The organism is Streptosporangium sp. H16, assembly GCF_051918855.1.
In the GTDB taxonomy this organism is placed as follows: domain Bacteria; phylum Actinomycetota; class Actinomycetes; order Streptosporangiales; family Streptosporangiaceae; genus Streptosporangium.
In genome coordinates, this window is the sequence record NZ_JBPXMD010000022.1 from 57,672 (window position 1) to 165,449 (window position 107,778).

Here is a 107,778-nt window from a genome sequence, read left to right on the forward strand (position 1 = left end):
GATCCCGCTCGCCGGAGGGGCCTCCGCGGTCCGCTTCGCCGCCGACGGCTCCATCACCTCGGCGTACCGCATCCTGTCCGGCACCAACCTCAACTGCGCCGGTGGCGCGACCCCGTGGGGCACCTGGCTGTCGTGCGAGGAGATCGCGCTCGGCCGGGTCTTCGAGACCTGGCCCGCGGGCGGGCGCTCCGGCGAGGAGCGCACCCGGCTGGGCCGCTTCAAGCACGAGGCCGCCGCCTGCGACCCCGTACGACAGGTCGTCTACCTCACCGAGGACGAGGACGACGGCTGCTTCTACCGCTTCGTCCCCGACACCTGGGGTGACCTGCGCACCGGAAGGCTCCAGGTGCTCTGCGCCCCGGCCGGCCAGGTCACCGGCCCGGTGACCTGGCAGGACATCCCCGACCGCGACGGCTTCCCCGTCGCGACGCGGCGCCAGGTCGGCGCGGCCAAGCACTTCGACGGCGGCGAGGGCTGCTGGTACGACCGCGGCGTCTGCTACTTCACCACCAAGGGCGACAACCGGGTCTGGGCGTACGACACCGCCGCCTCCACCCTCGACCTGGCCTACGACGACTCGCTGGTGACCGGCGGCATCGCCCCGCTGACCGGCGTGGACAACATCACCGGAGCGCCCAACAGCCGCGACCTGTTCGTCGCCGAGGACGGCGGCGACATGGAGATCAACGTCATCACCTCCGAGGGCGTCGTGGCGCCGTTCCTACGGATCCTCGGCCAGTCCTCCTCCGAGGTCACCGGTCCCGCGTTCTCGCCGGACGGCTCGCGCCTGTACTTCTCCTCCCAGCGCGGCACCTCGGGATCGTCGACCGGCAGCGGCGGCATCACCTACGAGGTGATCGGCCCCTTCCGCGCCCAGCCTTGACGCGGCCCTGACGCGGCCCTGACGGTCCTCCCTGGCGGCGCCCGGCGTCCTGGCCGGGCGCCGGGCGCCGTTCGCGGAACGCGCCGGGGTCACCCCACCCCGGCCGTTCCTCGCGTGCCGGACGTCCCGCGCACGGTCCGGCGGGCCACGAGGAAGAGGGTGAGCGCGCCGAGGACGAGGATCACCTGGCCGGTCAGGTTGGCGGTGTTCGCGGTGCCGTGCAGCATGAGCAGGAGGAAGCCGCCGAGCGCGTAGGTCAGCAGCGCGCCGCCCGCCAGCGCGAGCCGGTGCTCGGCGCCCCAGCCTTCGCGTCGCGACCACCGGCTGATCACGACCGTCATCGCGGCGAGCAGCGCGATGCCCGCGGCGACCCCCCACCAGTCCTCGGGACGGAAGAAGAACGCCGCGGACGCGACGAACCCCAGCGCGCCCACCTGCCAGAGCCCCGGCGTCCGCCCGCCCGTCATCAGACGAGGGCGCCGCCCGACGAGGAACGCGGCGACGACCAGGAGCGCGACCACGACGGCGGCGCCGATCCGCTGCGGCGGCGAGGCCATGAATCCGCTGTCGTCGTAGATGCCGCCGAAGAGAACGAGGGAGCCGAGGACGAACACGACACAGGTGACGATCAGGCCGGGTACGCCCAGCCAGGGGGTGGTGGCCCGGCGGGGCACCAGGATCTCGACGAGGGCGATCGGGACACCGATGCTCCAGATCACGTGTCCGGCGGTGAACCCCACGGCGTTGGTCGCGCTGAGACCCAGTGCCGGGATGAGGGTGGCGGCGCGGGAGACGTCCCCCTCGAACAGCGGGGCGGGGTTGAAGAGGGTCTGGTCGATCAGGGTCGCCTCGAGCACGCCGTACGCGCACGCCAGCAGGATGATCGCCGGCCAGCCGCGCCCGGTGCGCCGGACCACCTCGCGGATGATGATCGCGCCGCCGCCGTACATCGGCGCGAGGATGACCAGGCCCCAGATGTCGGACGAGGGGACGTTGCCGAGCAGGTACTCGGCGACCAGCGGGGAGAGAAGGAACAGCCCGAGGGCGGGCGCGATGCGCCGTAACGTCCCCGGACGCCCGCCGGGAGCCACCGGAGCTGTTCGAGCCGCCTCAGCCGCCTGAGCTGCCTGATCCGCCTGATCCGCCTGATCCGTCTGGGACGTCTGGGGCGCATGAGATGTCCGGGCCGTCTCGGACATCCGGGTCATCCGGTCCGTCCGGGTCGCGGGCCGTGGGTCGTCGGGAGGGTTTCCGGTCATGGCGGTGACGCTAGATCCGGGCGGCCCCCGCGCGCATCGAACGCAGGAGCGGCCTTCGCCCCCTCCTCCGGACCGAGCCCGGCCACGCCTCTCCCTCCTGGGACGGAGACGGCGGCACGCGCCGGGCCGCTCATCCGCTCATCCACGGACAGGTGATCCGTGGATAAGCGCGACATGGACCCGTCCCGTGGCGTTTGCGACGCTTGCTTCGACCGGAAATGGCCTCTGACCAGGGAGTTATCATGAAAGACGTGTCCGTGCCCGATCTGACCGGGAAACTCGCCGTGGTGACCGGTGCGAGCGACGGCGTCGGCCTCGGCCTGGTCGTACGCCTGGCCCAGGCGGGCGCCGAGCTCGTGCTGCCGGTCCGCAACCCCGTCAAGGGCGAGGCGGCCGTCGCGCGTGTCCGCGCGGCGGCTCCCGGAGCGACGGTCTCCCTCCGTGAGCTCGATCTGGCCTCGCTGGACTCCGTGGCGGCGCTCGCGGAGAAGCTGATCGCCGAGGGCCGGCCGGTCGACATCCTGATCAACAACGCGGGCGTCATGTCGCCCCCCATCCGGCACACCACGGCCGACGGCCTGGAGCTGCAGTTCGGCACGAACCACATCGGCCACGTCGCGCTGGTCGGCGGGATCCTGCCGCTGCTGCGCGCCGGCCGGGCCCGCGTCACCACCATGTCGAGCAGTGCCGCCCGCACCGCCAAGATCGACTGGGACGACCTGCAGGGCGAGCGGAAATACTCCCCGATCCGTTCGTACGGGCTGTCGAAGCTGGCCAACCTGATGTTCGGCCTCGAGCTCGACCGGCGCAGCCGGGCCGGCGGCTGGGGCGTCGTCAGCAACGTCGCGCACCCCGGCACGACCCTGACGAACCTCTACGCGTCCGGCCCCAACCTGGGCCGCGAGCGCCCCTCACCGCTTGAGGCGATCATGACGCGGCTCTCCCGCGTGGGCCTGTTCGTGCAGACCGTCGACAAGGGCGCGCTCCCCGCCCTGTACGCGGCCACCGACCCGCGGGCGCAGGGAGGCCGCCTCTACGGGCCTGACGGCTTCGGCCAGTTCACCGGGGGCCCGACCGAGCTGGCCGTCTACAGGCCGGCCCGTGACGAGGCCGCCGCGGCCCGGCTCTGGGACGTCTCCGAGCGGCTGGCCAGGGTCGAATTCGCCTCCGCCTGAGATCCTCACGGCGGCCGTTCCCGGAAAGGGGAGACTCATCGATGGACAGGGCCGAGCTGGCCGAGTTCCTGCGCACCCGGCGGGAGGCGCTGCAACCCGAGGACGTCGGGCTGCCTCGCGGGCGGCGGCGGCGCACCGGCGGGCTGCGGCGCGAGGAGGTCGCCGCGCTGTGCGGCATGTCCGCCGACTACTACAGCCGGATCGAGCAGCGGCGCGGGCCCAACCCGTCCGAGCAGATGCTCGCCGCGATCGCCCGGGGACTGCACCTCTCCCTTGAGGAGCGCGACCACCTGTTCCGCCTCGCCGGCCACGCCACCCCGCGGCGGGTCTTCCGCGGCGACCACATCAACCCCGGGATGATGCGCATCTTCGACCGGCTGGAGGACACCCCCGCGCAGGTGATGAGCCATCTCGGCGAGACGCTCAAACAGACCCGGCTCGCGGTGGCGCTGATGGGCGACGAGAGCGTCCACACCGGGATGGCGCGCAGCATGCACTACCGCTGGTTCACCGACCCGGCCGCGCGGCTGATCTATCCCGAGGACGACCACCCGACGCACGACCGCCTCTTCACCGCCAGCCTGCGCGACGCGTACACGCGGGACGGCAGGGGCTCGCGCGCGGCCGCGCTGGTCGACGCGCTGCTGGCCGCGAGCCCGGAGTTCGCCGCGCTCTGGCACGAGCACCCCGTCCTGGGCCCGTTCTGCGGGCCGAAGCGCATCCTGCACCCGCGGCTCGGCCTGCTGGAACTGCACTGCCAGACCCTGGTCGACCCCGACCAGTCCCAGATGCTGCTGGTCTTCACCGCCGTGCCGGGCAGCGAGAGCCACGAGAAGCTCCAGCTGCTCCCGGCCCTCGGCGACCTGCGCGTCTGAATCCGCACCCGTCCGGGCCGTACGGAGCGCGGCTCCCTGCGGACCCGGTCCTCGTTCAGGTGGAGCGCGGGCGCACGAGTCCCACGTCGTAGGCGAGGACGACGGCCTGGACCCGGTCGCGCAGGCCGAGCTTGCGCAGCACCGAGGAGACGTGCGTCTTGACCGTGGCCTCGGTGAGCACGAGCCTCTCGGCGATCTCGGCGTTGGACAGCGCGTGCGCGACCAGCCGCAGCACCTCGACCTCCCGCCCGGTCAGCGGGCCGAGATCGGGCGGCGAGCCACCGGGACCAGGCAGAACGGTGACGAAACGGTCGAGCAGCCTGCGGGTGACCGACGGCGCGAGCAGCGCGTCGCCGCGCGCCACCACGCGGATCGCCTCCACCAGCTCGGCGGGCCGCACGTCCTTGAGCAGGAACGCGCTCGCCCCGGCGCGCAGGGCGGCGAACACGGACTCGTCGACGTCGTAGGTGGTCAGGACGATGACCCGGGCCTGACTTCCCGAGGCGACGATCCGCCGGGTCGCCTCCAGCCCGTCGACGCCGGGCATCCGCACGTCCATCAGGACGACGTCGGGCCTCAGCCGCTCGACCAGGATCGCGGCCTCCCCGCCGTCCCCGGCCTCGCCGACCACCTCGAGATCCGCCCTGGCCTCCAGGATCATCCGGAAGCCGCCGCGGACCAGCGCCTGGTCATCGGCGATCACCACCCGGATGCTCATCGCACCGCCCTCAACGGCAGGCGAGCGCGGGTACGGACGTTCATCGCGGCGCCCCCAACGGCAGACGGACACGAACGTTCATCGCGGCGCTCCCAACGGCAGACGGACACGAACGTTCATCGCACCGCCTCCAACGGCAGGCGAGCGTGGACGCGGAACCCGCCGCCGGGCAGCGGGCCCGCGTCAAGGGTGCCGCCGAGCATCGCGGCGCGCTCGCGCATCCCCGCGATCCCGTGGCCGGTGCCGCCGTCGCCACCCCCCTCGTCACCCGTGCCGCTCCCGCGCCCGTCGTCGAGGATGTCCAGTTCGAGCATCCCCGCGGCGGCCCTGACGGTCACCTCCGCACGGCCGGCGCCCGCGTGACGCAGCGTGTTGGTGAGCGCCTCCTGGACGATCCGGTAGGCGGAGAGGTCGACCCCGGCCGGCAGCGCACCACCGGTACCGGCGCCGGTTCCCTCCCTGCGCACCGCGACCTCCAGGCCGGCGGCGCGGAACGGCTCCACGAGCTCCCCGAGCCGGTCGAGTCCCGGCCGCCGGAGCGGCTCCTCGCCCGTCTCCGGCCGTACCACGGCCAGCAGCCGGCGCAGTTCCCCGAGCGCGTCGCGCCCCGCCGCCTCGATCGAGCGCAGCGCGGCGCGCGCCTGGTCGGGGCGCTCGTCGAAGACGTCGTTGGCCGCCGCCGCCTGCACGACGATCACCGAGACGCTGTGCGCGATCACGTCGTGCACCTCCCGGGCGATCCGCGCCTGCTCCTCGCCGACCGCCCTGCGCGACTCCTGGTCGATCGCCACGCGCCGGTTGCGCACGACCTCGCCGAGCGCCCAGGCGACGACCGGGAACGCCATCGCGAACTGCGCCTCCTCGCTGGAGGCGGTGAGGAAGTTCGACGCGGTCAGCGCGAGCAGCGCCGCGAGGGCGGGCAGCGACACGCGGGGCGGCCGGGCGGCGGCCAGCGAGCCGAGTGCGATGAGGCCCGCGAACGGAAAGATCCCCTGCGGCGCGAGGAAGTGGACGAGGGCCCCTCCGGCGAGCGCGATCGCCATCACCGGCACCGGATGGGAACGCCGCCACCACAGCGCCACGCCCTGCGCCGCACCCGCGACCATCCCGAGGATCACCAGCGGCCCGGCGCGCGGCACCACCTCGTCCATCACCAGGGCGACCAGATACAGCCCCACGACGAGCGAGACGGCGACGTCGGCGACCAGCCGGAGCGGGCTGCGGGACGAACGGCGCACTTCCGGAGTATCGCAGATCGGTCACCGCCCCATCGCGGGCCCGACCGGTACGGGCGACGGGGAAGGACGCGGAATCCCTCTCCGGATTTCCGTTGTCCCCGGCCCGCCCGCCGGTCTCCTGTACAGGAGCGAACACGTCCGGCACCGGACACGACCGACAGGAAATCCGCGGTCCGGCCCATCCGGCGAGCCTCCCGATACGCCGACAATGTCCGATCTCTACTCCCCGTACGAAGGACCTCATCCATATGAGTGAGACTGTTCCGCGTGGTATCGCAGCAGGTCGCATGGCTGTTCGTCAGGTACGCCGCGCCGCGCTCGTAGGCGCGCTCGTGGCCGTCGTGGGCGCCTCCGCGGTGAACGGCGCCCTCCCCGCGGGCGCGGCCGATGCCCCCCTGTCGCAGGGCCGGGCGGCCGTCGCCTCCTCGGTCGAGCGAGGCGACCTGTCCGCCGCGGCCGCGGTCGACGGCGACGGCGGCACCCGCTGGTCCAGCAAGTTCAGTGACCCTCAGTGGCTGCAGGTGGACCTGGGCAGGTCCACCGCGATCAACAAGATCGTGCTGAACTGGGAGCGCGCCTACGCCACCGCGTTCCGGATCCAGACGTCCTCCGGCGGCGGCCGGTGGAAGACGATCCACAGCACGACCGCGGGCAAGGGCGGCGTGCAGACCCTCAACGTCTCGGCCACCGGCCGGTACGTGCGGCTCCACGCCACCAAGCGGTCCAGCCAGTACGGTGTCTCGCTCTGGGAGTTCCAGGTCTTCGGCAAGGGCTCGGCCACCCCCGTGCCCAGCGCCACCCCGACCAGGCCGGCCCCGAGCTCGAGCCCGAGCCGCACCCCGAGTTCCACCCCCAGCGCCACGCCGACCAAGCCGGTGCCGAGCTCCACCCCGAGCTCGACCCCGAGTTCCACTCCCAGCAAGACCCCGACCACGCCGGTCCCGGAGGTCCCCCCCACGGGAACCTCCGGCAAGAAGGGCGTGGGCGTGTGGCAGGCGCCGAACGTCAGCGCGGCGCTCGAGGCCTCCGGCGCGAGCTGGTACTACACGTGGTCCACGAACCACAACGGCGTCACCACTCCCAAGGGGGCGGAGTTCGTCCCGATGATCTGGGGGGCCGACAGCGTCACCGACCAGAACCTCGCCCAGGCGAAGAACGCCGGTTCTCCCTACCTGCTCGGTTTCAACGAGCCGGACTTCGCCGAGCAGTCCAACATGACCGTGGACAAGGCACTGTCTCTGTGGCCGAGGCTCACCGCGACCGGCTTGAAGGTCGGCAGCCCCGCCGTCGCCTGGGGCGGTGACCGGGCGGGCGGCTGGCTGGACCGGTTCATGACCGGGGCGGCCCAGAAGAACTACCGCGTCGACTTCGTCACGCTGCACTGGTACGGCGGCGACTTCCGCGCCGAGGCGGCGACCGGCCAGCTCAAGTCGTACATCCAGGCCGTGTACGAGCGCTACCGCAAGCCGATCTGGCTCACCGAGTACGCCCTGATCGACTTCTCGAACGGCGTCCGCTTCCCCACGGACGCGCAGCAGGCCGCCTTCGTCACCGCGTCCACCAAGATGCTGGCCTCCCTGCCGTACGTGCAGCGCTACGCCTGGTTCGGCCTGCCCTCCTCCGACACCGAGCCCAACAGCGGGCTGTTCCGGAGCAACGGCGTCGCCACCCCGGCGGGCCGTGCCTTCCAGGCGGCCGAGTGACCTAGATCATCGCCAAGGACCCGGGCCTGGGTCCGCGGCCTCCTCACGTCTGGCCCGCGCGAGTCCTGTCTCGCGCGGGCCAGACCCGTTTCTCCGCCTTTCTCTACATGAAGAGCTCCCGGCACAAAAAATCAAGACAAAAGCCATATTTAGGTATGATTCGCGGGATCAGGCGACTCGGTGTTCGCACACGTCTCACATCTGTTGAGAGGATCATCCGCATGGACAGCCCCTCCCGGACCGCGCGGCCGACGTTCCGCGCGGCCACCGTCGCGGACGTGCCCGCCCTGGTGCTCCTGGTCGATTCGGCGTACCGGGGCGAGTCGAGCCGCGCCGGATGGACGACCGAGGCGAACCTGCTGAGCGGGCGGCGGACGAACGCAGAGAGCGTGACCGCCGAGATCGAGAAGCCGGAAAGCCACATGATCGTCATGGAGGTGGGAGACGAGATCGTCGCCTGCTGCCAGGTGGAGCACCGGGGCGAATACGCGTACTTCGGGATGTTCGCCGTACGCCCCACCCTTCAGGGCGGCGGCTTCGGCAAGGCGGTCCTCGCCGAGGCCGAGCGCTTCGCCCGCGACGCCTGGGGCGTGGGCGAGATGCGCATGACGGTGATCTCGGCACGCGAGGAACTCCTGGCCTGGTACGTGCGCCGCGGCTACACCCGCACCGGCGAGACGATCCCCTTCCCCTACGACGACGAGAGCGTCGGCGTGCCGACCCGGGACGACCTGGAAATGGAACTCCTGGTCAGGAAACTCGGCTGAGCGAGAGGCGGCGACCCGCCGGGCGGGAAGAGCTCCCTCGCAGCGGACGGATCGGCGGATCCCTCCGTGACCGGCCGGTCGCGGAGGTAGCGTGGCAGGGATGAGCGAGCCCTACCCCGACCCCGCCGCCTGGTACGCCACCCTGCCCAGCGTGTTCGTCTCGGCCTGCATGCTGCTCACCGACGCGGAGGACCGTGTCCTGCTGGTCAAGCCCAACTACCGGCCCGGCTGGAACTTTCCCGGCGGGATCGTCGAGGGGGGCGAGGCACCCCACGACGGCGCCACGCGCGAGGTGGCCGAGGAGCTCGGCGTGTCCGTCAAGGCGGGCGAGCTGCTCGTGGTCCAGTGGATTCCGCCGGCGAGTGACCGCCCTCGCGCGATGATCAACTTCATGTTCGACGGCGGCGTCCTGGACGATCCCGCCCGCATACGGCTGCAGGTCGCGGAGCTCGACGAGGCGGCGTTCCTCCCCTGGGACGCCGCCGCCCCCCTCCTGCCTGCGCACCTCGTGCCCCGCCTCGCCGCCGGGCGCCTGGCCCGCGAGAACCAGCACCCCGTCTACCTGCCGGACGACCCCGCGGGGGCCGACGGCTGAGAAAGCCGGTCAGAGGCCCGGTGGAGACGCGACGGAGAGCTGACCTGGGATTTAAGGCGATAAAACGGGTAGGGCCGCGGTATGACCGAAACACCCCCAGACCGCGAGGGTCTGAGCGACGAGCAGGCGATCGAGGTCGAGGAGTGGACCGACGACCTCGGCCTCAACCACGAGATCGTCGAACACGACGACGAGCACCAGGACACCCTCGACGAGCGCCTCCGGCGCGAGGCACCGGACCGCGAGCGGAGCCCGCGCGACGGGACCCGCCTGGTAGCACCGGACGAGGGGCTGAGCCCCGACGAGACCTCCGAGGAGTACGCCTCGGAGGTGGGTCTCGACGACGGCGACCTGTCCGCCGAGGAGCGCGCCGTCCGCATCGAGCCCGACATCGAGTACCGCGACACCTGAGAATCACTCCGGAAATCCCGGCACTCGCGAACCGGGCACGAACCACCGGACGCGCCCCCGGGCCTCATCGACACGGCGAGGCCCGGGGCGAACGGTTTCCCGCCCGCGCACCTCGTACACCGGAACCGCCTCCCACCCGGGCCCCGCACGCCGGAACGGTTCTCCCCCCCGCGTCTCCTCCGCGCACCGTACGCCACCCGCGCCTCCTCCGCGCACCGTACGCCACCCCCGTGAACCCGGGCCCGCACCCGCGCCTCCCGATGGCACGCCGGGAGCATTGACAGAAACTTGTTGGAAACATAAACTCGGGCCCGTCTGGAAAGCGCTTTCCTAGCGCCTCGCCGGGAAGCGCCCCACCCGCTGGAAGGTGGTGACGCCATAACCGCGCACTGACCCGAGCCCTCCCTTTCCCGAGTGCGGTGACCACTCCCGCCTCACCTCCCACGGCGCGCCGCGCGGCCTCACCCCACGGGCGGACCGGCCCGGCGAGACGACGACCGCCGCGCGGTGGGAACGCACCGCCTCCCGCGCGACCCGCGCACCGTTTCCCTACCGGAGATCCGTACTGGAGATCCGCACCGGAGACCGGGGCCGGCGCGCCGACGAGCCGCGCACCGCGGACATCCCGTACTCCTCTCCCGGCTTCACGCTGCCGCCTGACCGCACGCCGCCGCGACCGCGACCGCGCGCAGAGAGCAGAGAACACGTGTCCCCCAGACCCACTCCCCCTCCGCCACCACGGCTCCTTCCCCCGGAGCCGATGGAGCCGCCGCGCTCCGCACCCGGAGCCACCCCGCGCACGGCGCTCATCCTCACGGCCGTCACCCTCCTGATCTCCACCCTGATCGGCCCCGCCGTGGCGGAGACCGGAACCGCGCGGTACGCGGACCCGGTCAACGCCCAGATCGGATTCTCCACCGTCAACGCCCTCGGCCAGAGCGGCACCACCGGCGGCGCCGGAGGCCCCACGGTCACCGCGGCCACGGCCGCGCAGTTCCTCGACCACATCGCCCGCCCCGGGCCGTACGTCATCCAGGTCACCGGCCGGATCACCCTGCCCACCGGCTCCAGCGACGGCATGCACGACGTCACGTCGGACAAGACGATCATCGGGGTCGGCGCGAACGCCGCGCTGGTCGGCGGCGGGCTGAACATCGGCCTGCCGGTCAGCGACTCCGTCACCTCGCCGCCCGCGAACGCCGTGCGCAACATCATCATCCGCAACATCGCGTTCTCCGGCGCCACCGACGACATGATCAACGTGCAGATGTTCAGCCACCACGTCTGGATCGACCACAACGACTTCTCCAACGGGGACGACGGCGCGGTCGACATCAAGCGCGGCTCGGACTTCGTGACCGTCTCCTGGAACAGGTTCCACGACCACGACAAGACGCTGCTTCTCTCCCACGACGAGGACGCGGGCCCGCAGGACATCGGCCGGCTGCGCGTCACCTACCACCACAACTTCTTCGACGCCTCCGACCAGCGGCACCCCCGGGTGCGCTTCGCGAACGTCGTGCACGTCTACAACAACTACTACCGGGACAACAGCTACGGCATCGCGTCCACCTACGACGCCGGGGTGCTGGTCGAGAACAACTACTTCCACAGCGTCAACAACCCCGGGCGGGTGGAGTTCAGCGGGGACCTCGGGCGCCTGGTCGAGCGCGGCAACATCCTGGTCGACTGCAACCACGCCATCGAGACCCGGGGCACCGTGACCGAGCCGCGTACCTACTACTCCTACAGCGCGGATCCGGCCTCCGCGGTGCCGACCATCGTGCCCGCCGGTGCCGGCGTCGGGAAGATCTGGGGGAGACGACGATGAACGCCGAACACCGCCCCCACCCCCGCCCCCGTCTCCGCTCGGCCGCCGCCGCGGCGCTCCTGGTCACCGCGCTCACCGGCGCGGGTGGCGCCGCCGGCGCCGACACCACCGCCTCGGGTACGGCCACCGCGAGGACGGGCTCCGTGGCAGGGCAGGCGGCGGGGAAACTCGCCGCGGCCTGCACCGGCACGCCGACCGGCTTCGCCACCGTCAACGCCCTCGGCCAGAACGGCACCACCGGCGGCGCGGGCGGGCGGACGGTCACCGTGACCGACGCCGACGCGTTCCTGGAGTACATCGACAGCAAGGAGACGCTCGTCATCCAGGTGGCGGGCACCATCGAGATCTCCAGCAAGCAGGGGGTCCGGCCGAACAAGACCATCATCGGGGTGGGCACCTCGGGTCACATCACCGGCGGCGGCCTGGACTTCTACCGGTCGTACAACGTGATCGTGCGCAACATCCGGTTCACCGAGGCCGAGGACGACGCGATCAACGTCGGCCAGCAGTCGCACCATATCTGGATCGACCACAACACCTTCTCCGGCGCGGTCGACGGCTCGATCGACGTGGTGCGCGGCGCCGACTATGTCACCGTGTCGTGGAACCACTTCGACCACGCCGACAAGAGCATGCTGATCAGCCACTCCGACGGCGCCGCGGGCACCGACATCGGCCACCTCAAGGTGACGATCCACCACAACTTCTTCGACAACAGCCGGCAGCGCCACCCGCGCATCCGCTTCGGCGAGCCGGTGCACGTCTTCAACAACTACTTCCTGGGCAACGAGCTGTACGGGGTGGCCTCGACGGAGAACGCCGGGGTGGTCGTGGAGGGCAACTACTTCCAGGACGTGCCCCACCCGCTGTTCTCCGCGAGCGGCTACGCCGACAGCGGCCCGGGACGGGCGGTGCAGCGCGACAACGTCTACGTGAACTCGGGAACCCCGGAGACCTCGGGCACCGTCGTCGAGCCGCGCACCTTCTACGCTTACACGCTCGACGCCCCCGCCGGTGTCCCGTCGGCGGTGCGCGCCGGCGCCGGCGTCGGCACGCAGTGGGGGACTCCCTGACCTTCCCCGCGCGGGGCTTCACCGGGCGGGGCTTCACCGGGCGGGGCTTCACCGGGCAAGGTGCGGCGTACGACGGTCAGCGGGCGAGCGCGGCGACCAGGGCGTGCAGGTCGTCGACGACGTGGTCCGCCTCGGCGGCCCGGGGGCGCTCGGCGTGCAGGTGCCCCCAGGGACCCCGGCGGATCAGGGCGGTCCGCATGCCCGCCGCCCGCGCGGGGAGCACGTCGTTGTCCAGCCGGTCGCCCACGTAGAGGATCTCGCCGGCCTCGCGTCCCGACACCGCGACGACCCTGGCGAAGAACTCCGGGGCCGGCTTGGAGACGCCCCAGCCGTCGGAGGTGTGCACCGCGTCGACGGGCAGGTCCATCGCGACGAGCGCGTCGCGCGCCTGCGGCGGCTGGTTGCCCGCGATGATCAGCTCGTGGCCGAGGTCGCGCAGCGCCGCCAGGGCGGGCCGCACGTCCGGGTAGAGGTCGTCGGCGTCGAAGTTGACCCGTAGCCCGTCCGGATCGTCACGCTTCCACGCCTCCTGCTCGGCCTCGACGTCGAAACCGGACCGCAGCAGCCGGAAGGCGTCCTCGAACGACCTGTCGAGCGCGGCCATGCCGCCGAGCACGCCGAGCATGGTGAACCGGGTGACGCCCAGCCGGTCGGCCCAGCGCGACCAGATGCGCGTCTCGTCGATCAGCGTCTCGCCCACGTCGAACACCAGCGCCCGGACCACGGTGCCTCCCTTTCCGTTCAAGCTCACGATCGTAGCCCGGCCGATCGAGGCGACAACGGCCGGGACCACGGCGGAGTGAGCCCCTCGCACAGGCGTGCCCGCATACCCGCATCACTTCCGCGCCTTCGCCGCGCCACCACCAAGCTGATCCATAATCACGCGGCATACGCCCCACGCTCGGCCGGGTCGTCATGCGAAACTCAGAGTGCTCGTTCGGACACGGAGGGATACAGGTCGATGGTGATGACAGCGTCTCAGCGATCCGCCCAGCGCACCGCGCCCCAGCCACCCGCTCAGCCCGCCACTCCGGAGGACCGGCCACTCCCTCGGACCCCGAGAGAGATCTTCGAGTCCCTTCCCCCAACCCTGTGCCTTCGCGCCGAGATCATCGACGGGAACCTGATCGTGAGCCCATCCGGCATTCCACAACACGGCCGAATCGCCATGCGCCTCGCCTTCGCCCTGCAGCCGATTCTGGAGAAGAACAGCTGGGAGAGTTTCGCGGGAAACGTCGACGTCTGCATCGAGGGACCACGTGACACCCTGGTGCCCGACTACTGCCTGCTTCCCGTGAACGCGCCGCTCTGGGGGGACCGCGAGATCCTCTCCTCGGGGCTCGTCCTGGTGGCGGAGATCGTCTCACCCGGGAGCATGGAGATGGACCGCGCCACGAAACCCAGGATCTACGCGGGCTGCGGCGTCCCGATCATGCTGATCGTCGATCCGGTCGCCTCCCCGCCGATGGTCACGGTTCTCAGCGACCCCGAGGAGGGCACCTACCGGACCACCACCCACACCCAGATGGGCAAGCCGCTCCGGATCCCCTCCCCCGTCGACTTCGACCTCGACACCTCAATCTTCCTGTGACCCCTGAACTCAGAGTTTCTCCATCGCCTTGCGGATGCGCTTGTCGGAGATCGAGTACGGGGTGCCGAGGGTCTGGGCGAAGTAGCTGACCCTGAGCTCCTCGATCATCCAGCGGATCTGGCGGACGTCGTCGTCGGAGCGGCGGGCCGGGGGGAGCTTCTCGACCAGCTCGTGATAGTCGTCCTCGATGTCGTGCACCTTGTCCATCCGCTCCCCGTCGCGGAACGCGTCCTCGTGGACCTTCTCCAGCCGCCGTTCGGCCCCCTTGAGATAGCGGAGCAGATCGGGCAGGCGTTTGTAGCCGGTCTCGGTGACGAAACCCGGGTAGACGAGGTTGGCCACCTGGTCGCGGATGTCCTCGATCGCGGGGGTGGAGCGAGACCCCGGCAGCAGGTTCGAGACGGTGTGCCAGACCTTGAGGATGCTCTCGACCCTGGCGACCACCTCGGCGGTGGTGTCGAACAGCTCGGCCCGGACCCTGTCGTGGAGCGCGGCGAAGGCTGATTCGTCCCATACCGGCCCGCCGTGCTCGGTCATGAGGTGGTCGGCGGCGCAGGCGATGCAGTCGTCGAACAGGGCGGTGGCCCCGGCGTGCGGGCTGCGGCTCAGGGCGAGCTTGGACTGGTTGCCGAGGCGGCCGAGCACCCACTTGGCCGGTGACGGGGTGTTGAGCAGCAGCAGCCTGCGGGTGCCCTCCCACATCGCCCGGCGCTGCTCGGCCTCGGTCTCGTACATCCGTACGGCCACAGTGGCGCCCTCGTCGGCGAGCGCCGGGTAGGCCTTCATCCTGCGCTGCTCGAATGTCTTGGGCAGCGCGCCCACGGTCCATCCCGTCAGGCCGCTCTTCTCCAGGCCTGCGGCCTTGGACAGGGTCTGGCGGAGCTTTGGGGCGAGCCGCCGTTTCAGCTCGGCCAGGTCCTTGCTCTCGGCCAGCTTCTGCCTGCGGCCGTCGATCACCCGAAAGGTGATCTTGAGGTGGTCGGGGACCAGGTCGGGCTGCCAGGCCTCGCGCGGCACCTGGACGCCGGTCAGGTTCAGCAGCTCGCGCTCCAGCACCGCGAGCAGCGGCTCCTGGGTGGGTTCGGCCCGCTCCAGGGCCTTCTTGGCGTAGTTGGGAGCGGGGACGAAGTTACGCCGGATCTGCTTGGGCAGGCTCCGGATGAGCGCGGTGAGCAGCTCCTCGCGCAGCCCGGGGATCTGCCAGTCGAAGCCCTCGACGTTCACCTGGTTGAGCAGCGCGAGCGGGATGTGCGCGGTGACGCCGTCGGCGTCGGTGCCGGGCTCGAACTGGTACGTCAGGGGGAAGCGCAGGCCGCCCTGACGCCACACGTCGGGGTAGTCGCGCTGGCTGACGTCGCCCGCCGTCTCGCTGATCAGCATCGACTTCTCGAAGCTGAGCAGGTCGGGCTGGTCGGCCCTGGCCTTCTTCCACCAGGAGTCGAAGTGGCGCCCGGAGACGACGTCGGCGGGGACACGCTGGTCGTAGAAGTCGAACAGCGTCTCGTCGTCGACGAGGATGTCGCGGCGCCGGGCCCGCTCCTCCAGCTCCTCGACCTCTTCGAGCAGCTTGCGGTTCTCCCTGAAGAAGGCGTGGTGGGTCTCCCAGTCGCCCTCGACCAGGGCGTGCCGGATGAACAGCTCCCGGCTCAGCTCGGGGTCGATGCGGCCGTAGTTGACCTTGCGCTGGACCACGATCGGGACGCCGTACAGGGTGACCTTCTCGTAGGCCATCACCGAGCCCTGCTTCTTCTCCCAGTGCGGCTCGGAGTAGGTGCGCTTGATCAGGTGCTGGGCGAGCGGCTCGACCCACTCGGGTTCGATCTTGGCGTTGACCCGGGCCCAGAGCCGGGAGGTCTCCACCAGCTCGGCGGACATCACCCAGAGCGGCTGCTTCTTGGCGAGCGCGGAGCCCGGGAAGATCGCGAACCGGGCGTTGCGCGCGCCGACGTATTCTGTCATGGGCCTGCGTGGCTCGTTCGGGGGACGGCGGCCGCCACCGGCGTCGGCGGTCTTCTTGTCGATGTCCTTGACGCCGACGTGGGACAGCAGGCCCGACAGCAGGGAGACATGGATCTTCTGCTCGTCACCGGGGGTGCTGTTGAGGGTGACGCCCAGGCTCTTCGACATCTGGCGGAGCTGGCTGTAGACGTCCTGCCACTCGCGGACCCGCAGGTAGTTGAGGAACTCGGCCTTGCACAGTCGCCGGAACGCGCTGGACGACAGCTCCTTCTGCTGCTCCTGCAGGTATTCCCACAGGTTCAGGTACGAGACGAAGTCGGACTCCTTGTCCGCGAAGCGGCGGTGCTTCTCGTCGGCGGCCTGCTGCTTGTCGGCCGGTCGCTCGCGCGGGTCCTGGATCGACAGGGCGGAGGCGATGACCATGACCTCGCGGACGCAGCCGTTGTGGTCGGCCTCCAGCACCATGCGGGCCAGGCGCGGGTCGACCGGGAGCCCTGCCAGCTTGCGGCCGAGCGGGGTCATCTGCCTGGCCTGGTCGAAGGCGCCCAGCTCGAGCAGCAGGTCGTAGCCGTCCCTGACCTGGCGCTGGTCGGGGGGCTCGACGAACGGGAAGGCCCCGATGTCGCCCAGGCCGATCGAGGTCATCTGCAGGATGACCGAGGCGAGGTTGGTGCGCAGGATCTCCGGGTCGGTGAACTCCGGCCGGGTGACGAAGTCGTCCTCCTCGTACAGCCGGATGCAGATGCCTTCGGAGACACGGCCGCAGCGGCCCTTGCGCTGGTTGGCCGAGGCCTGGGAGATCGCCTCGATGGGCAGGCGCTGGACCTTGGTGCGGTGGCTGTAGCGGGAGATCCTGGCGAAGCCGGGGTCGACCACGTACTTGATGCCCGGCACGGTCAGCGAGGTCTCGGCCACGTTGGTGGCCAGCACGACCCGGCGGTTGGTGTGCCGCTGGAAGACCCGGTGCTGCTCGGCGGCGGACAGCCTGGCGTACAGCGGCAGGATCTCGGCGTCCTTGCGCTTCGACAGCGCCTCGGCGGTGTCGCGGATCTCCCGCTCGCCGCTGAGGAAGACCAGGATGTCGCCGGGTCCCTCCGCGCACAGCTCGTCGACGGCGTTGCCGATCGCCTGGATCTGGTCGTCGTCCTCGGCGATCGGCCGGTAACGCACCTCGACGGGGTAGGTCCGGCCGGAGACCTCCACGATCGGCGCGTCGCCGAAGTGCTTGGAGAAGCGCTCGGGGTCGATGGTCGCCGAGGTGATGATCACCTTCAGGTCGGGGCGGCGCGGGAGGAGCTGCTTGAGGTAGCCGAGGATGAAGTCGATGTTGAGGCTGCGCTCGTGCGCCTCGTCGACGATCAGCGTGTCGTACTGGTCGAGGTCGCGGTCGTTCTGCAGCTCGGCCAGCAGGATGCCGTCCGTCATGACCTTGACGAGGGTGCCGTCGCTCACCTGGTCGGTGAAGCGCACCTTGTAGCCGACGGCGTCGCCGAGCGGGGTGTCGAGCTCCTCTGCGACGCGCTCGGCCACGGTACGGGCGGCGATGCGGCGGGGCTGGGTGTGCCCGATCAGGCCCCTGACGCCCCGGCCCAGCTCAAGACAGATCTTCGGCAGCTGGGTGGTCTTGCCGGAACCGGTCTCTCCGGCGACGATCACGACCTGGTTGTCGCGGATCGCCTCCAGGATGTCGTCCCTGCGCTGGCTGACCGGCAGCGCCTCCGGATAGGTGATCGCGGGGACGCCGGCGCGGCGCTGGGCGACCCGCCGCTCGGCCCGCTCGATGTCGGAGGTGATCTCCGCGGCGATCTTCTGCTGCGCGGCACGGTTTCTGACCCTGCGGGCCCCGTCGAGCCTGCGGCGAAGTCGCCGCTGGTCACGCAGCGTGAGCTCGGGCAGGCGCGCGTGCAGGTCGGAGAGAGGCGATGTCAAAGGAGGCGTTCCCATACTGAACCCAGGATACTTTCGGCCCACGTGTGCAGGCCCACCCGCCGCCGCGAGGGCGCGTGTGAGGCTCCACACCTGAAGGCCCCTGTGTGAAGGCCCGACCGACCATGCTGCCCGAGCCTCCGCTCCGCCGCATCCCATTAAAGGGAGGCGGCCCCGCCATCCCAATAAAAGGAGGCGGCCCCGCCTCCCCCGGGCCGGGGTGACGGGGCCGTCGTGTTCGGGACCCACCCGGGCCCCGCGGGAGCGGGACCGGAGGATCAGCGGGTTACGGGAGCGGCGGGTAGGCGTTCTGGAGCAGCTGGCGGAACTGGGCGGAGAACCACTTGCCGGAGATCGGCGCGTCGGCCAGGGCACCGCTCATGTTGTGGCCGTTGCGGTCGTTGCCCTCGTAGGCCGGGTCGCACATCTCGTCGAAGCCCTTGCCCTCGTTGTTCGGGATCGGCTCGCTGGAGCCGTCGGACTCGCCCGGGGGCTTGATCCAGACGTAGGCGTCCAGACCGGTGGCGGGGTTGGCCCGCGGGCGCTCGCCCAGTCCGGCACCGCTCTGGTTGCACCAGTTGCCGGCGTGGAACCTGCGGTCGATGCGCGACTGGTCGACGAAGGTGTTCACGTTCGTCGAGGTGCTGGGAGCGGCCGGGCGGGCCGAGCCTCCCCAGCCGTTACGGGAGGTGTCGATCAGCATGCCGAGGTTGGACCTGAAGCCCTTCTGGATCAGCGTGGTCCTGAAGGCCTGGGCGAAGGAGAGCTCGTCGACGTAGAAGTTCCAGTCCAGCCACTCGGACTGGCGGACGCTCTGGCCGTTGACGGTGGTGTTGATGGTGAAGTGCGGCTCGCGCAGCGCCGAGTAGTTGGCGGTGTTGGTGATGAAGCCGTCCACGCTGTCGAAGCCCGCGGCGGTGCCGGCGACGGTGCTCGCGAACAGGTCGGCGGCCGGGCCGAAGTTGCTGTCCCAGCCGAGCCAGCCGTGGTGCCCGGCGTCGACGTAGGTGTAGACGTTCTTGATCGCGTGCAGCTTGTCCAGGGCGTAGCGGACGCCGTTGACGTAGGCGCCGCTGTCCTTGGCCTCCTGGCACTTCGCCAGGTTGAGGTTGGTGACCAGGTTCGGCAGCGAGTCGATCTCGACGATCGTCGAGATCCGCAGGCCGGCGTACTTCGACTCACCCATGATCGCGGCGATCGGGTCGATGTACTCGGTCTTGTAGCGGTTCAGACCGTTCTCGGCGATGAGCAGCTCACCGTTGGAGGAGAGCGCCGAGCAGTCGCGGTTGGGCAGGTTGTAGATGACGACCTGGATCGTCAGCGGCCTGCTGCCGTTGGCCGCGTCCTGCTCCAGGGCCTCGTCCAGGTGGGCGCGCAGGCCCCTGGCCGAGGAGGAGCCCTCGATGGCGGCGATGCGGTCCAGCCACACGCCGGTGGAGATGTCGGCGATCGCGTCGCCACCGGGCTCGGCGGCGGCCTTGGACGACCAGTCGGGGTTCACGTAGCCGTCGGCCCCGTCGTAGGGGTTGTCGACGTGCGTGATCGGCGTCGTGTCGCCGTCGTCGTCGGCCTCGGTCACGGCGACGGAGGCACCGGTGTGGCCGGTGGCGGCGGCCGCGACGGTGGCGGTGCCGTTCGCCTCGTCGGCGTCCTGGGCCGCCGAGACCGTCACGTTCTGCGCCACGTTCCAGTTGCCGGGGGTGAAGAGCAGCGTGGAGGGCGTGATGGCGAGGTCCGCGTCACCCGTCTTGGTCAGGTTGACCGTGACGTTGCCGCTCGGCGCCTGGCTGAGCCTGAAGCTGGTCGTCCTGGAGGCGCCCTCGGGAACGCTGAGGGAGGCCGGGGAGGCGATGATCGACGGCGTCGGGGTGCCACCCACGGTGAAGGGGACCGCGGCGGTCTGGGTGGACAGCGCCGGGGAGGCGTTGTCGAAGGCCTTGGCGCTGGCGGTGTGGGAGCCGGACGACAGGCCGGTGGCGGAGTAGGAGTACGGGGAGCTGGTGTCGGTGTTCACCAGCGCGCCGTCGACGTAGAACTCCACCTTGCTGACGGAGCCGTCGTCGCTCGCGGTCGCCGCGAGCGGCACCGCGGCGCCGGCCTGGTGGGTGGATCCGGAGGCGGGGCTGGTCAGGCTGACCGTGGGGGGCTGGTTGACCGGGTTCTGCCCGCCGCAGGTGACGCCGTTGACCGTGAAGGCGGCGGGTTTGGGGTTGCTCCCGTTCCACGACCCGTTGAAGCCGATGCTGGTGGAGGCGCCGGTGGCGAGGGCGCCGTTCCAGGCGAGGTTCTTCGCGGTGACCTGGGTGCCCGACTGGGCCCAGGTCGCCGACCAGCCCTGCTGGACGGTCTGCCCGGCGGTGAAGGCGAAGCCCAGGGTCCAGCCGTTGAGCGGGTCACCGAGGTTCTTGAGGGTGACGCTGGCGGTGAATCCGCCCTGCCAGTCGTTGGTGGTGTAGGCGACGTCGCAGGCGACTGCGGCGTGCGCCGTGGCGGCTTGCCCGGTGGCGAGACCGGCGGCGGCCACGAGCATGGCCGCCGTGGCCGCAAGCCGGTTGCGCCAGGCATGGCGGCGCGGATTGACTGTCATTCGTGATCATCTCCAGGAGGATGGTGGGAGCGCTCCCATATTCCGGATGTTTCACGGATGTGTACAGCTTGTTGCACGTTGGGGACTCTTGAATAGAGCCGTCTCAGCCTCTGACCTCACCGAACAGATTTCTAACGCGATGAAAGTTTCAGACTCCTCTTCGGAGCCTCTTCCGGACGGTGCGCGACGGCCGCCGCCGAACCCTCAGGCAGACGCCGGAGACCCCGGAGACTCCCCGGCCTCCGCCGGACGCTCGCCGCCGTTCCCGATCCCCGCCTTTCCCCGCCGATCCCCGCCGTTCCCCCTCCTCGCCGCCGTTCCCGATCCCCGCCGCTCGCCCGTGGCATACGCCGACCTCCCCGGGCCGCCTGCGCGAAGCGCGCACCCGGGTGGGGCCGCCGCTACCCCACGGCCGCCATGGCGGCGCCCACGATGCCCGCCTCGTTCTGAAGACCCGCCGGGACGATCGGGGTGCGCAGCTTGATGTGGGGCAGGAACTTGTCGGCTTTCTTGCTGACCCCTCCGCCGATGATGAACAGCGACGGGGAGAACAGCGCCTCGACGTGTTCCAGATACTCCTGCACCCTCTCGGCCCACTCGTCCCAACCGAGGTCGTGCGCCTCGCGAGCCTGGTCGGAGGCGCGCTTCTCGGCCTCCTTGCCCCTGATCTCCAGGTGGCCGAGCTCGGTGTTGGGCACCAGGCGGCCGTCCATGAGCAGGGCGCTGCCGATCCCGGTGCCGAAGGTCAGCAGCATCACCACGCCCGTTCTGCCCTTGGCGGCGCCCGCCGCCACCTCGGCCAGGCCGGCCGCGTCGGCGTCGTTCAGCACGGCCGTCGGCAGCCCCGTCGCCTTGGTGAACAGCTGCCGCGCGTCCGTGCCGATCCAGTCCTTGTCCACGTTGGCGGCCGACCTGGCGACCCCGTCGACCACGATCCCCGGAAAGGTCACCCCCACCGGCCCGTCCCAGGCGAAGTGCTCGACGATCTCCGCCACCACCGCGGCCACGGCCTCGGGCCTGGCGGGGTCCGGCGTGGGGATGCGCAGCCGCTCCCGCGTCAGCCGCCCCTTCACGACGTCCACCGGCGCACCCTTGATCCCCGACCCGCCGATGTCGATTCCCAGCGCTTCCATGTACTTACCTCCTGTTGACTCCCCTTTCCCCCTGATAGGCGGCTGATACTCGTTTGCAGTGAGCGGTCAACCCGGCTGAAAGCGGTCCGTCACACACTGTGGGCACAACAGCCGGAAAGGAACCCCTCCCATGACGATCAGCCGCCTCCTCACAGGACTCGCCCTCGCCACCGCCCTCGTCTCCATCGCCCCGGCAACCGCGCAGGCGGCGACCGCGCAGGCGCCGACCGGCCCGGCCACCACCGGCACGACGGCGGCGCAGGGCGCCGGTCCGTGGGGCACCTACTACGCCCCCGGCAGGAGGGCGAAGGCGAAGGGCTCGCTGACCGTCTCCGGCGAGGACCACGCGGTCATCCCCGCTGCCGAGAGAGGCAGGATCTCCGGCAAGGTCTACGACCTGACGAGGGGCCCCTCCTGCGGCTGGGCGGTCTTCCGCCTCACCTACCGGACCGCCGACGGCAGGAACCTGCCGTTCAAGCACCGCAGCATCGTCGACTGCTCGTACGGCACCCCGAAGTCGTTCACGTTCACCCAGCGCGACCTCTACCAGGTCGAGCTCAAGGTCTGCTCCGAGGCCAAGGCCGCCAAGCCCTCCCTGAACTGCCTGTACGCGGGCAGTTGGAAGGTCCTCTACGTCTCGAAGTGAGCGACGGGCGGGTCTCCCCGCCCGTCCGGCACGGCCACCGGGCCGCCGTCCCGATGGGAGCGTCAGCTCGTCGGGGCGGCGGCCCGGCGCCTGCGGCGCACCATGAGGCCGAGGGCGGTGACGGGCACGATCACTCCGGCCACCAGCCCCACCAGGGGCAGGTGGTTCTCGTCGGGCTCGACGGAAAAGCCCTGGCCCTCCGCCGGGAAGGTGAAGGTGGCGGTGACCGCCCGTTTCACCATGCCGCTCGTCAGGGTGACCTTGCCCTTCCACGGGCCTTCTGGCATGCGCCGGTCCATGGTCACGGTCACCGGAGCGACGGCGCCGGGAAGCAGCGTGACCCCCAGGTCGGCGGGGAAAGGCCCGGCCTGCAGGCCACCGGGGCCGTCCGTCAGCGACAGCGCCCCGTTCATGTCCAGGGTCCGCCCTCCGGTGTTACGGATCAGTGCCAGCAGTTGCGGGCTGCCGTCCGCGGTGCGCATGGGCGTCAGTTTCTCGATGCGGAAGTCCGACGGCGGTTCCCCGCCCGGCCCGACATCGAGGTAGACGCGAATCCCGACCCGGTTGACGACGCGCACGGGGTGGGAGTCGTTGGCTTCGGCGGTGACCTCCGCCCAGACCACGGCGAACCGCTCGCCACGCGAGGCGACGAGCGGCACCTTGATCGTTACCTGGGCGGTCGCCGTGCCCCCCGGCGGCAGGTCGACCGAGTCGCGGTCGAGCGAGATCCAGCTCACCAGCTCGTTCCTGGGGCGGCCCGCCGGTGCGTGGAAACCGTTCCGCACGACGTTGGCGGCGGCCGGATACAGGCTGACGTGCTGCGGCTTCCTGGACGTGTTGGAGATCTCCACCTTCCGCTGGATGGTGGTGCCCGGATGGAGATGGTCGACGATGTAGGAGAGCGCGCGAGGATCGCCGCGACGGCTGACCGGTGCTTCGAGAAGGCGGATGCCGATCGTGCCCCGGGGGTCGGCGGCGACCAGGCTCTCACCGGCCGGCACGCCGGCCGACGCGCCGGCCACGCTGGAACACAGCACGGCCAGCAGCGTCAGCGTGAAGGGTCCAGCGATCCGGCTACGCCACCTGATGTGTCACCGTCCCGGTGTAGTCGCCGATCTGAGCCGTGATGGGAATGTTGACGATCAGCGTGGGGTTCCACGTCGCCGTGCTGCCTCCCGTGCCTCCCGTGTGGGCCATGGCCGGGATGGCGGTCAGCGTCGTGCCCGTCATGGGGACCGCGTCGCCCACCGTGGGCTGTCCGGGGATGAAGGTGCCGCCGCCGGTGGTGGCGGTCGTCGGCCCGGACCAGTACTCCACGGAGGCGAAGGGAATCGTCAGCGCGGCGGCGGTGAAGTCCGTCGCGAACACCGTCGCGGTCCAGACCGAGTCGGCCCCACCGCGGGTGTCGGAGACCGACACGGGACCGATCTGGCCGGTGAGCGTGCCACCGGGGGGAGCCGAGCCGAGATCGATCGGGCCTGCCGGCGCGACGATGTCCAGGCTTCCCGCCTCCACGGAGAAGGTGACGATGGTGTCGGCGGTGGGGGCGGCCACCGCCGGTGCCGCCAGGATGACCATCAAAGCGCCTACGCCCGCCGAGGTGAGCACGGCAAATCTCTTACGCAAGATCTCTTCCTTCCGAATGACGAAACATGTCTTCGGGGGGCGGCAAGCAATGGATCTTCCACACTTGTCGCGATAACTGTAAGAGATCAATAACTACTCAGCGTGATGAAAACGGCAAACGGGAGGCCCCGAGATGTTCCGGTGCGGGCCAAAGCGCCGGACCGCGGCGAAAGGGAGGCGCGGTGACCCGCCGGCGAATCCGCGGAGGGTCCGAACCGGTCGCGCGAGCCGCCCCGAGCCGGGGGAGCACGTGGGCCGCCTCGGGGTCACCCGAGGCCGCCTCCAGCCGCGGAGGATCACTTCCGGGAAACTCTGAATATTTTGACTTCTTGTTTACGACATATATCCGTAACAAGCGAATGAAGATCCGAAAGATGACGACGTCCGCAAGCCGGATGGTCCGTGAACGGGACCCGAGGCGGGCGACCGGAACGGGTCCGGTGGCGCGGCGACCGCCGTCCCCGGCCTCGGAGCACGGGGAGGATCCGCGAGGCCCCTCAGCGCTTGACCGGGCCGGTCGAGGCCCTGACCACCAGCTCGGGCTCGAAGAGCAGCTCGTCGGCCGGCACCAGGGCCTTGTCGATCTGGGCGGCGAGCAGGTCGACGACCGCGCGGCCCATCGCGTCGATCGGCTGGCGCAGCGTCGTCAGCGGCGGGTCGGTGCAGTTCATCAGCGCGGAGTCGTCGTAGCCGATCACCGAGACGTCGTCGGGCACGGAGAGCCCCGCCCTGCGGGCCGCTCTTATCGCGCCCAGGGCCATCACGTCGCTGGCGCAGATGACGCCGGTCACCCCCTTGCGTATCAGCCGCGCGGCCGCCGCGTGCCCCCCTTCCAGGGAGAACATGGTGTGCTCCACGAACTCGGGGGCGAGGTCCGCCGCGTCCAACTTGCGCCGGGAGGGCACGTGGTCGGGAGGGCCGAGCACCATGCCGATCCGCTCGTGGCCCAGCGACCGCAGGTGGCCGAGCGCCATCTCGGCGGCGGCCACGTCGTCGCAGGAGACCTGGGGGAAGGCGAGGTGCGCGACCGCGGCGTTCACCAGCACGGTCGGCAGGCGCCGCTCCCGCAGCAGCTCGTAGTGCTCGTGGGAGGCGTCCGCCTGGGCGAACAGGCCTCCGGCGAAGACCACACCGGACACCTGCTGCTGGAGCAGCAGATCGACGTACTCCGCCTCGGAGACGCCGCCCAGGGTGCGGGTGCACAACACGGAGGTGAACCCCTGCTGGGCCAGCGCACCCCCGACGACCTCGGCGAAAGCGGGGAAGATGGGGTTCTGCAGCTCGGGCAGGACGAGCCCGACCAGCCGCGCCCTATCGCCGCGCAGCTGGGTCGGCCGCTCGTAGCCGAGCACGTCGAGCGCCGTGAGGACGGCCTCACGGGTCGCCTCGGACACCCCGGGCTTCCCGTTGAGCACGCGACTGACCGTCGCCTCGCTCATCCCGACCTTCTTGGCCACTTCTGCAAGCCGTCGCGTCATGATGAAACTATAAGGCAAGAGAAGCAATTACTTGCGGCTGCTTGCGAAAGTTACGTCAATAGTCAGGCCCGGCGGGCCGTCCCGGTCAGCTTTCGGCGATCCTGCCGCCGTCGACGTGGACCCGCCGGGTGGTGTGCACCGCGTCCAGCATCCGGCGGTCGTGAGTGACCAGCAGCAGCGTACCGGGATAGGAGGCGAGCGCGGACTCCAGTTGCTCGATCGCGGCCAGGTCCAGATGGTTGGTCGGCTCGTCGAGCACGAGGAGGTTCACCCCGCGCGCCTGGAGCAGCGCCAGCGCGGCCCGGGTCCGCTCCCCCGGAGACAGGGTGGCGGCCGGGCGCGGCACGTGCGCGGCACGGAGCCCGAACTTGGCGAGCAGCGTGCGCACGTCGCCGGAAACCATGTCGGGCACCGCGGCACCGAAGGCCTCCACCAGGGGTTCCTCTCCGAGGAACAGCCCCCGCGCCTGGTCCACCTCGCCGACGACCACCCCGGGGCCCAGCGAGGCGTTGCCCTCGTCCAGCGGGAGCCGGCCCAGCAGCGCGGCCAGCAGGGTCGACTTGCCGGAGCCGTTGGCGCCGGTGACCGCCACCCGCTCGGCCCAGCCGACCTCCAGGTTCACCGGGCCGAGGGTGAACGCGCCGCGCCGGACCACGGCGTCGCGCAGCGTCGCGACGACGGCCCCCGATCTCGGGGCCACCGCGATCTCCATGCGGAGCTCCCACTCCTTGCGGGGCTCCTCGACCTCTTCCAGCCGCTCGATCAGCCGCTCGGTCTGGCGGGCCTTCGCGGCCTGCTTCTCGGTCGCCTCGGTACGGAAGTTGCGGCCGATCTTGTCGTTGTCGGATGCCTTGCGCCGCGCGTTCTTGACGCCCTTCTCCATCCAGGCGCGCTGCATCCCCGCGCGCTGCTTGAGGGAGGCGACGGTGCCGGCGTACTCCTCGTACTCGTCGCGGGCGTGCCGGCGGGCGACCTCGCGCTCGGCGAGATAGGCCTCGTAGCCGCCGCCGTGCACCCTGACCAGCTGCTGGGCGAGGTCGAGCTCGACGACCCGGTTCACGGTCCTGGCCAGGAACTCGCGGTCGTGGCTGACCAGGACGGTCCCGGCCCGCAGGCCGGTGACGAAGCGTTCGAGCCGTTCCAGCCCCTCCAGGTCGAGGTCGTTGGTGGGCTCGTCGAGCAGGAAGACGTCGTAGCGGCTGAGCAGCAGGGAGGCCATGCCCGCCCGCGCGGCCTGGCCTCCGGAGAGCGCCGTCATCGGCCGGTCGAGCTCCACGGCGAGGCCGAGCTCGGCGACGACCTCGGCGGCCCGGTCCTCCAGGTCGGCACCGCCCAGGGCGAGCCAGCGCTCCAGGCCGGTGGCGTAGGCGTCGTCCGCACCCGGGGTTCCCTCCACCAGTCCCTGGGTCGCGGCGTCCAGCGCGCGCTGCGCGGCGGCCACCCCGGTACGGCGGGCCAGGAAGTCCGCGATCGTCTCGTCCGCGCGGCGCTCGCGCTCCTGGGGCAGGTAGCCGACCGACGCCGATGGCGGGCTGAGCCGCACGGAGCCGTGCTCGGGCGGGAGCAGCCCCGCGAGGATCCGCATCAGGGTGGACTTGCCCGCGCCGTTCACGCCGACCAGGCCGACGACGTCGCCGGGGGCGACCACCAGGTCGAGCCCGGTGAAAAGCGCTCGGTCGCCGTGTCCGGCGGCCAGGTCCTTGGCGACGATGGTGGCACTCATACGCAAACGCTATCCGCCCGCCGGCACCGCGGCGCCATGTCCGATATGTCTGTTATGACCGATTAGAGGCTCAGAATCCCCCGGCCGCCCAGCCCCACCCCATCCGCCGAACCCTATTCCCGACAAATCGGACATATCACGCTTATCGCAGAAAAATTTCTGGGGCCCGGCAACCGGCGGTTGACCTGGTCGTCCTTGCCGGGAAACGTTACCTTACGGAGATCTAAACCCTCTTTTTTCGACACTTCAGGCAACATCAGTCGCTTCTGTGCCGTCTTATGGGACGGGGACGGCCAACAGGTCGCCCCCGAAACGGGGAGAAGAGGAAGCATCTTGATGAAACGAATCGCCATCGGTCTGCTGTCAGCGGCGGTGAGCAGCTCGCTGCTCCTGTCCGCCGGAACGGCCTCCGCGGAGCGAGTCGCTCTCAGCGTGCGCATCGACAACGTGAACCCGAACCCGGTCGTCGTGAAGGGAGACGACGACAAGAGGGTCAGCATCGAGGTCCGCACCACCGAGGCCACCCGTGTCGAACTTCGCCTCAGGCCGGTCTCCGACCAGGCCCGCACCCTGGCGGCGCCGGAGCCCAGGCTCCTGCACAAGGGTGACCTCTGGCGCTTCACGACCAGCTTCGACGAGAACGACTTCGAGGGTCGCTGGGTCGCGATCGCCGACGCGTACGACAAGGACGGCAAGAAGGTGACCGACGAGGTCAACTTCTCCGTCGTCCACGAGAAGGCCGAGAAGGCCGACACCCGGATCTACCGGTTCTCCGCGAACCCCGGGACCGTCCGCAAGGGTCGCACGGTCTACTTCACCGGCCGTCTCCAGGTCGACGACGACCGCTGGAAGGGCGTGCGCGGCGAGGAGGTGGAGATCTACTTCCGCAAGCGCGGTACCAACACGTGGAAGTTCGTGACCTCCCCCGACACCGGCTGGAAGGGCACCTTCCGCGCCAAGGCCCGCGCGTACAGCAGCGGTGAGTACCGCGCGATCTTCGACGGCAACGACGAGCTCTCCGAGAGCCGCAGCCGGTCCGACTGGGTGCGCGTCTACACCCGCCGCTGGTAGTCCCGCCTGACGGTCGCGCCGCGACCGGTCGGCAGTCGACGCGGAAGCCCGGGGCGACCCGGGCTTCCGTCGTTTCCGGCGTTTCCCGTGGTTCCCGGTGAGGTCTTCCGCTTGATCCCCCGGCTTTCGGGCAGTGGAGGGGGACGACGACCGGAGGGAAGCCGCGCCGATGACGACGGGTGATTTCTACGACTACTCCGAGCTGCTGGAGGAGCACGAGAAGGAGATCGTGCTCCGGGTGCGGGAGTTCATGGCGCAGGAGGTCGCGCCCATCGCGAACGAGGCGTGGACCAACGCGCGCTTCCCTCACCAGCTGATTCCCGAGTTCGCCAAGCTCGACATCGCGGGCCTGGCCCATCGGGGGGCACGCAGCTTGCTGACCGGGTTCGTGGTCCTGGAGATGAACCGGGTGGACCCGTCGATGGGCACGTTCTTCGGTGTCCACAACGGTCTGGCGATGGGCAGCGTCGACCGGCTGGGCTCGGAGGAGCAGCGGGAGCGATGGCTGCCGCCGATGGCGGCGATGGAGAAGATCGGGGCGTTCGCGCTGACGGAGCCCGAGGGAGGATCCGATGTCGCGGCGGGGCTGCGCACGACGGCCCGGCGCGAGGGCGACGTGTGGGTGCTCAACGGGGCCAAGCGCTGGATCGGCAACGCGACCTTCGCCGATCTGATCGTGGTGTGGGCCAAGGACGAGGCCGACGGCCAGGTCAAGGGATTCGTGGTGGAGAAGGGCACGCCCGGCTTCGCCGCCACGAAGATCGAGAACAAGATAGCCCTGCGCACGGTCCAGAACGCCGACATCACGCTCACCAACTGCCTGGTGCCGGAGATCAACCGGCTGCAGAAGGCCAACGGCTTCCGCGACACCGGCACCATCCTGCGGCAGACCCGGGGAGGCGTGGCCTGGCAGGCGGTGGGCTGCATGACGGGCGCCTACGAGCTCGCGCTGGAGTACGCCAGGACCCGCGAGCAGTTCGGACGGCCGATCGCGGGCTTCCAGCTCGTGCAGGACCTGCTCGTGCGGATGCTGGGCAACGTCACCTGCTCGCTGGGCATGGTGGTGCGGCTGGCACAGCTCCAGGACGCGGGCGTCTACAAGGACGAGCACTCGGCCATGGCCAAGGCCTTCTGCACGGCGCGGATGCGCGAGGCCGTGGGATGGGCCAGGGAGATCCTGGGTGGCAACGGCATCGTCCTCGACTACGACGTCGGCCGCTTCGTGGCCGACTCCGAGGCGATCTACTCCTACGAGGGGACGCGCGAGATCAACACCCTGATCGTGGGACGGGCGATCACCGGTACGAGCGCCTTCGTCTGAGCTCCCTCGTCGGAGCGTCGCCGACGACAGGCGTACGACGCTCCGATCAGTGGTCGCGGCGGGTGACGAGACGGGCGAGTGCGGTCAGCTCGGCGGCGGGCCGGGACAGCGCGCCCGCGGCCGCCAGGTGGCGCAGGGCCCGTGCGAGCAGCTCGTCGGCCTCCACCTGGGTCCAGGCCCGCCCGCCCGCCGCCTCGACGAGCTCGGCCGCGCGGACCAGCTCGGTGTCGGAGAGCGGCTGCTCCCGGTGGTAGAGGCCGGCCAGCTCCTGTCCGGCCGGGGTGCCGGAGGTCAGGGCGGCGACGACCGGGATGGACTTCTTGCGGCTGCGCAGGTCCGAGTGGACCGGCTTGCCGGTCGCCTCGGGGTCTCCCCAGATGCCCAGCAGGTCGTCGACGAGCTGGAACGCCAGCCCCAGGTCCCGGCCGAAGGCGACGAAGTGCTCGACCTGCTCGGGGTCGCCGCCGCCGAACAGGGCGCCGAGCCCGCAGGCGCAGCCCAGCAGGGCACCGGTCTTGCCGGCCGCCATGCTCATGCACTCGGCCGGCCCGACATCCCGGCGTTCCTCGAAGGCGACGTCCGCGCTCTGGCCGTCCAGCAGCTCCTGGACCGCGGTGCTGAAAATCCGGGTCGCCTCGGCGGTGCCCGGGTGTCCTCCGGTCGCGAGCACGTCGAAGGCGAGCGTCAGCAGCGCGTCACCGGCCAGGATGGCCGGGCTGACCCCGAAGACGGCCCAGGCCGTGGGGCGGTGGCGGCGGGTCCGGTCACCGTCCATCACGTCGTCGTGCAGGAGGGAGAAGTCGTGCACCAGCTCGACGGCGGCCGCCGGCCGGAGCGCCGAGACCGCGGTGCCGCCGACGGCCTCCGCCGACAGCAGGGCCAGCGCGGGGCGGATCGCCTTGCCCCCGCCGGTCGCGGACGGCCGGCCCTGCTCGTCCCACCAGCCGAAGTGGTATCCGGCGATGCGCCTCATCGACGCGGGCAGCGTGTCGGCCGCCGGGCGCAGGGTCGCCTCGACCATGTCCCGGCTCCAGGCCAGCACCTCGCCCGCGGACCGTCCGTCCGTCGACGTCTCGATGGTCGTCATGATCGCTCTCCCTCACTCAGCGGCCGGTCCGAAGCCCTGTCGTCGCCTTTCGTCAGTGACCGATCTCGACGTCTTCCAGGATGCCGAGCGCGTCGGGCACCAGGACGGCGGCGGAGTAGTAGGCGCTGACCAGGTAGGAGATGATCGCCTTCTCGCTGATGCCCATGAAGCGGACCGACAGGCTGGGCTGGTACTCGTCGGGGATGCCGGTCTGGTGCAGGCCGATGACCCCCTGGTTGTCCTCGCCGACGCGCATGGCCAGGATCGAGGTGGTGCGGGTCTCGGTGATGGGGATCTTGCTGCAGGAGAAGATGGGGACGCCACGCCAGGCGGGCACCCCGCTGCCGCCGATGTCGACGCCCTGCGGGTAGAGCCCTCGCGCGTTGCACTCGCGGCCGAAGGCGGCGATGGCGTGCGGGTGGGCCAGGAAGAAGCTCGTGCTCCTGCGGCGGCTGAGCAGCTCGTCGAGGTCGTCGGGGGTGGGCGGGCCGGTGCGGGTGTGGATCCGCTGCTTGAGGTCGGCGTTGTGCAGCAGCCCGAACTCACGGTTGTTGATCAGCTCGTGCTCCTGCCGCTCGCGCAGCACCTCGATCGTGAGCCGGAGCTGCTGCTCGATCTGGTCCATCGGGTCGTTGTAGAGGTCGGCCACCCGGCTGTGCACCCGCAGGACCGTCTGCGCGACGCTCAGCTGGTACTCGCGCGGGGAGAGCTCGTAGTCGACGAACGTGCCCGGCAGGTCGGCCTCTCCCTCGTGGCCGGCGGCCACCTCGACGGCGGCCTCGCCATACTTGTTCTGCGGCCCGCGAGAGGCCGTCTCCCGCTGCCGCAGATGGGCCTGGAGCGGCTCCGCCTGCTCGGTCAGCTCCAGGAAGGCCTGCCGGGGCAGGACCATCGCCGTGCCGCTGGTGACCGCCTTGGCGGTGAACGGCCACTCGCCCTCGTCACCGACCAGGGTGTCGTCGCCGAAGTGGTCGCCCGCGGCCAGCACGGTCAGCACGATCTCGTCACCGTACGGCCCGGTGCCGACCTTGTTGACCTTGCCGTGCGCGATGAGCACGACCTCGTCGGCCGGTCGCCCCGCCTCCACGAGCACGTCGCCGGCCTGGAACTCCCGCTGGACGAACCGGCCCGCCAGCGCGTCGAGGACGTCGGAGTCGTCGAACCCGCGCAGCAGGGGCAGCTCGCACAGCTCGGCCGGGATGACCGCCACCTGCGACCCGGAGTTGGTGAAGCTCACCCGCCCGTCGCCGATCGTGTAGGTCAGCCGCCGGTTGACGCGGTAGGTGCCGCCCGAGACCTGCGTCCAGGGGAGCATCCGCAGCAGCCACCGTGAGGTGATCTCCTGCATCTGGGGAGTCGACTTGGTCGTCGTCGCCAGGTTACGCGCGGCGTCCGTACTCAGACTCAGCTGCGACCGGCCAGCCTCGAACTCCGTCACAACACACCACCGATCCGTACTCGTACCGACAGGGGAAAGAAGACATGGATCAACCAGGGGGCACGCCAATTACCCGCAACAGAAACGGCAGAATCGTTGACCCCCCGATGCGCGGAGCCGGATATGGCCCGCCATCGTGGACGCCTCAATTTTGGGTTGCCCTTAAATATCTTGTCAAGCATTGAATACGATCCGGCCAATAATTAAAAAAGTCGCTATCGTCAAATGCCCGAAAAAGATTGAATGTCTTATTCATATCGGCGGTCCGGCTCATATGAAGGACTTTGCGAGCTGGGAATATCCGTCATGCCAGACATCGTGCCGCGTATCCCCGGCGGCCGGCACGGCACAGCGGAAATCCCCTTAGCGCGGCATCGGAAATCCCGTGAACCACCCCGCCGGGAGGGCACTGCGCGACGACAGCACGAAAGGCGAAGTGCCGTCCCGCGCGGCATCTTCCATAAAAGATGAAAATCAGGCAGAACCGGTCAGCGTGGCCGTTCCGGTGCGCGGCCCAGGAGTTCGGCGAAGAGGTTCTCCCAGAGCGGCATGATCACTTCAGGCGTGTAGTCACGCGCGGTGACGGCGGCGGCGGCCCCCATCCGCTCCCGCAGCCCCCGGTCCTCGATGAGCCGGACCATCGCCGCCGCCAGCGCGTCGACGTCCCGGGGAGGGACGAGCAGCCCGTCGACCCCGGGGGTCAGCACGTCGGCCGGACCGGTCGGGCAGTCGAAGGCGACGACGGGCAGCGCCTGGGTCATCGCCTCGATCATCACCATCGGCAGGCCCTCGAACCGTGAGCTGAGCACGTAGAAGGAGGCCTTGGCCAGCTCCTCGTCGAGGCGGTCGGTCCGTCCCATCAGGGTGACGTTGTCACACAGTCCGTACTCCTTCAGGAGCCCGCGCAGCGCGTCCTTCTTCGGGCCGGTGCCGTAGATGCGCAGCCGCCAGTCGGGGTGGTGGTCGACGACCTGCCGGAACGCGGGGATCAGCAGGTCGAAGCCCTTCTGCCCGACGAGCCGCCCGGCCGCGACCACGAGCCTGTCCTCCTGCCGGGAGAGCGGCTGCCGCACGGGGCCGACCGCGTTGGGGATGCGCACGACGGGGGTGCCGGGCAGGAGCTCCTGGTACTCCCTCCTGTCGGTCCCGGTGAGCACGGCCACCGCGTCCAGGCCGCCGTAGTGGCGGGCGATCGCCGCCCGGACCGCCTCGGGGTGGGTGGCCAGGTTCATGTGCTCCTGGGCGATCCTGACGACGCTCGCGGGAGCGCGCCGGGCGGAGATGAGGTTCAGCGCGGGACGGGTGGTGACCAGGATGCCGTCCTGGAGCGCGGAGACGTAGTCGATGACGGCCCGCTCCACGCGCTCGGTGAAGTAGGAGGCCGCGAACTCCCCGGCGGGCACGATCTTGCCGCGGATCCGCCGCCAGGCCCTGCGCCCCACCGAGTCCGAGGGCCTGCCGTCCCGCTGGTCCGACAGCGCCAGCAGGCGGACGCGGGCGTCGATCGGGAACTGGGGTGTCTCCCTGCGGCGCACCACGCTGACGATCTCGACGTCGTGCCCGGCGGCGGCCATCGCGTTCGCCTGGTTGATCACCGTGCGGATCGTCCCGCCCATGCCGTACGCGTGCAGGAGCATGTAGCGGATCTTCATGGCCGCGGGGGCTCCGGGCTCTCCGGGCGCCGTCACGCGGGCTCCGCGGCGCGCGGCAGGTATCCCCAGCTCTCGCACATCGGCCTGAGCGACTCGGGGATCTCCTCGGCCCTCGGCAGGTCGCGCGCGGGCTGCACGCTCCCCGAGCGGATCTTGTCCTTCCAGTCGCCGAGCCCCTTCTCGAGCACGGCCTGCTCGCCGTACGCCAGCATCTCCGGTTCCCAGGGGATGCCGAGGAAGTCGCAGAGGCGGCGCGCCTCGGCCGCGGGGTCGGCGGTCAGGTCCTCGTACCGCACGGTGCACCCGCTGAGCGCCCCCCGTGCCCGCTGCACGGCCTTCATGTAGCGCAGGGCGTCGAGCGCCGCCTCCTCGGGCGTCCTCTTGCCGGCGCCGGCCTCGTACCACGAACTCGCGACGGACGCCGGGTGGCGCAGCAGGAAGACGAACCGGGCGTCCGGCCAGCACGCGGCGATGCGCCGGTACGCGAAGGCGTTGGCCGGTGTCTTGTCCACGACGAACGTCTTGCCGCTCTTGACCAGCTCGCGGTGGAGCACGCGATCCCACAGCAGGTGTTCCAGGTCGGTCCGCTCGTGCCCGAGAGCCTCCATCGCCTTCTCCGCCAGCGAGGTGCCGAACTCCACCCGGAGCCTGCGCACGTGCAGCTCGTGCGGGGCGTGCAGCATGGAGTGGGCGTTGAGCAGTGCCCTCAGGAGCGTGGAGCCTGACCTGACCGGCGAGAGGATGAAGATCGGGGCGACCAGCAGCCGGTCGACCTTCGGGTCCGCGGGCGGCCTGAACGCCTCCTCCGCGGCCGCGGGGGGCTTCACGGTGGCCGCCGGACCAACTTTCCCTACTCGGTTAATCTGGAATCCAGTGAGCCTGACAAGGGCGTCGTTGGCCTTGCGCTGCCATTCCATGCCCTGGGAGGGTAGCCACCTTTCCTGGCATTTAACTGTGTGTTCACTCAAGAACACCTCACCGTCCGCGGGCGTGCCCGCGCCTTTCCCGGCTCCCGGGGGAAGGGCGAAACGAGCCGGCGATTCACCCTCCCCCCGCAGGGTAGTGACACGTTCCCACAGCTCAGATGGCATGCGGCCGGTCAGCGATCATGCTCCGGCGCGCCTTCTCTGATCTACCGCGCCCCTTCGAGGAGGAGATCGAGTGACCCACGATGTACGGCCGGATCCGGCCTCCTACCCGGCCTCGCCGGGCGCCTCGTCCCGGGCCGCGTCCCATGAGTCCCATGAGTCCCATGAGTCCCACGAGTCCCATGAGTCCCACGACGTCGACGACGCCACCGCCGAGGCCCTGGGAAAGCTCTCCGAGGCGCTGGAGACGACCGAGCGGGCCCGCGGGCACCTCTACTCCTTCCACCAGCTGACCGGTCACGCCGACCTGCAGCTCGACGAGGCGGTGGAGCTGCTGCGCGCCGCGGGCCACCCCGAGATGGCCGACATGGTGACCCGCGAGCTGATCGGCCTCGACGTCATCCCCGGCCGGTGGACCTTCCAGGTCGTGGAGGAGTACGAGGACGGCTACCACAGCGTCTTCACCGACGTGGAGAGGCGGATCAGGGAACGGCTGGCGGGCGGGCGCCGCCACCTCCACGAGGCGCGGATGAAGGAACGGCGCCAGAGCTGACCCGTCCCGCGCTCCCGCCCGTCACCGGACCCCGTTCCCGCCCCGCCGGGGATCGCGGCGTACGGATCGGCGGCGGGCCCGTACAGTGTGAGGCATGGGGATGGTCAAGACCGTGGGGCTGGTTCTGCACCCGCAGCGCGATTCGAAGGTGGCCATCGACACGATCGTGGAGTGGGCCCGCGCCCGCGACGTCACGGTGCTGGGGCTGCCCGACGAGGTCGGGCGTATCGACTGCAGCGCGGTCTCGGTCGACGGCGCCACCCTGGTCGACCGCGCCGACCTGCTCGTCAGCCTCGGCGGCGACGGCACGATGCTGCGCACCATGCGCCTCATCTCGGGGCGCAAGACCCCCGTCCTCGGCGTCAATCTCGGCAAGCTGGGGTTCCTCGCGGAGATCGACGTCGACGAGCTGCCCCCCGCACTGTCGGCCATCGACAACCACGACTACACGGTCGAACCGCGCATGGCGGTGCGGGCGACCCTGCCCGACGGCACGGCGGTGACCGCGTTCAACGACATCGCCCTGGTGCGGATACCGGGGGACGGGCTGTCGGCGGTGTCGATCACCGTGGAGGGGCACCCCTTCGTGCGCTACGCGGCCGACGCGGTGATCGTGGCCACTCCCACCGGGTCGACCGCCTACAGCTTCTCCGCGGGCGGTCCCATCGTGTCGCCGACGGTCGAGGGATTCCTCGTGATCCCCGCGGCGGCGCACTCGTCGTTCAACCGGGCCATCGTGCTGTCGGCCGACGAGCGGGTCGTGCTCGACCTGCTGCCGACGAGCGGCCGTCTCGCCGTGGAGGTGGACGGCACGGTGGCCGCGCACCTCACGCCCGGGGACGGGCTCGGCGTCACCGCGATCCGCGCCGCCGCCTGGGTGGTCCGGCTCGGCCCGAAGAGCTTCTACGACCGCGCCCGCCGCAAGCTCCGCGTCAACGGCAGCGCCGAGGTCGACTAGACCTCCCGGAACCCTCGCACCGCCCCGGCGCCCGCCGGGGCGGGCTCTTTCCCGCACCCCCTCCGCCGGTCAGGAGCGCGACGGGAGCGGTCAGGTGACAGCGTCCGTCATGAAACTTTCATGCCTGGCTTGACACGGGGAAAGCGCTTACCTACCTTGTGGGTTGTTCGCTCACATGTACGCGAATCGCATATGTGAACGGCGAGTGCTCGCTGGGGGGACTCCGAACCGCAGGTCGTACCTGCCTGCCGGACCAGCAAGGAGCTCGACTGTGCTGTACAGAACCAACGGGAAGGCGGCCGGCGTCCTCGTCGCCGTCGCCGCCCTCGCCCTGTCGGGAGCGGTGGCCGGCGTCTCCGCCGCCTCCGCAGCCGCACCCGCCCCGGGAAACTACAACCTGGTGAACAACGGCAGCGGCCTGTGCCTGACCGGCACCGGCTCTTCGGCCGGCGTCCAGCTCACCCAGAACGGCTGCGGCGGCGCGGGACAGGCATGGACCGTGACCGGGAGCGGCACCCAGCTCAAGGCCGTCCACAGCGGCCTGTGCGCGGGCGTCAAGGACGCGAGCACCTCCGCGGGCAAGGCCGTCCAGCAGGAGAACTGCACCGGCGCCTCCTCCCAGACCTGGAACCTGACCGAGTCGGGCTCCAGCTACCGGGTGGTCAACGCCAACGGCGGCAAGTGCCTCAACATCAAGGACAACTCCACCTCCTCCGGCGCCCTCGTCCAGCAGAACTCCTGCGACTCGGTGGCGACCAAGCAGTGGCGGCTCGTCCCGGCGGGCGGCGGCCCCGGCCCGACGAACACCCCCACCCCCGGCCCGACGCCCACGATCACCCCCACCCCCGGTAACCCGGGCGGCCTCGTCGGCTGGGCGACCCAGGGCGGCGGCACCACCGGCGGCGGCAACGCCTCGCCCACCACGGTCAGCAGCTCCTCGGCGCTGAGCAGCGCGCTCTCGTCGAGCGGCGCGGCCGTCATCCGGGTGTCGGGCACGATCTCCTGCTCCGGGATGCTCAAGGTCGGCTCCAACAAGACGATCATCGGCAACTCCGGCGCCACCATCGCGGGCTGCGGATTCAACATCTCCCAGGCCTCCAACGTCATCGTCCGCAACCTGTCCTTCCGCGACTGGAACGACGACGGCATCCAGGTCCAGTACTCGACCCGGGTCTGGATCGACCACAACACCTTCAGCAACGGCTACGACGGCGCCGTGGACGTCAAGCGGGCCAGTGACTACGTCACCATCTCCTGGAACAAGGTCACCAACCACGACAAGTCCATGCTGCTCGGCCACGACGACGGCAACGGCGGCGAGGACCGCGGGCACCTGCGGGTGACGTACCACCACAACTGGTTCGACGGCACCACCCAGCGCCACCCGCGCGTGCGCTTCGGCAACCCGGTGCACGTCTACAACAACTACTACGGGAGCGTCGGCGGCTACGGCGTGGCCTCCACCGAGGGCGCGGGCGTCCTGGTCGAGGGCAACTACTTCGAGAACACCGACGACCCCTACCACCTCGGCGAGGGGGACTCGGGACCGGGCACCCTGGTCGCCCGCAACAACCACTTCGTCAACTCCGGCAGCGGCCAGGCCGGCGGCAGCGTGGCCTCCATCCCCTACTCCTACTCCCTCGACACCGCCTCCAGCGTCAAGTCGATCGTGACCGGCGGCGCCGGTGCCGGCCGGATCTCCATCTGACGCGGACTCCGCCCCGCGTCCGACCCGCACCTGACCCGGGTCCGATCCGGATTCGAGAGGCGGCGACAGCCGAGCGTGTCCGGGCCCCGCCGGGGCCCGGACACAAGCTTTCCGGCCGGACCCCGCGGGGTCCGGCCGGCGGCTTTCACGGCGACCGCGCGGAAGGAGCGTCCTGCCGCGCGGACGCGAGGATCACTGGTGGGCGAACTGGGCGAGCGCGGGCAGCGCCCTGTCGGCGAAGTCGAACAATGCCTGGTTCTCCCAGCCGTTGCCCGAGGACGGGTCGGCCGGGTCCCAGCCGTTGCCGGCCACCGCGGTCCAGGTGGGCTCCCAGTAGACGGCGCCGAGCCCGCGCCCGCCGGGCACGGCCTGCACGATGCTCATCACGTCGCGCAGCATCGCCGACTGGCCCGCCGGTGAGGCCGGGTACCCGGGGTACGGGGTCGCCGCGGTGATGATGTTGGTGAGGCCGTCGTCGTTGCCGGTGGTGAAGGGGTAGGCGGTCTCGGCGAGCAGGACGGGCCTGCCGTAGCGGGACGCGATGTCGTTGATGTTGGCCTGGAACGCGCCGAGCGTGCCGTGCCAGTAGGGGTAGTAGGAGACGCCGATCACGTCGTAGTTCACGCCGTTGGCCGCGGCGCTGTCGAACCACCAGCGAAAGAGCCCGTTGTCGCCGCCCTCGGCCAGGTGCAGCACGACCTTGGTCGAGGAGGAGACGGCCTTGACCGCGCTGTGGCCCGCGTTGAGCAGCTGGGCGAGGTTGCCGAAGTTGGAGCTGCGGCCCTCCTCCCAGAGCATGCCGTCGTTGATCTCGTTCCCGACCTGGACCATGTCGGCGGTGGTGCCCTGCGCCTTCAGCGCGTTCAGCACGTCGTAGGTGTGGTCGTAGACGGCTGCCTTGAGCTGCGCGAACGAGTGTCCGGTCCACGCCGCGGGCTTGTACTGCTTGCCGGGGTCGGCCCAGGTGTCGGAGTAGTGGAAGTCGACCAGCAGGCGCATCCCCCGGGCCTTGACCCGCTGCGCCATGGCCAGCACCCGTGCCTTGTTGTTGTAGCCGTCGGCCGGGTTCACCCACACCTTCAGCCGGACGTAGTTGGCTCCGGCCGCCGCCAGGATCGCGAGGGCGTCGCCCCGCGTGCCCCCGGCGTCGTGGTACCTGCCTCCGTACGCCTCCGACTTGGGCAGGCTGGAGGTGTCGGCGCCCTTGACCGCCAGCGTCGCCGACCCCGCCGCGAAGGTGACGTCGTCGAAGTTGGCCCAGCCGCCCGCCGCGGCGGCGGAGCCGAGGACGATCGTGCACCGGCCGCCCGTCACGGTCTGGGTGACGGCGATCTGGATCCACTCCGACGAGCTGACCGGCACGTGGGTCCGCCTCTCGGCGGAGCCGCAGTTCCTCAGCGCGATCCAGCTCTGGCTCATGGTCCCGGACCTGACCCAGGCGCGGAGCGTGTAGGTGCCCCAGGCCAGCCCGGTCAGCGTCTGGTGGGTCTCGACGGCGTACGCGGCGGTGGACCAGTGCGACAGGCGGTAGGAGCCCGCGTGGCCGCCGGCCTCGGTGAAGTCGGCGGCGGCGGAGCCCGTGGTGCTCCACGAGGGCGGTGCGGCGACGCCGCCTCCACTCTCGAAGCCGCCGTTGGCGACCGTGGGAGCGGCTCGGGCCGGTAACGGCACCAGGACGGCGGCGGCACATGCCAGCAGTGCCACCAGGATCTTCTTCATGGGTCCTCACTTGGTCAGGAGTGATGTGGACGATCCCCGAAGACCCCGGGTGACGCGCCGCGGTCAGGTGGCCGGCGCGACCCCGGGGACGATCATGTGTCCCCGGCGAGCTCGACGACCGTGACGCCGCCGGCGGGCACGGTCGCCGGCCCGGTGTGCGCGGCGCCGTCGAAGACCCCGGTCCCGCTCACCCCCTGGACGGTGACCGGCTCGTCGCCGTGGTTGAGAAGGAAGAGGTGCCGGCCCCGGCGTACGAGCTCCAGCGTGTCCGGCAGGCCGCGCGGCCGGGACACGCCCGCCAGGTCGAGGACGGTACGCAGGACCGCGCGCAGATCCCGGCCGTTTCCATGGGAGTCGGAGTCGGGGGACGGGTCGAGGGCGGTGGCGACGTACCAGGCCGTGCCCGCCCCCAGCTCGTGGCGGGTCACCGCGGGGTGGCCCGCGTCCGGCCCGCCGGTGAAGGCGTGGACGGCGCGCGCCCCGGCGAGGCGGATCCGCTCGGACCAGATCCGGCCGGTCAGGCCGCCGTCCCCGACGGGCACCGTGCCGCCCTCGGGCAGCGGGTGGAACTCCTCCACCGACAGGCCGAGCACGTCGCGCAGCGCGCCGGGGTGGGCTCCGGGGTGGATGGTGTCGTTCTCGTCGACGATCCCGGAGAAGCAGGAGACGACCAGGTGCCCGCCCGCCTCGACGTAGCGGCGCAGATTCTTGCCCGCCGCCTCCGTGAGCAGGTAGGAGCTGGGGACGACGACCACCCGGTACGCCGAGAGGTCGGCGGTGGGGTGGGCGAAGTCGACGGTCACGTGCTCGCGCCAGAGTGTCTCGTAGTAGGCCTCCACGCGCTCGCGGAAGCGCAGGTCGACCGAGGGGCGCCACTCCAGCTCCAGCGCCCAGTACGACTCCCAGTCCCACACCAGCGCGACCTCGGCCTCGACGCGGGAGCCGCGCACCCCGGCCAGCTCGCGCAGGTCGGCGCCGAGGGCGACCACGTCGCGCCAGAGGCCGGAGTCCGTCCCGGCGTGCGGCAGCATCGCCGAGTGGAACTTCTCCGCGCCGTGGCGGGAGGCGCGCCACTGGAAGAACAGCACCGAGTCCGATCCGCGGGCGACGTGGGCGAGGCTGTTGCGCCGCATCTCCCCCGGCCGCTTGGCGAGGTTGCGCGGCTGCCAGTTGACGGCGCCGGTCGAGTGCTCCATGAGCATCCACGGCCGCCCGCCCGCCACCGAGCGGGTGAGGTCTGCCGCCATGGCCAGTTCGATGTGGTTGTCGGCCCGCGCGGCGTCGAGGTAGTGGTCGTTGGAGACGACGTCGACCTCGCCCGCCCACCGCCAGTAGTCCATCGGCTCGCAGTTGGGGATCATGAAGTTGGTGGTGACCGGCAGGTCGCAGAAGCGGCGGATGGCGTCGCGCTCGCGGCGGAAGTTGGCGATGTGCGCGTCGACGGAGAAGCGCGCGTAGTCGAGCTGCAGGGCCGTCAGCTGGCCGGCCGGTGCGATCCTCGGCGGCTCCACCTCCTCGAACGAGCCGTAGGTCAGCCCCCAGAACGTGGTCCCCCAGGCCGCGTTGAGCGCCGCCACGTCCCCGTGCCGCTCGCGCAGCCAGTCGCGGAACGCCTCGGCCGAGGTCTCGCAGTAGCAGCGCGCGTTGGCCCAGCCGTACTCGTTGTGGACGTGCCACATGGCGACCGCCGGGTGCCCGGCGTAGCGGGCGGCGAGCCGCTCGGCGATCCGCTCGGAGGCGGCGGCGTACTCCGGGGAACTGGGGCAGAAGCTGTGCCGGGAGCCGCCGGCGATGACGCGGCCCTCGCGGTCGACCAGGCGGGCGCCGGGGTGGGCCGTCCTGAACCAGGTGGGCGGGGACGAAGTCGGCGTCGCGAGATCGATCATGACTCCGGCGGAGTCCAGCAGGTCGACGATCCTGTCCAGCCTGCCGAAGTCGTACACCCCCTCGGCGGGCTCCAGCAGGCTCCAGTTGAACATGCCGAGACTGACCAGGTTCACCCCGGCCTCGCGCATCAGCCGGACGTCCTCGCGCCAGACCTCCTCCGGCCACTGCTCGGGGTTATAGTCCCCGCCGTACGCGATGCCCCCTGGCAGGGCGGGATATCCGGGCAACGACTCCCCCTCGAATATTTTCTGTGAACGTGCACAGTAATGTACGACCGGCGGCCACGGAAGACCACCCTCGATATGCCCGGCGCGCATGGGGGTTAACAAGAACGTAACGGGCATTGACAGCAGCCGTCGATGGATTTCAGTCTGTGAACGTTCACAGATACTTCCGGCGGTCCTCCCGCCGTCTCCCCCGGCGACCAGGCCGGAGCCTCGCCGGAGGCCTCCCCATGGCTTCCCCACAGCCTCCCCGGCGACCTCGCCGGGGAGGCCGGTGGTTTCGCCGGTGGCCCCGCAGCGGCCTCCCAGCGGCCGACTCCCTGACATGAAACTCCCACACGGAACCCCACCCGGAGGAACACATGCAGACAAACCGGCTCGTAGCGGTGGCGGCCGCGATCCTCGCCACCGCCCTGGCCGGGTGCTCCGGCACTCCCCAGGAGCCGGCCGCCCCGGAATCGCAGAACTCGGCCCCCGCCGGGCCGGTCAAGCTCACCTACTGGACCTGGGTCCCCAACATGGACAAGATCACGGCGGTCTGGAACAAGGCCAACCCCGACATCCAGGTCACGGTCAGCAAGCAGGCCGGCGGCGACGACGCGGCCACCAAGTTCCTGACCGCCGCCAAGGCCGGCAACCCTCCCGACCTGGTCCAGGCCGAGTACCAGATGCTGCCCTCCTTCGTCGCCGCCGACGCGGTGGCCGACCTCACGGCCGAGGTGGGGCAGGCGAAGGGCGAGTTCGGCGAGGGCGTCTGGGGACTGGTCACGCTCGGCACCGACGCCGTCTACGCGCTCCCCCAGGACAGCGGCCCGATGATGCTCTACTACCGCCAGGACCTGTTCGAGAAGTACGGCGTCGAGGTGCCCAAGACCTGGGACGAGTACGCCGAGGCCGCCCGCACCGTACGCAAGAAGGACCCCAAGGTCTTCCTGGGGACCTTCTCCAGCAAGGACCCCGGCTCCTTCGTCGGGCTCGCCCAGCAGGCCGGCGCCCAGTGGTGGTCGATCAGCGGCGAGTCCTGGAAGGTCGCGGTCAACGACGCGGCCACCACGAAGGTCGCCGACTACTGGGGCGGCCTCGTCAAGGAGGGCGCCATCGACGACCAGCCGTACTTCACCCCCGAGTGGAACAAGGCCCTGAACGACGGCAGGCTGCTGACCTGGCCCTCGGCGATCTGGGCGCCCGGAGTGCTGTCCAGCAACGCCCCCAAGGCCAAGGGGAGGTGGGCGATCGCCCCGCTGCCGCAGTGGAACGCCGGCGAGAGCTCCAGCGGCTTCTGGGGCGGCTCCTCCACCGCGGTCTCCGCCAAGTCCCCCCACCGGGCCGCCGCCGCGAAGTTCGCGACCTGGCTCAACACCGACCCCGAGGCGCTCGGCCTGCTCGTCAAGGAGGGAGCGGTCTACCCGGCCGCCACCAAGGGCGGCACCATGCTCGGCGAGGCCCCCGACTACTTCTCCAACCAGCCCGACTTCTGGCAGCAGGCCGCCACGATCGCCACCGGTGCCCGGGGCTTCACCTTCGGGCCGAACGTCAACGTGACCTACAACGCCTTCAAGGACGCCTTCGACAAGGCCCTGCAGGACGGGTCGGCGTTCTCCGGCGCCCTCGCGAAGATGCAGGACGCGACGGTCGCCGACATGCGGAAGTCCGGATTCCAGCTCACCCCATGACACGACGCCCCGGCGGCGGCGCCCGCACCGCGAGCGCCGTCCCCTACCTCTTCCTCGCACCGGCCATGGCGCTGTTCACGCTCTTCATGGCCATTCCCATCGCCTACACGGCCTACCTCAGCCTGCGGCGCACGAAGGTTTCCGGGCTGGGGCTGGGCAAGAACTCCCGGCGCGAGATCTTCGTCGGCCTCGACAACTACGCGGCGACGCTCGCCGACGGCGAGCTGTGGGCCGGCTGGCTCCGCGTCCTGGGCTACGGCCTGCTGGTGCTGACGGTCATGCTCGGGCTCGCCCTGCTGTTCGCGCTGCTGCTGGACTCGGCACACGTGCGGCTCGCGCGCTTCTCCAGGATCGCCCTCTTCCTGCCGTACGCGGTGCCGGGCGTGGCGGCCACCCTGCTGTGGGGCTTCCTCTACCTGCCGAGCCTCAGCCCGTTGCGCCAGGTGCTCGAGGTCGACCTGCTCGGCGCGGGCACGGTGGTGCTGTCCATGGCGAACGTGGCGGTCTGGGGCGGCGTCGGCTTCAACATGCTGGTGCTCTACACCGCCCTGCGCGCCGTCCCCAGGACCTACTACGAGGCCGCCAGGATCGACGGGGCGAGCGAGATCCAGATAGCGCTGCGGATCAAGGTCCCGATCCTGCTGCCCGCGATCATCCTGACCACGGTGTTCTCCATCATCGCCACGATCCAGGTGTTCACCGAGCCGACCACCCTGCGGCCGCTGACCAACACGATCAGCTCGACCTGGAGCCCGCTCATGAAGGTCTACCGCGACGCCTTCGTCACCGGCGACCTCTACTCGGCCGCCGCCACCTCGATCGTCATCGCGGCGATCTCCCTCGTCCTGTCGTTCGGTTTCCTGCGCGTCGTCCGCGACCGCGCTTTCGGGGAGGGCTGATGGCCACCACGACCCTCACCGGGGCCTCTCGGGGGCCTTCCCGGGGGCCTTCTCGGAGACGCCGCCCGGCCGGTGTCATGCCGACCGCGATCCTGCTGCTGGGCGCGCTCTACTGCCTGCTGCCGGTCAGCTGGGTGCTGGTGGCCGCGACCAAGTCGAAGGCGGAGCTGTTCTCCACCTCGACCTTCGCCCCCGGCACCGGGCTGCTGTCCAACCTCTCGGACCTGCTCGCCTACCGCGACGGCGTGTTCTGGCTGTGGATGCTGAACACGCTGCTGTACGCGGGCGGCGGCGCCCTGCTGTCCACGGCCGTCTCGGCCGTCTCCGGCTACGCCCTGGCCAAGTATCGCTTCCCCGGCCGGAACCTGATCTTCAACCTGCTGATCGGCGGCATCCTGGTGCCCGCCGTCGTGCTGGCCATCCCGCAGTATCTGCTGTTCTCGCGGATCGGGCTGGCCGACACCTACTGGTCGGTCCTGCTCCCGCAGATCCTGCACCCGTACAGCATCTATCTCGCGCGCGTCTACGCCACCGCCGCCGTCCCCGACGCCCTGCTGGAGGCCGGGCGCATCGACGGCGCCGGGCACTGGCTGCTGCTGCGCCGGGTGGCCCTGCCGCTCATGCTCCCGGGCATGGTGACCATCTTCCTGTTCCAGTTCGTCGCGATCTGGAACAACTTCCTGCTGCCCTTCATCATGCTGGGCGACGACCAGAGGTTCCCGCTGACCGTCGGGCTCTACACCCTGCTTGCCGCGGGGGCGAACCAGCCCTCGCTCTACAACCTGATCCTCACCGGCACGCTGCTGTCGATCATTCCGCTGATCGCGCTGTTCCTCACGATGCAGCGCCACTGGCGGACCGACCTGGCCGGCGGAGCCGTGAAAAGCTAGCGGCCGGGCCGACCAACGGCCGGTCGAGGGGACAATGAGGAGCATGGCGAAGCGTCCGACCATCCACGATGTCGCGGCGGTGGCGGGGGTGTCCCGGGGAACGGTGTCCCGGGTGCTCAACGACGACCGGTACGTCAGCCCCGCCGCGCACGCCGCCGTCAAGCGGGCCATCGCCGAGACGGGCTACGTGCTCAACCGGGCCGCCCGCAGCCTGGTCACCCAGCGGACCGGCTCGGTGGTGATGGTCCTGTCGGAGCCGCAGGAGAAGCTGTTCGAGGATCCCACCTACAGCGTGTTGCTGCGCACCGCCACCCGGCGGCTCGCCGAGCGGGACGTGTCGCTGGTGATGATGATCGCCGGGAACGACGGCGACCGCGACCGGGTGATCCGCTACCTGCGCGGCGGCCACGCCGACGGGGCCTTCCTGGTCTCCACCCACGCCGGCGACAGGCTGGTGGACGCGCTGGTGGACATCCCGGTGGCCGCCGTCGCCCAGGGGGCCGTCATCGGGCGGGAGAACGTGATCCCCTACGCGGCGGCCGACGACCGCGAGGGCGCCCGGCAGATGACGCGCTACCTGGTGGAGCGGGGCCGCAAACGGATCGCCACCATCACCGGCCCGCTCGACACCCCCGGCGGCGCGCTGCGGCTGGAGGGCTTCGCCGACATCCTCGGCAGGAAGGCGAGCAGGAGGCTCATCGAGCACGGCGACTACACCCAGCTGGGCGGGGAGAGCGCGATGGCCCGGCTGCTGGAACGTGCCCCCGACATCGACGCCGTCTTCGTCGCCTCCGACCTGATGGCCGCGGGCGCGCTCTCCGCCCTGCGCGCCGCCGGGCGGCGGGTGCCCGAGGACGTCGCGGTGGGCGGTTTCGACGACTCGGCGGTGGCGCTCACCACCCACCCGCCGCTCACCACCGTCCGGCAGCCCCTGGAACGGGTCGCCGAGGAGACCGTCCGCCTGCTGCTCGCCCTGATCGACGGCGCCGAGCACCTGGAGCCGGTGATACTGCCCACGACCCTCATCGTGCGCGAGTCGACCTGACCGGGCGGGCCGACCAGGCGGCCCGCCCGGGCGAGCGGCGGAATCGAGCGGGATCGAGCGGGATCGGCGGCGGGGTTCAGCGACCGGGTGAGGACCCGTTCACGGTCAGGACGTGCTCGGTCTCGATGGCGGGGAAGGTGCCGGTGTCGACGATCCCGTGCTCGCGGAAGGCGGCCTCCAGCAGCGCGTAAGCCTTGGGCTCCAGCTTCCACAGGGCCCGGCACTCGCGGGCGGTGACCAGGGAGACGCCGGTCTCGTGGGCGATGTCGTCCGCGCGGGGCACGAACTTCCGCTCGATCTGCTTGTCCCAGTATTCCCGCGCGGCGCGTATCTGGGCCGCGCGCCGCGCCGTGTCGACGATCGGCGGCGGGACGTCCAGCACGTGGAACTCCTCGTCGTCATCGTCGAGCGGGGGCCGCAGCGCCGCGGGGCCCGCGGCCACCGCGGGACGCCCGGACGGCCCCGCCGGCTCTCCGGGCTCCGGGGCCCACGGCACGGGCGGGGTCAGGTCGATCAGCGCGGAGGTGTTGTAGAGGGCCCCGATCTGGGAGAGCAGGGCCTCCTGGCGCGCGGAGTCGACCGCCAGGCCGCTGTGCTCCACCGCCCGGTCCATGGCACGGTCCAGCTTGGTGAGGGCCGCGCGCATCTTCCTGTCGGACGCCCCCGAGGCGCGGAGCGCGCGGGCGCGCTTGGCCGCCAGCGCGACCCGGGTGAGCCTGCGGTGGGCGTCCACCTCGCTCGCCGTACGGTCGCTGACCTCGGCCAGCCCGACGCGGACCAGTGCGCGTTCCGGAGTGATCCGCCAGTTGATGCGGGAGCGCCCCGTGATGCGGTGGCGTTCGATCGCCATGCCGCGCTCCCACAGCCAGGCCGCCACCAGGGGGGCGGCGAGCCGGAAGACGGCCTCGGCGACGCTGCGGGCGTCCATGCTCGACAGCACGGCCGTCAGGCCGGTGAGCGCCCACACGGCGACGCCGTCGATGCCGGCGGAGAAGTTCTCCCGCATGTTGCGGCGCGCCCGGACGGCGCTGGTGATGACGGCGACCTCGATGAAGGCGAAGAGCAGCAGCCGCAGGGGGCCGTCGAAGCCGAGCACGTCACCGGAGAAACGCCACATGCCCTGGGCGGAGACGCCCGTCGCGATGCTGGCGGCGACGATGGTGAGGATGTCCTCGGCCGGGCGGGGCGCGATGTGCCGCTGGTAGAAGCGGGCCGCCACGCGCCGGGTCGCGCGCAGCACGAAATACGCCACGACCAGGAGGACGAGGGCGAACACGCCGATGATGACCGTGAGAACCGGCTGGTCCGATGCGAAGGCGGTGATTTGATCGATGGGGGGCATCAGTCACTGTCCGTCAGTCTCGATGTCCGACAGGATATCCGGCGATCATTCCAGAATGTCGGCGGCTTGTTCGTGAAACGGGCGCTCACCCGCGTGACAGATGTGAACACAGTTGCGATGAGAATCAGTAAAGATTCACGACGACCATTCGGCGGGCGGATCCCGGCCGAATGGTCTCCCACTCGGCCGGTAGACGCCCGGCCGGGTCAGAACGGCCAGCTCGCGTCGCCGCCCCTCTCCAGCAGCGGGATCAGCCGGAACGACGCGTCGGAGAAGCCGCCGAACTCGTGGCGGTCGCCCAAGCCGGTCGGCATCGCCGCCCGCCGGTAACCCTGCAGGTTGAAGCCGTACATCGGAACACGCTCCGGCACCGCGCGGGTCACCTCGGCGCCGTGGTGGCCGCCCATGGTCTGCATGTCCGACAGGATGACGACCCGGTCGTGCCCGCGGTAGGCGCGCCGGATTGCGGTGGCGATCTGCGTGCCGTGGCCGACCTCGCCGATACGCCCGCAGAACCGGTCCATCTCCTTCAGGACCGACGCGCCCCGGCCCACCCTGTGCCGGAACACGCCGTCGGCGAAGCCGTACAGGTCCACCCGCTCGCCGCGGGCGGCGAGCGTCACCCCGAACAGCGCCGCCGCCTGGACGGGCGTGACGGCCGAGCGTGCCGAGACCGTGCCGGAGGTCATCGACGCCGACGTGTCCACGAGGACGAGGGTGCGTCCGCCGAACGACGGCACGTTGCCCGTGGCGAGCGTCAGCGCCCTGTCCAGGGCGTGGCCCCAGCGCGTGCTCGGGGCGTTGCGGTACGCGGAGTAGAACCGGAACGGCAGCTGCCGCGACCCGGCGACCTCACCGGGGTCGGTGAGCTTCGCGGCGACCCGTCCCGCCACCTCGTCGCAGACACCGGCCTCGTCGAAGTTCCTCAGGTTGCGGATCAAGGACATGTAGCCCATCGACGGGATGACCGCCTCCCACGCCTCGCGGTCCATCGGACCCTGGAGCCATCCGGCGAGCGCCTCCCAGGTCATGCCCGCGGCACGCAGGCGGCCGGGGTCGGCCAGAACCTCGCGCCGCGCCTCGACCGGCAGTGCCGCCAGCCCCGCACGAGCGCGCAGCGTCGCCAGCGCGTCGTGGATCGGCTTGTCACGGCCGTGCCGGCGGTCCAGGGCGTGCGCGAACAGCTCGCCCTGCCACGCCTTGTCCGCCGCCGGAGCGGGGTGGACGAGATCGATGACGTCGGCGAAGCGGAAGCCCCTGGTGCCCGTGTCGTACTTGAGCAGGCCGCGCTCGGTGTACAGGCGCCGCACGGCGTCGGCGACGCCGCGCTTGACCGGCTTGGGGATCGCCCGCCCGTACGTGGACGTCCAGTAGGCGAGGGCCTCGCCGGGCTCGTCGGCGCGCTGCAGGACACCGTCCACCAGCTGCCGGTTGAGGCCGTGCAGACCGGCGGCGAGCCGCGCCCTGACCGACTCCAGCGCGGCGACGACCGGGGCGGTGCGCATGTTCGCCTCACCGCGCAGCCAGGGCAGGAAGCGGGCCATCCACTCGCCGTCCTCGACCGCGACCCGGTGGACGAGCCGGCGGAACCGGTCGTCGCGGTCACCGGCCTTCTCGTAGAAGGTGTTCTCGCCGACCATGTTCGACACCGCGAGGAGGAAGAGCTCGCCCTTGGCGTCGCGGGCGTATCCGGGGGCGCCCTCGTGGGTGAGACCCGAGGGGGCGCGCTCGGTCCTGACCGGGCTGGAGACGGCCGGCCGGTTGGTCGCGGTGTTGAACTTGGACATGGTCGGGCCTTTCTCTGCGAGTTCCGCCTCTCCCGCGCGCCGGTCGCGCGCGCACGGCCGTGCTCCTCCCGAGATCGAAGTGACCGCGGTCGCCCGGCCTGGCGGGCGGCGGCCCCGCTGAGTGGGGCCGCCAGGAATCGAACCTGGAAGTAACCGCGATCGGCGCACCGGGAGGCGCGTGGACGTTTTACCGGACCTCCCCGAGATCGGAGCCGACGACGGAACGAAAGCGTGCTGCCTTTTACACCACGCGCCGCACGGGTTCGGGCGGCGCGCCGGGAATCGAACCCGGACCACTCGATCCCAAACCGAAGTAACCGTCACCTTCGCACCGGGGAGGTCGATATGAATTTGTGGTCTTCCCCGAGGTCAAGGTCGGCCGCGGACCATGACGTGCTGCCGTTACACCACACCGGCCCGAGGCCGGAGCCGGGAGTCGAACCCGGACCCTCGCTTTGGAAGAGCGAAGTAACCGCCGCCTTCGCACCGGGGAAGCGCGTGTCAAGTTGTCGGAACCCCGTATTCCGGAGACGGCTCCGGCGCGTTCTTCCCGCGATGCTCTTCTCGCGTTGGACGGCCGGTTTCGTTTCCGAACCCCGAGGCGTTTACAACGGTAGCGACCACCGCCGTGCGTCACATCTCATTATTCGCCGGAAAACAGGGGTGCCAGGGGGCGGCTACGGGGCGAAAATGTCAGTGCCGAGAGAGACGATGGAAGGTGAACACGGGCCGAACCACCGACGGGGACGCGATCGAAGTTCCGCAGGACCTCCGCGCCTCCCGGGAAAGGATCACGTGATGACGACCCCGATGAACGTGTCCGACCTGGCACAGGTTCTCTTCGTCTCCACTCTGCAGGCTTCGGACCACCCCTCCCCTGATCAGGTACGGATGATCATCGAAGGCCGGATCCGTGCCCGCCACGCCGATCTCTCCGATTGCGCCGCCCTCGTCGCCCAGGAGGCCGGGGACCACCCGGAGGCGTACGCGAGCCGGATGCGCTGGGCGCTGTGCGAGGCCGGCCGGGTCCGCCCATCCCTCTCCCTCTCGACCTGACCACGACTTCTCTTTGATGACTTGACGCCCTGACCACGACTCCTTCGCCACCTCACCACGCCATGCCCGGACGGGTCGCTCGCCAGACGGCCGAGCGGCGTCGTAGCGTCGAGGAATGGACGCCAGAGACGAAGCGGGCACCCCGCGCATCCCCGAAGGCCGGCTGCCAGGTACCCCGGAGGAGCCGTGGGCCTGTCGCGTTCGCGGATCGCTCGGGGCCGACCACGCCCGCGTCCCCGAGCTGCTGGAGGCCACCCGCGCGTACGCGGTGCGCCTGCTCGGCGGGCTCGGCGACCGGCCGGTGGCGCGGACGCCGGCCAGACCCGCGCCCGCGTCCCTGCCGGAGGCGGGGATCGGCCTGGAAGGGGCGCTGGAGGAGTTCGCGCGGCGGTGGGAGCCGGGCTTCGCGGCCGGCGCAGGCCCCCGCTACCTGGGCTTCGTCACGGGCGGCGTGACGCCCGCGGCGCTGGCGGGCGACTGGCTGACCGGCACCCTCGACCAGAACCCCACGTCGGGACTGGACTCACTCGCCCCTGACCTCGAACGGGAGACGGCCGCCTGGCTGCGCGACCTCTTCGGCCTGCCGCCCGAGCACGAGGGGACGTTCGTCAGCGGCGCGACCATGTCCACCTTCGCGGGCCTGGCGATCGCCAGGGAGTGGCTGGGCGAGCGGCGCGGCGTGTCGGTGGCCGAGGAGGGCGCGGCGGCGCTCGGGCCGGTGACGGTGCTGTCGGGAAGCCCGCACTCCAGCGTCGTCAAGTCGCTGTCCATGCTCGGGCTGGGACGGTCGTCGATCCGGCGGGTCGGCCTGCTGCCGGGGCGGGAGGCGGTGGACGTGGCCGGGCTCGCCGAGGAGCTCGACCGGCTGGACGGCGCACCGGCGATCGTGGTCGCCAACTCCGGCACGGTGAACACCGTCGACTTCGACGACCTGCGCGCCATCGCGGCCCTGCGCGAGCACCACCCGTTCTGGCTGCACGTGGACGCCGCGTTCGGGGCCTTCGCCGCGCTCTCCCCCGAGCACGCCCACCTCGTCGCGGGCCTCGGCGAGGCCGACTCGGTCTGCGTGGACCTGCACAAGTGGCTGAACGTGCCCTACGACAGCGCGATCCAGTTCACCCGCCGACGCGACCTGCAGACCCGCGTCTTCCAGAACTCCGCCGCCTACCTCGGCCCGGTGGGCGACGACCCCGACTTCGTGCACCTCACACCGGAGAACTCGCGCCGCCTGCGCGCGCTGCCGGCCTGGTTCACCCTGGCCGCGTACGGGCGCGAGGGGCACGCGGAGATCGTCCGGCGCGACGCCGCCCTCGCCGCCGGGCTCGGCGAGCGGATCGCCGCGATGCCCGGCTACCGGCTGCTCGCCCCCGTACGGCTCAACGTGGTCTGCTTCACCCTCGCCTCCTCCCCCACCCAGGCCCGGGTCGGCGAGGTGGCCGACGCGATCACCGCGTCCGGCGAGGCCTTCCTCACGCCGACGGTCTACGAGGGCGTGCCCGCGCTGCGCGCCGCGTTCAGCAACTGGCGCACCACCGAGGCCGACGTGGAACGGGTCGCGAAGGTCCTTCAGGAGGTCGCATCCGGACCGTGAACCCGATCTCCCTGGCAGTGGCGATCGGACGGCTACGGATCACGCGGTGCCCGACTCCCGTCGTGCTTCCGTTTCCCACAGGTAGGGAATCACGACAGGAGGCGGCCCGGCTCCGGGCCTTCACTCATCCGAGCAGGCCGAAAACGGTGTGAAGAGCCTCGTCGATCTCTTCGATCTCGGCGGGATCAAGACGACCGGCGAAGTCACCCAGACGGTGCGGGGCGACGGCCACGGTCTGCTCGACCATGATCCGGCTCTGCTTGCCGAGCAGCTCGACCTCGGGCCGGAAGGGGGCGGGAGGCGCACCGGCCGAGGTCGGTGCGATGAGGACGGTGGAGAGGTGGGAGAGGACATCCGACTGGAGGATCACGGCGAAGCGCTCGCCTCGTTGCTCATGGGCCATCGCGTCACGGGGGGGCGCGCAGCCGGTACACGTCACCACGTACGCAGGTGCTCCGTGTCCTTCATGATCGCTTCGGCTTCGGCCCTGTCGGCGGGATCCTTTGCCAGCCTCTCGGCCGCGATCCGGGCCTCTTCCATCCGGTGGAGTCGTTGGGCGACGACGAGTGCTTCGCGAACCGCTTCGGTCGCGGAGCGGCCGTCGGCGGTCAGCTCGTGCAGAGCCTTCTCCGCTCTGGCGTCGAGGTCGACAGTCAACATGGCCATATCTTCACTGTACGACGGGGCATCTCGCAGGCCTTCGACCGAATTTCGTGAGCACTCGGATACTTAACGTGATGATGTTCTGGCAAATCGGACGTTGCTGGTTTCCGTACCCACCACGTCCGATCCAGCCAGTGGGTCGGCCGGATCGGACAGGTTCGGGCAGCAAGGCGGCCCCGGCCCGTGCGGGACCGCCCTTTCACGGGATCGCCCTCGGACAGGATCGCGGGGAACGAGATCGCTAGGGGATCGTGTCCGCGCCGCCGACACCGGCGCCCGCGGGTGGCGGGGTGGAGGAGGCGGATCCGGCCGAGTAGGAGTACGACGGCCGCGAGACGGCGCCGTCGGCGCGCAGCCAGTCGCTCATGGTGCTGCCGCTGCTCTGCGCCCGCCGGATCGTGGCGATGTCGTAGAAGTTGCTGCTCGCCCAGGTGAGGCTCGCGTTGCCGAAGTCCTCGGTGATCGTCTTGGCGCCCTTCACGTGGTTGCTCTCGGCGTAGATCTTTCCGTTCACGCCCAGGCCGATGAAGTAGTCGTCGACGTCCACGTAGTTGGCGAACAGGTGGGCGTACCCGAACCGCACCCTCGGGTGGCGGGTGTTGGACCCGTCGAACCAGTTGTGGTGGTAGGTGGCGTTCAGGTAGCCGGTGTCCTGGGAGCCGTTGCTGTCGCTGTGGCCGAGCAGCATCGACTTGTCCGTGCCGACATAGCGGTTGTACGAGACCGTCACCAGGTCCGACCCGCGTTTGATGTCCACCGAGCCGTCGGCGGACGGGTGGAAGGTGTTGTGGTCGATCCACACGTGGTGGGAGTAGCACTGCACGTTGACGGAGTCGTCCGGGGAGTTCCTGAGCGAGAGGTTCCGGATGATCACGTTCTGCACGTGGGTGAACCTGTCCCGCTCGGCGGGGTCGCAGAGGTCGCCGCCCCACGCGACCTCCTCCGGGCCCCAGCCGTTGACGTCGAGCCCGAACCCGCTGATTGTCGCGTTCGTCCCGACGCCGATGATGGTCTTGTTCGACCCGACGTCCAGCATGTCCGCGCCGTTACCGGTGATCGTGCCCGACACCCGGACGATCCGGGGGGCGTCGTCGGCGACGGCCGCCGCCAGCTGCGCGTAGGTGCCGACGGTCACCGTCTGGCCGCCCGTGCCGCCGTTCGTGCCACTGCGGCCGTGCTTGTCGAGGGTCGCGAAACCCACCAGGCCGGCGGCGTTACCCGGGTTGCCGGGGGTGGGGGTGACCGTGGGCGTCGGTCCGGGAGTGGGGGTGACGGTCGGTGTCGGTGTCGGGGTCGGTGTCGGGGTCGGCTGCGGGCCGCCCGCGGGGGCGAACCGCCACTGCTTGGTGGCGACGGAGTCGCAGGAGTTCTGCTGGACGAGGGCGCCGGAGGCGGTGGAGTTGTCCTTGGTGTTGAGACACTTGCCGCCGTTGGCGTTGACCACCCGGTAGTTCGGCCCGGAGGCGGTCAGGTTCCACGCCTGGGAGGAGGCGCCGGTGCAGCTCTCCTGCTGGACGGCCTTGCCCGCGGAGGTGCTCGCCCCCTGGACACCGGCGCACTTGCCGCTGTGCGCGGCCTTGAGCTGGAACCCGCTGCCGGCGGCGGTCAGGTTCCAGGTCTGGCCGGTGGCACCGCAGCCGGACTGCGTGAGCTGCACGCCGTCGGAGCCACTGGCGCCGGGGACGGTCAGGCACAGGCCGCTGCCCGCGTTGACGAGGGTGTAGGCGCCGGGTGCCGGATCGGCCGCGGCGGCGGAGGTGCCGAACGCCCATCCGGACGCGGCGACCGCGCCGACGATGACGACGGCCGCGACCCTCCTGACGAATCTGCTCTTCACAGCCGAACTCCTTGCTGGTCCGGCAGGCCCGCGCGGCCTGCGTTCCGGATCCCCCCAGCGAGTGCGCACCGCTCACATGAGTGAACACGTCCGTGTTGGCGGACAAGCAACACCATAGGAAAGCGCTTTCCAACTGTCAACGAACACTTTGACGAACGGCGAAACTTTCATATGACGGTCGCCCGCGGGCGGCGGCTTGGCAGGTCTGGCCATCACGATCCTCGCGGTGTGCTTCTACCGTGCTGTCATGGACACTCCGGACCTCCTCATCAGGAACGCCACCCTGCGCGGCCGTCCCGGCAGGTGGTCGCTGGCCGCCACGGGCGGGCTCATCAGCCTCGTCGCCGAGGACGATCCCGATCTCGGCCCGGCGACCGGCGTGACTCTCGACGCCGACGGCGCCCTGGTCACCGAGCCGTTCGTGGACGCCCACCTGCACCTGTGCAAGGTTCACACCCTCGACAGGGCCGGGCCCGCCGCGCTCTCGGAGTACACCGGAGGCGCGATGGGCGCCGCTATGGGCGCCATCGAGACGGCCGCCGCCGTCAAGACCGGCCAGACCGTGGAATCCGTCCTCGAACGCGCCCGTCCGGTGCTCCTGGAATCCGTACGGCACGGCGTCCGGGCGGTGCAGGCCTTCGCCGACATCGACCCGCGGGCGGGACTCACCGGGCTGGAGGCGCTGCTGGCGCTGCGCGAGGAGTTCCGCGGCGTGGTCGACGTGCGGGTGGTGGCGTTCCCGCAGGACGGCCTGCTCCGCGAACCCGGAACCGAGGAACTCGTCACCGAGGCCGTACGGCGCGGCGCGGACGTGGTGGGCGGCATCCCCTGGATCGAGTGGACCGACACCGACGCCGCCGAGCACGTGAGGCGCATGGTCGACCTCGCCCGGCGGCACGGCCTGCGCGTCGCCATGCTGGTCGACGACGCCGGAGACCCGGGGCTGCGCACGGCCGAGATGCTGGCGCGGGAACTGCTGGAGAGGAACATGATCGGACGCGGCAGCGCCCAGCACGCCAGGGCGATGGCGCTCTACCCCGAGCCGTACCTGCGCCGCCTGGCCGGGCTGTGCCGCGCCGCCGGACTCGGTTTCGTCAGCGATCCGCACACCGGACCGCTCCACCTGCCGGTCTTCCGGCTGGCCGACGCCGGTGTCCCGGTCGCGCTCGGCCAGGACGACATCGAGGACGCCTACTACCCGTTCGGGCGGCACAACCTCCTGGAGGTGGCCTTCCTCGCGGCACACCTGCTCGACGCCCGCACCGACGCCGCCCTGGAGCGGCTGTACGACATGGTGACCGTCGACGCCGCGCGGGTCACCGGCCTGCCCGCCCACCGCCTGGAGCCCGGCGCCCCCGCCGACCTGTTGATCCTGGAGGGGCGGACCGTCCGTGAGGCCCTGACCCGGCACGCGCCGCCCCGGCACGTCGTCGTCGCGGGCCGGGTCGTGGCCTCGTCCGTCCTGCGCACCTCCTTCGGGCCGGATGTTCCGCGCTGACGGGCGCGGGCGCGGGCGCGAGGACGAACGCCGGGCGCCGTACGGCCGAGGCGGAGAGAACGGCACGGCACCGTACGGCCGAGGCGGGGAGGTCGGCACGGCGGCAAACGGGTGAGGCCGGGAAAGCCGACACGGCGGCAAACGGGCAAGGCCAGGGAAACCAGCACGATGACGAACCCGCGAAGCCGGAAAAACCAGCGGGGCGACGGACGCGCGAAGCCGGGAAACCGGCACCCGGGCACCGTGGCGGCTCAGGATCGGTGGGAATCTTCCCGCGAAAACAGGCGTTCGGGCGGGGACGATCTACTAAACTCCGGCGGTTCCGCCGCGGATGGCATCCTTTCGGGGCACGAGCCTTCGGCGGGAGCCGGTAGCCGAGCGTTACCGATCGGCCTCTTTCCGTGCCTTTCCGCTACCTCCGGGTAATCCGACCGCCCCAAGGCTTGGGGATCCGCTAGCAGACTCCCGCGACTCCCCCACTTACCGTGAGAGTAGGTTACGCATCGTGTCGGCGTCCTCCTTGACGCGGCACGGCGCTCCGCCAGCCCGGGCATCGCCCAGGGCTCGACCGATTCGACACCGATTCGACGTGGAGTGATCTGCCATGACCATGATCAGGAACGCCCTCGCAGCCGGAGCCATGATGGCCTCCGCTCTCATCGTCCCCATGGCGATGCCCGCCTCGTCCGCCACCGCGAGCACCGTGGCCGTGACCACCCCGGCCAGCGCCACCTCCGTCCTGAAGCCCTGCCGCGATCACAAGAACCCCGACAGGTGCCGCGCCCGGCGCGAGTACCGGCGTGAGCACGGGCGGGACTACCGGCGCGAGCACGGACGTGAGGACCGGCACCAGTACAGAGGCGAACGTCGGCGCGAGGGCATGAGCGAGTACAGGGGCGAACGTCGGCGCGAAGGCATGAGCGAGCGTCGGCGCGAGCGCGTCGGCACCGGCAGGGGCGCCGGTATCGGCGGCGGCATCAGCGACAGCGGCTCCGGCCGCGGGATCAACAACTGACAGGCGGCCGGCGGTCGGCTGACGCGGTCACCGGCGGCCAGGAGGCCCGAAGGCCGCTACCGTGACGGCGAGCCGCACGCTCGCCTCCCCGTGAGGCCGGCCCGGCCCGCAGGTGTCTCCTCGCGAGGTAGGCCGGGCCAGGCTCAGAGGAGACCGTCCCGCGACGGGCGGCCCGACCCACCGAGCATTCGGGGGCGGGCCGCCCGTCACCCCGTGCCCGGCGGGCTCGCCCGCGTGCGGCCGTCGCGAAACGAAACCGATCACCGCGGAATGCCCGCTTGTGCGTGCAGGCCGTGGAATCCCCGCGTCTCCTGTGCGTGTACGGTCAGCGCTCGTACGTGTGCACGGGCGCGGCGGCTTCGTGAGCGTCGACGAGCTGTTTGGGAGCCGTCAGGCACCACGCCTCGGTGACCAGCTCGAACAGCTCATCCGCGTCGATCTTCGCGAGGTGCACCACGACCCAGCCGAACCGGCCCGCGGTGAACTGGATCTCGAACACCTCCGGCCGCTCCGCCACCAGCGCGAGCTGCTCGTCGATCGTCGACTTGAGCCCCACCGTCTCCGTCTTCTCCCACAGGTAGCCGAAGCCCTTGCCCCGCACCTTCAGCGAGACCCACTCGCCGCCGTCGCCCTGCTCGGTCTCGGGCAGTTGCTTCACCATCTCCAGGAATTCATCCACGCTCACACCCATGGCCCACGGTCTACCAGAGCGCACCGACATTTATCCCCTGTTACCCCCGGCGTCCGTCTAGCCCGTGACGCCCGGCTCGCCGTTCTCGATGTGTCCCATCAGGCGGCGGGCGAAGCCGGTGTCCCCGGCGACGGTGATCCACAGGTCGTACCATCCGGTCGCGGCCCGCCACGGCACCCGCGCGGTCTCCCCGGCCGCGAGCCGCAGCGTCCGCGCCGCCCCGCCGTAGGCCAGGGGCGAGATCGTCACGTCGGCCGTTTCGTCACCGGTGTTGACGACGACGATCTCGATCGTCCGCGTGGCCGCGTCGATCACGCTGGACGTCTCCACCGGGTCGTCCGTACCGCCCCGGAACTCCCTGCGGAAGCCGTTCGGCCCGGTGAGGACGAGGGCGTAAGTGGGACACGGGAAGTAGACCACCTCGCGGGCGTGGCCGAGCACGTCGAAGTGCAGCGGGCGGACGAGCTCTCCCATGTAGCCGTACAGCGCCAGGTGCGCGCTCTCCGTACCGGTGTTGCTCATCGCGATCTCGACGGCGCGGCCGTTGGTCCGCGCCGAGGCGTCGGGCCGGTACGGCAGCGCGCGGGCGGGCCTGACGCCCGGTTCCCCGTCGGGCATCCGCTGCTCGGCGGGGGCGTCGGGGTACCAGCGGCCGGTCGGGACTCCCTGGGCGGCTGCCGGTACCGCCGGCGTTTTCGGCACTTCCAGCGCTCCCGATGTTTCTGGCGCTTCCGGCGTAAGCCACGCCTCCGGGTGGGCGAAGTCGAAGGCGGAGGTGAGATCCCCGGCGACGGTCCGCCGCCAGTCACTGATGTCGGGAGCCCTGATGCCGAGCCAGGTCTCCAGGAACCGGACCGTCGAGCTGTGGTCGAACGTCTGGGAACAGACGTGGCCCCCCACACTCCACGGCGACACGACGATCATCGGAACGCGCATGCCCAGCCCGATGGGCCGCCCGGCGACGAACTCCCCCGGAGTCCCTTCCGGCGGGACGGGCGGGGGGACGTGGTCGAAGAAGCCGTCGTTCTCGTCGTAGGTGACGAAGACCGCGGTATTCGCCCACACCTCGGGACTCGACGCCAGCGCGTCGAGAATCCGGTAGACGACCTTCCCGCTCTCCACGGCCGAGGACCCCTCGGGGTGTTCGGAGTCGGCGAGCGAGGTCACGACGTACGAGACCGCGGGCAGGCGTCCGGCCGCCACGTCGGCGGCGAACCAGTCCCCCAGCCCGCCCGTCCGGGTGCGGCGCAGCGCCCGGTCGTAGAGCACCCGGTGGGCCGGGTCGAGGCGTGCCACCCTCTCCTCCAGCTCGGCGAGCATCGGCGCGGGGTCCTCGGACGCGCGCACCTTCTCGTAGAAGGAGTGCATGCTGCTCTGCCCGAGTTTCGCCATGACCGCCTTGAACGCGGCGAAGAACTCCAGGTTGTTGCACTGGTAGTTGTCCCACTCCTGGTAGACCTGCCAGGAGTGCCCGGCCCGGGTCAGCAGCTCGGGCACCGTGGTCCAGGAGTAGCCGGGGTGCCCGTCCTCCTCGCAGGCACCGTTGTCGACGGCCCGCTGTTCGGTGCCGGGCTCGTAGCCCGTGTGGCCGGAGACGTGGTAGTTGCGGTTCGGCGTCGTGGAGCTCAGCACCGAGCAGTGGTAGGCGTCGCAGATCGTGAACGCGTCCGCCAGCTCGTAGTGGAACGGGAGGTCCTCACGGTCGTAGTACGCCATCGTGGACGGGCCCTTGTTGGGCACCCAGGCGTCGTTCCAGCCCATCGCCCAGGCGTTCTGGGTGCCGAGCCAGCTGTGGTCGTGGGTGTCGAGCAGCATCGGGTCGGCTCCCGCGCGCCCGGCGGCCTCCCTGAGAGAGAAGGGCAGGATTCCGTCCTGCTCGAAGACCGGGCGGAGGGCACGGGTGGACACCGCGTTGCGGTCCCCGTAGCCGCGCACCCCGCGCATCCGGCCGAAGTAGTGGTCGAACGACCGGTTCTCCTGCATGACGAAGACGACGTGCTTGAGGTCGGAGAGGGTTCCTGGAGGGGCGGGCCGCGCCAGCAGGCGCACGAGAGAGGGGGGAAGTGCGGACGGTGCCGACATTGACGCATCCCTTTAACGGCATTTCGGGCAAGCCTCAACCTAACAACCCGGCTCCGTCCTTCCCACACCCGGGATCCAACCTCGCAGCCCCGTCCACGGGTCAGCCGATGCCGTCCGGCAAAAATCTTTCCAAGAGTCCATCGACGCAGTATTTTCCCGGAGGGAAACCACAGCGCCGGACCGATCGACGAGGAGGCCAGATCTGCCAGTCGATCACAACATCCTTCAAGGGTGGTACGGCGAGTCGTACGTGAGCCTGCTCGCGTCGTGTGTGGGATTGACGGTCGCCAAACCTCAGCCCGACGTCGACGGAATCGATCTGTTCCTCAACTATCCGCAGGCACGCGGCACGCGGTATCGCCCTCAGATCGACATCCAGGTCAAAACGGTTCGCACACCGCAGTACACGAATTCCAAGGAACTGACGTACACCCTTGAGGCCAAGCACTTCAACGAGCTCACCGGCGGTGGTTTCGACACACCGCGCTACCTGATCGTGGTGCACGTACCGAGCCGTCCCTGCGAGTACGTTCATGCCGAACAGGAGGACACCGAGATCAGGGTCCGCCACCGCGGCTACTGGGTCTCGCTGGAGGACCAGGCGGTCATTCCCCGGCCATAACTCCAAGCCCGTGAGGTTGCCGTTGGCGAATGGGGTGACGCCGGCGGTCCTGCTGAAACGGACGCCACCGGTGGTTGTCCGGCGCCTGCCGCGCCGTCACCCCCACCCCGTGGCCGACGGCGAACTCCGGGTGGAAACGGTAGGCCATGGCCAGCCGCCGCTGCTCGGCGCGGTCGATGTCGTCACCGCCGCCGAACGTGTCGGGCCGGGCCCGGAAGATCGGCCCGCCGTCCACGGCGCTGACGCTCATCCGCGCCTGGAACAGCCACGCCCTGGCCGCCAGCGGCTGCGGCCTGGGGGTGGTGTTGACCAGGAAGACCGAGACCAGCCACCCTCCGTCGTGACGACGTGCCCGGCCACGGACCACCACGTGCTCGTCACAGGGCATCCGCTCCGGACCGAGCCGCCCCTCCCGCAGTGCCAGCCGCACGACTCCGGAATCGGGAACCCGCGACCAAACCCTCCCACCGGTCGCGCCCGCTCCGCCCCCTCCCCCCTCGGGACCGTCGACGCGCTCGTAGCGTGCCCAGCGGCCGCTCACCTTCAGCTCGGCCGTCTCACCATCCACGAAGACCGTGCAGCCCAGGGCGGAGGGCATCAGGCTCGCGGCGGTCAGGACGGACGGCTCGGCCTCGTCCTCCCCCACGTCGGCCCCGTCGGTGTCGGCGCCGTCGTCCATCAGGTCCGGCTCGATCGTCTCGCCCTCGGGGGCGAGCCTGCCCAGGATGTAACGATCGGTCGGGCGCTCCCTGAACTCCTCCTCCTCGTCCCCGAAGGGACCGTGGAGGTCGTGGACGACCAGCTTCTCCAGCTCGTCCCGGATCCGGGCCTCCTCGGGACGTTCGAGCACCGTCTCACCGCTCATGGCGATCACTGTAGGGGCAGAGCCCGACATTCCGCCGGTGGTCGTACGAGAACAGGTGGGCCACTCACGACTCGCGTTCACTCCTGCGGACGGCACCATCAGCGATTAAACCTCAGTCAAGCAGACCTTCGCGGGTTACAGCATGGCCTTCAACCTGTCACGGGCCTTAAGTGGAGACTCTGGAAACAGAGGATCAACACGTCGTGACAATGCGCAGCCGCCGGACCGTTGAAATATTTCATCCCAATCAGGTTTGAAAACCTTTAGGCGGCTCGAGGTGGTCGGCACCTTATTGCGAACTGTGACAATGCACAAGCCTTAACTTGATCGTTTAGCCATGTGTAAATTTCAATATCAACACCCCGACTTTGAGTGGAGCAAAGACAGCTCACAAATTAGCGGGGATCCACGTTAGCGCCACGGCGCATCGATCGATGCATTCGGAAGGATGCTTTTGCGTTTGACCAGGTCACTAATCGGCACGGTAATCGCTCTCACCGCCATGCTAACCCTTGGGAGTAGTCCCAGCGCTGCCAACGCCCTCACCGAAAAAGCATCCGCATCGGATCCCGGAGTTAAGGTAGACGCCGGCAACTCACAAGAGATCACTGGCTCGCGGCAGGGAGGCCGGGACCTGCAAAGCTTTGCAGAACGTGTGCGCGGCCAGGTTCCAGAACTCCGAGCGATGAACGCAGAGACACTGGGCAGTAAGTATCAGGTGCTTGAAGTGGACGTCGAAAAGATGCTCCCCACGCCGGGATGCAAGCGGGGCAAGGAAACTCTGATTCTCCCCGAAGACGTCACCGAAATTCGATACATTCCCGGAAGCATCGATTCAAAAGAAACCGCTAAGCCCTGCTCTTACACGGTTATATGGGACGATCCCGCCCCTAACCAGAAGACTCAGGATGACCCTTCCGCCCAACCGTCAGGTTTTTCTGCACAAGCAGAGCCTCCTTACGCGGAGAACTACGCAAGCTATTGTGCCGCACGCCATCCTGGCACGGGAGCGAACACCAGCTGGGTCGACGCTTGCTATCGATACTGGGTGGAAAAATACGACGGGAACGCCAGCTGGAATTACTATTCCGCCCACGTATGGAGCACCTGCGGGGTGTCCGTGGACAGCTATCTTACCTCTTGCGGACGCGGCGTCATGCTGGCAAGTGATTCACCCACCGGCTACTGGTTGGACTGGGCACCGTCTGGCGGCTCCCCTCCCGGTTGTCGCACTATCGACAACGGGATCACGCTGTGGAACGTAGGGGTTTCCTCCTCGTACACCAGTTGTGAGGAGCAGCTCGTCTACAAGTACACAGAACCTGGCAAGATGAGCACTTACTGGAAGGGCGAGGTTCCAGACAATCAAACTCGTGGAACCAGGCACCAGACGGCCGTGCGAGTTGGGCAGAACGATGGTCGCCCCACGTGGAGCAACTGGTTCAACTCAGAAGGATACTATTGTGGCGGTCTAGGACTCCCTTTCTGCCTCTGACCAGTGACATCCAGAAACAGCAGGGATACTAGATAGGCACTTCGGCGGGACAAGCTTAAGCTTGTCCCGCCGAAGTGCCTATCATCGATTTACGACGGCAAGGATACAACATGAAGTCTCCGGGAATTATATTGATTTTCCTACTGGTTGTATGCATTTCGTCCACAGGATGCGCTGCGGACAATCAGACACAACCGCCTCAGCACTCAGTGACAGAAGAGAGTGCACGAGGTGCATTAGCAGAAGCGGTCGAAGATGTTGCAAAAAATGGAATTGGGGAATTCTGCGAAAAATTCGCAGTAGGGATCAATTCCTGCTCATCGATGGTCAGTCAAGCGGAAAAAGATTGCATTCTTCCCGACGCGGATCCCTCGATCACACGCTCTGCGGCGGTTCCAGCCAAGAACGGCAGAGTCGGGGGCTGGGTTTTGGAGGTCGAAGGTCGTACTCGTGACGGCCAGCGCTACGTTTCCGAGTTCTTTGTGATCTCCGACAAAGGAAAAACACGAGCGCAAGTAGCAGTCTACTGGACAGGGCTCGGCCTCGATAACTCCCCACTGGGGCCGAACAACACCGTTATCCCTCGTGCCGCATGCGATCCGACACGAAGTCAATAAATTGAACACCCGGTGGCCGGTCACCTTCAGCTCGGCCGTGTCACCGCCCACGAAGCCACCGGGAGCTTCACCCTAAAGAGGGCATCAGGCGTTGAACCGGCCACCTCGCAGCGGGGCGACCGACTCCACGAGACCGGCGTTCTCCAATGCGTGGAGCACATCCTCGATCGTCCATGAGATCACGCAGTCGTGACAGCTTGTCCGACGGGATGTCGGAACGGTCGGCCGCAAGGTTTCCGAGTGTCTCGTCCAGGATCTCGTTCGTCCATCTCGCCTGCACCATGCCTGTCTGGGCGATGCGGATGAGCAGGTCTCGAAGCGTGTTGCCATAGAGGACGTTGGCGTCGTAGACCGCGACGAAGGCCGCGGTCAAAGCCCCAATTCTTGGCCGAGCGCGGCGAGATCGTCGGCAGCGGTCCGTCGCTTCAGATCATCGCGCCGCTTGTAGTCCATGAGATCTTCGGCGGTGATGCGACGGTGCTTTCCCACCATCCTGTAGGGGATCGCCCCGGACTCCAGCAATCCGATTCTGCTGCCGCCCGCCCCGCCGACACCGCTTCCTTTGTGCCTTCCTCAACGTGCAGGCAATGGCTCGGCGGACACCGATCAGCCGGTGACTTCGGTGCCGCCGTGCAGGGTGGCGAGGTCGGCGGCGGCGCGGCCGGAGAGCCAGCCGTCACGGTTGTAGGACGGGGCCACCGGGCGTGAGGTCAGCTGGGGGAACATCTCGTCGACCGCCTCGTCGACCGCATGGTCGCGGGCGGCCAGCACGGGGAGCAGGTCCGTGCCCGAGCTCGCGGCGGCCTCGCGCACCGCCTCCCCGGTGGCCTCGGCCAGGCGCTCGCCGATCCGCTGGGCATAGGAGGTGAGGAACGACTGCCGGAAGGAACGGGTGGTGGAGCGGCCATGGCCGTCGCGGCGGGAACCGGCGTGCACCATGGCGGTGGTGGCCTGCACCAGCAGCGAGGTGAACAGCAGCTCCACCGCGTCCAGATCGGCAGGGAAGCCGAGCACGGTGGAGAAGCCGAAATCACTGCTCCATACGGCGCGGCAGCGGTTGGCCGCGGCCACCGTGTCGATCAGGATCGCCTTGGGCCCCTCGTAGGGGGCCTCGACGCCGATCCGGCGGCCCGCGGGCTTGTCGGCGGCGCTTTGACCGTGTGCTGCGGCGGCCAGCAGTGCCGCATCGATGCTGTGCTTGGCCATCAGCCGCTGCGCCGCCGCGGTGAAGGTCTCGGCCTCGGCGGGGAACTCCGTCGACTCGGCCTTGGCCAGCAGTGCCCTGACCCGGGTCAGCATGCGCTCATCGACCGCTGGGCCGCGTCGCAGGGTGGCGTGCCGGGCGGTGCCCGGCGGCGCGATCAGCCGCTCCAGCCGGGGGAGGGTGGCCAACAGGCAGATCAGCTGGAGCAGGAGGGTGACCAGGGCGGCCCGGTCCAGGCGTTCGCGCTCGCCGCGTGCCCGTGAGTAGTCGTCGCCTTCCCACCAGACCTTCGCCTCCAGCGCCGACAGCTGGCCGTGCCATTGGGGGTCGACGGTGACCGCGGCATACTTCTGTGCCTCGTCGGCGATCGCGTCGGTCAACAGCCGCACGTGCCGGGCGCCGAACTCCTTGCGGGCCATCCGCGCGACGTCGGCGGGCTGCCAGCCCCGCTGCCAGAGGTCGGCCAGCTCGTGCCGGAGCGTGGCGGTCAGCGTGCGGTCGGCGACGCGCCGCCATCCGCTGACTCCGGGCCGCTCGACCAGCGCCGCCGCGCTCCGTTCGAACCCGTCGGTGTCGCCGTCCAACCGGGCGTGCACCGCTTGCGACACCAACTGCTCGGCTAGCACGGCGGGGCTGAGCATCCAGGACTGGTCGAACGGCGAGAACCCGGCCTTGCCGGGGAAGCCGAACGGCGAGAAGTCATGCGGCCCGGCCCCGTGGGGAGCCCCTGTGTCCCTGGGCTGCCGCCGCTTGCGCTCCTTCTCCTTGGCTTTGCGCCGTTCCCGGTTGGTCTTGCCCATCGTCGGCTGCTCCTTGTTTCCGCTCGCTGGAAATCCGCGTCGTTCCGGGTTGCCCGCGACGCCGGCGAACCGATCACGGTCGCGTGGATCGCCGATCGCGCTCGGGCCAACCCGAGCCATGATGGCACCGACACCGCTACTCAGACTGCCATCCGCCGTGTTCGGCTGAGGTCGTGTTCGAGGGCTTCGTCGGTGTCACCGTGGTCGACGCGGTGGCGATTCGGCACGGAACCGACTCGTTCCACTGCCACCCGCCCCGCCCGCTCTCACCGGTGCGGCGGGAACGCGGCCGGTCCTGCCGATATGGATGATCGAGGCGGAAGCGTGTGGTCAGCGGTCCGGTTGCTGGAGGCGCCGGATCTGGAGGCGCAGCTCTCGTTCGTGGTGCTCGCGTCGTTGCTCGCGGCGTAGTTCCGATTCGTCGGCGCTCTCGCGGTCCCAGCGCGCCCGGGTCCGCCGGATCTCGTACAGGGCGACGCGGGACAGCCAGATGATGCCGATCACGATGGCCATGAGGATGGTCACGTGACCGGCGAGGAACAGCACGAAACCGGCGACGAAATATATCCAGTACGCGGTTTTGACGGCGACTTCTATCGTGTCGATGTGCTTTTCGAACAGCGTCATGCGTTACTCCGATGGTGGTGGGTGGAGTAGCCGCTCCGGCATGAGAGGGAATGACCGAAATACCAGTTCCGTCCGCTCACGGGTCATAGCTCCACCGACGGAAGCGCGATGCCGACCGGGTACGGGACTTGCCGACTTAGACGATCAATACCTAACCTGGTATGCGACTTTCTCCTTCATCACGGGGTCATGAAAAGGGCGGGGGTGGCGTGGCCGAGCGGATGGTGCCCAGTCCCCGGCACGAACGGCTGAGGCAATTGCTCGTCGAAGCCGAATACAGGGCAAATGAGGTGCGGCAGGCATACCAGCGCGCTTCCTCGGCGATGCGGTCGGGACAGGTGTGGACGGGGCCGACGGCCACCACCTGGACCACCGAGCTGGAAGACCGGCACCAACGGCTGGGGCGGCTCGCCCAGAGCGTGGTGGACGCGGTCGAGGAGGAGCTGCGCCGCTCCCCTCCGCTGGTGACCGAGGCCGAGGCGAACGCCATGCGCCGGGAGATGGCCGGACGCACGTGACCGTCATGACCATGAGGGGGAACGTTCCATGGCACCGACCGCCGAGTTCTGCGGCATCGACCCTGAACAGATGGGTCAGCTCGCCACCTCCCTGCGCGGTGCCGCCGACCGGCTGACCGCTTTCAGTAAGGAGTTCGAGGGAAAACTCCGCCAGCACGGGGTCGAGACCCCCGCGCTCCGGGAGATCACCGACATCGCCGACTGGGGCGGGAGGCAGGTCTCCATGCTCCACGGCCGGATCGACCTGATCAAAGCCCTGGGCGACGGCGCCCCCGAGCTGGGCGGGGCGGGGGGCGCGGCCTCGATGGCGGCGGGCGGGCAGGGGCTCGTCCGGCTCCCCGACGAGCTGAAGGACTTCGACCTCGCCCAGGGCCTGGCCAGGATGTACGGCGAGGACATCCTGGTGAACTTCCACAGCGACCTGCAGGCCAAGCTCATCCACGAGCACATCGACGACGTCGCCAAAATCGCCGAAAACCCCCAGGCCGCCGCCGCCTTCTTCGCCCTGCTCTCCCCCAAGGTCCGCGACGCGCTGCCCAATCTCATCGCGGTCACCGGCAGCAAGACCGCCAAGAAGGACCTGGCCGTCTTCAGCAAGGCCCTCGGCGCGGCTCTGAACGCCCCCACCCTCGTCCCGGCCTTCGCCAAGGTCAGGGACGACCTGGTGAAACCGGCCGGCAGCAAGGTCGCCGCCTGGAACCGGCTCGCGCTGCTCAGTGGCGCCAACGCCCCCTCCTCCGTCCGCAGCGCGGCGGCCCGCGCACTGGTTCTGGACGAGTTCGCGAAGAAGCCCAAGCAGGACTGGCGGGCCGGCGGACCCACCGAGACGAAGGAGTACGGCCTGCCCGAAGACCTGGTCGCCATGGGGCTGGAGGTGCTCGCCGGAGACGGCGCGGCCGTACGAGACGCCTTCTCCAAGATGGGCGGGGCCGACGTCAAGCTCAGCCGGGTCGACAAGATGAAACTGTTCCTCGACCGCGCCAAGAGCGCGGGCACCGGGGACGAGGTGGCCGACGCCTTCGGCCGGGCGATGGAGGCGGGCACCGAGGCGAAGACCGAAAAGGCCGGCCAGCACAGCCCGGAGGCCGCCGCCTTCGCCCTGGACGCGATAAAGGTCGCGGGCTCCTTCGGCAGCGACCTGCCCAAGGTCGGCTGGGACTCCATGAGCGTGATCGCGAAGTCCTACATCCACGAACTGGCCTCGGGGGCCCGATTCGACAAGGCCGTCTACCGCGACTCCGGCATGGGAGTCCCGGAAAGCTGGATTCATCTTCCTCCCGTGACCCCGGCGTTCTACCTCAGTCCGGGCGACACCTTTCGCTTCCTGAAGACCTTCGTCGGAGATAAACAACTCACCGACGACTTCGACGCGACGGCTGCCCAGTTCCGTCATGACACGTTGACGGCAGCGGCTCGCCTGGACGCTCAAGGCACGACCCGATACTTCGAGGACTCGGCGAAAATGTTCGGCGACCTGGCCGGTATCGAGTTCAAGGCGACGTTGGACGTCCGTGGAGAGCAGGACGCCATCGACGAAGTGGCTCTTAACATCGTCAAGAACACCGCCTCCTTCGTGATCGACGGGGTTTCACCCACAAGTAGGGGTCTCATAGCGGGGTGGGAATTACTCAAGGCACACGGCGTCAGCATGGGCCTTGACGAGGCGGCCGACAGAATCGAGACGCGAGTAGAGGAAGCTACCGGGGCTCGGGAGGACTTTGTTCTGCGTCTGAAATATGATACGGCTCGCCTCCTTCATGATGCTGGCTATCCAGCCAGCGACCCACCCGCCGAAATCATCAACAAAAGCACCGGAAATCTCAAGACATATGACGAGCTCATGGCCGAGGCGAAGCGAGAAGCAGGAGATGACAAAAAATGGAATCAGGTGTTACAGGAGAAACTGACACCCTACGAACGCTGGATGGATAGCAACAGTAAGCTAGACAAAAAAATTGAGGAAGCCTCAAGCAACCAGAGCAGCGAGCGCCCCAAGGGAGAGATAGGCGTCTGGGAATGAGCCGACTTCACTGCCGTGGTAGGCAGGCAGTCACGGCATACAACCGCCACGTAGGAGCCTCAGGAGCCACATAAACGACTACCTTGATGTTGGGGTCCATTTTCGTGGCATAGATGAACCGTCCATCGTCGGTATCCACTTTACCGAAGTCGAAGTCGAGCTTGTATTTGAGAACCCGAGCGAGGGCGTTCTCCATTAGCGTTTGAGCTCGATCCAGATGAGCGTTCAACGGCTCATCGACGCGTTCATAATCGGCCGTGGCTCGCATTATTCGATTGAATTTGTCTTTGCCGCAGGGAATGTCCTTATCGGGACGCTGCAAGATGCGTAGCTTATTGAGTGGGTTCTTGAAGACGTCGTCGGTCTCCAAGCGCTGCGTGTCCTTCTGTAGCTCCGCTGCCGCCTTGTCCAGGGTGGGTTCGGAGGCACATCCCGATGACGTCATCGCCAGCGCCAAACCTATGGCCAACAGCCGGATGAAGCGCATTTGGGACCTCCGGGGGTGGTGGGCGCCGGGACGTATCAATCTTTACCCACTCGGCACGCGTTCGCCACACCCTTTCCATACTCGTTCGTCAGGCAAGGGGAGTTGCCAGGTCACGCCGACCACTGTCGTCAGCCATGGCAGGGGTATGTCTTCGCGGGTTGAAGCCGTGATCCGCTCGGCCGGCGGCTCGCTCGTCGTCATGGTTTCGCCTTTCGAATGCTTTCCGGTGCTCGCGGCGAGAGACCAAAATAGGGTTATCTCATTCATATCCGACCCGATTCGCCTCCGACCAGGGAAGTGATTTATCGCTTTCTTGTCAGCACTTTCGCGAAGAGGATTCCTGTGCCTAGAATGCCTTATCGGTAGCCGACCGACTACTGGATAGGCAACCCAGGATAGAGCGGACCATGACAGCCATTGGTTTATCTGGACTGGATTCGATATCACCGGCCGACCATTAAGTCCGTTTTTTCTAATTCGGGAGGAAATACAATGGATGAGGTGCTGCCCCTCGACCCTGGATCCCCTCGCCTGCGGTTCGGCGCCGAGATGCGTCGGCTGCGGGAGGCCGCGCAGCTCTCGCAGTCCTCCGTGGCCCGGCGACTCGGCTGCACCCAGACTCAGATAAGCCGCCTGGAGAGTGCCAGCCGCACACCGTCGAAGTCCGACGCGGAGAAGCTGGACCAGCTCTTCAAGACTGCTGACGGCAGCGCCTTCACTCGCCTCCGTCAGCGCATCCTGGCCCAGCCAGGTGGCCCGATCTGGTTCCAGAGCTGGGTCGAGGAGATCGAGCCGACCGCTCTCGTCCTGCGCTCCTGGGATCCCCTCCTCGTTCCTGGCCTTCTCCAGACGGAGTCCTATGCCCGCCACGTTCTCAGCCAAGAACCCCGAATGACCTCTCAGGAAGTGGAGGAACGCATTGAGGCCCGAGTTCAACGTCGCTCCATCCTGGAGCGGGACGATCCGCCCCTGTTCCTGACTCTCATCGACGCCAATGTGGTGCGCCGTCCGGTTGGGGATTCCGAGGTTATGCGCGGCCAGCTCGACTACCTACTGGAGGTTGGCCAGAATCCCGCTGTTTCTATCCAGCTTGTCGATCAGAGATGCCTACCAGGACTCCTGGGAGCTTTTATGATCGCCGAGCTTCCGGACGGGCAGCCAGATGCCATCCATGCCGACTCATCGGCGGAAGGGCATGTCTCGACTGATTCCAGTATTGTGGCCTCAATATGGAACCGATATGAGGCGATACGGCGATGGGCTTATCCTGATCACATGTCCCTCAAGATGATTGAAGATGTGAGGCAGGAATGGACCTGAGTGCCGCTATGTGGCGGAAGTCATCACGTTCCGGATCGAACGGTGGTCAGTGCGTCGAGGTTGCTGCCAACCTGCCCGGAGTAGTTGCCGTTCGTGACAGCAAGAACCCGGATGGGGCCAAACTGCTCTTCGCCCCCGCCGAGTGGAAGTCGTTCATCGGTGGCGTCAAGACCGGCGAGTTCGACACTCTGACCTGACCTTTCATCCCCTCGGCTCGTCGATCGCCACGCCTCCAGGCCGGTCCTAGGTCCATGGTCCGATGCGGCGGGAGCGGGATGGGACGTAACGTCGGCCTCTCGTCCACAGAGGGGTAAGTCAATGACGTTTCTGGTGACCGGAGCGACGGGCAAGGTCGGTCGGCATGTGGTCGGCCACCTGCTCCGCGCGGGTCAGAGGGTGCGTGCGCTCACCAGGGATCCGGCCGGGGCCGGCCTGCCGGAGTCCGTGGAGGTGGTGCGGGGCGATCTCACCGATCCCGGCACGCTGGGGCCGGCCTTCGACGGTGTCGAGGGCGTGCATCTGCTGACCGCGGGCGGCGACGACTACGCCACGCTGCGGACCGGACCGGAGTTGGCCAAGCTGGCGGAGAAGGCCGGAGTGCGGCGGGTCGCGCTGCTGTGGAACGGCCAGGTGGGTCCGGTGGAGGAGGCCTTCGCGGCGAGTGGCGTCGAGTGGACCAGGTTGCAGCCGGTCGACTTCATGAGCAACACGCTGGCCTGGGCGTCGGCCATCAGAGCGGAGGGCGAGGTACGCGAGCCGTTCGCCGATGTTCAGGGCGGGGTCGTGGACGAGGCGGACGTCGGCGCCGTTTCGGCGGCGGTGCTCGTGCGCGGCGGCCACGCGGGGAGGACATATGTGCTCACGGGGCCTCAGACGCTCAGCCAGCGTCAGCGCCTGGCCGCTATCGCGGAGGCGACAGGCCGTCCGCTCCGCCTCGTCGAGCTCACCGAGGAGCAGGCGCGCAGGCGCTGGCGGCAGGCGGGACACGGTGAGGAGCTCATCGAGCTGCTCACCTCCTGGCAGCGCGACCCGCCGCCCGAGTCCACCTCCGTCTCGCCCGCGGTGCGTGAGATCACCGGTCGCGAGCCGCGTTCGTTCGCGGAGTGGGCCGCCGAGCACGCCGCCCACTTCGGCGCGGAGTCCGCAGCGAAGGCCGCGAAAACCCCGGAGGCCCCGGAGACCGCGAAAGCCCCAGAGGTCCCGGAGACCGTGAAGGCCTCGAAGGCCCCGGAGTCCCCGGAGTCCCCGGAGTCCCCGGAGTCCCCGGAAGCGTAGGACCTGGATCTGGGCCTCCGTGCCGAAGTGGGTCGTGTCGGTGAGCCACGTCGATTGTCAGCGAGCCACGTCGAGCAGGTCCTAGATCCAGCCGCGCCGGGTGGCCTCCATCGCGACCTGGAACCGGGTCTGCGCTCCGACGCGGTGCATCAGCTTGGTGACGTGCCGCTGCACGGTGCGCTCGCTCCATCCCAGGGCCCGGCTGGCGGCCTTGTCGGTCGCCCCCGACGCCAGCAGCGTGAGCAGTCTCGCCTCCTCCTCGGACAGCGCCTCCGCGTCGGGTGAGTTCAGCTGGACCGGGACGCTGCGTGTCCACGTCGTCTCGAAGAGGGCCACCAGCGCGTCCAGGAGCGGGGAGGGGTGGATCACGTAGGACGCCGCGATCATGTCGTCCACCGGCCGGAGCAGCGGGATGATGGCGAGCCGGTCGTCGGAGATGGCCAGTTTCATCGGCAGGTCCGCGGCGATCCTGGCCTGCTCCCCGTGCCGCATCCCGGCCGTGACGTCGTCCAGCCGGCCGGGAAGTGCGAGCGCGCTCCTGTCGTAGATGACCCGGTACTTCACCCCCCGCTTCAGCAGGGCGAGTTCCACGTGGTTCGGCTCCCTGTGCGCCTGCGGGGCGGCGTAGGGCGGGCGGTCGAACCCCCGCATCTGGGTCCGGGTGTTCTGCTGCATCTGCACCCAGTGGTGGTTGACCTCGTCGCGTCCCGAGACGATCTCGATCAGGTCACCCGGATGGGCGAACCGGGTGCCCGCGCGGTACATCTTGACCAGCGTCCCGATGTGCAGGCGGACGTCGCGCAGCCCGGCCTCGCGCTCGCGCAGCACGGCCTCCAGCCCGCTGTCCGGTGAGACGGCGACATAGCGGACGGGGCGTCCCGTGGAACGGGTGGCCAGGCCGAGGTCGACGAGCGAGCGCAACGTCCGTCTCGCGGCTGACACCGGGAGATGACAGTCATGGACGAGTTCGGAGACCGTCGCCTGCGTCCTGCGGACGAGTGCGTCGTACACCGCCTCGTCCTGCCGACTCAACCCGATCGCCTCAAGCATCACACTCTCCTTGCCTGTACGGTGAGCTCCGGCACCGGGAACAGCCCGCCACTTCGCCTGTCGTGTTTACGCCACCTGACAGGAACTCGCCTCTGACCCAGCTTGTCAGGGGATGACAGCTGATGCCAGCGTTCAGGAGCATCACAGCGCGCACCTGAACGAAGGAGTCCCTCCATGTCGCTGTCCGCCCTGCGCTCTCGCGGGCAACGCCTGTCACTCGCCGCACTCCTCGTCCTGGGATCACTCGCCACGGCCCTGCCGGCGGCCCCGGCCATGGCACAGCAGCCCTCGGCGGAGAAGCCTCCCGCTGAGCCGGCCCGGCGAGGAAAGATCGCCCCTGAGCTGATCGACCGGACGAGGGCCGCCGGCGCGCGTGCCGACGACCGCGTCGAGGCCGTCGTCGTGCTCGGCGCGGGCGCCGGCCTCCGATCGGTGGCCCCCTCGCCGGGAGAGGCGCGGAAGGCCCTGACCGAGACGGCCGAGGCCGTGCAGGCCCCCGTCGTCCAGCTGGTCGAGTCCCAGGGTGACCAGGTGCTCAACACGTTCTGGATCAAGAACATGGTCCTCGTGCGGGCCAGGCCCGCCACCCTGGAGGCGCTGGCCGCGCTCGAACTGGTCGACCGGATCATCCCCAACTTCGAGCTCAAGGCCCCGCCCGCGCCGCGCAGCGCCGCGAAAGCCAAGGAAGGGGAATCGGCCTGGGGCATCGAGAAGATCGGCGCCGACCGGGTGCGAAAGGAGCGCGGGCTCACCGGTGACGGCGTGCGCGTGGCGGTTCTCGACACCGGCGTCGACATCGCCCACCCCGACCTCACCGGCAAGCTCGTCACCGACAACGCCTCGGACCCGTCCTACCCGGGCGGCTGGATCGAGTTCGGCCCGGACGGCAAGCCGGTGCCCTCCTCGCCCCACGACAGCAGCTACCACGGCACGCACGTGGCGGGCACGATCGCCGGCGGGAACGCGTCGGGCACGCAGATCGGTGTCGCCCCCGGCGCCGAGCTGATGGCGGGCCTGGTCATCCCCGGCGGCAACGGAACGTTCGCCCAGGTGGTCGCCGGCATGCAGTGGGCAATCGCGCCGTACACCGCCGACGGCACCCCCGCCGGGAAGCCCGCCGACGTCGTCAGCATGTCGCTGGGCGCGGAGGGCTACTCCGACGAGATGATCGAACCGGCCAGGAACATCTACCTGGCCGGCGCCTTCCCGTCCTTCGCCATCGGCAACGAGTGCCTCGAAGGAGGGTCGGGCAGCCCCGGCAACGTCTACGAGGCCGTGTCCGTCGGCGCCACCGACGCGGGCGACGACGTGCCGGAGTTCTCCTGCGGCGGGGTGGTCCGCAGGACCGACTGGATCGACGCGCCCGCCGAGTGGCCCGAGTCCTACGTCGTTCCCGACATCTCGGCACCCGGCGTGGACGTGCTCTCGGCCCTGCCGGGCGGCGAGTACGGATCGCTGAGCGGCACCTCGATGGCGACCCCGCACGTCTCGGGCACGGTCGCGCTGATGGTCGAGGCCCGCCGCGACCTCGGCGTCGACGAGGCGCTGGGCATCCTGACCGGTACGTCCTTCTTCGACGAGCGCTACGGCGAGCGTCCGAACCCGCGCTTCGGCGCCGGACGGATCGACGCGTACGCCGCCGTCGCGGAGGCGGCTCTCAGCAGCGGCGTCCGGGGCGTCGTCACCGACGAGAAGACGCGCAAGCCGCTCGCCGGTGTGACGGTCACCCGGACGGACACCGGCCGGACCGTCGAGACCGACGAGCAGGGGCGGTTCGAGATGCGGCTCGGTGCCGGGTCGTACGACCTGACGCTGTCCAGGTTCGGCTACCGGCAGGAGACGGCCGGGGTCCGCGTCGCGGCGGACCGCTTCTCCGACGTCCGCGTCGCGCTGGACCGGACCCGCTGGGGGAGGATCTCGGGGCAGGTGAGCTACGGCCCGACCGGCTCGACGGTGCCTGGCGCGACGGTCAAGGTGCTCGGCGTGCCCGACAGCCTCGTGGCGACGACGGACCTCAACGGCCGGTACACGATCGACGACGTGCCCGAGGGCGACTACCAGGTCGTCGCGGCGGCTCCCGACGTGTCGAGATCGGAGCCCGCGAAGGTCACCGTACGCGGGACGAAGCCCGCGCGTGCCGACTTCGCCCTCCCCCGGCCCCTGGCCACCGAGCGCGTCTCGGTGACCTCGGACGGCCGCCAGGGCAACGGCGACGCGTGGTGGCCGAAGATGAGCGCGGACGGCAAGGTCGTGACGTTCGCCAGCCTGGGGTCCGGCTTCGTCGCCGACGACACCAACAACGACCTCGACATCTTCGTGACCGATCTGCGTACCCGGGCGGTCGAGCGGGTCTCGGTGGCCTCCGACGGCGCCCAGAGTGACAGCTTCTCGCTGAGCCCGACCATCAGCGCGGACGGGCGCCTCGTCGGGTTCGGCAGCGGGGCCACCAACCTCGTGGCCGGGGACACCAACGGGCAGACCGACGCCTTCGCGCACGACCGGGAGACGGGGAAGACCGAGCGGGTCTCGGTGGCCTCCGACGGCGGCCAGAGCGACGGGCTCTCCTCGTCCCCCTCGTTCAGCGCCGACGGCCGGTTCGCCGTCTTCAACAGCGACGCCACCAACCTCGTGCCCGGGGACGTCAACGGCCGGACCGACGTCTTCGTCCGCGACCGGACCACCGGGAAGACCGAGGCCGTCTCGGTCGGGACCGGCGGCGCCACGGGCGACGGGAACTCGCGCGAGCAGTCGATCAGCGCCGACGGCCGCTTCGTCGCCTTCGACAGCCAGGCCACCGACCTCGTACCGGGAGACACCAACGGGCATAGCGACGTCTTCGTCCGCGACCGGCAGACCGGGAAGACCGAGCTGATCCCCGCGCCGGACGCGAGGGAGGCGAGCAGCCCGTCGATCAGCGCCGACGGGCGGATGGTGGTCTACATCGCGAGTGGCGGGATGGAGGGGTACCAGATCTACGTCCACGACCGGCAGACCGGCACGAGGAGGCTCGCGTCGGCGGCGTCCGACGGGAGCATGGCCAACGACTGGTCCTTCGCCCCCTCGCTGAGTGACGACGGGCAGACCGTGGCGTTCTACACCTACGCCACCAACCTCGCCGGTAGTGACACCAACGGGCAGACGGACGTGTACGTGCGCGACCTCAAGGCGGGCACCACCACGCGGGTCTCCGCGGGTCCCAAGGACGTCGAGGGTGACGGCTCGGCCGGCATACCGTCGATCAGCGGGGACGGGCGGTACGTGGCCTTCGAGAGCAACTCCGGCAACCTCGTCGGTGACGACACCAACCGGCGGTCCGACATCTTCGTCCACGACCGGACTCCGGGTCCCGAGCCGCGCTTCGCCCTGGCCGGCCTCGACATCAGCCCGGACCACGCCCGCCCCGGCCGCCCGGTGCGGATCACCGCGTGGGTGAAGAACGTGGGAGAGAGGGCGGGCGGGTACGACGCCGTCCTGCGGGTCAACGGCGAGGTCGAACGGCGGCAGACCGTCCAGGTCCGCGCCGACAAGGCTGTGCGGCTCTCGTTCGACACGCGCCGCAGCGACGCGGGTACGTACACCGTGGAACTGGGCCCGCTCACCGGCCGGTTCGTGGTGAAGGGCCACTGAGGGACTGTGAACCGCCACTGACCGGACGCGGGTGACACCGCTCCACCAGGTGACCTCGCCCCCGGCCGGTCGCGGCGCACCAGCCCGCGACCGGCCGGGGGCGAGGATTCTCGCGCCGGAAAGAGGATCCTCACGCCGGAAAAGTGGTTGAGCGGGGGCGACGGACGCGAGCATGATCGGCTCATGGATCTCGTCGCGTCCCTGCCCGCCTTCGTCGTCGCCGTCGTGCTGATCTCGGCGTCACCGGGTCCCGCGATGGCGTTGATCCTGCGCCGTGCCGCGCTGCACGGTTTCCGGGGAGCGGTGCCGACGGTGCTGGGCCTGGAGGCCGTCAGCGGCACCGTTCTCATCGTCCTGGGCCTGCGCATGGCCGCCGCGACCCGCTGACGCCGCGCGGGCTCGTACTCCCGCTTGCACCTCCCCTAGAGGGAGGCGCGAGGGTGGGGGCATGGACGGCGACACGCTCTACTCGATCGGTGACCTGGCCCGGCGGACCGGGCTGACGGTCAAGACCGTTCGGTTCTACTCCGACCGCGGGATCGTGCCGCCGACCGGCCGCAGCCCGGCCGGTCACCGCCTCTACGGCATCGACGCCGTCGCACGCCTGGACCTCGTACGGACGCTGCGCGACCTGGGAGTGGACCTTCCCACGATCCGCAGGGTCGTGGAACGGGAGATCTCGCTTTCCGAGGTGGCCGCGGCGCACGCCGAGGCACTGGCGGTGCAGATCCGGACGCTGCGCCTGCGGCGCGCGGTGCTGACGGCGGTGACCAGGCGCGGGTCCACCCCCGAGGAGATGGATCTCATGCACAAACTGGCAAAGCTCTCCGAGGACGAACGCCGGCGCCTGATCGGCGACTTCCTCGACGCCGCCTTCGGCGGCCTGGACGCCGACCCCGGATTCGCGGGGATCAGGCGCTCGATGACCCCCGAACTGCCCGACGACCCCGAACCCGAGCAGGTCGAGGCCTGGGTGGAACTGGCCGAGCTGTCTCAGGACCCGGAGTTCCGCGGCGTCATGCGGCGTCTGGCCGAGCAGCACGCGGCCGAGCGCGCCCTGGACGCCACCGGCCTCCCGCGCCGCGATCCCGTCGCGATGGTCCGCGACCAGGCGGGCCCCGCCCTGACGGCCGGCCTCGACCCGGCCTCGTCTCGGAGCGACCCGGTCGTCGCGGCGGTCACGGCACGGTACGCGCACGTCGTCGGCCGCCCCGACGACGCCGGCCTCCGGCGCCGGTTGCTGGTCCGGCTGGAGAGCGCGAACGACCCCCGCAGGGAGTCGTACCTCCGGCTGCTCTCAGTGATCAACGGCTGGCCGGCCCCGGAAAGCCTGACGCCGGTGCTCGACTGGTTCGTCCAGGCCCTGCGCGTCCGCACACCGGGTTGACGCGCTCCTCGGCACGAGCGCCGGGGATCCGGCCCGTGCCGAGGAGCGCGACACCTCGGCGGCTTCGTGCTCCACCGGCCTCGGCCGCGACGGCCCGCCGTGCTGCCGCGCACGACGAGAACGTTCGGTGCCCCTGGACAGGGGGAGGCGGATGCCGGGGCGGCACCAATGCCCGAGCGGTCGTGCGTCGTCCCCGGATCCGTCCTACCGTTGGGCTCCCGGACCGGGTACGGGCGAAGGCGGGGCTTCATGCGGCGAACTGGCGCGGTAACGACGGTGGCGGTGGCGGCGCTCGCGCTGGTTTCGAGTGGGTGTACGCCGGGGGCGGGCGATCCGGTCAGCACGCCCACCATCGCCGCCGTACCCGTGGTCTCGCCCGCCGGCAGGAGCGCGGAGGCGGTGGTCGTCTCACCGAAGGACTGCCCCGAGCCCGCTCGCACCACTGACGGCTTCCAGGCGGCCTCCGTCCGGCCGAGCTGGAAACCGCTCTCGGTGACCGGGGAGGAGGGCACCCTCCACAGCGGCGCGATGGCCTCGGACGGGGTGTTGTGGGCGCTGCACGACACGTGGAAGGCCCCCATGACACTGAGGCGGTGGCAGGACGGCCGATGGGAGACGACAGCCGCACCGTCCAGGGTGAAGGCCGTCAAGGCCCTGGCGACGAGTCCCGGCGGCGGGATCTGGGCGGTCGAGCCGGGAACGGGGGCGTGGCACGGTACCGGGACGTGGAAGGTGGGCGTACGCGAGGGCGACGGGTGGCGGGAACTGGTGCTGGCCCTGCCGGATCAGGAGATGGGGAACAGCGTCGCCCACGCGCACGGCGGCTGGGTGAGCTTCGGTGGAGTCGCCGTCCACTGGGACGGCGCGAGCTGGAAACGGCTGACCCTGCCCGACGGCCGGGGGCCCGAGGGGGGCCTCGACGCGTACCGGCTGTTCGGATCGGGCCAGGAACTCTGGGCCGTACCCGCGGAGGGGTCCAAAGCCGTGCGGCTGCGCGACGGCGTGTCACAGGTGGTGGAGTTCGCGCTGCGGATCGACGCGAAGGAGGCCGTCCACGACTCCCAGGGCGGCGCCTTCCGCCCGCAGGCCGTCGCGGTCACCGGCGCGGACGAGACGTGGATGCTCGGCGCGGCGGCGTTCGGCACCCACTACCTGGAGGAGAACGAGGACACCGACGCCGGGCGGCTGGTGGCGCTGCGCCACACGCGGGGCAGGTGGAGCTGCACGTGGGGTCCCTTCCACCGGGAGGGCTTCAGGGGCGCGTTCACGGAAGCGGTGCCGGACGGGGACGGCGGGCTGTGGGCGGTCACGGCGGAGTCGACGATGTGGCACCTCAGCGGCGGACGCTGGACCAGGGAGCGTCTGCCGACGGACAAGGGCGCGGAGCCGCACGTCACCGACCTGGTGGCCACCGGCCACGAGATCTACGCGCTGGGCTCGGTCACCGCGGAGGGACGATCCCGCGGGGCGCTCTGGCGCGCCGGCTAGACCCGGTACGGCTATCTTGGCTGGTAGCAGCAGAGTCGCCCGGTTCGCAGCGTCATGCGTAATTCCTCGCCGAGGGCCGGGTCGGCGGCGGCGACGCGGTTGACGGCGCGCCGGAGGGCCTTGCCGACCGAGACGCGGGCGCGTTCCTCGTTGCCGGTGAAGTTCCGGGTCCGTCCGGCCAGACCGGTCGCGGACGCCAGCTCGTCGATCAGCCAGTCGCGCTCGGCCCGCAGCCGCTCGGCCCGGACGACGTCGTTGGCCGACTCGTATCCGTCGATCTCCTCCTGCAACAGCGACAGACGTTTGCGGTAGGCCCTGATGGCCTCCTCGTCCAGGGCCGGCTGGGCGGTCCCGGTGCCGGCGTCCGCGACCACCCTGTCGCGCGGTACCGGGCCCGCGGCCAGCTCGATGGCCGGAATCTCGTATCGGGGGTTGGCGAGCAGGATCGCGAGGTAGGCCATCCCCAGGCTGTGCTCGACGTGCACGCTCCGTGAGCCCAGCCCGACCCTCCACCGGCGGCCTTCGCGCCGGCACTCCATGAGGGGTCGCCGCCCGCCGTGCCCGGCGGCGGTGACGGCGGCGTGCGGTCCCCTTCCACCGGGCAGGACCATGCCCAGCTCGGCCGCCTCGCTCGTGGCGACCTCCAGCTGCCGGGCCGCCTCGGCGGCGTCCCCGGCCTCGGCCCGGAGTGCCAGCGCCTGCGCCCACCGCACGCGCGACAGGACCGCCGCCGGCCAGTGCCCCATGGCCAGATTGCCCCGTACGGCCATCTGCAGATGCTCGACCGCCCGCTGGGCGTCACCCATGGTCAGCGCGGCCACGCCCAGCGCGTGCCGGGCGGAGCCGAAACACGCGACGCCGAGACTGGCCACCATCGGAAGCCCGGCGAACGGGCCGAGCAGCTCGTAGGCCGCGGCCGAGGCCTCGGTGTCCCCCAGCAGGTGCGCGGCCTCCACGACGCCGTGCATGGTCACCAGCCAGCTGCTGGACCGGGGCAGCAGGGCCAGATCGCCGCCCCGCAGCCGCGCCAGCGCGCCGGCCGCCTGCCGGTGGTCCCCGGCGGTGGCCGCGGCGACCGCCAGCGCGGCCAGGTAGGAGTTGTCCACGGCGCTGAGCGTCGGCGAGTTCACCTCCTCGGCCAGCATCGGAACCAGCTCGGCGATGCGGCCCTGGTACCAGCGGATGGCCACCATCTGCGCGCCGTACCAGCCGGCGGCGTCCGCGTCGCCGGCCCGCCTCCCCCGTTCGGCGCAGGCGGCGGCCTCGGCCTCGGCCTGCTCCAGCCGCCCCGCGCGGATGCCGAGCATCACGTCGATCGCCCGCACCACGAACCCGATCGCCAGGTGGTCCTGCTGGGCCAGCAGGCCGCGCAGTTCCGCCAGGTGGCGTTCCGCGTGCGGGTCCGCGTCGAGAACGTGGTCGACGGTGCGCCACAGCAGTCCCATCAGCAGATCGCCACGGCACGAGGTCCGGAAGCCTGCGGCGATCAGTTCCCGGGCGAGTTCGTGCCGCGTCTCGCTCTGACCGGGACCCAGCAGGCAGTGGTGGGCCAGGCTGACCGCCTCGGTCCACGCGGCCGGATCGCCCGCCCGCCTGGCCTCCTCCAGCGTGGCGAGGACGGTGGTGTGCCCGCCCGACCGGTAGTCGGCCTCGGCGGCCAGCCGTACCCTGAGCCGAAGGGCCGGTGACGACCGCGGGTCCACCACCGACAACGCGTGCCGCAGGCGCGCCTCGATCGACGCGGCGGCCATGACACCACGGTGTTCGTGCACCCACAGGCCGGACAGTCCCAAGGCCGCGAAGGCCATCGCCTGACCGTCGCCCTCGCTCTCGGCCGCGCGGTACGCCGCGTCGAAGCACTCCCGGCTGGACCGCAGGTCACCCTCGACGCACCGGGCGTGCACCCCGGCGAGAAGCAGCGACCCGCTGTCGTCCTCCGCCGGCGCCGGCGTCACCCCGTGGTGCGGCGGGCAGCCGCCGGTACGGGACCGGCGGGACACGGGGCCTCGCCACCCCCTGTCCGCTTTGTCATGGGCCGGGTCATGGACCAGGACCGGTGGCCGGCGATCCACGGCGGACGTCAGCTCTCGGTGAGGCAGGACGCGTGCCCCGCCGGGCCGGCGGGCGAGGCGGGGGCCGCACGGTCGACGGCGTCCGTGGCGATCTCCACAGCGGCGGGCATGTCGGGACTCCTCGGATCGGTGTGCGATCAGGCTGCCGCCGGGCGGTTGCACTCGTCTTGCAACATCCTTGCGTGCGAATCGCCGTACCCGTCGCATGACCTCACCGGGGTCCGAACCCCCGTGACACCCATCCCCGGCCCGGTTTCACGGTCTCGGCGATGCCCCGCCGTGACCGCCTCGCGGGCTCCGGTCGCCCAGGCCCGCGGGGCGGTCGCCACCGGCCGCGCCCCGTGGCCTTCCACCGGCCGCTCACCAGGGGGTGGCCCCGCGCACCCGGCCTGGGATCCGGGATCAGTAACGGCCGTGCACCGTGTTCGTCCTCTTCGTCATGCGGGAGTATCCGGGGGCGTTGAAGACGACCTTGGCGTAGATCTCGTCACCGGCGCCCTCCAGCGAGGAATCGTCCTCGTCGAGGAGAGAGCACCGGATCGTGGGAACGGAAATGATGATCAGCCCTCCCCCGTTCCGATCCGATCCCGCGCTCAGCTGCGCGTTGCCCGCCTTGTACAGCCGGTTGTCGTAGACGGCGTCCTCACCCCAGATCTCGACCTGGACCGTCGCGCCGTTGTCGACCAGGTACTGCGCCTGGGCCTGCGTCATGCCGACCTTGCCGAAGGTGAGGACCTTGCAGCCGGCCGCCTCCTTGGTGATCGTCAGCCGGGCGGTCAGGGCGCCGGGTACGTCGGCGGCCTGGGCGGGCGCGGCCGCGAGACCCACGGTCAGCGCCGTGGCGGCGCCCAGCGCGGCGGCCAGGCGGGCGATTCTCTTCACTGCGGACATCATCGTTCCTCCGGTGTTCGTCCGGGCCGGGCCGGTGTTCATCTGGGCTGGGGCTGACGCGACTGCTTGCGCGTCCTGACGTAGCGGTTGGTCGCGGGAAGCCAGCACGTCACGACGGCCAGCAGCGCGCCCAGGGTGGCCAGGGCGGCCAGGAATCCGGTGATCGGGGACACCATGTCCGTGAGGTCCCGCAATCCGAGAAGGACGACGACGGGGGTGAGGACGCTCAGCACGACCCGGGCCCACGTCCTGCCGTCGCGGACGGGCAGCAGGAGCAGGACGAAGATCACCGCGAGGAGGAGCCAGACGTACGCCCGGGCCTGGAGGGAGCCGAAGGCGGCCTCCACCGCGGTGTCCACGACGGAGCCCACGGCATCCGAGCCGACCTCGACGCCGAGCTCGTCGCGCACGTAGCTCCGCAGCAGGCTTCTGCCCGCGATCAGGGAGACCGCCGCCGACGACAGCATGGACGCCGCGGCCACCGCGGTGGCCAGGGTCGCGGCCAGCAGCGTCCCCGGCCTGCGGGGTGTGTACGTGCTACCGCCTGCCATCTGGCGTGCGGTGGGAATGTGCTCACTCACTTGTATTCCTTTCGATGGTTTTGCATGGATCACCTGCCGTACGGCCCGCTCTCCGTGCGGAGAGAGGTCGGCGAAGGCCCAGGACCGGGCGGCCGCCGGGTCACTCGACGTCGTCCGGGGCGCCGGCGAGGTGTTCCTCGGCCCGTGTCTCGGCCCAGATCACCTCGGCGCCCGCGGAACGCGCCGATTCCCCCTGTGGGAGAAGGGCTGACGAGCCGGACACCCCTAAGGTGTTCCATCCGGTTCCACCGGTCGTTCCATCGCGAGCCCGCCGCTCCTCCGCGCCGGGCTCAGCGGCGCCCTCTGCCTGGCGGGAGGGATCGAGCGGGAATGATCACCGACGACACGAGCCGCCCGCCGGCCGACTCGGCGAGTTGGCGCGGACCCGGTGTCCGGGCACGAGGTCACGCGACACCGTCCCCGGAAACGCGAGAGGCCCTGACCTGTCGACACAGGTCAGAGCCTTTATCAGGGTCCTTCTTCGAAGGCCTCGCCCGAAGCGGTGACGGCGCGCCGGTCATGACCGGCGTCGCCGACGGCCGGCGTCACCCGTCCGTGGCGTCACCGTCCTGCCCGACCTCCCAGCGCAGCAGGTCGCCCGGCTGGCACTCCAGCACCTCGCAGAGCGCGGCGAGCGTCGTGAAGCGCACCGCCTTGGCACGGCCGTTCTTGAGCACCGCCAGGTTGGCCGGCGTGATGCCGACGCGGTCCGCGAGCTCGCCCACGGACATCTTCCGCCTGGCCAGCATCACGTCGATGTCGACGGTGATCGGCATCAGATCACCTCTTCCAGCTCGGCCCGCATCCGCGCCGCCTCGACGTCGCGCGCGACGGCCTGGGCGAGCAGCATCCGCAGCACGAGCACGATGAGCGCGACCCCCAGGATCGCCACGACGACCCCGCATATCAGGAGGACCACCCCCGGGGCGACGGGGTCGCCGGGCGCCAGGAGGACCGCGTACGCGAACACCACGAGGGCGGCCGCCACGAGCGCGCCGATCACGATGTGCACGTACCGGAAGGCGGCGTGGGAGAACACGGTCCCGCGGCGCACCATCGTCACGAGCCGCCACACGCAGACCAGGACGACCTGGACCGTCACGACACCCAGGACCGTGATCACGAGAAACGGGGTGCGCAGGTACGCGTAGTCCGGGTTGAGTTGCTCCATGTCGGCGGCCAGCAACGGCACCATCACCGCCTGTACGAACACCGAGCCGGCGAGCAGCACCACGAGCACGGCGCGCAGCGCGAGCACTGTCAACTTTCCCATCGTCTCCCCTTCAATCGACTAGCGATGGAAATGTATCGATATTCGATAGATACGGCAAGTTGTCAGGCCGGTCGGGGAGGTGAGACTCCGGTACAGGCGCGCGGAGCCCCGGTACGGGCGCGGACGATCGGTGATCACCAAAACGCGCGGGCGGTCCCACCGGAGAGGTGGCTCCTGCCGTTTCCCGCACAGCGACCAGAGCGGACAGCCCGTCCGCGCTCACCGACCGCCTACGACCGCCGACCCTGGAATCGATCATCCAGTGGCGTTTCAAGGTGAGCGTCTGCCCGCTCACCCGGCTGATCGCCGTGGCGCTCCGAGAACTTCCGGCGAAGGACGTACGGATGGTCACACACGTCCTTCGCCGGGAGCCCTAAGGCGCCGTGACCCGCAGGTCGTCGAGGGTCGCGGTGCTCGAGTGCATGCGGAGGCCGACCTTGCCGGTCGCCGGCTCGCCGGCGGGGGCGGTCCAGGTGAGCACCTGGTTCCCGTCGACGAAGCCGGTGACGGTCGAGCCGGACACGGTCGCCCTGAGCGTGCGGAACGCGCCAGGGGTGATCGGGACGGAGGCGCCGGCGACCCGGGTCAGTGTGCCGCCGACCTTCTTGTACAGGTCGGCGGTGTCGGTGCCGTCGTTGAGGCGGAACAGGTAGAAGTTGGCGGCGTCGGCGTACCGGAGGACCAGGCCCGCGTTGGCGCTCGCGTTGTCCAGCCGGATCCGTCCCTGGACGGTGTAGTCGGTCCAGCCTGCGGAGCCGGTGACGGAGAGGCTCTCCGCGGCGGCGGTGGAGGTCTGGGAGTACGCGCCGTTCGCGACCGACCACGAACCGCCGGTGCTCGCCCAGCCCGCCGCGTCGCCGTCGCCGAAGTCGTCCGATAGCAGGGTGGTGACGGGCGCCGCGGCCGACTCGTGCGCGCCCCGGTCGGGAGAGCCCTGGTAGAGCGCGGTCCCGAAGAAGTCCTGGGCGCCGGGCGAGGAGACCGCGACGCCGCTGTCGATCCCGGGCGAGCCCGGCTGGAGTTCGTAGGCGCCCGCGGAGGCCAGCCCAGACGCGCCGCCCGCCGCGACGAACTGCGGGCTGGCGATGATCTTGTGTGGGTCGTTGGGCTGGGCGGCGTTGGTGCCCGAGTAGAGGTTGTGGTCGTAGGTGACGTTGCCGCTGATGCTGTAGGCCCCGCTCCCCTGGTTGACGAAGATGTTGTTCGTGTAGGCCACCTTGCCGGTCGACGTCCCGGTCATCTGGCCCGTCTGCCCGGCCGAGCGGTAGAAGACGTTGTTGTGGACCTTCAGGTCGCCCGACCCGCTGACCAGGTGGAACACCCCGACGCTGCGGTCCAGGTCGTTCTGGGAGATGTTGTAGCGGAACACGTTGTCGCCGGTCTGGTCCATGACGAGCAACGTGCCGCCCTCGTTGTCCTGGCTGTAGTTGTACTGGTAGACGCTGCGGTAGACCCGCTGGTCGAAGTCCCAGGGCTGGCCGTCGCCGTCGAGTTTGCGGGTGCGGAAGGCCTGGTTGAACTGGAAGACCGCGTCGGTCGTGGCGTACATCCACTGCGCGGCGACGACCGCGATGTCGTCCAGGTACGGCAGGGTCGAGGTGGTGGACTCGCCGATCCGGTCGGTGGTGTTGCGCTCGACGAGCGGGGCCAGCCCGGACCGGACGAGGATCCCGTCGCGGTGGATCCGGGTGACGGTGTTGCCGCGGATCACCAGCTCGCGGAAGGCGTCGAGGTCGTGCGCCCACGTGGTGTTGAGCAGCGCGTCGGTCATGGTCTGGATGCCGGTGTCGGCGACGTTGTCGACGGTGTTGCCCTCGATGAGCACGTCCGTCCAGGTGCTCTCGGGCCCGGTGGAGGTCCCGCGGGCGTGGAAGTTGATCCCGCCGGTCCGCCGGTCGGTGCCGAACACGTCGTGGATGTAGGTGTTCTTGACGTGGATGTGGGTGAAGTTCCCCGCGCCGGCGCCCTCGCCGACGACGAGGACCCCGCTGCGCCGCCGGTCGGTGGGCTGCTGCCCGCTGGTAATCTCGAGCCCGCCGACCTCCCAGTGTGAGACGTTCTTCAGCCGCACCCCGAAGCCCTCGCCGTCGACGGCCGTGTCGGCGAAGTCGATGCGGGGCTTCGCGCCGGTGCCGTACTGGCCGAGGACGATCGGCGCCCCGGCCGCGCCCGAACCGTGCAGGTCGAGGTACTGGCCGGTCCAGACGCCGCCGGCCTTGAGCAGGACGCTGTCGCCCGGACCGAAGGTCTGGGCGTTGACCTTGCCGAGCGTCCGCCAGGCGGCCGCGGGCGAGGTCCCGGCCGCGCCGTCGGAGCCGCCGGTCGCGTCGACGTAGTAGGTGGTCCCGGCGGCGGCGCCGTGGACGGCCCCGGCGCCGCGCGCGTCAACGGCGGCGTCGGCATCGGCATCGGCATCGGCATCGGCACCGTGGACGGTCCCGGTCCCGGTCCCGGTCCCGGTCACGTCAACGGCGGCGCCGCGGACGGTCCCGGCCGCCTCGGCGTGGACGGTCCCGGCCGTGCCGGCGCCGGCATGGTGGACGGTCCCGGCCGCGTGGGCGGGCTGGGGCAGGAGCAGGGCGGCGGCGAGCGCCAGGACGGCTGCGGCTTCGGGGAGCCCCACGCTGATACCTCTGATTCGTATTAGTAATATCTGACCTGCAGAAATACGAGATCCCCCGATTCGTAACGGGAAGATAATCCGCGGCCTTCATGGTCGTCAAGGGCAGATTTCCGGCATGTTTCAAGATTCTTTCGCCGGGAGTGTTGACAGCGCCCCGTCTGTCTTGCAACGGTTTCGCCAATACGAATCAGCCAGCCACCCTCTCCTGGCTGTTCCCCCTCAACTGATACGAATCAGGAGATCGCGATGGACGGAGTGCGGCGCCGGGCCCGTCAGGCCGACGTGGCCAAGCTCGCGGGCGTCTCCCAGGCGACGGTCTCCGCGGTCATCAACGGCCGGGGTCCGGAGACCGGGATCCCGGAGCAGACCGTCCAGCGCGTCCTGGAGGCGGTGCGCCAGCTCGGCTACGTCGCCAACCCGGCGGCCCGCAGCCTGCGCGGGAAGCGCAACCGGCTGCTCGGGGTCTACACCTTCGAGTCAATCTTCCCCCTCGACCAGCTGGACTTCTACCACGAGTTCCTGGTCGGCATCGAGCAGCAGGCCGTCGCGGACGGCTACGACCTGGTGCTGTTCGCCTCCACCGAGGATCTCGACGGCCGCCGCCGGGTCTACAGCGACGGGGTGAACCGGCTCGCGCTCGCCGACGGCAGCGTGCTGCTCGGCGTCGAGCCCGGCTCCACCGAGCTGGCCAGACTCGCCGCCGAGGGATACCCCTTCGTTCACATAGGGCGCAGGACCGTGCCCGGCACCGAGATAGCCTGGGTCGGCGCCGACTACGCCAGCGCCACCAGGGACACCGTCGGCAGGCTCGCCGCGCTGGGCCACCGGCGCATCGCCTACGTCACGGGACCGGACCGGATGGAGGTCTTCCTCGACAAGGAGGCCGGCTACCGGGCCGGCTGCGCCGACGCGGGGCTGCCCGAGCTGATGTACGTCACGTCGCAGCTCGACCCCGCCTGGGTCGACGCCGCGCACGCCGGCGGCGTCACCGCCGTCCTGGCCGAGAACGAGCCCCTGGCCAGGCAGCTCGTCGCCGCGCTGGGCGAGCGCGGCCTGGCCGCCCCCGCGGACATGTCGGTGGTCGTCCTGGTGACGATGACCGAGAGCGGCTGGAGCAGCCTGCGGATCCCCCGCAACGAGATGGGCAGGGGCGCGGTGAAGATGCTCACCCGGATCCTGGCCGGTTCCGACACCCCCGGCGACCACCAGCGGTTGCTGCCCTGCGGCCTTCCCGACGATCACATGATCGGCCCGCCCAGAGCCTGACCACAGATCACATGATCGGCCCGCCCGGAACCTGACCACAGATCACATGATCATTCCCTCCGGAGCCTGACCACAATCGAATACTCCCAGCTCCCGGCGATCCAGCGCCGGGAGCCGGCCTCCCACACCCCGAAACCCCCCATACTCCGAAACAGGAGAAAATCATGATCACCAACCGGTGGACAGCCGTCGGCAGACGCGGATTCCTCGCCGTCGCGGTCGGCGCGGGCGTTCTTCTCGCCGCGACGGCCTGCGGGACGGGCGGCGGCGGCAGCGGGAGCGGCGGCGCGGCCGACACGTTGACCGTCTGGTTCCCCGGCAACTCCGCCCCGGAGATCGAGCTCGTCACCAAGAAGCTGGTGCCGGAGTTCGAGTCCGCCAACAAGACGAAGGTCCAGGTGACCTTCGTCGACTGGGCCCAGATGTCGCCCAAGCTCAACGCCGGTTTCGCCGGCAACAACGCCCCCGACGTGTTCGGCCACGGTCCGGCCGCCGCCGCGGGCTTCGCCGCGGCCAAGCGGATCGAGCCGCTCGACGCCCGGATCGCCGCCCTGCCCGAGGCGGACAGGACCGACCTCGCGCCCTACCTGGCGAGCGGCCAGGTGGCCGGCGGGCAGTACCTGATCCCGCTGGGCGGCAACGGCATCCTCGTCGCCTACCGCAAGGACCTGCTGGAGAAGGCCGGTGTCGCCGAGCCGACCACCTGGGCCGAGGCCGCAGAGGCGGCCAGGAAGCTGACCGTCAAAGAGGGTGGAGCGATCCAACAGGCGGGCCTGATGCTCCAGTCCGCCAAGATCCAGCGGGTGCAGAGCTTCCAGGGGCTGATCGGCTCGGAGGGCGGCGAGTTGCTGTCGGCCGACGGCAAGGAGGTCACCTGGAACTCGCCCGAAGGCGTGAAGGCGCTGGAGTACTTCGCCGGGCTCTACGGCGGAGACGGCAAGGTCAGCGACCAGCTCGGCCTCGACTTCGCCAACCAGCCCGCCGGGCAGAACCCGCTCGCCACCGGCAAGGCGGCGATGGTCACCGCGACCACCGGGCAGATACTCCAGATGGTCAAGGCCGTGCCCGACCTCGCCTCGAAGATCGGGGTGCTGACGCCGCTGAAGGCCGTCGACGCCAAGACCTTCGGCGGGGCGACCACCGGCCTGTTCGTCAACGCCGACTCCAAGAAGAAGGACCTCGCCTGGAAGTTCGTCGAGTTCATGGTCTCCAAGGGCGTGAACGAGCGCTACGCCGAGACCGTCGGCGGGCTGCCGGTGCGCGCCTCGGCCGCCCAGGGCGCCTACGTCACCGGGCAGCCGCTGCTGAAGCCGTTCATCGACGCCGCGCCCGCGTACGTGGGCAGCCCGAACGTCCCGGCCTGGGTGCAGGTCCGCGACGTGCTCGACAAGCACCTGGAGACGGCGCTCGCCGGGAAGGCGACCGCGAAGCAGGCGCTGGACGACGCGGCGGCCGAGGCCGGGCCGCTGCTCGCGGCCCAGTGACGGCGACCCAGTGATGGCGCTCCTCAGCAAGCACGGCACCAGGCACGGCGGGACCCGGCCCGCGGCGGCGCCGCCGCGGGCCGGGTCCCGCGGGAGAGGCCCGACCGGCCGCCGCAAGCTCGTCGGGCTCGCCTTCACCGCCCCGGTCCTGGCGTACATGGCGATCTTCCAGCTGTTCCCGGTGCTGTACGGGTTCTACCTGAGCTTCACCAGCTACAGCCCGCTCGACCGTGACGCGCCCCGGCTGGTCGGCGCCGACAACTACGCGGCGCTGCTCGGCTCGGCGGACTTCCTGAAGTCCCTGCGGGTGACCGCCCAGTTCGTCGCGGAGGTGCTGCCGTTCGCGGTCGGCATCGCGCTCGGGCTGGCGCTGCTGGCCAACCGGAAGATGCCCGGCATCGGGCTGTTCCGGGCCGGGCTGTTCCTGCCCCGCATCGTCCCGCTGACGGCCGTCAGCCTGGTGTGGCTGTGGATGTACTCCCCCGACGGCTGGTTCAACGACCTCGCGGGCTCGCTCGGCCTCGATCCGCGCGACTGGCTCCTCGACGAGGACACCGCCCTGCACTCGGTCGCGGCCATGCGGGTGTGGAAGGCCCTCGGCGGCAACATGGTGCTCTTCCTGGCCGGGCTCCAGGCGATCCCGGTCACCCTGTACGAGGCCGCGAAGATGGACGGCGCGGGCGCCTGGGCCAGGTTCCGGCACGTGACGCTGCCCGGCCTGCGGCCGGTCATGGTCTACGTGATCACGATCAACATCGTCTACCTGTCGCAGTCGTTCGCCGAGATCTTCATCCTCACCGGCGGCGGGCCGCTCGGCTCGACGACGACCACCAACTACCTGATCTACCAGGAGGCGTTCCAGAACAACCGGTTCGGCTCCGCCAGCGCCATGGCCTTCGTACTGTTCGCGGCGATCTTCGCCTTCGCGCTCGTCGCGATGCGCGGGAACGGGCGGAAGTGATGCGCAGACCAGGATCCGTCCTCGCGCTGGTCATCGCCACGCTGCTGGTGCTCGTGCCGTTCTGGTGGATGGTCTCGATCGCCTTCAAGCCCGAGTCCGAGGTGTTCTCGGCCGAGCCGCGGCTGCTGCCGCGGAACCCGGTCCTCGACAACTTCTCGACCGCCCTGGACGCGGGCAACCTCGGCACGGCGATGACGAACTCGCTGATCGTCGCCCTGCTGGTCGTCCTCGCCAACTGCGTGTTCGCGCTGCTGGCCGGGTACGCCTTCGCCAAACTCCCCTACCGGGGAAGCAACGCGATCTTCATGACGATCGTCGCGACCACGATGGTGCCGGTGGCGGTGACCCTCATCCCGCTGTTCCTGATCGCGAAGGGGATCCCGCTGACGGGCGGGAACGACATCACCGGGCAGGGCGGTTCCGGGCTGCTCGACTCCCTGGCCGGGCTGACCCTGCCGCACCTGATCGGGCCGCTCAACGTCTTCCTCGCCCGGCAGTACTTCCTCGGGCTCCCCGACGAGCTGGGCGAGGCCGCCCGGGTCGACGGCGCGAGCGAGTTCAGGCTCTTCTGGAAGATCTATCTGCCGCTGGCGAGGCCGCTGGTCGCGACCGTCGCGGTGTTCGCCTTCACCGCCGTCTGGGACGACTTCCTCTGGCCGCTCGTCGTGACGAGCTCGCCCGAGACGCAGACCGTCCAGCTGGCGCTGAGCAAGTTCCTGACCGGCGGAAACGTCGCCTACGGGCCCGCCATGGCCGGCTCGGTGCTGGTGCTGCTGCCGATCCTGGCCGTCTTCGTCCTCAACCAACGCAGTTTCGTCGCCGGCCTGTCCGAGGGCGGCGTGAAGGGATGATCATGCAGGAGACGCACACGCCGGTGCTGGTGGTCGGAGGGGGTCTCGGCGGTGTCGCCGCGACGCTGACCGCCGCGAGGCTCGGCCGGCGGGTGGTGCTCACCGAGGAGACCGACTGGCTGGGCGGCCAGCTGACCAGCCAGGCGGTCCCGCCGGACGAGAACCCGTGGATCGAGTCGCGGTACGCCTCGTCGAGCTACCGCAGGCTGCGGCAGGGCGTCCGCGAGTACTACCGCCGCAACTACCCGCTCCGCGCCTCGGTGGCCGCGCAGCGCCTGCTCAACCCGGGTCTCGGCGTGGTCAGCGGGCTGTGCCACGAGCCGCGGGCGGCGCTGGCCGTCATCGAGGAGATGCTCGCGCCGTACCGGACCGCCGGGCTGGTCACCGTCCTGCTGCGGCACACGCCCGTGGCGGTCGAGGTGACGGGCGACCGGGTCGAGGCGGTCACCTTCACCCGGCCCGACGGGACCGAGCTGGTCGTGGCGGCCGACTACGTCGTGGACGCCACCGAGCTCGGCGACCTGCTCCCGCTGGCCGGGGTCGAGCACGTGGTGGGCGCGGAGGGCGTCGCCGACACCGGCGAGCCGCACGCCGCTCCCGTGGCGAACCCCCTCGACCAGCAGGCCGTCAGCTGGTGCTTCCCGCTGGAGTACCGGCCGGGCGAGGACCACACGATCGACCGCCCGGCGGGCTACGACCACTGGAGCACCCACAAGGCCCCGTTCTGGCCGGGACCCCAGCTGTCGTGGACGGACGTGGAGCCGATCGACCTGTCGGTGCGCTCGCGCGGCCTGTTCCACGACAACGGGCACATCCCCGGAAAGCACGACCTGTGGCACTTCCGCCGGATCGTGGCCGCGGAGCAGTACGAGCCCGGCACCATCTCGCACGACGTCACCCTGGTCAACTGGCCGCAGATCGACTACTGGGACCGGCCGCTGATCGGTCCCGGCGCGGACCGTGAGGCCGCGCTCGCGGGTGCCCGCGACCTGTCACTGTCGTTCCTGTACTGGATGCAGACCGAGGCCGGATACCCGGGCCTGCGGCTGCGTCCCGATCTCGTCGGGACCGGGGACGGCCTGGCCAAGGCGGTGTACGTCCGGGAGTCGCGGCGGATCAAGGCGGAGTTCACCGTGCTGGAGCAGCACGTCGGGGTGGAGGCGCGCGGCCCGCTCGCCGGGTCCGAGGTGTTCACCGACTCGGTCGGGCTCGGCTCCTACCGGATCGACCTGCACCCCAGCACGTCCGGCCGCACCTACGTGGACGTCGACTGCTACCCCTTCCAGATCCCGCTCGGCGCGCTGCTGCCCCAGCGCGTCGACAACCTGCTGCCCGCCAACAAGAACATCGGCACCACCCACGTCACCAACGGCTGCTACCGGCTCCACCCCGTCGAGTGGAGCATCGGCGAGGCCGTGGGCGCGCTGGCCGTCCAGGCCCTCGCCGCCGACCTGCCGCCGCGCAAGATCCGCGCCGATCCGGCCCGGCTCGCCGACTTCCAGCGGACGCTCACCGACGCCCTCGGCGTCACCCTCGCCTGGTCGCAGGAGATCAGGACCACCCCGTGCGGCCGCCAGCCCGCCGTACCCCAGCTCGTGGAGGACTGACATGACCGCAGCGACCGGCCAGTGATCCCCGGCTGATCCCCGGCTGACCTCCGGTCCGGCCGTCCGGGTCCCGGCGGCCGGCGGCGAGAGGGGCACAACCTGTCGCCGCGGTCCGCGCCCGAGCCGTCTTCGCGACCGGCTCCGGGCGGCCCGAGAATGTGAGGTGGTACCCGCAGGACCGAAGCCAGAAGAAAGGCCGGCACATGAAAATCGTCCTCGACGACCTCTCCGGTCCGGAGATCGCTGGATTTCTCGACGAGCACGTCCAGGAGATGCGATCCATCACGCCCCTGGAGAGCAAGCACGCCCTTGACCTGGACGGGCTTCGCAAGCCCGAGATCACGTTCTGGTCGGTCATGGACGGTGACAGCCTGGTGGGCTGCGGTGCGATCAAGAGGCTGGACCCGGATCACGCCGAGGTGAAGTCGATGCGCACCGCGCCGGCGCGCAAGCGGAGCGGGACCGCGTCCCTGCTGCTGGAGCACATCATCACCGAGGCGAAACGCATGGGGTTCACCCGGCTGAGCCTCGAGACCGGCGCGACCGAGTTCTTCCTGCCCGCCCGGAAGCTGTACGAGAAGTTCGGGTTCGATTACTGCGAGCCGTTCGCGGATTACCGGCCCGACCCGTACAGCGTGTTCATGACAAAGGTGCTTTGAAAGATCTTGATCTACGGATCCTGACGATTTCCCGGTGCCGTGGCCGGACAGGTTCACCGAGGTGCCGATACCTATTTGTCTCGCATTTCCTCTTTATCGCTCAATATAAGAAATCTCGTGATCCACGCGAATCATGTCCATGGATCGCGACAAGCGCGGAGTGCCGGAGACCCGGAGCCGTGCCCAGGGTCCGGAAACCATGACGACAACTCTCCCAGGGCGCGAAATCTCCGAAGTCGTATCAAGAAGGGAGCCAGGACGGCCACCAGGGCGGTTCGCAATCACCGGTGATCCCTTCGGTGGCCACGTCGTGAACGATCATGACCATTGGCCCGACGATCGAGACCAGGGCGGCCAGAAGCATCAGAGTCGCCTTCAGCCAGTCGCGGTTCGCGAACCAGGGCAGGCGGGAAAGCAGAATGATCGGCAGCGAGGCGAGCAGGGAGATGCCGGAAAGGACGGGAAAGATGACGAACCGGCTCACCGCCCAGATCAGGCCGGCCAAACTCTCTCCGGCACTTGAATCACCAAGGCAGTAACCTTGCGTCCTGGCCACCAGCGCGATATCCAGGCAAGTTCCCGATGTTGCACACGTCAACGCGATAAACGCCGATATCCCACAGCCCGTGGCCCAGAGCACATCACTCGCCCCTGGGGCGTCTCGCTCAGTCACGGCGCAATCAAAACAGACGCCTATGCTCGTTGAGCGCAGGGAATGTGAGGATACGGTGCAGATCCCCCTCGGTCATCTCTCACGAATGTTCTGCGCGCCTGGCCGGGCACGAGTCCGAGGTGCCGACCTGCAGGGCTTCATCTGGGCGACGCCGCACCCCACGGAGGCGACCGGGTTTCCGGCACCCGCACCTCCCGTCCGGGGACGGGAGGTGCGGGTGGATCACGCGTCGCGGCGAGAGAAAGCGAGCCATCCCGCCCCCAGTGCCACGACCACATAGCACGCCAGGACCGCCGCGGCCGCGGGAGGCGACAGCAGGTACGCCGACTCGGCACCCACGACCTGGGGGGCGAGGTTGGGAATCAGCACCGAGGCCACCCACAGGTGGAGGGGCGCCGGCAGGAAATGCGCGAAACTCGGTATCACCAGGGTGAGCGCCACGATCACCGTCACCGTCGCGGTCGTCGACCGTATGGCCGCTCCGAGCCCCAAGGCCACGAGGCCGGTGACAAGCGTGGTGACGGCCGTACCGGCCGCGGAGGGGATCGCGTCCCACCAGTGAGCCCAGGGATTGAGCGGCGCGGGCCGGTCGCCCAGGACGAGCAGGGCGACGACCTGCGACAGGCCCGCGAACAGCACACCGCCGGCGAACGCGACGCAGGTGACCAGCACGGTCTTGGCGGCCAGCAGCATCCGCCGCCGAGGGACCGCGACCAGGCTGGGACCGATGGAGCCGGTCGAGAACTCGGTGGTGACGGCCAGGGCACCGAGACAGCCGATGAAGAACGCCACGACCGGCATGACGAGGACGGCGGGATCGGCGCCCTCGAAGGACGCCTGCTCCTCCGGCGAAGCCCGATCGTAGGAGCCGACGTGCGTGATGAGGACGACCAGGCCGATCAGGGTGGACACGGCCGCTCCGCCCCAGACCGCCCACGTGGAGCGTATGGTCCGGAGCTTGAGCCATTCCGCCGCGACAACGTCCTTCACGGACGCGAGCCCGGACACGGCGTTCTCGGGCGAGGCATGTCCCGGCGGTGCGGTCTGCGGCGACATGAGGATCACAGACTCTTCCTGCCGCCGGCGCGGTAATCGGCGGTCTCGTCGGTCATTTCGAGGTAGACGTCCTCGAGCGTGGCGCTGCGCGGCGTCAGCTCGTGGACCGGGATGCGATGCTCGGCGGCGAGATCGCCGATCGTGGCGGTGTCGGCGCCCGTCACCGCGAGACTGCTCCGCGGCCCGTACGACACCGACGCGCCGGCGCCCTGCAGGATCCTGCCCAGCTCCACGTGCCTCGGGGATCGGACCAGGGTATCGCGGTGGAAGCGCCTGGCGAGGTCCTCCATGGAGGTCTCGGCGATCAGCCTGCCCCGTCCGATGATGAGCACATGGTCGACGGTCTGCGCCATCTCGCTCATCAGATGACTGGACAGCAGCACCGTCCGGCCTTCCGAGGCGAGCGTGCGCATCAGGTCGCGTATCCAGCGGATGCCCTCGGCGTCCAGGCCGTTCACCGGCTCGTCCAGCAGGACGACGCCGGGATCGCCCAGCAGTGCCGCCGCGATGCCCAGCCGCTGCCGCATACCGAGCGAGAAACCCCCGATGCGCTTGTGCGCCACGTCCCGCAGCCCCACCTGCTCCAGCAGCGCCGAGATCCTGGAGGAGCCGATGCGGTGACCACGGGCCAGGCAGGCGAGCTGGTTGAACGCGGTACGGCCCGGGTGCACGGCACCGGCGTCGAGCAGCGTGCCCACCTCGTACAGCGGCCGGCTGATCTCCGCGTATCGGCGCCCGTTGACCAGGGCCACGCCGGACGTCGAGCCGTGCAGGCCGACGATGACGCGCAGGGTCGTGGACTTCCCCGCGCCGTTGGGTCCCAGGAAACCGGTCACCCGCCCGGGGTGGGCTTGGAAGGACAGCCGGTCCAGTGCGAGCGTCGAACCGTATCTCTTCGTCAGCTCTCTTACTTCGATCACATGAACACGGTGACAAAACCGTCCCCGCCGGCGCGTCTGACCACGGTCGGAACTTCCGCGTCCGCCCACGGTCATACGAACCCTCAGGCGGGGTCAGGCAGCATGATCGGCTTGATCAACCTGGCCATCGTCTCGAGCCGGGCGATCTGCTCATCGTCCAGGGGCGGCGGCGTCTCGCCGTCCCTGGCAGGCGTCGCATGGTCGACGAAGACCTGCTCGGGTCCGGGCGGGGTGAACATGAAGAGCATCCTCGCGGCGTGCATGCGCTTGTTCTGGAAGCTGTGGCGGATGCCCCGCGGAACGTGGATGAAGTCGCCCGCGACGGCGGTGAACCGGTGGTCGCCGTCCAGGAACTCCAGCTCGCCGTCGAGCATGTAGAAGGTCTCCTCCTGCTCGGGGTGGATGTGCGGGCCCGGCCCACCGCCCGCCGGGACGGTGGCCTCGATGAGGCCGAAACCGCCGTTCGTCTGCGCTCCCGTCGCCTTGATCGTGTAGACGTCGCCGACGGCCCACACGGTCGGACCCTGCCCGGAAGGTACGTAGAGGGCGCCGCGGGTGGTGTATCGGGGGTCCTCGGAGGTTTGGTAGGGAAGGCTCACGTCAATCTCCTGCTCTTTTCACAAGGTAAGTTTCGGGAGGTCGGGAACAAGCTGCCGTTCCCCCCGGGACACCCGCAAGAAGGCAGTTGTGTGTGCTGTAGTACCAAGGAGGGAACCGACATGGCGGAAATCGCCGAACAGGCCGCGGAATTGGAGTCCTCCTGCGACGAACTCCGGAGCATTCTTTCGCGTGTGGGCGAGAAGTGGGCGCCCCTGGTGATGGCGGAGCTCGTCTCCGGGCCACGACGCTTCAACCAGTTGCGGCGGCTGCTGGCGCCGATCACCCAGCGCATGCTGACGGCCACACTGCGCGGCCTGGAGTGCGACGGGCTGATCACGCGCACCGTGCACCCCACCGTCCCGCCCCAGGTCGAGTACGACCTCACCGACGCCGGGCGGGAGCTGCTGGCCATCATCGGCCGGGTCGCGCGCTGGACCGACAAGCATCTCGAGGCCATCCACAGCGCCCGGGCGGCATGCCGTGGCCGATGAGCAGGCATTTTTTGACAGATTGAAACTGGATGTCTAATGTCCAGGTTGTGCGAACGGGCAAGGGCGTCGAGTGGGCGATGCATACGCTGCTCAATCTGGCGTGGCTGGGGGACGGCGAGCCGGTGGCGACCGCGCAGCTGGCCGCCGGCCACAACCTGTCGGCGTCCTACCTGAACAAGCAGCTTCAGCAACTGGTCAAGGGGGGCCTGCTGGAGTCCGTTCCGGGTGCGCGGGGCGGCTTTCGCCTGACCCGCCCCCTGGCGGCGATGTCGGTGCTGGACGTGGTCCTTGCCGTTGAGGGGGATGCGCCACTCTTCCGCTGCACCGAGATCCGCCGGTGCGGCACCATTGGTGAGCGATGCCCCGATGCCAGCTTCGCTCAGCCGTGCGCGGTGAAGATCGCCATGGGGCGAGCCGAAGCAGCCTGGCGGCAGGCACTGGCCGAGCAGAGCCTCGCCGACGTGCAGGCCGCGGCCGACGAACACGCCCCCGCCGTGGGGGCACATGTTCGCCAGGCACTCGGGCACGACTGACCCTTTTTCCGCGCGGCGTGATCGCGCGATCTTTTCGGAGGTTAACCTGGATAAAATATATCTAGATTGTTGACGGTGGATTCGCCGGTGCGCGACGCCGTCAAGGAATACGTCGCCGGCCCCGGGCGAGCAGAAAGGCTCGGGTCAGTACTCACGTCGAGGATCCTGAGGGCTGCGGCCGATCGCCGCCTCTGCGGAAAGACCCTGTCCGGCCTTTGACGACATTGCCGTCTGGCGCTGTTGACACATTCCTCAACGACATCCCCGGCTGCCGGTGGCGCGCGTCAGAGCCGTGATCAGCCGGCGGAGCGGAGGCCGAAGCGGCCGCCGTGACGCGGATGACCGGCAGGAACGTCACTCACGGCCGGGGACGGCGCATCGGGCCGGGCCCTGTCCGGCAACCAGCACCGCAGCCGCGCACAGGGTACGGCTGTGGATCAAGAGAGAAACCGCGCGGCGGCGGCATGTGCCGCACCGCCGATCATAATCACCTGCTGAACCGGTGACGCACGGCGTGCGATTCACCGACGTCAAGAAAGATGGACCCCAGATGGACCTGAAACTCGAACTCATCGTGCTGCCCGTATCCGACGTCGACCGGGCCAAGGCCTTCTACGAGGCGGCGGGATTCCGTCTGGATCTCGACAAAGCCGTCAGTGAGAACTGGCGCGCGGTGCACCTCACGCCGCCAGGCTCCGAGTGCTCGATCATATTCGGCGAGGGGATCACCTCCGCCGCGCCCGGCTCGGTCCAGGGCCTCTACCTCGTCGTCTCCGACATCGAGGAGGCCCGCGCCGAGCTCGTCGGCCGCGGCGTCGAGGTGAGCGAGATCTTCCACGATGCCGGAGGGCTCTTCTACCACGGCCACGACGGCGGAGAGGTCACCCACCGGATCGAGGGCCAGGGGCCGACGGCCGGTCCGCACCCCGACCGTGCCGACTACGGCTCCTACGCCACCTTCGGCGACCCGGACGGCAACGGCTGGGTGCTCCAGGAGGTCAAGAAGCGGGCCCCCGGCCGCTGACACCACGCCGGCCCTCCAACGCCGCCGAGGTGGCCGCGACCGAGAACAGCGGTGGCGGTCCATCAAGCCCGATGGCCGGGGCTCCGGGCGCTGCCGACGACATCTGAATCCTGACCCCCTGGCGTCGCCACGGGGTCAGTTTTCACCGCCGTCGGCACGGACGCGGTGGATCTTGAGATTATCGCGCTCGATTCGGCTCACACCTTCGCGGCGACCTGCGGTCGCCGGCCGTACGTGGTCTTCCTTGTCCTCCTGGAAGCATCATGTAGCTTCTGCCCATGACGCGGAGCTTGTCCGGGATCAGGAAGTTTCCGGTGGTGATCCTGGCGTGCTTGGTGGGCTGCACCTCCACGCCCTGGGCCGTGCGGCCCACCGCGGCGGCCCCGCAGGTCACGGCGAGCCACGCGCAAAGCCACTACGGCCCCTTCTCCGGACGGCCGCTCGGCCCCGGTAGCGGGATTCGTCTGCTCGTCGGCGGCGACGGCCCGGGCGACCAGTCCCCGGCGATACTGAACGTCGACACCGGCGCCTCGACGCCCGTCACGGGCCTGCCGGATCCGGACCCGCGCGTCACCCTCTCGACCTTCGCCCACGGCAGGCACACCGTGATCGTGGTGAGCGGACCGGCGGTCGGCCAAGGACGGCTGTACCTGCTCAAGGGCGACAAGGCGCGCAAGCTGGCCACCGGCTGGTACGCGTTCCCCGCCTTCGACGACTCCGGCTTCTGGATCACGGACCGGCCGGTCCACGACGGTCCGTGCACCGTGCGGAAGCAGGCCGAGGACGGGAAGGTCCTGCGCCGTCCCCGCTGGAGCTACTGCGGCGCGCTGCCGTTCCTCGACACACCGTACGGCCTGCACACCAGGCACAGGGACGAGTCGATCCTCCTGACTCATGACAGCCTGCGGAAGACCGGCAGATACCCCCAGATCATCGCGGCGACCTCCCAGGAACTGCTGGTGCGGCAGCGGGGCGGGAACCTCGCCCTGGTGACCCCCGGCGCCGAGGAGGAGCGGCCGATCGGCAGGCCGACCGGAGCGGGCGAGATCAAGGACGGCGAGGTCAGCACCGACGGCAGGTACATCGCCGTCCCGTTCCTCGCCCCCACCACGGGGCCGCACGAACATCTCGACGTCTGGGTGCTGGACACGAAGACCCTGCAATGGGCACACCTGCCGTCGATGCCCGTGCCCGTCGACGTCAAGACCCGCAGGATGCGCTGGATGCCGGACGGCCGGCTGGTACTCGCGGGCGCCTTCGTCACGACCACCGACGCCTATCCGCGGGAGAGCGACCACACCGGCATGATCGCCACCTGGAGGCCCGGCGAGCAGGCGCTGTCCATCAGGCGACTCCCCGTGAACCGGCAGACCAGCCTGACGATCATCATCCCGTAGGAAACGGAGCCGGTTCTTCACCGTGCGGTGCGCTCCCGGCCAGGGTTGCCGGGCGGTGCGCCTCCCGGCAACCCCGGCCGGGCGAGCCGTGCAGGTAGCCCCGGCGCTCCGGGCCGAGCCGACGGTTCAAAGCCGAGCCCTCAGACGTGTCCCTCAACGAGGCGGTGGCGGCAGCCTGAAGACGCGTCCGGAGCCGGAAACGTGCGGGATCTCAGTGTCTAGCGTTGCTTGAGGCGGAGTGCCTCTTTGCGGACCTCGACCTGGAGGGCCTGCTCGCGCTCCAGCCACGTCGGGTTCTCCGCTTTCAGCGCATCGATCTCGGCGGTGGTGAGCGGTCCGGTGATCCCACCCCTGAGCAGGCCCGCAACGGAGACCTTGAGCTTCGCGGCGATGACCTGCTTGGAGTGCGGGCCGTTGCGGCGCAGGTCGACGAGCCAGGCGGGTGGCGTCGACTGCAACTCGTTCAGCTCGTCCCTGGAGACGACACCCGCCTGGAACTCGGCGGGAGTGGCCGAGAGGGGGACACCCAGCTTCTTGGCCGCGGTCGCGGGCTTCATCGTCTGGATGGTCTTCGGTTTGGACGAGGTCATGGCGTCAAGAATAGTCAGCCGGAACAGGTTCTCTTGTCATCGGTACCCTGAGGAAGTGACTGATGCAGAGACCGGCAGGACCTTTCGACTGGCTTACGTGCCCGGGGTGACACCCGCGAAATGGGTCAACGTCTGGACCGAGAGAATGCCCGGCGTGCCGGTTGCCCTGGTCGCGGTTCCCGCCGCCGAGGCGGTGGGACTCCTGCGGAGCGGCGGCGCCGACGCCGGATTCGTCAGGCTGCCGATCGACCGGGACGGGCTCAGCGTGATTCCTCTCTACATGGAGACCACGGTGGTCGTGGTCCCCAAGGATCACGCGGTGGCCGCCGCCGACGAGGTGTCCATCGCCGACCTCGTCGACGACGAGGTGTTCCATCCTCTGGACGACAGCATCGAGTGGACGGCCCGGCCCGGGCTGCCCGCGTTCACCCGCCCGGCCACGACGGAGGACGCGGTCGAGCTGGTGGCGGCCGGCACCGGGATTCTCCTGGTTCCGCTGTCTCTGGCACGCCTCCACCACCGCAGGGACCTCACATACCGGCCGGTGCCGGACGCGCCGCAGTCTCAGGTCGCGCTGACCTGGCCCACGGACGCGACCACTGACCTGGTGGAGGATTTCATCGGCATCGTCCGCGGCCGGACGGTGAACAGCTCGCGGGGCCGTACTCCCGCCACTCCCGCCACCCCTGCCTCCCCTGTGCGGAAACCGGCGCAGCGGCAGGCACAAAAACCCGCACAGAACGGCTCCGGTCGCCGGGCCGTGCCGGCCGGCCGCAAGAAGAAGGGCAACCGGCCTCGGTGACCCCGCCCTGCCGATCTGCCGCTGATCATGCTGCTTCGTCTTACGGAAAACCGTGAGCAACACGATCGTCCTACCCGGAGCACACCGGTACGTCACCCGAGACGTGCTGCTCGCCCTCCGGCGATATCAGTTCGGCTCGCACATCAGAGTTTGATGTGCGAGCCTCACCGACCCCGCGTGGCGGGACGGAGGAGGCGAGGAGGGTTCTGCTCTGCGCGAAGCCGGCAGAACTCGAACGCACCGTCTACCTATGGTGAGGCATGGCCTCCTCTGTCCCGCCGCTACGTCCGGCGATCGATCGGACCGATCCCAAGCCGTCTCCGGCTCGCGAGCCGCTGTGGCGGCACGCGCTCGGTGAGTGTCTCAGAGGTCTTCGTCACGAGCGGGGCGAGAAGTTGAGCGAGACGGCGCGTCGCGCCGGCGTCTCGCCGCAGTATCTCTCCGAGATGGAACGAGGCCTCAAAGAGCCATCGAGCGAAATGATCGCTGCGGTCGCCGGCGCGCTGGATGTCACCCTGGTCGATCTGACCCTTGCCGTTGCCGAGAGCCTGCGGTCTGCTCAGAGCAGCACGTCGAGAGGTGCCACCTGCTCGGCGGCGTATGCTCTGGCCGCGTAGCGTGGCCTGCCGGGATCATCCGCGAGCCTATGAACGCTCCTCGATGATCTCATCGAGGAGCCCGTACTCCAAGGCCGCGGTCGCGGTGAACACGCGATCGTGATCGGTGTCGGCGCGTAGGGTCTCGATGGTCTGGCCCGTGTGCCGTGACAGTATGCGCTCGATGTCTGCTCGGACACGTACGACCTCGTCGGCTTGCAAGATGAGATCGGGGATCGTTCCGCGCCCCTGAGCGGCCGGTTGGTGCAGAATCACTCGTGCGTGCGGGAGAGCGGCACGTTTTCCTTCGGCGCCCGCGGCGAGAAGGACGGCACCCACCGCGATGGCCTGTCCAACGCAGGTTGTCTCGACCCGCGGGCGGATATAGCGCATGGTGTCGTATATCGCGAGCATCGCGCTCGGATCCCCGCCTTCACAGTTGATATAGAACTGTATGGTGCCATCGGGGTTGTCCGACTCCAGGAAAATAAGCTGTGCGACGAGCGCGTTCGCGACGCCCGCATCAATTGCGGTTCCCAGATAGACGATTCGCTCGGTGAGCAGGTGCGAGTAGACATCCATGATCCGCTCGCCACGAGGATTCCGGGCGATGACGTTGGGGATCGTGTACGTGGTCACTGGCCGACTCCTTTGGTGACGCCGAATCCGGGCCGCGGGCGATCGTGTGGCGCGATTTCGTCGAAGCTCTGGACGATTGCGTCGATGAAGCCGTAGTCCAGTGCCTCTTGCGCCGTGTACCAGCGATCATGCAGAGAATCCTCGAATATGCGCTCTACGGACTGACCCGTGTCCTCGGCGATAAGACCGAGCACCGTGTCGCGAGTATGCCGAAGATCGTCGGCCTGCAGTTCGATGTCGACCGCGGTGCCGCCGATTCCGGCCGAGCCTTGGTGCATCAGGACACGTGCGTGCGGCAGGGCGCGGCGCTTCCCTCGGGCACCCGATGACAGCAAGAACTGCCCGGCGCTGTAGGCGATGCCCAGCACGAGGGTCGATACGTCACAGGGAATGAGTCGAATGATGTCACGGATCGCAAGCATCGATGGAACCGAGCCGCCCGGGGAGTGAATCCACAATGCGATATCGGTCGACGCGTCCTGCGTGGCGAGCGCTATCAATTGCGTGGCGAGCAACGTCCCGTTGTCATCATCGAGAGGGCCGTCGAGGACGAGAACACGCCGCTCGTAAAGCTCACGTCTTACCTGCGCGTTGAACAGTGGAAGTTTCGATTCTTCGCCCATGCGTCCATCATGTGGGGCTGTCCGGATCAGCGTCGACACGATCCGCCTGGGGCAGATCTGCTCTGAGCAGAGAAAACCCGATTTCCGGCCCGGTTCTTAGCATTGCGGTGAATGGCTACCAGGCTGCGCTGGGCCTCCCTCCGAGACACCTCGACTCCCCGCGGTGTCTCGGGACCGACCATCCGGCAAGACCACCCGCCACCGGCTCAACCGCGGCGGCGATGGACGCGCCAACAGCGCGCTCCCCCACGTTCGCTCAGTCTTCGCCGTAATAGGCGCGCAGCTCGCGGTGTGCCTGGCGACGGCTGCGGCGGCGCTCCTCGCGGCGGAAGTAGTTCCACTCCCGGCTCCCGTCACTGCCGCCGTAACAGCACCAGAAGTAGATACTGGCGCGCCAGTGACAGCCGCCCGTACAGTGATCCAAATCCACGCTGTCGGCGGTGATCTCGTTGGGCAGGGTGCACGGCCCGAACCGATGATCATGCACGGCACGACAGGTCACCATCGGCGCGTCGGCGATTCGCACCCACCAGGGCCGGGTCTTGTCGGTCTTGCTCATACGGTCACCTTTCGGCTCCATGACGCCCCGGGCTGGGGCTGTCACAAGACCGGGTGCACCGTGATCACCTCCGACTTCGCACCAGACATATCCGGATCACAAACGACATCGCCGCTCAAAGATCCTGATTCCCACGCTACCGCGAGCCGCGGAAGCACGCGCGTGACCAGACCGGCCCTTCCAGGTGATCCGACCATGGCCCGCCAGGCTCGGCCCCCTTTTCACGCGGCCCGGGAACATCACGTCAGCTCTGGTGAGGGTGAAGTGGCGATGTCGGTCCGTGGTTCACGAAACTCCGGTCACCATGCGCGCCTTTGGCGGGCAGCGATCCACACTCGACCGACTCCAAGATCGTGATGAAAGTTTCAGGTGCTTTCATCGTCGACGTCCTGCGTCGACACACCATAGGACGCGTATATGCCCAGAGCGAGTCGCCGAAAGTTTTACACGGATCTTGACACATTTCGGAGATGTTTACACACTAAGTCCCCGGAGCGGTTTCCACTGCCGGGTGGTGATGCAGGGGCCGCCGATCACGACGCCCTCGTGGCAGGCCTTCCGGTGCCGGGACGAGGAGGCGAGCGGTGCGGTGCGGAGCCGCCGTACCGAAGACCACTCGGCGATGGCCGTCACGTGCTGATCCCGATGAGGGGCTCACCCGAAGAGAAGGAACACCACAGTGCGACCACATGTGAGTGAGACTCCGGCGCCTCGTGCCGCCTGGAGGGTCCGATCAGAGCTCGGGCCACAGGGCGGGTGGGCGAAGCGTGCGATAGCCGCGGCGATCGTCGTCCTCGGGCTGCTCGCGGTGACCGTCGCGACTCGGCCGGCATCGGCCGCCGACAATCCCTATCAGCGAGGTCCCGACCCTACTTTGGCCAGTGTGGCCGCCACCAGAGGGAGCTTCGCCACCGCGCAGCTCAGCGTGCCGCCCGGGAACGGCTTCGGCGGTGGGGTGATCTATTATCCGACGGACACCGGCCAGGGGACTTTCGGCGCGGTCGCGATCGTGCCCGGCTACTCCGCCCTGTTCGCCGACGAAGAGGCCTGGATGGGCCCCTGGCTCGCGTCCTTCGGCTTCGTCGTCATCGGAATCGAGACCAACAGCCGCACCGACGGCGCCGACCCCCGAGCGACCCAGTTGCTCGCCGCGCTGGACTATCTCACCCAGCGGAGCTCGGTACGCGACCGCGTCGACTCCAGCCGGTTGTCGGTGGTCGGCCACTCCGCGGGTGGCGCCGGCGCCCTCATCGCGGCGCTCCGGCGCCCCTCGTTGAAGGCCGCGGTCGGGCTCGCACCCGGCTCGCCCACGGGGAACCTGAACCTGGCCGGTGACCAGGTGCCCACGATGTTCATCTCCGGGCAGAGGGACACGGTGGTCACGCCGTCCTACCTCAACGGGTTGTACAGCACTCTCCCGGCCACGGCGCAGAGCGCCTGGGTGGAGATAACCGGCGTGGACCACCTGTTCGCGACGAGGGCGAACACGACCGAGATGCGGACGCTGATCCCGTGGCTGAAGATCTTCGTTGACAACGACACCCGGTACACCCAGTTCCTGTGTCCGTTGATGGACTCCACCGGCATCTCGATGTACCGCAACAAGTGCCCATACGTGCCGCCAGGCGGCCCGTCACCCTCACCTTCGGTCACCCCGTCACCCTCGCCCTCGATCACCCCGTCACCCTCACCTTCGGTCACCCCGTCACCCTCCCCGTCTACGGGCGCCTGCACCGCGAGCTACCGCACCACGAACTCGTGGCCGGGCGGCTATCAGGGCGAGGTCACGGTGCGGGCAGGCGGCTCGGCGGTCAGCGGATGGACCGTCAGATGGACGCCGGGCAACGGCCAGACGGTCAGCCAGGTGTGGAACGGCACGCTGGCCGCCGACGGCCCCGCTGTAACGGTGACGAACGCCTCTTACAACGGCTCGATCCCGGCGTCCGGCACGACCACCTTCGGCTTCCTGGCCGGCGGTACGCCGTCACCCCCCTCCCTCACCTGCAGCGGTCGCCCGTGACACCCGTTCGGCACGCTGTGGCAGTCAGTCGGTCAGGTGCCCCTTTCCTCCCGGCGTCGCTGAGCCATCCCTCTACGACAGGAGTCCCGCCCGCGTCACGATGGCCGTCGTACGAGACCTGGCGTTACCTGAGGAAACGAGTTCCGCCTGAACCGACGTGGCGCTCATGACCGCGGCGGACGACCGAATCGTCCCCATGATCCCTACCGCATCGAAGGCGCCGGCGAGGAAGCGCATGGGGCATGACAGCGTGCGCGCGGCGATGATCTATCAGCACAGGACGGCGCAGGCTGATCGGAAGATCGCCAACACGATGAACAGCATGATCGAAGAACCGGTACGGCCGGCTGAGCAGCGCGAGGAATCGGCGCCGACACGTCCAAGATCCGTACTCTGATGGCAGCGACCCCCGCCAGAAGATCTCTGGCGGGGGTATTTGGCTGGTGGGCACTACTGGGTTCGAACCAGTGACATCTCGCTTGCAAGGCGATCCGAGCGGGGGCACGACCAGGGCCGATACCGACCCTGACCTGAGCGTACGGTCCACGACCGTCCACCGTTGTCCGCCCCCGTCCGGGGTTGTTGTCACCCAGTTGGTCACTCAGGTGCGGCACCTCGGATCAATCAGGCAGCAGCCTGAACGCCGATATGTGGCGAGGTCGGACGACCCTGAAGTGTCGATGATCCACCGTGGCGATCTCCTTCAGCCCGAGGCGTTCAGCGATGGTGATCACCGCCGAGTCGACAAGCCCTAGCGGCAGATCGAGGTAGGTCTCGACGAGTTGCGCCATGCGCGGCAAGTCCTCGTCCTCCAACTCGGCCACGTGAAAGCCGTTACCGCCGAACGACTTGAGGAACGTCACCTCAGCCTGCGGACCCACACGAGAGTCGAGCAGATAGCCCACCTCGCCCATCACCGGCGACGGAACGAGCAACGGTCCTTCGGCCTGGCGGAGGAGTTTCAGACACGCCCGGTGATGTTGGTCCTTCACGTTACCTGCGGCGAGAAGAACACCCGTGTCACACAGGAGCACGTCAGCGGCCCCACTCCGAACGGAGGATCTCTTCGTGCCGCTCAGCGAGATCGGAGGGGGCCTCGAACGACGCGAAGAACGGAAGATCGCGCTCACTTGACTCAGGCTCACCCAAGCGGCCACGGATGAGCTCCAGGGCCGGACGCAGTTCCGCCTCCGGCAGCTGATCTACCAGGTGATGCAGTTCCTCACGCATGACGCTCATACCTACAAGTGTAGGTCGCCTACTTTCCGCGCATCAGGCTCATCCTTCCAAAGCATGATCAGAAAAGGTGACCGGATCCGGCCATGCGTGACCCGAGTAGATGCCTCAGGCGTCACATACGAACCGTGACGACCACGCCAGCTGTACAGCAGCCACTGGAGACCGTCGAGGATGGCACATGGGTCGTCGGCGAGGACATCGCCGCCGGCAACTACAAGGTGACTGCGCCCGTGTCGAGCTGGCCTTCCCCTCATAGCGTGGAGACCGAACCGGGAGAGGTTTGGTCGTGGCAGCAGTCACGCGACGGCGCTTTGATCCGGAGTTCCGGGCGGGTGCGGTGCGTATCGTGAAGGAGACCGGCAAGCCCGTCGCGC

96 protein-coding genes and 1 tRNA gene (1 of these 97 cut by a window edge) are annotated in these 107,778 nt (G+C 69.6%); 50 read left to right on the plus strand and 47 right to left on the minus strand.

Annotated features, from left to right (window positions below):
• A protein-coding gene (locus tag ACTOQ2_RS30620; protein WP_440104278.1) for an alkaline phosphatase PhoX crosses the window boundary here: on the plus strand, positions 1 to 883 show its 3' portion. Its footprint begins 272 nt before the window's first position; the window shows 883 of its 1,155 coding nt (coding positions 273–1,155); its start codon lies off the left edge, out of view; its stop codon occupies positions 881 to 883.
• An 89-nt stretch (positions 884 to 972) separates the two neighbouring features.
• On the opposite strand, the gene ACTOQ2_RS30625 is transcribed toward ACTOQ2_RS30620, so the two are convergent.
• Positions 973 to 1,974, minus strand: coding sequence for a hypothetical protein (locus ACTOQ2_RS30625; protein WP_440104279.1), 1,002 nt, complete (start codon positions 1,972 to 1,974; stop codon positions 973 to 975).
• 410 nt (positions 1,975 to 2,384) lie between these two features.
• Here ACTOQ2_RS30625 and ACTOQ2_RS30630 point away from each other — a divergent pair, with 410 nt between their 5' ends.
• Entirely contained in the window at positions 2,385 to 3,317 is a 933-nt protein-coding gene (locus tag ACTOQ2_RS30630; protein ID WP_440104281.1) for an SDR family oxidoreductase, read from the plus strand.
• Between the two features lie 41 nt (positions 3,318 to 3,358).
• Positions 3,359 to 4,192 (plus strand): helix-turn-helix transcriptional regulator, encoded by an 834-nt coding sequence (locus tag ACTOQ2_RS30635; RefSeq protein ID WP_440104283.1) that lies wholly within the window; start codon positions 3,359 to 3,361, stop codon positions 4,190 to 4,192.
• A 55-nt stretch (positions 4,193 to 4,247) separates the two neighbouring features.
• Here ACTOQ2_RS30635 and ACTOQ2_RS30640 read toward each other — a convergent pair whose 3' ends face one another.
• Positions 4,248 to 4,910 (minus strand): response regulator, encoded by a 663-nt coding sequence (locus ACTOQ2_RS30640; RefSeq protein WP_440104284.1) that lies wholly within the window; start codon positions 4,908 to 4,910, stop codon positions 4,248 to 4,250.
• A 116-nt stretch (positions 4,911 to 5,026) separates the two neighbouring features.
• Entirely contained in the window at positions 5,027 to 6,148 is a 1,122-nt protein-coding gene (locus tag ACTOQ2_RS30645; RefSeq protein ID WP_440104287.1) for a sensor histidine kinase, read from the minus strand.
• Positions 6,149 to 6,435: 287 nt separating this feature from the next.
• Between ACTOQ2_RS30645 and ACTOQ2_RS30650 the strand changes: the two genes are divergently transcribed.
• The 6 genes from ACTOQ2_RS30650 to ACTOQ2_RS30675 all read left to right on the plus strand — a co-directional run bounded on the left by ACTOQ2_RS30650 (position 6,436) and on the right by ACTOQ2_RS30675 (position 12,528).
• Positions 6,436 to 7,851 (plus strand): glycosyl hydrolase, encoded by a 1,416-nt coding sequence (locus ACTOQ2_RS30650; RefSeq protein WP_440104289.1) that lies wholly within the window; start codon positions 6,436 to 6,438, stop codon positions 7,849 to 7,851.
• Positions 7,852 to 8,072: 221 nt separating this feature from the next.
• Positions 8,073 to 8,618, plus strand: a complete 546-nt coding sequence (locus tag ACTOQ2_RS30655) for a GNAT family N-acetyltransferase (RefSeq protein ID WP_440104291.1) — start codon at positions 8,073 to 8,075, stop codon at positions 8,616 to 8,618.
• 100 nt (positions 8,619 to 8,718) lie between these two features.
• Entirely contained in the window at positions 8,719 to 9,213 is a 495-nt protein-coding gene (locus ACTOQ2_RS30660) for an NUDIX domain-containing protein (protein WP_440104293.1), read from the plus strand.
• Between the two features lie 81 nt (positions 9,214 to 9,294).
• Positions 9,295 to 9,624, plus strand: coding sequence for a DUF5709 domain-containing protein (locus ACTOQ2_RS30665; RefSeq protein WP_440104295.1), 330 nt, complete (start codon positions 9,295 to 9,297; stop codon positions 9,622 to 9,624).
• 760 nt (positions 9,625 to 10,384) lie between these two features.
• Positions 10,385 to 11,455 (plus strand): pectate lyase family protein, encoded by a 1,071-nt coding sequence (locus ACTOQ2_RS30670; protein WP_440104298.1) that lies wholly within the window; start codon positions 10,385 to 10,387, stop codon positions 11,453 to 11,455.
• A complete protein-coding gene (locus ACTOQ2_RS30675; RefSeq protein WP_440104301.1) occupies positions 11,452 to 12,528 on the plus strand; it encodes a pectate lyase family protein in 1,077 nt (358 codons plus the stop codon). The genes ACTOQ2_RS30670 and ACTOQ2_RS30675 overlap by 4 nt, the downstream gene beginning before the upstream one ends.
• A 76-nt stretch (positions 12,529 to 12,604) precedes the next feature.
• Here the strand turns inward: ACTOQ2_RS30675 and ACTOQ2_RS30680 are convergent, their stop codons facing one another.
• Positions 12,605 to 13,273 carry an HAD family hydrolase gene (locus tag ACTOQ2_RS30680; RefSeq protein ID WP_440104303.1) on the minus strand — a complete coding sequence of 223 codons (669 nt, stop codon included), beginning with the start codon at positions 13,271 to 13,273 and terminating at the stop codon, positions 12,605 to 12,607.
• 222 nt (positions 13,274 to 13,495) lie between these two features.
• Here ACTOQ2_RS30680 and ACTOQ2_RS30685 point away from each other — a divergent pair, with 222 nt between their 5' ends.
• Positions 13,496 to 14,119, plus strand: coding sequence for a Uma2 family endonuclease (locus ACTOQ2_RS30685; protein WP_440104304.1), 624 nt, complete (start codon positions 13,496 to 13,498; stop codon positions 14,117 to 14,119).
• Positions 14,120 to 14,128: 9 nt separating this feature from the next.
• On the opposite strand, the gene hrpA is transcribed toward ACTOQ2_RS30685, so the two are convergent.
• The 3 genes from hrpA to ppgK form a co-directional block, all read right to left on the minus strand.
• Positions 14,129 to 18,022: an ATP-dependent RNA helicase HrpA gene (hrpA, locus tag ACTOQ2_RS30690; protein WP_440104306.1), complete on the minus strand. Its 3,894-nt coding sequence runs from the start codon at positions 18,020 to 18,022 to the stop codon at positions 14,129 to 14,131.
• A 268-nt stretch (positions 18,023 to 18,290) separates the two neighbouring features.
• Complete coding sequence (locus tag ACTOQ2_RS30695) at positions 18,291 to 20,591, minus strand: glycoside hydrolase family 6 protein (protein WP_440104307.1); 2,301 nt, start codon at positions 20,589 to 20,591, stop codon at positions 18,291 to 18,293.
• Positions 20,592 to 20,992: 401 nt separating this feature from the next.
• The gene (ppgK, locus tag ACTOQ2_RS30700; protein WP_440104308.1) at positions 20,993 to 21,724 is read right to left on the minus strand and encodes a polyphosphate--glucose phosphotransferase; all 732 of its coding nucleotides are present in this window, start codon (positions 21,722 to 21,724) and stop codon (positions 20,993 to 20,995) included.
• Between the two features lie 130 nt (positions 21,725 to 21,854).
• Here ppgK and ACTOQ2_RS30705 point away from each other — a divergent pair, with 130 nt between their 5' ends.
• Complete coding sequence (locus ACTOQ2_RS30705; protein ID WP_440104309.1) at positions 21,855 to 22,370, plus strand: hypothetical protein; 516 nt, start codon at positions 21,855 to 21,857, stop codon at positions 22,368 to 22,370.
• 62 nt (positions 22,371 to 22,432) lie between these two features.
• Here the strand turns inward: ACTOQ2_RS30705 and ACTOQ2_RS30710 are convergent, their stop codons facing one another.
• The 4 genes from ACTOQ2_RS30710 to ACTOQ2_RS30725 all read right to left on the minus strand — a co-directional run bounded on the left by ACTOQ2_RS30710 (position 22,433) and on the right by ACTOQ2_RS30725 (position 27,197).
• Positions 22,433 to 23,407 carry a hypothetical protein gene (locus tag ACTOQ2_RS30710; protein ID WP_440104310.1) on the minus strand — a complete coding sequence of 325 codons (975 nt, stop codon included), beginning with the start codon at positions 23,405 to 23,407 and terminating at the stop codon, positions 22,433 to 22,435.
• A 37-nt stretch (positions 23,408 to 23,444) separates the two neighbouring features.
• Complete coding sequence (locus tag ACTOQ2_RS30715) at positions 23,445 to 23,996, minus strand: hypothetical protein (protein ID WP_440104312.1); 552 nt, start codon at positions 23,994 to 23,996, stop codon at positions 23,445 to 23,447.
• Positions 23,997 to 24,493: 497 nt separating this feature from the next.
• Positions 24,494 to 25,474 carry a LacI family DNA-binding transcriptional regulator gene (locus tag ACTOQ2_RS30720; RefSeq protein WP_440104314.1) on the minus strand — a complete coding sequence of 327 codons (981 nt, stop codon included), beginning with the start codon at positions 25,472 to 25,474 and terminating at the stop codon, positions 24,494 to 24,496.
• 85 nt (positions 25,475 to 25,559) lie between these two features.
• On the minus strand, positions 25,560 to 27,197 hold the full coding sequence (locus tag ACTOQ2_RS30725) for an ABC-F family ATP-binding cassette domain-containing protein (RefSeq protein ID WP_440104316.1): 1,638 nt from the start codon (positions 27,195 to 27,197) through the stop codon (positions 25,560 to 25,562).
• Positions 27,198 to 27,533: 336 nt separating this feature from the next.
• On the opposite strand from ACTOQ2_RS30725, the gene ACTOQ2_RS30730 reads away from it, so the two are divergent.
• Together ACTOQ2_RS30730 and ACTOQ2_RS30735 are read left to right on the plus strand one after the other, a co-directional pair.
• Positions 27,534 to 28,268: a hypothetical protein gene (locus tag ACTOQ2_RS30730; protein WP_440064485.1), complete on the plus strand. Its 735-nt coding sequence runs from the start codon at positions 27,534 to 27,536 to the stop codon at positions 28,266 to 28,268.
• A 169-nt stretch (positions 28,269 to 28,437) separates the two neighbouring features.
• Positions 28,438 to 29,589, plus strand: coding sequence for an acyl-CoA dehydrogenase family protein (locus ACTOQ2_RS30735; protein ID WP_440104318.1), 1,152 nt, complete (start codon positions 28,438 to 28,440; stop codon positions 29,587 to 29,589).
• Positions 29,590 to 29,635: 46 nt separating this feature from the next.
• Here the strand turns inward: ACTOQ2_RS30735 and ACTOQ2_RS30740 are convergent, their stop codons facing one another.
• From ACTOQ2_RS30740 to ACTOQ2_RS30755, 4 genes are all read right to left on the minus strand, one after another.
• Positions 29,636 to 30,676 carry a family 2 encapsulin nanocompartment cargo protein polyprenyl transferase gene (locus ACTOQ2_RS30740; protein WP_440104320.1) on the minus strand — a complete coding sequence of 347 codons (1,041 nt, stop codon included), beginning with the start codon at positions 30,674 to 30,676 and terminating at the stop codon, positions 29,636 to 29,638.
• A gap of 52 nt (positions 30,677 to 30,728) precedes the next feature.
• The gene (locus ACTOQ2_RS30745) at positions 30,729 to 32,114 is read right to left on the minus strand and encodes a family 2B encapsulin nanocompartment shell protein (protein ID WP_440104321.1); all 1,386 of its coding nucleotides are present in this window, start codon (positions 32,112 to 32,114) and stop codon (positions 30,729 to 30,731) included.
• A 488-nt stretch (positions 32,115 to 32,602) separates the two neighbouring features.
• Positions 32,603 to 33,802 (minus strand): glycosyltransferase family 4 protein, encoded by a 1,200-nt coding sequence (locus ACTOQ2_RS30750; RefSeq protein WP_440104323.1) that lies wholly within the window; start codon positions 33,800 to 33,802, stop codon positions 32,603 to 32,605.
• On the minus strand, positions 33,799 to 34,593 hold the full coding sequence (locus tag ACTOQ2_RS30755) for a sulfotransferase family protein (protein WP_440104325.1): 795 nt from the start codon (positions 34,591 to 34,593) through the stop codon (positions 33,799 to 33,801). Before ACTOQ2_RS30755 ends, ACTOQ2_RS30750 begins: the two co-directional genes overlap by 4 nt.
• A gap of 334 nt (positions 34,594 to 34,927) precedes the next feature.
• On the opposite strand from ACTOQ2_RS30755, the gene ACTOQ2_RS30760 reads away from it, so the two are divergent.
• From ACTOQ2_RS30760 to ACTOQ2_RS30770, 3 genes are all read left to right on the plus strand, one after another.
• Complete coding sequence (locus ACTOQ2_RS30760) at positions 34,928 to 35,407, plus strand: hypothetical protein (RefSeq protein ID WP_440104326.1); 480 nt, start codon at positions 34,928 to 34,930, stop codon at positions 35,405 to 35,407.
• A gap of 94 nt (positions 35,408 to 35,501) precedes the next feature.
• Positions 35,502 to 36,365 carry an NAD(+)/NADH kinase gene (locus ACTOQ2_RS30765; RefSeq protein WP_440104328.1) on the plus strand — a complete coding sequence of 288 codons (864 nt, stop codon included), beginning with the start codon at positions 35,502 to 35,504 and terminating at the stop codon, positions 36,363 to 36,365.
• A 271-nt stretch (positions 36,366 to 36,636) separates the two neighbouring features.
• On the plus strand, positions 36,637 to 38,073 hold the full coding sequence (locus ACTOQ2_RS30770; RefSeq protein WP_440104329.1) for a pectate lyase family protein: 1,437 nt from the start codon (positions 36,637 to 36,639) through the stop codon (positions 38,071 to 38,073).
• Between the two features lie 192 nt (positions 38,074 to 38,265).
• Here the strand turns inward: ACTOQ2_RS30770 and ACTOQ2_RS30775 are convergent, their stop codons facing one another.
• A complete protein-coding gene (locus ACTOQ2_RS30775; protein WP_440104330.1) occupies positions 38,266 to 39,792 on the minus strand; it encodes a glycoside hydrolase family 53 protein in 1,527 nt (508 codons plus the stop codon).
• A gap of 92 nt (positions 39,793 to 39,884) precedes the next feature.
• The gene (locus ACTOQ2_RS30780) at positions 39,885 to 41,906 is read right to left on the minus strand and encodes a beta-galactosidase (RefSeq protein ID WP_440104332.1); all 2,022 of its coding nucleotides are present in this window, start codon (positions 41,904 to 41,906) and stop codon (positions 39,885 to 39,887) included.
• A gap of 359 nt (positions 41,907 to 42,265) precedes the next feature.
• On the opposite strand from ACTOQ2_RS30780, the gene ACTOQ2_RS30785 reads away from it, so the two are divergent.
• From ACTOQ2_RS30785 to ACTOQ2_RS30800, 4 genes are all read left to right on the plus strand, one after another.
• Entirely contained in the window at positions 42,266 to 43,576 is a 1,311-nt protein-coding gene (locus ACTOQ2_RS30785) for an ABC transporter substrate-binding protein (RefSeq protein WP_440104334.1), read from the plus strand.
• Complete coding sequence (locus ACTOQ2_RS30790) at positions 43,573 to 44,475, plus strand: carbohydrate ABC transporter permease (protein WP_440104336.1); 903 nt, start codon at positions 43,573 to 43,575, stop codon at positions 44,473 to 44,475. Before ACTOQ2_RS30785 ends, ACTOQ2_RS30790 begins: the two co-directional genes overlap by 4 nt.
• A gap of 77 nt (positions 44,476 to 44,552) precedes the next feature.
• Positions 44,553 to 45,365 carry a carbohydrate ABC transporter permease gene (locus tag ACTOQ2_RS30795; protein WP_440064505.1) on the plus strand — a complete coding sequence of 271 codons (813 nt, stop codon included), beginning with the start codon at positions 44,553 to 44,555 and terminating at the stop codon, positions 45,363 to 45,365.
• A gap of 43 nt (positions 45,366 to 45,408) precedes the next feature.
• Positions 45,409 to 46,410: a LacI family DNA-binding transcriptional regulator gene (locus ACTOQ2_RS30800; RefSeq protein ID WP_362851128.1), complete on the plus strand. Its 1,002-nt coding sequence runs from the start codon at positions 45,409 to 45,411 to the stop codon at positions 46,408 to 46,410.
• 76 nt (positions 46,411 to 46,486) lie between these two features.
• Here the strand turns inward: ACTOQ2_RS30800 and ACTOQ2_RS30805 are convergent, their stop codons facing one another.
• The 3 genes from ACTOQ2_RS30805 to ACTOQ2_RS30815 all read right to left on the minus strand — a co-directional run bounded on the left by ACTOQ2_RS30805 (position 46,487) and on the right by ACTOQ2_RS30815 (position 49,873).
• A complete protein-coding gene (locus ACTOQ2_RS30805; RefSeq protein WP_440104337.1) occupies positions 46,487 to 47,752 on the minus strand; it encodes a hypothetical protein in 1,266 nt (421 codons plus the stop codon).
• A gap of 206 nt (positions 47,753 to 47,958) precedes the next feature.
• Positions 47,959 to 49,539 carry a TROVE domain-containing protein gene (locus tag ACTOQ2_RS30810; RefSeq protein WP_440104339.1) on the minus strand — a complete coding sequence of 527 codons (1,581 nt, stop codon included), beginning with the start codon at positions 49,537 to 49,539 and terminating at the stop codon, positions 47,959 to 47,961.
• 267 nt (positions 49,540 to 49,806) lie between these two features.
• Positions 49,807 to 49,873: transfer RNA gene (locus ACTOQ2_RS30815), tRNA-OTHER, on the minus strand.
• Positions 49,874 to 50,337: 464 nt separating this feature from the next.
• Between ACTOQ2_RS30815 and ACTOQ2_RS30820 the strand changes: the two genes are divergently transcribed.
• Together ACTOQ2_RS30820 and ACTOQ2_RS30825 are read left to right on the plus strand one after the other, a co-directional pair.
• Positions 50,338 to 50,595, plus strand: coding sequence for a hypothetical protein (locus tag ACTOQ2_RS30820; RefSeq protein WP_440104342.1), 258 nt, complete (start codon positions 50,338 to 50,340; stop codon positions 50,593 to 50,595).
• A 115-nt stretch (positions 50,596 to 50,710) separates the two neighbouring features.
• Complete coding sequence (locus ACTOQ2_RS30825; RefSeq protein ID WP_440104343.1) at positions 50,711 to 52,186, plus strand: pyridoxal phosphate-dependent decarboxylase family protein; 1,476 nt, start codon at positions 50,711 to 50,713, stop codon at positions 52,184 to 52,186.
• A 124-nt stretch (positions 52,187 to 52,310) separates the two neighbouring features.
• Here ACTOQ2_RS30825 and ACTOQ2_RS30830 read toward each other — a convergent pair whose 3' ends face one another.
• The 3 genes from ACTOQ2_RS30830 to ACTOQ2_RS30840 all read right to left on the minus strand — a co-directional run bounded on the left by ACTOQ2_RS30830 (position 52,311) and on the right by ACTOQ2_RS30840 (position 54,686).
• A complete protein-coding gene (locus ACTOQ2_RS30830; protein WP_440104346.1) occupies positions 52,311 to 52,589 on the minus strand; it encodes a type II toxin-antitoxin system PemK/MazF family toxin in 279 nt (92 codons plus the stop codon).
• Positions 52,590 to 52,621: 32 nt separating this feature from the next.
• Positions 52,622 to 52,852, minus strand: a complete 231-nt coding sequence (locus ACTOQ2_RS30835; protein WP_440104348.1) for a hypothetical protein — start codon at positions 52,850 to 52,852, stop codon at positions 52,622 to 52,624.
• Between the two features lie 238 nt (positions 52,853 to 53,090).
• On the minus strand, positions 53,091 to 54,686 hold the full coding sequence (locus ACTOQ2_RS30840; RefSeq protein WP_440104350.1) for an RICIN domain-containing protein: 1,596 nt from the start codon (positions 54,684 to 54,686) through the stop codon (positions 53,091 to 53,093).
• A 247-nt stretch (positions 54,687 to 54,933) separates the two neighbouring features.
• On the opposite strand from ACTOQ2_RS30840, the gene ACTOQ2_RS30845 reads away from it, so the two are divergent.
• A complete protein-coding gene (locus tag ACTOQ2_RS30845) occupies positions 54,934 to 56,184 on the plus strand; it encodes an amidohydrolase family protein (protein ID WP_440104351.1) in 1,251 nt (416 codons plus the stop codon).
• 604 nt (positions 56,185 to 56,788) lie between these two features.
• Positions 56,789 to 57,199, plus strand: a complete 411-nt coding sequence (locus tag ACTOQ2_RS30850; protein WP_440104353.1) for a hypothetical protein — start codon at positions 56,789 to 56,791, stop codon at positions 57,197 to 57,199.
• Positions 57,200 to 57,524: 325 nt separating this feature from the next.
• Here ACTOQ2_RS30850 and ACTOQ2_RS30855 read toward each other — a convergent pair whose 3' ends face one another.
• Positions 57,525 to 57,890, minus strand: coding sequence for an MmcQ/YjbR family DNA-binding protein (locus ACTOQ2_RS30855; RefSeq protein ID WP_440104354.1), 366 nt, complete (start codon positions 57,888 to 57,890; stop codon positions 57,525 to 57,527).
• 57 nt (positions 57,891 to 57,947) lie between these two features.
• A complete protein-coding gene (locus ACTOQ2_RS30860; protein WP_440104356.1) occupies positions 57,948 to 59,972 on the minus strand; it encodes a phosphocholine-specific phospholipase C in 2,025 nt (674 codons plus the stop codon).
• Between the two features lie 250 nt (positions 59,973 to 60,222).
• Here ACTOQ2_RS30860 and ACTOQ2_RS30865 point away from each other — a divergent pair, with 250 nt between their 5' ends.
• Positions 60,223 to 60,594 carry a DUF4365 domain-containing protein gene (locus tag ACTOQ2_RS30865; RefSeq protein ID WP_440104357.1) on the plus strand — a complete coding sequence of 124 codons (372 nt, stop codon included), beginning with the start codon at positions 60,223 to 60,225 and terminating at the stop codon, positions 60,592 to 60,594.
• On the opposite strand, the gene ACTOQ2_RS30870 is transcribed toward ACTOQ2_RS30865, so the two are convergent.
• Positions 60,578 to 61,459, minus strand: coding sequence for a hypothetical protein (locus ACTOQ2_RS30870; protein WP_440104359.1), 882 nt, complete (start codon positions 61,457 to 61,459; stop codon positions 60,578 to 60,580). The genes ACTOQ2_RS30865 and ACTOQ2_RS30870 overlap by 17 nt on opposite strands.
• Positions 61,460 to 61,907: 448 nt before the next feature.
• Between ACTOQ2_RS30870 and ACTOQ2_RS30875 the strand changes: the two genes are divergently transcribed.
• On the plus strand, positions 61,908 to 62,954 hold the full coding sequence (locus tag ACTOQ2_RS30875; RefSeq protein ID WP_440104361.1) for a hypothetical protein: 1,047 nt from the start codon (positions 61,908 to 61,910) through the stop codon (positions 62,952 to 62,954).
• 110 nt (positions 62,955 to 63,064) lie between these two features.
• Positions 63,065 to 63,571 carry a hypothetical protein gene (locus ACTOQ2_RS30880; protein ID WP_440104363.1) on the plus strand — a complete coding sequence of 169 codons (507 nt, stop codon included), beginning with the start codon at positions 63,065 to 63,067 and terminating at the stop codon, positions 63,569 to 63,571.
• 369 nt (positions 63,572 to 63,940) lie between these two features.
• Here ACTOQ2_RS30880 and ACTOQ2_RS30885 read toward each other — a convergent pair whose 3' ends face one another.
• The 3 genes from ACTOQ2_RS30885 to ACTOQ2_RS30895 all read right to left on the minus strand — a co-directional run bounded on the left by ACTOQ2_RS30885 (position 63,941) and on the right by ACTOQ2_RS30895 (position 66,202).
• The gene (locus ACTOQ2_RS30885) at positions 63,941 to 64,063 is read right to left on the minus strand and encodes a hypothetical protein (protein ID WP_440104365.1); all 123 of its coding nucleotides are present in this window, start codon (positions 64,061 to 64,063) and stop codon (positions 63,941 to 63,943) included.
• Positions 64,064 to 64,177: 114 nt separating this feature from the next.
• Positions 64,178 to 65,575 carry a DUF2786 domain-containing protein gene (locus ACTOQ2_RS30890; protein ID WP_440104366.1) on the minus strand — a complete coding sequence of 466 codons (1,398 nt, stop codon included), beginning with the start codon at positions 65,573 to 65,575 and terminating at the stop codon, positions 64,178 to 64,180.
• A gap of 330 nt (positions 65,576 to 65,905) precedes the next feature.
• Positions 65,906 to 66,202 carry a hypothetical protein gene (locus tag ACTOQ2_RS30895; RefSeq protein ID WP_440104367.1) on the minus strand — a complete coding sequence of 99 codons (297 nt, stop codon included), beginning with the start codon at positions 66,200 to 66,202 and terminating at the stop codon, positions 65,906 to 65,908.
• A 290-nt stretch (positions 66,203 to 66,492) separates the two neighbouring features.
• Here ACTOQ2_RS30895 and ACTOQ2_RS30900 point away from each other — a divergent pair, with 290 nt between their 5' ends.
• Both ACTOQ2_RS30900 and ACTOQ2_RS30905 read left to right on the plus strand, forming a co-directional pair.
• On the plus strand, positions 66,493 to 66,720 hold the full coding sequence (locus ACTOQ2_RS30900) for a hypothetical protein (protein ID WP_362850451.1): 228 nt from the start codon (positions 66,493 to 66,495) through the stop codon (positions 66,718 to 66,720).
• A 28-nt stretch (positions 66,721 to 66,748) separates the two neighbouring features.
• Positions 66,749 to 68,740 carry a hypothetical protein gene (locus ACTOQ2_RS30905; protein WP_440104369.1) on the plus strand — a complete coding sequence of 664 codons (1,992 nt, stop codon included), beginning with the start codon at positions 66,749 to 66,751 and terminating at the stop codon, positions 68,738 to 68,740.
• Between the two features lie 7 nt (positions 68,741 to 68,747).
• On the opposite strand, the gene ACTOQ2_RS30910 is transcribed toward ACTOQ2_RS30905, so the two are convergent.
• On the minus strand, positions 68,748 to 69,227 hold the full coding sequence (locus tag ACTOQ2_RS30910) for a hypothetical protein (RefSeq protein WP_440104370.1): 480 nt from the start codon (positions 69,225 to 69,227) through the stop codon (positions 68,748 to 68,750).
• A gap of 492 nt (positions 69,228 to 69,719) precedes the next feature.
• Between ACTOQ2_RS30910 and ACTOQ2_RS30915 the strand changes: the two genes are divergently transcribed.
• From ACTOQ2_RS30915 to ACTOQ2_RS30925, 3 genes are all read left to right on the plus strand, one after another.
• A complete protein-coding gene (locus tag ACTOQ2_RS30915) occupies positions 69,720 to 70,547 on the plus strand; it encodes a helix-turn-helix domain-containing protein (RefSeq protein WP_440104371.1) in 828 nt (275 codons plus the stop codon).
• Positions 70,538 to 70,744, plus strand: coding sequence for a DUF397 domain-containing protein (locus ACTOQ2_RS30920; RefSeq protein ID WP_440104372.1), 207 nt, complete (start codon positions 70,538 to 70,540; stop codon positions 70,742 to 70,744). Before ACTOQ2_RS30915 ends, ACTOQ2_RS30920 begins: the two co-directional genes overlap by 10 nt.
• A 121-nt stretch (positions 70,745 to 70,865) precedes the next feature.
• Positions 70,866 to 71,822 (plus strand): NmrA family NAD(P)-binding protein, encoded by a 957-nt coding sequence (locus ACTOQ2_RS30925; protein ID WP_440104374.1) that lies wholly within the window; start codon positions 70,866 to 70,868, stop codon positions 71,820 to 71,822.
• 81 nt (positions 71,823 to 71,903) lie between these two features.
• On the opposite strand, the gene ACTOQ2_RS30930 is transcribed toward ACTOQ2_RS30925, so the two are convergent.
• Positions 71,904 to 72,872: a helix-turn-helix transcriptional regulator gene (locus ACTOQ2_RS30930; RefSeq protein ID WP_440104375.1), complete on the minus strand. Its 969-nt coding sequence runs from the start codon at positions 72,870 to 72,872 to the stop codon at positions 71,904 to 71,906.
• 174 nt (positions 72,873 to 73,046) lie between these two features.
• Between ACTOQ2_RS30930 and ACTOQ2_RS30935 the strand changes: the two genes are divergently transcribed.
• The 4 genes from ACTOQ2_RS30935 (at position 73,047) to ACTOQ2_RS30950 (ending at position 79,374) form a co-directional block, all read left to right on the plus strand.
• On the plus strand, positions 73,047 to 76,499 hold the full coding sequence (locus ACTOQ2_RS30935) for a S8 family serine peptidase (protein ID WP_440104376.1): 3,453 nt from the start codon (positions 73,047 to 73,049) through the stop codon (positions 76,497 to 76,499).
• A 183-nt stretch (positions 76,500 to 76,682) separates the two neighbouring features.
• Positions 76,683 to 76,886 (plus strand): hypothetical protein, encoded by a 204-nt coding sequence (locus ACTOQ2_RS30940; RefSeq protein WP_440104378.1) that lies wholly within the window; start codon positions 76,683 to 76,685, stop codon positions 76,884 to 76,886.
• Positions 76,887 to 76,947: 61 nt separating this feature from the next.
• On the plus strand, positions 76,948 to 77,886 hold the full coding sequence (locus ACTOQ2_RS30945; protein ID WP_440104379.1) for a MerR family transcriptional regulator: 939 nt from the start codon (positions 76,948 to 76,950) through the stop codon (positions 77,884 to 77,886).
• Between the two features lie 249 nt (positions 77,887 to 78,135).
• Positions 78,136 to 79,374 (plus strand): hypothetical protein, encoded by a 1,239-nt coding sequence (locus tag ACTOQ2_RS30950; protein WP_440104380.1) that lies wholly within the window; start codon positions 78,136 to 78,138, stop codon positions 79,372 to 79,374.
• 11 nt (positions 79,375 to 79,385) lie between these two features.
• On the opposite strand, the gene ACTOQ2_RS30955 is transcribed toward ACTOQ2_RS30950, so the two are convergent.
• The 6 genes from ACTOQ2_RS30955 to ACTOQ2_RS30980 all read right to left on the minus strand — a co-directional run bounded on the left by ACTOQ2_RS30955 (position 79,386) and on the right by ACTOQ2_RS30980 (position 86,814).
• Positions 79,386 to 81,374, minus strand: a complete 1,989-nt coding sequence (locus tag ACTOQ2_RS30955) for a hypothetical protein (protein ID WP_440104381.1) — start codon at positions 81,372 to 81,374, stop codon at positions 79,386 to 79,388.
• A gap of 474 nt (positions 81,375 to 81,848) precedes the next feature.
• Positions 81,849 to 82,328 carry a hypothetical protein gene (locus ACTOQ2_RS30960; protein ID WP_440104382.1) on the minus strand — a complete coding sequence of 160 codons (480 nt, stop codon included), beginning with the start codon at positions 82,326 to 82,328 and terminating at the stop codon, positions 81,849 to 81,851.
• 47 nt (positions 82,329 to 82,375) lie between these two features.
• Complete coding sequence (locus ACTOQ2_RS30965; RefSeq protein ID WP_440104383.1) at positions 82,376 to 82,918, minus strand: hypothetical protein; 543 nt, start codon at positions 82,916 to 82,918, stop codon at positions 82,376 to 82,378.
• Between the two features lie 545 nt (positions 82,919 to 83,463).
• On the minus strand, positions 83,464 to 83,694 hold the full coding sequence (locus ACTOQ2_RS30970; protein ID WP_440104384.1) for a helix-turn-helix domain-containing protein: 231 nt from the start codon (positions 83,692 to 83,694) through the stop codon (positions 83,464 to 83,466).
• Positions 83,694 to 84,191 (minus strand): DUF2975 domain-containing protein, encoded by a 498-nt coding sequence (locus ACTOQ2_RS30975; protein ID WP_440104385.1) that lies wholly within the window; start codon positions 84,189 to 84,191, stop codon positions 83,694 to 83,696. Before ACTOQ2_RS30975 ends, ACTOQ2_RS30970 begins: the two co-directional genes overlap by 1 nt.
• 373 nt (positions 84,192 to 84,564) lie before the next feature.
• Positions 84,565 to 86,814 carry a family 16 glycoside hydrolase gene (locus tag ACTOQ2_RS30980; protein ID WP_440104386.1) on the minus strand — a complete coding sequence of 750 codons (2,250 nt, stop codon included), beginning with the start codon at positions 86,812 to 86,814 and terminating at the stop codon, positions 84,565 to 84,567.
• 246 nt (positions 86,815 to 87,060) lie between these two features.
• Here ACTOQ2_RS30980 and ACTOQ2_RS30985 point away from each other — a divergent pair, with 246 nt between their 5' ends.
• The 6 genes from ACTOQ2_RS30985 (at position 87,061) to ACTOQ2_RS31010 (ending at position 93,642) form a co-directional block, all read left to right on the plus strand.
• Entirely contained in the window at positions 87,061 to 88,080 is a 1,020-nt protein-coding gene (locus ACTOQ2_RS30985) for a LacI family DNA-binding transcriptional regulator (RefSeq protein WP_440104387.1), read from the plus strand.
• Between the two features lie 164 nt (positions 88,081 to 88,244).
• The gene (locus ACTOQ2_RS30990; protein WP_440104388.1) at positions 88,245 to 89,564 is read left to right on the plus strand and encodes an extracellular solute-binding protein; all 1,320 of its coding nucleotides are present in this window, start codon (positions 88,245 to 88,247) and stop codon (positions 89,562 to 89,564) included.
• Positions 89,565 to 89,577: 13 nt separating this feature from the next.
• A complete protein-coding gene (locus ACTOQ2_RS30995) occupies positions 89,578 to 90,525 on the plus strand; it encodes a carbohydrate ABC transporter permease (protein ID WP_440104389.1) in 948 nt (315 codons plus the stop codon).
• The gene (locus ACTOQ2_RS31000) at positions 90,525 to 91,376 is read left to right on the plus strand and encodes a carbohydrate ABC transporter permease (protein ID WP_440104391.1); all 852 of its coding nucleotides are present in this window, start codon (positions 90,525 to 90,527) and stop codon (positions 91,374 to 91,376) included. The genes ACTOQ2_RS30995 and ACTOQ2_RS31000 overlap by 1 nt, the downstream gene beginning before the upstream one ends.
• Positions 91,377 to 91,378: 2 nt before the next feature.
• A complete protein-coding gene (locus ACTOQ2_RS31005) occupies positions 91,379 to 92,983 on the plus strand; it encodes an FAD-dependent oxidoreductase (protein WP_440104392.1) in 1,605 nt (534 codons plus the stop codon).
• A 203-nt stretch (positions 92,984 to 93,186) separates the two neighbouring features.
• The gene (locus tag ACTOQ2_RS31010) at positions 93,187 to 93,642 is read left to right on the plus strand and encodes a GNAT family N-acetyltransferase (RefSeq protein WP_440064561.1); all 456 of its coding nucleotides are present in this window, start codon (positions 93,187 to 93,189) and stop codon (positions 93,640 to 93,642) included.
• A gap of 241 nt (positions 93,643 to 93,883) precedes the next feature.
• On the opposite strand, the gene ACTOQ2_RS31015 is transcribed toward ACTOQ2_RS31010, so the two are convergent.
• From ACTOQ2_RS31015 to ACTOQ2_RS31030, 4 genes are all read right to left on the minus strand, one after another.
• The gene (locus tag ACTOQ2_RS31015; RefSeq protein WP_440104393.1) at positions 93,884 to 94,147 is read right to left on the minus strand and encodes a hypothetical protein; all 264 of its coding nucleotides are present in this window, start codon (positions 94,145 to 94,147) and stop codon (positions 93,884 to 93,886) included.
• 390 nt (positions 94,148 to 94,537) lie between these two features.
• Positions 94,538 to 95,227: a hypothetical protein gene (locus ACTOQ2_RS31020; protein WP_440104394.1), complete on the minus strand. Its 690-nt coding sequence runs from the start codon at positions 95,225 to 95,227 to the stop codon at positions 94,538 to 94,540.
• Between the two features lie 149 nt (positions 95,228 to 95,376).
• Positions 95,377 to 96,291 (minus strand): ATP-binding cassette domain-containing protein, encoded by a 915-nt coding sequence (locus tag ACTOQ2_RS31025; protein WP_440104396.1) that lies wholly within the window; start codon positions 96,289 to 96,291, stop codon positions 95,377 to 95,379.
• An 83-nt stretch (positions 96,292 to 96,374) separates the two neighbouring features.
• Positions 96,375 to 96,890: a cupin domain-containing protein gene (locus tag ACTOQ2_RS31030; protein ID WP_440064567.1), complete on the minus strand. Its 516-nt coding sequence runs from the start codon at positions 96,888 to 96,890 to the stop codon at positions 96,375 to 96,377.
• 120 nt (positions 96,891 to 97,010) lie between these two features.
• Between ACTOQ2_RS31030 and ACTOQ2_RS31035 the strand changes: the two genes are divergently transcribed.
• The 4 genes from ACTOQ2_RS31035 (at position 97,011) to ACTOQ2_RS31050 (ending at position 100,336) form a co-directional block, all read left to right on the plus strand.
• On the plus strand, positions 97,011 to 97,382 hold the full coding sequence (locus ACTOQ2_RS31035; protein ID WP_440104397.1) for a winged helix-turn-helix transcriptional regulator: 372 nt from the start codon (positions 97,011 to 97,013) through the stop codon (positions 97,380 to 97,382).
• A gap of 47 nt (positions 97,383 to 97,429) precedes the next feature.
• On the plus strand, positions 97,430 to 97,915 hold the full coding sequence (locus ACTOQ2_RS31040) for an RrF2 family transcriptional regulator (protein WP_440064570.1): 486 nt from the start codon (positions 97,430 to 97,432) through the stop codon (positions 97,913 to 97,915).
• A gap of 550 nt (positions 97,916 to 98,465) precedes the next feature.
• On the plus strand, positions 98,466 to 98,939 hold the full coding sequence (locus ACTOQ2_RS31045) for a VOC family protein (protein WP_440104398.1): 474 nt from the start codon (positions 98,466 to 98,468) through the stop codon (positions 98,937 to 98,939).
• Positions 98,940 to 99,217: 278 nt separating this feature from the next.
• Entirely contained in the window at positions 99,218 to 100,336 is a 1,119-nt protein-coding gene (locus tag ACTOQ2_RS31050) for a hypothetical protein (RefSeq protein ID WP_440104399.1), read from the plus strand.
• A 218-nt stretch (positions 100,337 to 100,554) separates the two neighbouring features.
• On the opposite strand, the gene ACTOQ2_RS31055 is transcribed toward ACTOQ2_RS31050, so the two are convergent.
• A complete protein-coding gene (locus tag ACTOQ2_RS31055) occupies positions 100,555 to 100,926 on the minus strand; it encodes a DUF5997 family protein (protein WP_440104400.1) in 372 nt (123 codons plus the stop codon).
• A 55-nt stretch (positions 100,927 to 100,981) separates the two neighbouring features.
• Here ACTOQ2_RS31055 and ACTOQ2_RS31060 point away from each other — a divergent pair, with 55 nt between their 5' ends.
• Entirely contained in the window at positions 100,982 to 101,728 is a 747-nt protein-coding gene (locus ACTOQ2_RS31060; RefSeq protein WP_440104401.1) for a LysR family substrate-binding domain-containing protein, read from the plus strand.
• 260 nt (positions 101,729 to 101,988) lie between these two features.
• Positions 101,989 to 102,345 (plus strand): helix-turn-helix domain-containing protein, encoded by a 357-nt coding sequence (locus ACTOQ2_RS31065; RefSeq protein ID WP_355564273.1) that lies wholly within the window; start codon positions 101,989 to 101,991, stop codon positions 102,343 to 102,345.
• Between the two features lie 27 nt (positions 102,346 to 102,372).
• Here the strand turns inward: ACTOQ2_RS31065 and ACTOQ2_RS31070 are convergent, their stop codons facing one another.
• The 3 genes from ACTOQ2_RS31070 to ACTOQ2_RS31080 form a co-directional block, all read right to left on the minus strand.
• Positions 102,373 to 102,963 carry a ClpP family protease gene (locus ACTOQ2_RS31070; protein ID WP_440104402.1) on the minus strand — a complete coding sequence of 197 codons (591 nt, stop codon included), beginning with the start codon at positions 102,961 to 102,963 and terminating at the stop codon, positions 102,373 to 102,375.
• Entirely contained in the window at positions 102,960 to 103,586 is a 627-nt protein-coding gene (locus tag ACTOQ2_RS31075) for a ClpP family protease (RefSeq protein WP_440104404.1), read from the minus strand. The genes ACTOQ2_RS31070 and ACTOQ2_RS31075 overlap by 4 nt, the downstream gene beginning before the upstream one ends.
• Positions 103,587 to 103,842: 256 nt before the next feature.
• On the minus strand, positions 103,843 to 104,145 hold the full coding sequence (locus ACTOQ2_RS31080) for a hypothetical protein (protein WP_440104406.1): 303 nt from the start codon (positions 104,143 to 104,145) through the stop codon (positions 103,843 to 103,845).
• Positions 104,146 to 104,953: 808 nt separating this feature from the next.
• Between ACTOQ2_RS31080 and ACTOQ2_RS31085 the strand changes: the two genes are divergently transcribed.
• Positions 104,954 to 106,165 (plus strand): poly(ethylene terephthalate) hydrolase family protein, encoded by a 1,212-nt coding sequence (locus tag ACTOQ2_RS31085; protein ID WP_440104410.1) that lies wholly within the window; start codon positions 104,954 to 104,956, stop codon positions 106,163 to 106,165.
• A gap of 166 nt (positions 106,166 to 106,331) precedes the next feature.
• Positions 106,332 to 106,562 carry a hypothetical protein gene (locus tag ACTOQ2_RS31090; RefSeq protein ID WP_440104407.1) on the plus strand — a complete coding sequence of 77 codons (231 nt, stop codon included), beginning with the start codon at positions 106,332 to 106,334 and terminating at the stop codon, positions 106,560 to 106,562.
• Positions 106,563 to 106,785: 223 nt separating this feature from the next.
• Here ACTOQ2_RS31090 and ACTOQ2_RS31095 read toward each other — a convergent pair whose 3' ends face one another.
• Both ACTOQ2_RS31095 and ACTOQ2_RS31100 read right to left on the minus strand, forming a co-directional pair.
• Positions 106,786 to 107,199, minus strand: coding sequence for a type II toxin-antitoxin system VapC family toxin (locus ACTOQ2_RS31095; protein WP_362851600.1), 414 nt, complete (start codon positions 107,197 to 107,199; stop codon positions 106,786 to 106,788).
• A 1-nt stretch (position 107,200) separates the two neighbouring features.
• Positions 107,201 to 107,404, minus strand: a complete 204-nt coding sequence (locus ACTOQ2_RS31100) for a hypothetical protein (protein ID WP_344896076.1) — start codon at positions 107,402 to 107,404, stop codon at positions 107,201 to 107,203.
• Between the last annotated feature and the right edge of the window lie 374 nt (positions 107,405 to 107,778).

What these genes read in the sequence shown, in the direction of transcription:
- ACTOQ2_RS30630 (WP_440104281.1), top strand. Translation starts at nt 2,385, where the DNA reads ATGAAAGACGTGTCCGTGCCCGATCTGACCGGGAAACTCGCCGTGGTG.
- ACTOQ2_RS30635 (WP_440104283.1), top strand. Translation starts at nt 3,359, where the DNA reads ATGGACAGGGCCGAGCTGGCCGAGTTCCTGCGCACCCGGCGGGAGGCG.
- ACTOQ2_RS30640 (WP_440104284.1), bottom strand. Translation starts at nt 4,910, where the DNA reads ATGAGCATCCGGGTGGTGATCGCCGATGACCAGGCGCTGGTCCGCGGC.
- ACTOQ2_RS30650 (WP_440104289.1), top strand. Translation starts at nt 6,436, where the DNA reads ATGGCTGTTCGTCAGGTACGCCGCGCCGCGCTCGTAGGCGCGCTCGTG.
- ACTOQ2_RS30655 (WP_440104291.1), top strand. Translation starts at nt 8,073, where the DNA reads ATGGACAGCCCCTCCCGGACCGCGCGGCCGACGTTCCGCGCGGCCACC.
- ACTOQ2_RS30660 (WP_440104293.1), top strand. Translation starts at nt 8,719, where the DNA reads ATGAGCGAGCCCTACCCCGACCCCGCCGCCTGGTACGCCACCCTGCCC.
- ACTOQ2_RS30665 (WP_440104295.1), top strand. Translation starts at nt 9,295, where the DNA reads ATGACCGAAACACCCCCAGACCGCGAGGGTCTGAGCGACGAGCAGGCG.
- ACTOQ2_RS30670 (WP_440104298.1), top strand. Translation starts at nt 10,385, where the DNA reads ATGGAGCCGCCGCGCTCCGCACCCGGAGCCACCCCGCGCACGGCGCTC.
- ACTOQ2_RS30675 (WP_440104301.1), top strand. Translation starts at nt 11,452, where the DNA reads ATGAACGCCGAACACCGCCCCCACCCCCGCCCCCGTCTCCGCTCGGCC.
- ACTOQ2_RS30685 (WP_440104304.1), top strand. Translation starts at nt 13,496, where the DNA reads ATGACAGCGTCTCAGCGATCCGCCCAGCGCACCGCGCCCCAGCCACCC.
- hrpA (WP_440104306.1), bottom strand. Translation starts at nt 18,022, where the DNA reads ATGGGAACGCCTCCTTTGACATCGCCTCTCTCCGACCTGCACGCGCGC.
- ACTOQ2_RS30695 (WP_440104307.1), bottom strand. Translation starts at nt 20,591, where the DNA reads ATGACAGTCAATCCGCGCCGCCATGCCTGGCGCAACCGGCTTGCGGCC.
- ppgK (WP_440104308.1), bottom strand. Translation starts at nt 21,724, where the DNA reads ATGGAAGCGCTGGGAATCGACATCGGCGGGTCGGGGATCAAGGGTGCG.
- ACTOQ2_RS30705 (WP_440104309.1), top strand. Translation starts at nt 21,855, where the DNA reads ATGACGATCAGCCGCCTCCTCACAGGACTCGCCCTCGCCACCGCCCTC.
- ACTOQ2_RS30720 (WP_440104314.1), bottom strand. Translation starts at nt 25,474, where the DNA reads ATGACGCGACGGCTTGCAGAAGTGGCCAAGAAGGTCGGGATGAGCGAG.
- ACTOQ2_RS30725 (WP_440104316.1), bottom strand. Translation starts at nt 27,197, where the DNA reads ATGAGTGCCACCATCGTCGCCAAGGACCTGGCCGCCGGACACGGCGAC.
- ACTOQ2_RS30730 (WP_440064485.1), top strand. Translation starts at nt 27,534, where the DNA reads ATGAAACGAATCGCCATCGGTCTGCTGTCAGCGGCGGTGAGCAGCTCG.
- ACTOQ2_RS30735 (WP_440104318.1), top strand. Translation starts at nt 28,438, where the DNA reads ATGACGACGGGTGATTTCTACGACTACTCCGAGCTGCTGGAGGAGCAC.
- ACTOQ2_RS30740 (WP_440104320.1), bottom strand. Translation starts at nt 30,676, where the DNA reads ATGACGACCATCGAGACGTCGACGGACGGACGGTCCGCGGGCGAGGTG.
- ACTOQ2_RS30765 (WP_440104328.1), top strand. Translation starts at nt 35,502, where the DNA reads ATGGGGATGGTCAAGACCGTGGGGCTGGTTCTGCACCCGCAGCGCGAT.
- ACTOQ2_RS30775 (WP_440104330.1), bottom strand. Translation starts at nt 39,792, where the DNA reads ATGAAGAAGATCCTGGTGGCACTGCTGGCATGTGCCGCCGCCGTCCTG.
- ACTOQ2_RS30785 (WP_440104334.1), top strand. Translation starts at nt 42,266, where the DNA reads ATGCAGACAAACCGGCTCGTAGCGGTGGCGGCCGCGATCCTCGCCACC.
- ACTOQ2_RS30790 (WP_440104336.1), top strand. Translation starts at nt 43,573, where the DNA reads ATGACACGACGCCCCGGCGGCGGCGCCCGCACCGCGAGCGCCGTCCCC.
- ACTOQ2_RS30795 (WP_440064505.1), top strand. Translation starts at nt 44,553, where the DNA reads ATGCCGACCGCGATCCTGCTGCTGGGCGCGCTCTACTGCCTGCTGCCG.
- ACTOQ2_RS30800 (WP_362851128.1), top strand. Translation starts at nt 45,409, where the DNA reads ATGGCGAAGCGTCCGACCATCCACGATGTCGCGGCGGTGGCGGGGGTG.
- ACTOQ2_RS30805 (WP_440104337.1), bottom strand. Translation starts at nt 47,752, where the DNA reads ATGCCCCCCATCGATCAAATCACCGCCTTCGCATCGGACCAGCCGGTT.
- ACTOQ2_RS30810 (WP_440104339.1), bottom strand. Translation starts at nt 49,539, where the DNA reads ATGTCCAAGTTCAACACCGCGACCAACCGGCCGGCCGTCTCCAGCCCG.
- ACTOQ2_RS30820 (WP_440104342.1), top strand. Translation starts at nt 50,338, where the DNA reads ATGACGACCCCGATGAACGTGTCCGACCTGGCACAGGTTCTCTTCGTC.
- ACTOQ2_RS30825 (WP_440104343.1), top strand. Translation starts at nt 50,711, where the DNA reads ATGGACGCCAGAGACGAAGCGGGCACCCCGCGCATCCCCGAAGGCCGG.
- ACTOQ2_RS30830 (WP_440104346.1), bottom strand. Translation starts at nt 52,589, where the DNA reads ATGGCCCATGAGCAACGAGGCGAGCGCTTCGCCGTGATCCTCCAGTCG.
- ACTOQ2_RS30835 (WP_440104348.1), bottom strand. Translation starts at nt 52,852, where the DNA reads ATGGCCATGTTGACTGTCGACCTCGACGCCAGAGCGGAGAAGGCTCTG.
- ACTOQ2_RS30845 (WP_440104351.1), top strand. Translation starts at nt 54,934, where the DNA reads ATGGACACTCCGGACCTCCTCATCAGGAACGCCACCCTGCGCGGCCGT.
- ACTOQ2_RS30850 (WP_440104353.1), top strand. Translation starts at nt 56,789, where the DNA reads ATGACCATGATCAGGAACGCCCTCGCAGCCGGAGCCATGATGGCCTCC.
- ACTOQ2_RS30855 (WP_440104354.1), bottom strand. Translation starts at nt 57,890, where the DNA reads ATGGGTGTGAGCGTGGATGAATTCCTGGAGATGGTGAAGCAACTGCCC.
- ACTOQ2_RS30860 (WP_440104356.1), bottom strand. Translation starts at nt 59,972, where the DNA reads ATGTCGGCACCGTCCGCACTTCCCCCCTCTCTCGTGCGCCTGCTGGCG.
- ACTOQ2_RS30870 (WP_440104359.1), bottom strand. Translation starts at nt 61,459, where the DNA reads ATGAGCGGTGAGACGGTGCTCGAACGTCCCGAGGAGGCCCGGATCCGG.
- ACTOQ2_RS30875 (WP_440104361.1), top strand. Translation starts at nt 61,908, where the DNA reads ATGCTTTTGCGTTTGACCAGGTCACTAATCGGCACGGTAATCGCTCTC.
- ACTOQ2_RS30880 (WP_440104363.1), top strand. Translation starts at nt 63,065, where the DNA reads ATGAAGTCTCCGGGAATTATATTGATTTTCCTACTGGTTGTATGCATT.
- ACTOQ2_RS30885 (WP_440104365.1), bottom strand. Translation starts at nt 64,063, where the DNA reads ATGGTGGGAAAGCACCGTCGCATCACCGCCGAAGATCTCATGGACTAC.
- ACTOQ2_RS30890 (WP_440104366.1), bottom strand. Translation starts at nt 65,575, where the DNA reads ATGGGCAAGACCAACCGGGAACGGCGCAAAGCCAAGGAGAAGGAGCGC.
- ACTOQ2_RS30895 (WP_440104367.1), bottom strand. Translation starts at nt 66,202, where the DNA reads ATGACGCTGTTCGAAAAGCACATCGACACGATAGAAGTCGCCGTCAAA.
- ACTOQ2_RS30905 (WP_440104369.1), top strand. Translation starts at nt 66,749, where the DNA reads ATGGCACCGACCGCCGAGTTCTGCGGCATCGACCCTGAACAGATGGGT.
- ACTOQ2_RS30910 (WP_440104370.1), bottom strand. Translation starts at nt 69,227, where the DNA reads ATGCGCTTCATCCGGCTGTTGGCCATAGGTTTGGCGCTGGCGATGACG.
- ACTOQ2_RS30915 (WP_440104371.1), top strand. Translation starts at nt 69,720, where the DNA reads ATGGATGAGGTGCTGCCCCTCGACCCTGGATCCCCTCGCCTGCGGTTC.
- ACTOQ2_RS30920 (WP_440104372.1), top strand. Translation starts at nt 70,538, where the DNA reads ATGGACCTGAGTGCCGCTATGTGGCGGAAGTCATCACGTTCCGGATCG.
- ACTOQ2_RS30925 (WP_440104374.1), top strand. Translation starts at nt 70,866, where the DNA reads ATGACGTTTCTGGTGACCGGAGCGACGGGCAAGGTCGGTCGGCATGTG.
- ACTOQ2_RS30930 (WP_440104375.1), bottom strand. Translation starts at nt 72,872, where the DNA reads ATGCTTGAGGCGATCGGGTTGAGTCGGCAGGACGAGGCGGTGTACGAC.
- ACTOQ2_RS30935 (WP_440104376.1), top strand. Translation starts at nt 73,047, where the DNA reads ATGTCGCTGTCCGCCCTGCGCTCTCGCGGGCAACGCCTGTCACTCGCC.
- ACTOQ2_RS30940 (WP_440104378.1), top strand. Translation starts at nt 76,683, where the DNA reads ATGGATCTCGTCGCGTCCCTGCCCGCCTTCGTCGTCGCCGTCGTGCTG.
- ACTOQ2_RS30945 (WP_440104379.1), top strand. Translation starts at nt 76,948, where the DNA reads ATGGACGGCGACACGCTCTACTCGATCGGTGACCTGGCCCGGCGGACC.
- ACTOQ2_RS30950 (WP_440104380.1), top strand. Translation starts at nt 78,136, where the DNA reads ATGCGGCGAACTGGCGCGGTAACGACGGTGGCGGTGGCGGCGCTCGCG.
- ACTOQ2_RS30970 (WP_440104384.1), bottom strand. Translation starts at nt 83,694, where the DNA reads ATGCCGATCACCGTCGACATCGACGTGATGCTGGCCAGGCGGAAGATG.
- ACTOQ2_RS30975 (WP_440104385.1), bottom strand. Translation starts at nt 84,191, where the DNA reads ATGGGAAAGTTGACAGTGCTCGCGCTGCGCGCCGTGCTCGTGGTGCTG.
- ACTOQ2_RS30985 (WP_440104387.1), top strand. Translation starts at nt 87,061, where the DNA reads ATGGACGGAGTGCGGCGCCGGGCCCGTCAGGCCGACGTGGCCAAGCTC.
- ACTOQ2_RS30990 (WP_440104388.1), top strand. Translation starts at nt 88,245, where the DNA reads ATGATCACCAACCGGTGGACAGCCGTCGGCAGACGCGGATTCCTCGCC.
- ACTOQ2_RS30995 (WP_440104389.1), top strand. Translation starts at nt 89,578, where the DNA reads ATGGCGCTCCTCAGCAAGCACGGCACCAGGCACGGCGGGACCCGGCCC.
- ACTOQ2_RS31000 (WP_440104391.1), top strand. Translation starts at nt 90,525, where the DNA reads ATGCGCAGACCAGGATCCGTCCTCGCGCTGGTCATCGCCACGCTGCTG.
- ACTOQ2_RS31005 (WP_440104392.1), top strand. Translation starts at nt 91,379, where the DNA reads ATGCAGGAGACGCACACGCCGGTGCTGGTGGTCGGAGGGGGTCTCGGC.
- ACTOQ2_RS31010 (WP_440064561.1), top strand. Translation starts at nt 93,187, where the DNA reads ATGAAAATCGTCCTCGACGACCTCTCCGGTCCGGAGATCGCTGGATTT.
- ACTOQ2_RS31035 (WP_440104397.1), top strand. Translation starts at nt 97,011, where the DNA reads ATGGCGGAAATCGCCGAACAGGCCGCGGAATTGGAGTCCTCCTGCGAC.
- ACTOQ2_RS31045 (WP_440104398.1), top strand. Translation starts at nt 98,466, where the DNA reads ATGGACCTGAAACTCGAACTCATCGTGCTGCCCGTATCCGACGTCGAC.
- ACTOQ2_RS31050 (WP_440104399.1), top strand. Translation starts at nt 99,218, where the DNA reads ATGACGCGGAGCTTGTCCGGGATCAGGAAGTTTCCGGTGGTGATCCTG.
- ACTOQ2_RS31055 (WP_440104400.1), bottom strand. Translation starts at nt 100,926, where the DNA reads ATGACCTCGTCCAAACCGAAGACCATCCAGACGATGAAGCCCGCGACC.
- ACTOQ2_RS31065 (WP_355564273.1), top strand. Translation starts at nt 101,989, where the DNA reads ATGGCCTCCTCTGTCCCGCCGCTACGTCCGGCGATCGATCGGACCGAT.
- ACTOQ2_RS31075 (WP_440104404.1), bottom strand. Translation starts at nt 103,586, where the DNA reads ATGGGCGAAGAATCGAAACTTCCACTGTTCAACGCGCAGGTAAGACGT.
- ACTOQ2_RS31080 (WP_440104406.1), bottom strand. Translation starts at nt 104,145, where the DNA reads ATGAGCAAGACCGACAAGACCCGGCCCTGGTGGGTGCGAATCGCCGAC.
- ACTOQ2_RS31090 (WP_440104407.1), top strand. Translation starts at nt 106,332, where the DNA reads ATGACCGCGGCGGACGACCGAATCGTCCCCATGATCCCTACCGCATCG.
- ACTOQ2_RS31100 (WP_344896076.1), bottom strand. Translation starts at nt 107,404, where the DNA reads ATGAGCGTCATGCGTGAGGAACTGCATCACCTGGTAGATCAGCTGCCG.